The following is a 115,343-nucleotide window of genomic DNA, read 5'->3' on the forward strand; positions in this document are numbered from 1 at the left end:
GCCCTGCCACCACTGGTCGGCACGCGGGTTGAACGACAGGCGCATGGCGCTCTGGGCCGCCTTCGTCATCGAGACGCCCGGCGGCAAGATCTACCATATCGGCGATACCGGCTTTCACAGCGGGCTGAACTACCACGCTGCCGCCAAGAAACATGGCAGCTTCCGTCTCGCCAACCTGCCCTTCGGTGCCTATGAGCCGCGCTGGTTCATGAAGGGCCAGCACCAAAATCCGGCAGAAGCGGTGGAAGGCATGAAGATCTGCAACGCCGCTTATGCCTGCGGCCACCATTGGGGCACGGTGCAACTGACCGATGAGGCGATCGACGCACCGATCATCGCGCTTGAAGCGGCCCTGGAGGATCAAAACGTCGCGCGTGAAAACTTCCGCCCGATGCGTCCTGGCGAAGTGTTCGACGTTCCGATGGTTTGAACGGAAGTGGGTAAATGAGGGCGCTGTCGGACAGCGCCCTGCTCATTCCGAAATGATCTTGACCCGCTGCCCCGGCTCGATCGCGGCGGTGGTGCTCAGCGCATTTAAGACGCGAAAGAGTTCCAGCTTGCGATCGGTGCCCATCATCCGTGCGGCAAGCGAAGCGACCGTTTCGCCCGGCTTGACGGTAACGACGCGCACGCGAAGCGGCTTCAGCGCGGAGACTTCCGCAGGCGTCATCTTGCGGAAGCTGGAGCGCAGAAGGTTCGCCACCGTCTCCAATTGCGCGCTGCCCTTCGGCACGGCGGTGAGGAAACGGAAAATCTGATCGCCGACACGAATGACGGTGACATCGAAATCCCACTTGTCGGCGCTGGCGCGCGCCGTTGCAGCCGGCAGGCCGTTGACCTGTATTTCCCGCACCGTATCCGGCAACAGGCCGGCCACCCAGCCGCTGGTCAGGTAGTTGGGCAGGCTGGTCTGCTTCGGATCGGCAACGCCATCGAAGCGGATTGCCATATCACCCGGGCCAGTTGCCAGAACCGCCTCGACCTTATTGTCGATCTGAAACCCTTCCGGCACATCGAAACGAATGCCGAGATTGCCATGCAGGAAGGTGTTACCACGGACATAACCCTCCTGCGGGCTGTCGCCATACAGAAGTCCGTCAATGCCGGTGAGGAACCAGTCGCGGCCCTTGTCGCCGACCTGGCCTTCCTGGCCGAAGGCACGCGCATGGCGCTTGGCCAGTTCGATACGCTGCGGCGTATTCGGGTGGCTGGACAGGAAGTCGAGGCTCTGGTCGCTATCGGGATCGGCCGAGGTAAAGCGCGCATAGGCCGCCATCGAATCAAGGAAGCGTGGCGAGGCATAGGGGTCGTAGCCGGCCTCACCCAGCATCCGCACGCCGATCACGTCCGCCTGCAATTCCTGCTGGCGCGAAAAGGCCGCAAGACGAAGCTTGCCGCGTGCAAGCGCCTGCTTGCCGGCGAGATCGCTGGACAGAACCTCCGCCACCACGCGGCTGGCAATCACTTCCGCTTCCTCTCGGCGTTGACGCTCAATGCCGTGATTGGCTGTGACGTGGCCCATTTCGTGCGACAGCACGGCGGCCACTTCAGACGCGTCATTGGCAAGCGCCAGAAGACCGCGCGTCACGTAAAGATAGCCGCCCGGCAGCGCGAAAGCATTGATGGCCGGCGAATTCAAAATGGTAATGCGATAGGACTGCTGAGGATTTTCCGACACTGCCGTCAACGCGCCGGTGATGCGGGCGACCAGACGCTCGGTCTTCTCGTCGTGATATTCGCCGCCATAGCTTGCGACGATGCGCGGATGCTCACGCGCACCCATCTGTGCGCGCGGATCGTTCTTCTGCACCTCTTCGACCGTCTGCGGATTGTCGGAAGGCTTCAGCGAGGACTGATAGGCAGGGCTGAACAGCGACTGGCATGAAGACAGCATCAATGCCGCAGCCCCGAGGCTTATGATGCCTCGCCGCGATATCGACCGCTTTTCCATGTCGTGACCGGAGCGGCCATTTACGGCCTTCACACGCGTCATCATCCTGCCAGTCCGCTCCAAACGTTCCTGATCATCCGTTATATGCAGACCAGAATATCAGCTTAAACCCCACAGGCACCAGAATGCCTGAACATCCAAAACGATCCCAAAAACGATCTATGCTGCGGAAAGACCCTGACAAAAGACGTTCTCTATATATGTCTCAAATAGTTGAGCCTGATTGGCAAGTGCAAAAAATACGCACCTTCACTGTCTATTTGCAGGATTGACATTGCGCCGCGTCCAAATTGTGGCACGGTCCCGCACTACTTCTGGAGGAAGGCTCCGACCTCGGGAATGTCTGTGGCGGAAACGAAGGCCTCCGTCGCACCCTGAAACAGGATCTTGCCATCCGACAGAAACACCACCGCGTCAGCAAGACGGCGAATATCGTCCGGGTGATGGGTGACGAGGAGAACCGTGTTGCCGTTTTCCGATTGCAGCTCTTTCAACAGCCCCGCCATTCCGGCGCGTAAGCCCGGATCAAGCGCTGCAAAAGGTTCGTCCAGCAGCATGACCGCGCGCTGACGAACCAGTGCACGCGCAAGTGCTGCACGCTGGCGTTCGCCACCGGACATGCTGGAGGGCAGCCGCTTTTCGAAACCCGCAAGCCCGACCCGCTCAAGAGCTGACGCAATTTTTGTCTTGTCGTCCTGTGTCAGGCGAAGCGACGGGCTGATCCCAAGGCCGATATTGGTGGCGATATCGAGATGGGCGAAGAGGTTGTTGTCCTGGAAGATCAGCGAGATCGGCCTTTCCGCCGGATCGCGTCCACCCATGTGGTCAGACCCGATCAGCACGCGACCACCTGTCGGCCTTTCAAAACCTGCGACGAGGTTGAGAAGCGTCGACTTGCCCGAACCGGAAGGACCGACGACCGCGGTCACCTTCGCTTCCTCGAAGGACGTGTCGAAGAAGAAGTGCTGCTGCCCAAGCTGTAGCGATACCTGTTCCAGCCTAACCTTTGCCTGACCGCTCTTCATGCTGCTGCTTTCGCTTTCTCGGATTGGCGCGATACGCCACCTGCTGCGAGGATGAGGCAAATGACGCCAAGGATGAAGGCATAGCCCGCCGCATCATTGGTCCGGTAGCTGCCCATATTGCTGTAGACGAGCCACGGCAAGGTCACGAAGCGTTCCGAGCCGAAAAGGGCCACGGCTCCGAGATCGCCAAGCGACAGTGCCATGGCAAAGGAAAAGGCCATGGCGAAGGCGCGCCACAGGACCGGAAGATCGACAAGGCGAAAACGGGAAAAGCCTGTGAGGCCGAGGCTTGAGACCAGTTTTTCGGTTCTTGCCTGATGGGTCGTGAAGGCGGGTTCGAGAACGCGCATGGCAAAGGGCAAGGCCATCAGCATGTTGATGAGCGCCACGAGGAATGGCGCGAAGAGGGACACATCGCCAAAGGGCCGCAGCAGCAGAAACCAGCCACTACCCAGCACGACGGGCGGCACGAGCAGCACCATCGAAGCGCCGCCACCCAAAGTCGCCGCGATAAGCCTTGCACCCCACGACGGTGCATTGTTGTCCGCAACCACCTGGCGTGCCCGGATGAGCGCCACGGAGACGAGAACCGAAAGCGAGGCCGAGAAAAGTGCGATCGACAGGCTGGTGATGGCTGCGCGCCGAAATATCTCGGCGCTCAAAAGACGCCACAGATCGGCAGTCAATCCGGAGGCCGCGACGGCAACGAGGGGCGACCCGACCAGCAGCATCGCAAGAACAATGACAAGCCCATCCCAAAGACGCGCCAACGGGCGAGCGGCATCGAAACGACGAACCGTCTGGCCCTGCGTCTGCCCCTCCGCTTCCGCACCCGGCAGAAACGAGAGCAGCACGAGAAGCAGGCCGGTCATTGCGATCTGCATCAGCGACAGGGCGATGGCACGTGGCGGATCGAAATCGAAGCGGAGCGCCTGATAGATCGCCACCTCGATGGTCGTCGCAGCCGGACCGCCGCCGAGCAGCAGGACAAGCGTGAAGCTCGTGGCGCAGAGCATGAAGATCAGGCCCGCTACACCCGGCACGAGCCGCCGCACCACCGGCCATTCGATGAAGCGGAAGGTGGAAAGGGAATTCATGCCGAGCACGGCACTCATGCGCCAATATTCGCCGGGCATTCTTTCCAGCCCCGCCAGGAAGAAACGCACGGCGAGCGGCAGGTTGAAGAAGACATGGGCAATGAGAATGCCGGATAGGCCGTAGATGCTGAAAGGTCGCGCCACGCCCGCAGAGAGAAGTGCTGCATTGAGCAGCCCCTGCCTGCCCCAGATGGCAATCAGCCCGAGCGCGCCGACGATCACCGGCAGCCCCATGGGCACCGCCATCAGCCGGATGATCCAGATACGGCCGGGAAAATCCCGCTGGCGTGCCAGCGCCAGTGCGACCGGTAGGCCGAGCGCCACCGAAAGAACAGTGGAGAGCGTCGCCTGCCAGAGCGTGAAGCGGAGAATGCGCAGCGTGTAGGTATCGAAGAGGGCGTTCGACGCCGCCTGTGTATCGAAGGAAAGCAGCGCTGCGACCGCAAGTCCGATGAAGAGCAACACGGCGACAAAAGCCGCCATGCCACTGATCAGGAACCGTCTTCTGTCGCTGCGCGCAATCACGGGCGGGGTCCGCGTGAGATTACTTCACGCTCATCGCGGTCAGCCACTCATCGATCCAGGCCTTGCGGTTCTTCGCCACCTCTTCCGGCGACATCAGGAAGGTCTTGGTCGGCTGGACCAGCTTGTTGAAGGCATCCGGCAGCGGCTGCGACGTGGCGGTGACCGGCATCATCCAGTTGTTTTCCGGAATGGCATCCTGGAAGCCAGGCGTCAGGATGAAGGAAAGGAACCTCTTGCCAAGCTCCTTCTCCGGCGCGTTCTTCAACAGACCGGCGACTTCGATCTGAATGTAATGGCCTTCCTCGAAGCTTGCTGCCTGATAGCGCTCGCTGTGCTCGGCCACCATATGATAGGCGGGCGATGTGGTATAGGAGAGCACCATCGGTACTTCGCCCTTGGTGAAGAGGCCGTAGGACTCCGACCAGCCCGGCGTAACCGTCAGCACGCGATCCTTGAGCTTTGCCCAGGCTTCCGGCGCCTTGTCGCCATAGACCGACTTGACCCAGAGCAGCAGGCCAAGACCCGGCGTCGACGTCCGCGGATCCTGAATGGCGATCTTCTGCGACGGGTCGCCCTCGACCAGTTCTTTCAGGCTCTTTGGCGGGTTCTTCAGCGTCTGTGTGTCGTAGACGACGGCAAAGTGGCCGTAATCATAGGGAACGAAGACATCGTCCTTGAACCCGCCCGGCACCTTTGCCGTAGAGGCGTCGATACCCGATGCTTCGAAGAGCCCAGTGTCCTTGGCTTCAGCGATGAGGTTGGTATCGAGACCGACCACGACATCCGCCTTGGAGCTGACACCTTCCAGCTTCAGGCGATTGAGCAGCGCCACACCGTCGGCGACGCCGACGAAATTGACGGTGCAATCGCAGGTCTTCTCGAACGCCGCCTTCACCTTGGGACCGGGACCCCATTCGGAGACAAAGCTTTCATAGGTGTAGACAGTGAGGACCTTTTTATCCTGCGCGACGCCAAGGCTCGGCAGGAGGAAGGATGCGGCGACGAGGCCGGACAGCAGAAAACGACGATACATCAGACACCTTCTCGAATGGGTTACGGGAATAGGCGTCTGGATGGAAGCCGTCTAATCCCTCCGCCGGTGTTAACCGGATCAGGTTCTTCGGGTTGGCGAACGCCTCTCAGCCTTGTCTTTTCGACAAAGCACCCCGTTAGAGCGAGAAAAGATGTAATGACACAATCGGTTATTGGCAAGACGTGACGCCGCGCGCCTATGCCTGCTCCGTCATGTAAACCAGCTCCCAGACATGGCCATCGGGATCCTGAAAGCTTGCGGCATACATGAAGCCGTGGTCTTGCACCGGTTTCCACTCGCGCCCACCGGAAGACAGCGCTGTTTTCAGCATGCTGTCGATTTCCTCGCGACTGGACGCCGAAAGGCAGGTCAGCACCTCCGTGCCGCGATTGGCATCGGCGATCTCGCCATTGATGAAATCGCGGAAGCGTTCTTCCTGCAGCAGCATGACGAAGATGTTCTTCTCGACGATCATGCACAGCGTTCGCTCATCGGAATATTCCGGATTGAAGCTGAAGCCGAGCGCCGTGAAGAAGGCTTTCGATGTCTCGATATTCTTCACCGGGAGATTGACGAAGATCATGCGCATGGTGGGGCTCCTCCGTTTTGGATAGAGAACCGCATATTTCACGACCTGTCAAAGATGGTGTGGACTAGCCTTCCATCTCTTCGCGCAGCATCTCAAGCTCGAGCCATTCTTCCTCCATGGCGTCCAGCTTTTCGCGAAGCTTCGCCATCTCGTCTGCCAGCTTGTTGAAAGCAGCCGGGTCCTTGGCAAAGAGCTGCGGATCGGCCATGCGCTCTTCGCGCTTGGCGATCTCGCCCTGCAGCTTTTCCATTTCCTTCGGCAGGTTTTCCAGCGCAAACTTCTGCTTGAAGGAGAGCTTTCCCTTGGCCTTGGACGGCTCGGCATTGGTCGCAGTGCTTGCCGAGGCCTTTGCCTTTTCCTGCTTTTCGGAACGCTTCTTCTCTTCGGCCGCACCCTTGCGCTGCGCCATCATGTCGGAATAGCCGCCCGCATATTCGATCCAGCGGCCATCCGGCGCATCCGGGTTGGCAGGCGCGATGGTCGACGTCACCGTGCGGTCGAGGAAGTCACGGTCGTGGCTGACGAGAATGACGGTGCCGGAAAAGCCAGCGACGATTTCCTGAAGCAGATCCAGGGTCTCGATATCGAGATCGTTCGTCGGCTCATCGAGGATGAGAAGGTTGGTTGGCCTTGCCAGGATCCGCGCCAGAATGAGACGTGCGCGCTCACCACCAGACAGATTGCGGATCGGTGTGCGGGCCTGTTCCGGCTGGAACAGGAAGTCCTTCATATAGCCGGTCACATGCTTCTGCTCGCCATTGACCAGCAGGCTCTCGCCGCGACCATCGGTCAGGTAATGCGCCAGCGTATCGTTAGGATTGAGGTCCTCGCGCTTCTGATCGAGTGTGGCAATTTCCAGATTGGTGCCAAGTTTCACCGTGCCGCTATCGGGCGCCAACTCGCCGGTCAGCATCTTGAGAAGCGTGGTCTTGCCCGCACCATTCGGCCCGACGAGACCGATGCAATCGCCGCGATGCACGCGCAGCGAAAAGGGCGCGATGATGGTGCGATCGCCATATGACTTGGTGATAGCCTCGGCCTCGATCACCAGCTTGCCGGATTCGCGCGCTTCTACCGCCGTTGCCTGCACGGAGCCTTGCGGACCCTTGTGGCCGCGATAGGCCGCACGCATATCACGCAATTCTCCCACGCGGCGCATGTTGCGCTTGCGGCGTGCCGTCACGCCGTAGCGCATCCAGTGCTCTTCGCGCTCGATCGCCTTGCCGAGCTTGTGCTGCTCCAGCTCTTCCTCTTCCAGCACCTTGTCGCGCCATTCCTCGAAATAGCCGAAGCCACGGCTGAGACGACGCGACTGGCCGCGATCAAGCCAGACGGTGGCCGTCGAAACCTTCTCCAGGAAGCGACGGTCGTGCGAGATGAGGACGAGCGCGCTTCGCGTCTGCTGCAATTCGCTTTCCAGCCATTCGATGGTCGGCAGGTCGAGATGGTTGGTCGGCTCGTCCAGCATCAGGATGTCGGGCTCCGGCGCCATGACGCGGGCAAGTGCCGCGCGGCGCGCTTCGCCACCGGAAAGGCTCGATGGATTTTCCTGACCGGTCAGACCCAGATGTTCCAGCAGATAGCTGACACGGTAGGGATCGTCGCCCGGTCCGAGACCGGATTCGGCATAGGCCTGCACGGTGTCATAGGCGCCAAAATCCGGCGCCTGCTCCAGATAGCGGATCGTCGCGGACGGATGACGAAAAACCTCGCCCGACTGCGCTTCGACAAGACCGGCGGCGATCTTCATCAGCGTCGACTTGCCTGACCCGTTTCGACCGACGAGGCAGATGCGATCGCCCGGCTCCACCTGCAGGTTGGCGCCATCCAGAAGTGGCGTCACGCCAAAGGTCAGCTTGATATCGTCGAGTTTCAGAATGGGGGGTGCCAAGGCATCAGGCTCCGGTCAGATCGTAGGGACGGGCAAGCACGATCGCCTTGCCGCTTTTGAGGCGAAGGCGAATTTCGCCCTCAGCCACGTTGGACATAGTGCGCGACGAGCCGAAGGCAAGCGCAAAATCATTGAGGGGATAACGGGCATTCTCGATATCGAGGCCCGAAAGGGCCGTAAAACCGGCAACCGAAAACAGCGAGCCGCGCGGCAAATCGAACGCCAAATCGCCGGCAAGCAACGGAAAAGCTTCTTCCTCACCAGACGTCAGCACCACCTCAAGCCCGCGTTCGGCCAGCGCCACAGCATAGAGCAGATGAAACTGCGCATGGTCGGATCGCTCGCCGGCAAGCGCGCCGACCAGCGTCAGACGCTTCGCGCCCCGCGCCAAAGCCTCGGAAACGGCAATCTCGCCATCCGTTTCGCCCTTGGCGGCGGGAAAAGGCTGTTGCGGCACATCCGGCCATTCGTCGACAAGCGCCGCATCGGCGGAATCGAAATCGCCCACCCAAAGCTCAGGGGTGAGAGCGAGCGGCCTGGCATGTTTCATACCGCTATCGGCGGCAATCACGCGCGATCCGGCAACCGCCTTTTGCAGGCGATCCGTTACCGCGATATCGCCGCCCAGCAGAATGGTGAAGTGATCCGATCTCATGCCCTGCCTTATCGCGAAACCTTGTCCCAAGGAAAGGCGGAAACGCTGCAGAGGGCGGCGATATTGATTTTTCGGCCGGACGGGATTATGACAGCCCCCAGTGGTGATTTGCCGACCGGCTTGCAGCCACTTTAAAGAAGTCGCTAAAGGGTCGAGGAAACAGGCAATTTCCGAGGACCGGTTGCGATTTCGCTGCCGGTTTTTTTGTTTTTGGACGTGAGAGTTCGCGATGCCCATCAAGATTCCCGATACGCTGCCCGCCTTCGAAACCCTCGTCAATGAGGGCGTGCGGGTGATGACCGAGACCATGGCGATCCGTCAGGATATCCGCCCGCTCCAGATCGGGCTGTTGAACCTCATGCCGAACAAGATCAAGACCGAAATCCAGATGGCCCGGCTTGTCGGCGCCTCGCCGCTGCAGGTGGAGCTGTCGCTGGTGCGCATCGGCGGACACCGCGCCAAGAACACGCCGGAAGAACACCTGCTCTCCTTCTACGAGACCTGGGAAGAAGTGCGTCACCGCAAGTTCGACGGCTTCATCATCACCGGTGCTCCAGTCGAAACGCTTGCTTATGAAGACGTGACCTACTGGGAAGAGATGCAGAAGATCTTCGACTGGACGGAGACCAATGTACATTCGACGCTGAATGTCTGCTGGGGTGCGATGGCGGCGATCTATCATTTCCATGGCGTGCCGAAGCACGAATTGAAGGAGAAGGCCTTCGGCGTTTATCGCCACCGCAATCTCTGCCCGGCCTCCATCTACCTCAATGGTTTTTCCGACGACTTCCAGGTGCCGGTGTCCCGTTGGACGGAAGTCCGCCGCGCCGATATCGAGAAGCATCCCGACCTCGAAATCCTGATGGAATCCGAGGAGATGGGCGTGTGCCTGGTGCATGAGAAGCGCGGCAAGCGGCTCTATATGTTCAACCACGTGGAATATGACTCCACCTCGCTGGGAGACGAATATTTCCGCGACGTGAATTCCGGCGTGCCGATCAAGCTGCCACATGACTACTTCCCGCATAACGACCCGGCGCTTACCCCGCTCAACCGCTGGCGCAGCCATGCCCATCTGTTCTTCGGCAACTGGATCAACGAGATCTACCAGACCACGCCTTACGAACTGGCCGAGATCGGCACGACGACCCGCTGATCAGGAGCCTTCAAGAATTTGACATTCCGGCGTTGCGCCAGACGCCAAAATGACGCAACGTCCGGCGCAAATCGCAAGCGATAGGGAGAATTCGGGATGAGCGAAGCAGGCGCACGGGAGAATTTCGGCATTACGGCCACCGGCGAAAAGGTCGAGCGGGTGACGATTTCCGCCGACGGCCTGACCGCCAAGGTGATGACCTGGGGTGCGGTCATTCAGGATCTGCGCCTAGAGGGTCATCAGCCGCCGCTGGTGCTCGGCTTCGACGCCTTTGACGACTATCCGAAATACTCCTCCTACTTTGGCGCCACACCTGGCCGAAACGCCAACCGCATCGGTGGCGGCGCATTCTCGATCGACGGCAAGGACTATCAGCTGGAGCTCAACGAAAAGGGCGTCAGCCATCTTCATGGCGGCAGCGACGGCACGGGCAAGCGCAACTGGCTGATCATGGAACACGGGCCAAGCCATGTCGTTCTGCAGATCATCGATCCGAACGGTCGCGCCGGCTATCCCGGCAACTGCACGATGACGGCAACCTACACGATCCGCGAAGGCGGCGTTCTTTCGGTTCTCTATGAAACGACGACCGATCTGCCGACCATCGCCAACGTCTGCCAGCACTCCTATTTCAATCTCGACGGTGCCGAAACCGCACTCGACCACGAGATCGAAATCGCCGCCGATCACTATCTGCCGACCGATGAGCGCCAGATCCCGACCGGCGAAATTCGCCCTGTCTCGGGAACGGTGTTCGATCTGCGCCAGCCGACGCCGATGAGCCTGAAGGACGACAAGGGCGAACAGGTGCTCTACGACCACAATTTCTGCCTGTCCGCAGAGCGTGTGGGCAAGCGCAAGGTGGCGCATGTTCGCGCTCCGGCCTCCGGCATTTCGCTGGAAGTCCACACCACGGAACCCGGCGTGCAGTTCTATTCCGGCTTCAAGCTGAACACCGCCGTTCCGGGCCACGATGGCCGCCACTACGGCCCCTTTGCCGGCTTCTGCCTGGAAACCCAGATCTGGCCGGACGCCGTCAATAACGAAGGCTTCCCCAAGGCGATCCTTCGTCCCGGCGAAACGCTGCGGCAGGAAACGGACTACATCTTTACGAAGGGCTGAAGCAGGTCAGTCCAGCACGCAGCCCACATAAGCGCCGGAGCCTCTGGCCCGGCGCTCGATCAACCCCGCAAGACGCTGCATGCCGCGGCCGGGCTTGCTGGCATTGCGATCGATCGGGTTTGGCAAGGATACGGCCAGAAGTGCAGCCTGGCGAGAGGTGAGCTTGGAGGCTGGCACCTTGAAATGGTATTGCGCTGCAGCCTCGATGCCGTAGATGCCCGGGCCCCATTCGGCGATATTGAGATAGATCTCCATCATCCGCTTTTTCGACCAGACGAAGTCGGAAACGAGCGCAAGCGGAAGCTCCATTCCCTTGCGGATGAGCGATCGCCCGTTCCAGAGAAACAGGTTTTTGGCCGTCTGCATCGGAATGGTGCTGGCGCCACGTGTGGCCTCGCCTTCCAGCGCGTCGTTGACGACATCCTGCATCTGGTTCCAGTCCACGCCATGGTGGAAACAGAACTGGCCGTCTTCCGACATCATCACCGACTGGATGAGGCGGGGAGAAATATCCTCCAGCGGCACCCATTGCCGATCGTAGCCCTGGAAGGTTACCAGATCGGCAAGCATCAGCGTCGAGACGGGACGAATGAAGGGAAGCGCATAGAGAGGGATCAGCAGATAGGGCAGGATCAAAAGCGCCAGCACGAACATGCCGACGCGTTTGGCGAGGTTCTTGATATCCAACTTCGGCCTGCTCTCCTCGTCGGGAAGCGCCTCGTACTCCCTTTCGCTTTCCGGCGTACTGCTCACATCCCGTCCCCGCTCGTTCAGATCAAGCCTTTCATATTCCGCTCGCACCATCAAGGCTACTCACGATGGTGAAGTTCCGCACCCCTTCAACAAAACATTTGCCAGCCCTTTTCCCCCATGCGAAACAGCCGCGAGATGGAAGGAAGCGGCGCCATGACATTCGAGACACGGCTGCGAGACAACGCGGCGAGCACGGAAAAACTGCTGGCAGAGCTTCTGACGGGCGCAGTCGGTGAAGACGAGATCGCACGGCCCGCAAATCTGCTGGACGCCATGCGCCACGGCGTGCTGAACGGCGGCAAGCGCCTGCGGCCCTTCCTCGTCATTGAGACGGCACGGCTGCTCGGCGGCAATGAGGCTGCGGCCCAGCGTGTGGGCGCTGCACTGGAATGCCTCCACTGCTATTCGCTGGTGCATGACGATCTTCCCGCCATGGACGACGACGATCTGCGCCGCGGCCAACCGACCGTGCACAGGAAGTTCGACGAGGCGACTGCGATCCTTGCGGGCGATAGCCTGCTTACCCTTTCCTTCGACATCATCGCAAGCCCGGAAACGTCGCTGACAGGCGATCAGAAGACGGCCCTTGTGCTGGCACTGGCACGCGCCGCGGGCATTGGCGGCATGGCCGGCGGTCAGGCGCTCGATCTGGCGGCGGAAAAACAGGCACCGGACGAACAGGGCATCGTGACATTGCAGGCGATGAAGACCGGTGCACTGCTGCGCTTTGCCTGTGAGGCCGGCGCCATCATTGCCGGAAACGATGCCTCTCACCGCGAGACGCTGCGCCGCTTCGGCGAAAAGATCGGCCTCGCCTTCCAGCTTGCCGACGATCTCCTCGATCTCACCTCCGATGCCGCCACGATGGGCAAGGCCACCGGCAAGGACGCCGCCCGCGGCAAAGGCACGCTGGTGGCACTGCGTGGCGAAGACTGGGCGCGCGCCAAGCTGCAGGAGCAGGTGCGCGATGCCGCAAACCTGCTTGCGCCCTATGGCGAGAAGGCAGAGATCCTCGTGGAAGCGGCACGCTTTATTGCTGAGCGAAAGAGCTGAGGGCGTAAGTATCTCTCACGCCTGTCCAACATCTCCACAGCCACAACAAAAAGGGCCGCCAAAGCAGCCCTTTTCTAAAATCCAATAGGCGCGATTGCGTCTTAGCCGTTTTGCGTCAGCGGCGAGATCAACACTTCCACGCGGCGGTTCTGGGCGCGGCCGTCCGGCGTTGCGTTGGATGCCACCGGCTGCGATGGGCCGAAGCCCATTGTGGACATGCGGCGCTGATCGACACCCTGGCTTGCTAGATAGTTGGCAACCGAGGCAGCGCGGCGCTGCGACAGGAGCTGGTTGTGGTTCAGGCTGCCGGTGGAGTCGGTGAAACCGTTGACGTCGATATAGGTCTTGTTGAACTTGTTCAGAACGATCGCGACCGAATTCAGCGTCGGGTAGAATGGCGGGATCACCTGATCCTGGTCCGTCGCGAAGGTGATGTTGGACGGCATGTTGAGCACGATGCTGTCGCCACGACGCGTGACGGAGACGCCGGTACCCTGCAACTGCTGGCGAAGCTCGGCTTCCTGATTGTCCATATAGCCGCCGATTGCGCCGCCGGCGAGCGCGCCGATGCCAGCACCGATCAGCGCATTGCGGCCCTTGTTGCCGCCGCCGATCGCCAGACCGCCAACCGCACCGGCCAGCGCGCCAAGCCCTGCACCGCCCGCCATGTTCGAGACCTTCTGCTCACCCGTGTAGGGGTCGGTCGTGGTGCAGGCGGAAAGGTAAGTTGCGGCAAGCGCAAGAACAGCAAACTTCTTGATCATTGGAAATCATTGCTCCGTGAGTTTCGGGAGGTAAGACACAGCGATTCGGGCATTTTCACGGTCGAGACTCACTCCGCCGCGTCCTTTTGGCCAAAACGTTTTTCGATATAGTCGATGACCAGCGCCTCGAAGTCCGAGGCGATGTTCGGACCGCGCAAGGTCAACGCCTTTTCACCATCGATAAAGACGGGTGCGGAAGGGCTCTCGCCGGTTCCGGGCAGCGAAATGCCGATATCGGCATGCTTGCTTTCGCCCGGACCATTGACGATGCAGCCCATGACGGCGACGTTCAGCGCTTCGACGCCTGGATATTTCTCACGCCAGACCGGCATGTTCTTGCGAATATCGTTCTGGATGTTCTGCGCCAGTTCCTGGAAAACGGTCGACGTCGTGCGCCCGCATCCCGGACAGGCGGCAACCACGGGAATGAACTGGCGAAAACCCATGACCTGCAACAGTTCCTGCGCCACCTGCACTTCGCGGGTGCGATCGCCATTCGGCTCCGGTGTCAGCGACACGCGGATCGTATCGCCAATGCCCTGCTGCAGCACATAACCCATGGCAGCCGACGAGGCGACGATGCCCTTGGAACCCATGCCGGCTTCGGTGAGGCCGAGATGCAGCGCGTGGTCGGAGCGCTCCGACAGCATCGAATAGACCGCAATCAGATCCTGGACCTGGCTGACCTTGGCAGAGAGAATGATGCGGTTGCGCGGCAGGCCGATCTCTTCGGCAAGCTCGGCGGAAATCAGCGCCGACTGGACGATGGCTTCGCGCGTGACCTGACGGGCGGACAGCGGAAAACCGGCATCCTTGTTCTTGTCCATGAGGCTCGTCAGCAGTTCCTGATCGAGCGAACCCCAGTTGACGCCGATGCGCACCGGCTTGTCGTAGCGGATCGCCATCTCGATGATGTCGCCGAACTGCTTGTCCTTCTTGTCCTTGAAGCCGACATTGCCGGGATTGATGCGGTATTTCGCCAGAGCCTCGGCACAGGCCGGATGATCGGCGAGCAGTTTGTGGCCGATATAGTGAAAGTCGCCGACAAGGGGCACATCCATGCCAAGCCGCAACAGGCGATCGCGGATTTTTGGAACGGCAGCAGCGCTCTCATCCCGGTCCACGGTGATGCGGACGATCTCCGAGCCCGCGCGATGAAGGGCTGCAACCTGCTGGACCGTCGCATCAATATCGGCCGTGTCCGTATTGGTCATGGATTGCACAACGACCGGCGCACCGCCACCGACGATCACGCCACCGACATCGACGGCAACGGAGGCGCGGCGGGGCTTCGGATCGTAATCGGCGTGTGCGTTCATCATGGTCTCTGCAACTGCGGTAAGGGTCATCATTCAGGTGGATCAAGGCGGGCGCCTTGTCAACATCGAAGCATTCAACTGTCAAAGCGTGTCGCTTCGCTCTCACACTTTACGGTCTTCTTGTTCGCATGGCGTTATCGCAAAACCGCTTCACACTTTTGCGCGCCCTGCTTTATTTTACCGCAATCGTGGCGAAATTCGAGCCCGTCTCACACCCGACTCAAAACGAGAGCGCTTCCTTAGCGATTGGAAGCGCTCTAGCCGGCCGGAATGATTGGCGTGGCTCAGTGACCGCTAGCCCCATCGGCATGACGAGCAAGCCTGGAGAGCAGCAGCACGACCACGTGCAGAAGCGGAATAAAGAGGAAGACGCTCGCAAGCCCGGTATGTTCGGCGATGAAGCCAATGGCCGAGGGCGCGACCAGAATGCCGGAATAGCCCATGGTGGTGACGACAGACAGACCGATGCCAGGCGCCAGCCCCGGCATGTTGCCGGCAGCGGAAAAAGCGATCGGCACCATGTTGGAGATACCGATACCGGCAATGGCAAAGCCGATAATGGCAATGAAGGCGTTTCCGGCAGCACCCGCGATCAGAAGACCGATGATGGACAGGGCCGAGCAGACTTGCAAGGTGCGCACGGCGCCAAGACGCTCGCGCACCAGGTCGCCCGCAAAGCGCATGACCGCCATGGTCAGCGAGAAGGCGGCGAAGGCAAAGCCGGAAACGGCAACCGATGCGCCAAGCTCGTTGCGCAGATAGAGCGCACCCCAATCGAGGACCGCGCCTTCCGGCACCATGGAAAACAGTGCCATCAGGCCGATGATCCAGGGCAGCGGTGTAAGCGGCAAGCCACCCTTTGGCCGTTCTTCTTCAGGGTGAGGACGATCCACCATGACGCGCGGCCAGGCAATTGCAAGAAGGGCTGCAGCGATGATGGTGAGCGCAACGGCGTGACCATAGATGCCGATCTTGGTGATGAGCAGACCGCCAAGACCCGCACCGATCAGGCCGCCAAGGCTCCAGAAGGCGTGGCATGACGACATGATGGCGCGCCGCATGCCGCGCTCCACCGCAACGGCATTGGCATTCATCGCCACATCCATGGCGCCCGTCAGACCGCCGAAAAGAAAGACAGTGATGACGCCCGCCCAGACGGTGTTGGAGAGAGTGATGAGAAGCAGTGTCGGCACGAAGATGGCGGCGCAGAAGAGCGTCACGGAGCGCGACCCGATGCGGGCGATCTGCGAACCGGCAACCGGCATGCAGGACAGCGAGCCAAGACCAAAGACGAGAATGACAAGCCCAAGCTCAGCCTCACTCAGCGAAAGGCGCTTGGCAAATTCGGGAATCATCGGCGCCCAGGAGCCCATCATGAAGCCGTTCATCAGGAACAGCAGGGAGACGCCAAAGCGGTTTTTCGTCATATAGGGGGTGCGGGCGGTGGAGACGGACATGGGGGAGCCGGTCATGCGAGCTGGTCCTTCGGCGAATGCGGATGGGATGAGGCACGGGCGTCACGCCCGGCAAGGTGAATGTCGAGATTTTGTCTCCGGAGATCGCGGACGAAAGCCTCATCCGCATCGCTCTCCAGAACAAGGGTGAGGTCGGGAGTGAGCGCCGCCACGTGGAAGGCCGCGCCCATACCAAGCTTCTCGGTGGTGATCGCCGCCAAGGTTCTGGCACTCGCCTTGCAGGCCAGCCGCTTGAAGGTCGCGTCCTGATAGATGTCGGCGGACAGCCCGCCATCAGCCGTCATGCCGCAGACGCCGAGGATGCAGAGGTCGGGTCGCATATCCTCCAGCTGGGAGATCGCCACTGTATCGATGGCGGCACCGACGGCGGGATCAATTCGCCCGCCGACCACGATCAGCTCCAGATCGGCGCGGCCGGAAAGTTCTGCCGCGATCACCGGCGTATTGGTGATGACGGTCAACCCCGCGCCCTTCGGCAGGTGACGAGCGATGGCAAGATTGGTGGAGCCGGCATCGAGAAAGATCGTCATTTTCGATGTGATGCACGCCGCCGCCGCTTGGCCGAGCATATCCTTGCGGTCCTGCATATCCGTCACGCGGTGGCTGAGCGGCACCGTCTTGCCACCGGATATCAGGGCCCCGCCATAGACGCGCTCGCAAAGTCCACGCCCTGCCATATCGCGAAGATCGCGCCGGATCGTGTCTTCCGAAACATCGAAAGCCTGGGCGAGATCCTGCGCGAGAACGCGGCCCTTGCTCTGCAGCTCGGCGAAGATCAGTGTCTGACGCTCGCTGACGAAGTGGTCGATTTTAGACATTCGGCACCAACATGTGGAATCGTGCACAAACATGCATACATGTCGGAAGGCTTATCTACAAGCGGAAATGCCCGCACGGTGGCGGGCATTCTCGTCACTCTTGATGTCGCTTCGTTATTCTGCGTAGACGACCAGCAAATCCTTGGCATCGATCTGATCACTTGGCCTTACGAGGACTTCGGCGATTTTGCCGTCCCGCTCGGCATGCAGTGCCGTTTCCATCTTCATCGCTTCGATGGAGACCAGAACGTCGCCCGCCTTCACATCCTGGCCGGCATTGGCGAAGACGCGGGAGATAACGCCCGGCATCGGCGCGCCGACATGGGCGGCATTACCCGGCTCTGCCTTGCGGCGGGCAGCCGAGCCACTGGCACCATGGGCACGGTTCGGCACCTTGATGCGGCGCGGCTGGCCGTTGATCTCGAAGAAGATGGTGACCATGCCCTTGTCGTCGACACCCGAAGACGCCTGGTTGACGATGACGAGGGTCTTGCCGCGTTCGATATCTGCAAACAGCTCCTCGCCATCCTCCATGCCGTAGAAATAAGCATGGGTCGGCAGTACCGAGACAGGACCGTAGGTTTCCGAAGCAAGCGCGAAATCGGTAAAGACCTTCGGATACATCAGATAGGAGGCAAACTCGAAATCATCGACCGGACGCTCCAGCTTGGTTTCGATCGCCTTGCGCTCCGCATCGAGGTCGGCATCTTCCAGAAGCGAGCCCGGGCGAACGGTGTAAGGCTTCTCACCCTTCAAGGCCTTCTTCTGCAGCGCTTCAGGCCAGCCGCCCGGCGATTGGCCGAGATCGCCCTTGAGCATGGAGACAACTGAATCCGGGAAGGAAACTTCCCTTTCCGGGTTTTCGACATCGGCCACCGTCAGATCCTGGCTGACCATCATCAGCGCCATGTCGCCGACCACCTTGGAGGATGGCGTGACCTTGACGATATCGCCGAACATCTTGTTGGCATCGGCATAGGCCTGCGCCACCTCATGCCAACGGCTTTCAAGACCGAGGGACCGCGCCTGTTCCTTGAGGTTGGTGAACTGGCCGCCTGGCATTTCATGCAGATAGACTTCCGATGCCGGTCCCTTGAGGTCGCTTTCGAAGGCCACATACTGGTTGCGCACCGCTTCCCAGTAGAAGGAGATGCGACGGATCCACTCCGCATCGAGACCGGTGTCGCGTTCCGAACCGGACAACGCCTCGACGATCGAACCAAGGCAGGGCTGAGAGGTGGTGCCGGAGAAGGCATCCATCGCCGCATCCACGGCATCCACGCCCGCATCGACTGCGGCTAGCACGGTGGCCGCAGCAATGCCCGACGTATCATGCGTGTGGAAATGGATCGGCAGGCCGGTTGCTTCGCGCAGGGCCTTGAACAGAACCTTCGCGGCGGCAGGCTTCAGAAGACCCGCCATATCCTTGACGGCGATGATGTGCGCGCCGGCCTTTTCAAGCTCAGCGGCAAGATTGGTGTAATATTTGAGATCGTATTTCGGCCGCGCCGAATTCAGCAGGTCGCCCGTGTAGCAGATCGTCGCCTCGCAGAGCTTGTTCTCTTCGGCAATCGCATCCATCGAGACGCGCATGTTTTCGACCCAGTTCAGGCAATCGAAGACACGGAAGAGATCGACCCCACCCCTTGCCGCCTGACGGACGAAATATTTGACGACGTTGTCCGGGTAGTTCTTGTAGCCGACGCCATTGGCGCCGCGCAGAAGCATCTGCAGAAGCAGGTTTGGCGCGCCTTCGCGGATCAGCGCCAGACGCTCCCATGGGTCTTCGGTCAGGAAGCGCATAGAGACGTCGAAGGTCGCACCGCCCCAGCACTCCAGCGACAGAAGCTGCGGTAACGCCTTGGCATAGACGCTTGCCACGCGGGCGATGTCATGGGTGCGAACGCGCGTTGCCAGAAGCGACTGGTGACCGTCGCGCATGGTCGTGTCGGTGACGAGGACGCGCTTTTCGTTGCGCATCCAGTCGGCGAAGCCTTTCGGCCCCAAACTGTCCAGCAACTGCTTCGTACCGTCCGGCGTCGGCGCTTCGATGTAGGGCACGACGGGCTTGACGGCCTTGTCGGAAGGCGTGGCGCGACCTTTGGTTTCCGGGTGACCGTTGACGGTGACGTCGGCCAGATAGGTCAAAAGCTTGGTGGCGCGGTCCTGACGCTTCACCTGGGCAAAAAGCTCCGGCGTCGAGTCGATGAAACGCGTCGTATAGGTGTTGTTGCGGAAGCTCTCGTGACCGATGATCGCTTCCAGGAAGGTGAGATTGGTCGCCACGCCGCGGATACGGAATTCGCGCAGCGCGCGGTCCATACGGCTGATCGCCTCATCGGGTTTTGGCGCCCATGCGGTGACCTTGACGAGCAGCGGATCGTAATAGCGGGTGATGACGGCGCCGCTATAGGACGTGCCGCCATCCAGACGAATGCCGAAGCCCGAGGCCGAACGATAGGCGGTGATGCGACCGTAATCGGGAATGAAATTGTGCTCGGGATCTTCCGTGGTGATGCGGCACTGAAGCGCGTGACCGTTAAGACGGATATCCTTCTGCTCAGGCACGCCGGATTCGGGCGTGCCGATGGCAGCACCCTCGAGAATGTGGATTTGCGCCTTGACGATATCGATGCCGGTGACGACTTCGGTCACCGTGTGCTCCACCTGGATGCGCGGATTGACCTCGATGAAGTAGAACTTGCCGGTATCGGCATCCATCAGATACTCGACCGTGCCGGCGCCGATGTAATTCGTCGCGGCTGCGATCTTCAACGAATAATTGGCAAGCTCCTGGCGCTGCGATTCCGACAGATACGGCGCTGGCGCGCGCTCGACCACCTTCTGGTTACGCCGCTGGATGGAGCAGTCACGCTCGAAGAGATGGACGACATTGCCATGCGTATCGCCAAGGATCTGGCTTTCCACGTGGCGGGCGCGTTCCACCAGCTTTTCCAGATAGACTTCGTCCTTGCCGAAGGCCGCCTTGGCTTCGCGCTTGGCTTCGGTGACTTCGCGCGCCAGATCTTCCTTTTTGCGAATGGCGCGCATGCCGCGACCGCCGCCGCCCCATGAGGCTTTCAGCATCACCGGGTAGCCGATCTCCTCGGCCATGCGTTCCACCTGCGCAAGATCATCCGGCAGAGGCTCGGTGGCCGGAACAACCGGCACACCAACCGAAATCGCCAGATTGCGCGCGGCCACCTTGTTGCCGAGCTGACGCATGGTTGCCGGGCGTGGGCCGATGAAGGTAATGCCGGCGGCATCGCAGGCATCGACAAATTCAGGGCTTTCCGACAGGAGGCCGTAGCCTGGATGGATGGCGTCAGCGCCCGAGAGCTTGGCGACGCGGATCACTTCCTCAATCGACAGATAGCTCTCGATCGGACCCATATCCTTGGCAAGATGCGGACCGCGTCCGACCTGGTAGCTTTCATCCGCCTTGAAGCGGTGCAGGGACAACTTGTCCTCTTCGGCCCAGATGGCGACCGTTTTTATACCGAGCTCGTTGGCGGCGCGAAATACGCGGATTGCGATCTCCGAACGATTGGCAACGAGAATTTTCGATATCTTCAAAACGGCCTCCCAAGAACCTTATGAGCACTCCAACATGCTGCACCGCGGAATTAAGCAGCAAAACCGCATGTTGGAAAGGACGATTTTCATCATCCTGGTTCTGGTCCGCGCGTCTGAATGCGTCAACCAATCAAGCCGCAGCGAAACGCAAGCGCCACGACATGCTGGCGGTTTCGCGCACCGAGCTTGCGCTGGATACCGCTGAGGTACCAATCCACCGTATGACTGGTGATCGAAAGGGCCTTGCCGATCTCCGGCGATGTGTTGCCGAGCGCCAGTAGCGTCAGCACATCGCGCTCCCGGCGCGTCAGCTGCGCCACCGAAAGATCCGGAGAGGAAAGCAAATCTTCCGAGTGTCCGGTCAAATCCGCAACACGCCAGAACGTGACACGCATGACCGCATCGAAGATCGCCAGTTCACGTTCTGTCAGATGGCAGCCAAGGCCGCTGATGACAACGCCACCCAGCATGCCGTTGCGCCCGTGAATTGGAAAAGCATAGCCTTCCCGCAGTCCATGTCGAGCCGCATCCTGAAAAAGTTTCGCCGCACGCTTGCGATGCGTCGCCTGCGGAAGAAGGCACACCGCATCCCGCCACCGCACCGGTTTTTGCAAGAGACAGAGCGATCGCTCGATGGGATCGACCTCACTATACTTCTTAGCGTCGTAAATCGCGGGCCACCCCTCGGGCTGCTGCTGCGCCAGCACCTCATCCTTGACCGCGGCCCGCCGGACGGCGCGTCGGAAAATACGATAATAGTCAAACCCGTATTGGCTCATAACCTGCTGGAAAGAAAAAAGAAATTCATCCAGACCCATTGGCTCTGCATGGGTGTCCAGGAACGTAAATAGGGTCTGCATCTCAAAATAGATCCTGGCAATAAAAAAGACCACAAACCTTGCAGGGGGTAGGTCTTTCGCACCCCTTAGCAGCCAAGTTCAAACGCGGCAAATATGTAATAAAGAAACGTGTCATGCATTGAAACTTTTCCGCGAAATGGATCGATTTGACAATCCAAAATATTCAGATGGTGCAGAACGCGATTTTTTTCGAGTCTCGCTTCAAAAGCCCCGGCGTTAAGCGCCCATTCATGTAGAAAGAGCGATAAAACAACTGCTTGCATAGCCCGCAATCGCCCTTGTCGCTGACGGTAAGGGTTTCGCCCCAAAGGGCAGGACTGACATGAAGACGGGATTTGGAAATTGACACTGTTTCAAGTTTACACGCGCGCCCTGCGCTACCTTGCAACCAACAAATGGCGGGTCACGATCGTTGTTGTTGCAAACGTTATTCTTGCGGCAATCACCATCGCTGAGCCGGTTTTGTTCGGCAAGATCATCGATGCGCTGTCGACAGGGTCCGTTCCAACCAACATCCTCATTCTTTGGGGTGCGTTCGGCCTCTTCAATACAGTGGCTTACGTTGCCGTGGCGCGTGAGGCGGACCGGCTTGCCCATGGGCGCCGCGCCTCGCTTCTGACCGAAGCCTTCGGCCGCATCATTTCCATGCCGCTATCGTGGCATCATCAGCGCGGCACTTCCAACGCGCTGCATACGCTGTTGCGCGCCAGCGAGACGCTGTTCGGCCTCTGGCTCGAATTCATGCGCACCCATCTGGCAACCTTCGTTGCCGTCGCGCTGCTGATCCCGACTGCCTTCTCGATGGACGTTCGCCTGAGCTTCGTGCTGGTGGGCCTGGGTATTTTCTATTGGTTCATCGGCAAGTGGGTGATGAACCGCACGAAGGAAGGCCAGGCCTCCGTCGAGGAGCACTATCACACCGTTTTTGCCCATGTGAGCGACTCGATCAGCAACGTCTCGGTGCTGCACAGCTACAACCGCATCGAAGCCGAAACCAAGGCTCTGAAGTCCTTCACCGAGCGCCTGCTGAGCGCCCAGTACCCGGTTCTCGACTGGTGGGCTTTCGCCAGCGCGCTGAACCGCACGGCCTCGACGCTGTCGATGATGATCATCCTCGTCATCGGTACGATCCTGGTGAAGAATGGCGAGCTTCGCGTCGGTGACGTCATTGCCTTTATCGGCTTTGCCAACCTGCTGATCGGCCGCCTCGACCAGATGCGCGCTTTCGTCAGCCAGATTTTCGAAGCCCGCGCCAAGCTCGAGGACTTCTTCAAGCTGGAAGATTCCGTCCAGGAGCGTGAAGAACCGAATTCGGCTCGCGAACTCGGTCACGTCGAAGGCACGGTCGAATTCCGCAACGTCAATTTCGGCTTTGCAAACACCAAGCAGGGCGTCCATGACGTCTCCTTCGTCGCCAATGCCGGTGAGACGGTCGCCATTGTCGGTCCGACGGGTGCAGGCAAGACCACGCTCATCAACCTGTTGCAGCGTGTCTATGACCCGAGCTCCGGCCAGATCCTTGTGGACGGCATCGACATCTCGACAGTGACGCGCCAGTCGCTCAGAAGCTCGATTGCAACCGTGTTCCAGGACGCCGGCCTTCTGAACCGCTCGATCCGCGACAACATCCGCCTGGGCCGCGATTCGGCAACCGACGATGAAATCGTCCAGGCCGCAACTGCGGCGGCTGCGACCGACTTCATCGACAGCAGACTGAATGGCTACATGACGCAGGTGGGTGAGCGCGGCAACCGTCTCTCCGGTGGTGAGCGCCAGCGTATCGCCATTGCCCGTGCGGTTTTGAAGAATGCGCCGATCCTGGTTCTGGACGAAGCGACGAGTGCGCTCGACGTGGAAACCGAAGCACGCGTCAAGGACGCCGTCGATGCGCTGCGCAAGGATCGCACCACCTTCATCATCGCGCACCGTCTGTCGACTGTCCGCGACGCCGATCTGGTGCTGTTCATGGACAATGGCCGGATCATCGAGAAGGGTACCTTCGATGAACTCAGCCTGCGCGGTGGCCGCTTCACCTCGCTGCTCAGAGCAAGCGGCCTTGTCAACGACGACGAAAAGACCGGTGTGCCATCTATCAACATGCCGCAGCGACAGATGAACCACGCATAAGACAAAAAAGACGTGATGATTTCAGATTGACCTCCGCAGCCCTGCGCTGCGGAGGTTTTTCTTTTGCAGTTTGCTCGAACGGCAGAAAGCAAAAAGCCCCGGCGCAAACCGGGGCTTCAATAGGGGCATTCTGGATGCGGGCAGTATCAGGACCGACCAAACGCCTTACAGTCTGTTCAAGAATTGCTGTTGGTCTGACGAAAATGGTGGTTTCGAGAACCGGAGCGCAGCGTACTTAAAGTACGTGAGCACCGGAAGCACAGAAATTGCCATTTGCAGGCGGCCAACGGCGATTATTGGATAGACTGTTAGTAGTTGTCGTCCTCGTCTTCATCCTTGCGGGTAGACTTGAGCGAGGAGAGCTTGGCGAAAACGGCGTTGGCGTCGATTTCTTTTTCTTCTTCGCGCTCATAGTTGAAGCCGAGCTTTTCGGTGGTGCTTGCAGGCTGCAAGGTCGCATCCAGTTCTTCCTGGGTGGGAAGCGGGCGACCGCGCGATGCGCGCTCGACTTCGAGGTCGAGATCGATCTGGCTGCAGAGGCCAAGCGTGACCGGGTCCATCGGTGTCAGGTTTGCGGCGTTCCAGTGGGTGCGGTCACGGATCTGCTCGATGGTCGACTTGGTGGTGCCGACGAGACGCGAAATCTGCGCGTCCTTCAGCTCCGGATGGTTGCGCACCAGCCAGAGAATGGCATTCGGACGGTCCTGACGCTTGGACACCGGCGTGTAGCGCGGGCCACGGCGCTTGGATTCTGGAACGCGAACCTTCGGCTCGGAAAGCTTCAGCTTGTGGTTCGGGTTGCCTTCGGCGCGTTGGATTTCATCGCGGGAAAGCTGACCTGTTGCGATCGGATCGAGACCTTTGATGCCCTGCGCTGCTTCACCATCGGCGATTGCCTTGACCTCAAGCGGGTGAAGCTTGCAGAACGTGGCAATCTGATCGAACGACAGCGCCGTGTTGTCAACGAGCCAGACAGCCGTCGCTTTCGGCATGAGCAGTGTTTGAGCCATAGATACAATCCTTCTGAGCGTCCGCGCCGGTGTCGCGGGCGTGGAATGAAACCACTGATTTCCGGAAATATGAGCGCTCTATAACCGGATTGCATCAGAATTGCAATTGTTCGAGAAACAAATGACCTTTGTCTAATTGCCGGATGTCACCAACCTGTTATGAATTGGACACATGACTGGAGGACAGGAGTCTCCAGACTTAAAAAGACAATCTGCATGAGGAGGAGTTCATGTCTGCGAAGATCTACCCGGTTCTCAAATCGGCCAAAACCGGCACTCTGATCGACAATGACCGCTATCTGAAATGGTATCAGGACAGCGTGGAAGATCCGGAGAAATTCTGGGGCAAGCACGGTAAGCGGATCGACTGGTTCAAGCCATATACCAAGGTCAAGAACACCTCCTTCAAGGGCAAGGTGCCGATCAAATGGTTCGAGGACGGCCTCACCAACGTCTCCTACAACTGTATCGACCGCCACCTGAAGACGCATGGCGAACGCACCGCGATCATCTGGGAAGGTGACAATCCCTATATCGACAAGAAGATCACCTACAACCAGCTCTATGACGCCGTTTGCCGCCTCGCCAACGTGCTGAAAAAGCACGGCGTCAAGAAGGGCGACCGCGTTACCATCTATATGCCGATGATCCCGGAAGCGGCCTATGCGATGCTTGCCTGCGCCCGCATCGGTGCCATCCATTCCGTCGTCTTCGGCGGCTTCTCTCCCGAAGCGCTGGCCGGCCGAATCGTCGACTGCCAGTCCACCTTCGTCATCACCTGCGATGAAGGCGTTCGTGGCGGCAAGCCCATTCCGCTCAAGGAAAACACCGACAAGGCGATCCATATCGCCGCGCGCCAGCACGTCATCGTCAACAAGGTCCTGGTCGTGCGCCGCACGGGCGGCAAGACCAACTGGGCGCCCGGTCGCGACCTTTGGTACCACCAGGAAACCGCGAACGTAAAACCCCATTGCGAGCCGGTGAAGATGAGGGCGGAAGACCCGCTCTTCATTCTCTATACATCAGGCTCCACCGGCAAGCCGAAGGGTGTGCTGCACACGACCGGCGGCTATCTCGTCTATGTGTCGATGACGCATGAATATGTCTTCGACTACAAGGATGGCGACATCTACTGGTGTACGGCCGATGTCGGCTGGGTAACGGGCCATTCCTATATCGTCTATGGACCGCTTGCCAACTGCGCCACGACGCTGATGTTCGAAGGTGTGCCGAACTTCCCCGACCAGGGACGTTTCTGGGAAGTCATCGACAAGCACAAGGTCAATATCTTCTACACCGCACCCACCGCGCTTCGGTCGTTGATGGGCGCCGGCGACGAGTTCGTCAAGCGCTCGCAGCGCTCCAGCATCCGCCTCCTCGGCACGGTCGGCGAGCCGATCAACCCGGAAGCCTGGGAGTGGTATTATCATGTGGTCGGCGAGGATAAGAGCCCGATCGTCGACACATGGTGGCAGACGGAAACCGGCGGCATCCTGATTTCGCCGCTGCCCGGTGCCACCGACCTGAAGCCCGGTTCGGCCACCCGCCCCTTCTTCGGCGTCAAGCCGGAACTGGTCGATGCCGAGGGCAAGGTGCTGGAAGGTCCGGCCGACGGCAATCTTTGCATGACCGACAGTTGGCCAGGCCAGGCGCGTACCGTCTATGGCGACCATCAGCGCTTCATAGAGACCTACTTCTCCACCTATAAGGGAAAGTACTTCACCGGTGATGGCTGCCGGCGCGACGAGGATGGCTATTACTGGATCACCGGCCGCGTCGATGACGTGCTGAACGTCTCCGGCCACCGTCTTGGAACCGCAGAGGTGGAATCGGCGCTCGTCTCGCACAGCGCCGTTTCGGAGGCGGCCGTGGTTGGCTATCCGCACCATATCAAGGGACAGGGCATCTATTGCTATGTGACGTTGATGGCGGGCAAGACCGGCGACGAAGCGCTGCGCGCCGAACTCGTCAAGCATGTGCGCGATGAGATCGGCCCGGTGGCAACGCCGGACAAGATCCAGTTCGCTCCCGGCCTGCCGAAAACCCGCTCCGGCAAGATCATGCGCCGAATCCTGCGCAAGATCGCCGAAGACGATTTCGGCGCGCTCGGCGACACCTCGACGCTCGCCGATCCCGCGGTCGTCGATGACCTGATCGAAAACCGCCAGAACAAGCCTGTAGCGGCTTGAGGCCTTTATGGGCGCCTCACATGTCCTGAGAAACAAAAACGCCCGGCGACGATCTGTCACCGGGCGTTTCGGTATTGAAATCTTAGCGCAAACTACTGAGCGCGAACTTCCTTGAGCTTGGCCTGAATGCCGTCAACGATATCTGCACCAATTTCAGCCTTGTGCTTTTCGTAGACGACCGCGGACTTTTCGCGGATACGCGCCTGCTCTTCCGCAGACAGCACGTTCACCTTGAGACCGGCTTCCTTGATCTTGTCCAGCGACTTCTGATTCAGCGCGCGGATGACCTTGCGCTCTTCGTCACGACCGACAATTGCGCATTCACGAAGGGCTGTCTGCTCTTCGGGCGTGTAGCTGTCGAAGATCGGCTTGGAGAAGAGGAAGAGGAACGGCGTGTAAGCGTGGTTCGTCTCGGTGACGAATTTCTGCACCTCGTAGAACTTCGAGGTGTCGATCGTCACATAGGGGTTTTCCTGTGCATCGATCGCGTTGGTCTCAAGTGCGGAGAACACTTCGCCAAAGGCCATCGGCGTTGCATTGGCGCCGAGGTTCTGGAAGGTGTCGAGGAAGATGTTGTTCTGCATCACCCGGACCTTGAGGCCCGAGAAGTCTTCCCACTTGTCGACCGCGCGCTTGGAGTTGGAGAGATTGCGGAAGCCGTTTTCCCAGTAGGCCAGATTGACGAGGCCCTGCTCTTCCAGCTTCTTGTTCATCATGTCGCCGAACTCGCCATCCAGAACGGCATCGACTTCCTTCGTGTTGGAGAACAGGAAGGGCAGATCGAACACGCCAAGCGCCGGGATCAGCCCGACGAGCGGTGAGGACGAGGTGACGACGGCTTCCTGAACGCCCGAACGCAGTGCCTGGGTTGCCTGCAAGTCGCCGCCGAGGGCGCCGCCCCAGAATGCGGTCATCTTCAGCTTGCCGCCGGTTTTCTCGTCGAGGCAGGCCTGCATGGCCTTGATGCCGTTGCCGACCGGGTGATCTTGGTTGATGCCGTTCGATACGCGGATCATGCGGCTGTTGTATTCAGCAAAAGCGGGTGCGGAAGCACCGGCGGTGAAGGCGATGGCTGTCGTGAGTAGAAGTAGCTTTCTCATGGTTTCCTCCCTTGGAATTGAGCATTTCCAGTCAAGATGTATGCGGCTTTACGACCGCAAAAGTGATTGGGTGAAGGGGTAACCTCACCGCAGATATTGCAGCGGCACCATGACGATCTGCGGGAAGATCACCAGAAGGGCCAGAACGATGGTTTCGGCGACCAGGAACGGCCAGACGCCGACCGTCACCTTGCCGAGCGGAATGCGCCCGACACCCGAAACCACATTGAGGACAACACCGACCGGCGGCGTGATGAGGCCGATGGCATTGTTGATGATGAAGAGCACGCCGAAATAGACCGGATCGATGCCCGCCTGCTTGACGATCGGCATCAGGACAGGCGTCAGGATCAGGATGGTAGGTGTCAGGTCGAGCGCAGTGCCGACGATGAAGACCAGCACCATGATCACGGCCATCAAGAGCATCGGACGGTCGATCAGAGGTTCGATGAAGCCTGCAACCTCAGCCGGAATATTGGCAGCGGTGATCAGCCAGGCAGAAACAAGTGCTGCGGCAACCAGGAACATGATGATCGATGTGCTCTTGGCAGCCCGAAGCAGCACATGCCACAGATCGGCAGGCTTCAATTCGCGGTAGATGACCATACCGACAAAGAGTGCGTAGGCCGCAGCAATGACGGCGGCCTCCGTCGGCGTCATGATACCGGCCTTGATGCCGCCAAGAATGATGACTGGCATGCCGAGGGCCCATCCCGCACGGCCCGTCGCGACCAGACGTTCCTTTGCCGTCGTCTTCGGCAGCGGCTGGACGTTATCCTTGCGCACGACAATCAGCCAGGCGATGATCAAGGATGCGCCCATCAGAATGCCGGGCACGATACCGGCGAGGAAAAGCTGGGTGATCGAGACGTTTGCCGCAACACCGAAGACGATGAAGGCCATCGACGGCGGAATGACGGGGGCGATGATGCCGCCGGCAGCGATCAAACCGCCGGAACGCGGAATATTGTAACCGGCCTTCGCCATCATCGGGATCAGGATCGCCGCGAGTGCGGCGGTATCCGCCGCCGCCGAACCGGAGATCGACGCCATGATGATGGCGGCAACGATGGCAACGATGCCGAGACCGCCGCGAATATGGCCGACCAGCGCAATCGCAAAGTCGATAATGCGGCGCGACAGACCGCCGGAATTCATCAATTCACCGGCCAGGATGAAGAAGGGAATGGCGAGCAGCGTGAAGGTGTCGGCGCCGGAGATCATGTTCTGGGCGATGATCGCCGTATTGAACATGCCCATGTACCACATTAGCACGACGCCGCAGAACATCAGCGAAAAGGCAACGGGAACGCCGATTGCCATGGCGCCGAGAAGCGAGCCGACAAAAACCAGAAGTGTCATGTGTCAGCGCTCCGAAAGCTGTTCGATGGTGAGATTTTCACCGGCGAAGGCGGCAATCTCGTCTTCGCGGACCTTGCCGGTCAGAAAGCGATAGAGGCGTTCGAGCGCGATGATGAACATGATTCCGCCGGTGAACATGCCCACGCCATAGACCCAGATCATCGACAGCCCAGTTACAGGTGCATGCATGCTGGCATTGATGGCGGACTGCTTCCACGTTCCCCAGAAGAAGATCGCCGAGCACAGAAGAATGATGATGTTGGACAGGATCATGCAGAAAATGCGCCAGCGCCGCGACAGGAACATCACCAGCGTTTCGATGCCCATATGGCTGTTTTCGCGGAAGGTGACAACCGCGCCGATGAAGGTGATCCAGACGAAGAAATAGCGCGCCAGTTCTTCCGAGACGTTGATGCCGGAATTCATGGTGTAGCGCATGACCACATTGACGAAGACCATGATTGCCATGCCTGCAAGAAGCGCGACGAGAATGGTCTCGAGGATGCGGTAAAAAAGATTGATGACTTTCTGCATCTTTCCCCTCCCGAGAATGATCCGAAGCGGCGCGAACACAAAGAGGCGCGCGCGCAACGTTTTAAGCCTGTGGATATGCGTGTCGCGTCAGCGAGATCGCTCGCCTGCGACGGACGTTATAGAAGCCCGCGCTTTGCGAGATTGCGCATCAATGCCGTCGTGCCGAAGGTCCATTCCGGACAATCGGATGTGCTGGCCACCCAGTTGATCAGCTTGCCCAATTTCGGGCTTGAGATTTCCACGCGGTCGCCCTTGGCATGGGTGAAGCCGAGACCTGGACCATGACGATCCTTGACCGGAGCGAACATCGTGCCGAGGAAGAAGACGGCGCCATCCGGATACTGGTGATCGCGGTTCAAAAGCTGCGACACCAGATTTTCCGGCGTGCGGCTGATTGCCTGCATCGGGCTGACGCCCGTCATGGTGAACCCGTCTTCGCCTTCGACGAGCAGCGAAATCTGTGCCTGCTTCACGTCGTCCAGTGTAAACTTGCCGTCGAACAGACGGATGAACGGGCCGATGGAGCAGGACGCGTTGTTATCCTTCGCCTTGCTCAGCAGCAGGGCGGAGCGCCCTTCAAAATCGCGCAGGTTGACGTCATTGCCAAGGGCTGCGCCGACGATGCGGCCATCGGAGGTGACGGCGAGCACCACTTCCGGTTCGGGATTGTTCCACTGCGACTTCGGATGCACGCCGATCAGCGAGCCGCAGCCGACGGACGACATGGGTTGCGCCTTGGAGAAAATCTCCGCATCCGGGCCGATCCCGACCTCCAGATATTGCGACCAGAGGCCCATTTCCTGCAGCAGGCGCTTGACCTCGGCAGCCTTTTCGGAGCCGGCCTCGACACCCTTGAGACTATCGCCAAGCACTGGAGCCAGACGGCCGCGGATGTCCTGCGCACGCTGCGGATCGCCCTTGGCCTGTTCTTCGATGACACGTTCCAGCATGCTGTCGGCGAAGGTGACGCCGGCCGCCTTCACGGCCTGAATATCGTTTGGCGAAAGCAACTGTCCGGCGGAGCCATCAAGAAAGGCTTCAAAGGCACCGAGCGCTGCAAACTGCAGCGTGTCTGACAGACGATCGACGAGATCGTGCATTTCGAGCAGTTCCGAGACGGTCGGCGCAAGCCTGGAGAGATCGTAGAGAACGCCATCCTTCAACAGGACGGGGCATGGGCCGTCTTCGCTCTTGGACCAGACGCGACCAATCAGGATCGCATCCCGATGATCTTCCGGCAAAATTGCAGCAGCATCGACAGTCCTGATTTCGACCAAGCTTGATCCCTCCCACTTTCAGCCCATCCGACCACTGCCTCCACAGCAATTATATTGTCTGGATGTCTGACAACCTGAATACGTCAATCTTCTTAGTATGAGAAAAGGCCTTAGTCCAGCCTGCCAGACGCCGAATTTTCGAGGAAATTTACAGCCCGTTGTGGGCAGGACCAATCGCGCCGGCGCGAAAGGCCTATTCGTAGATTTCCATCTCGAGATTCAAGCGTTTTGCGGCACCCACCAGATGGGCGCGCATGGCGGCGCGTGCGGCTGCAGCATCGGACGCAGCAATGGCCTCGTAGATCGGCACATGCTCCTGGATGGTGGTTTCCAGGATTTCGCCGAAGACCGCGCGTGAAAAGGCAACCTTTATCGCCGAGCTGATCCGCTCGGCGATAAAGCCGAGAAACATCGAGAAATAATCGTTCTGCGTCGCCTCTGCCAAGGTGCGATGAAAATCGAGATCGGCAGGAATACCGTCCTTGTCCCAATCCGGCGCATTGCGCATATTGTTGAGCGCCGCTTCCAGCCGGCTCAACTGCTCCGGCGTGCGGTTGACGGCGGCAAGACCGGCAGCCTCGATTTCCAACGGCAGACGCAATTGGAAGAGATCGCGGAATTTATCGGGATCGGTCAGCTTGGAGCGCTCGATACGGATCGATACGCGGTGGCGCGGATCGCTGACGAAGGCTCCGACCCCCTGACGTGTTTCGACCGCACCCTCGTTGCGAAGCTGGGCGATGGCCTCGCGCACCACCGAACGGCTGACGCCAAACGTCTTGGACAGCGCATGCTCGGTCGGCAGCTTGTCGCCGGCTTTCAACTTTCCATCATTGATCTCACGCGCGATCTCCGCGGCGATCCGGCCAGGAAGATGATCGGTGCGGTGAATCTGGCTGAACTCCAGCGTCATGATGGCTCCTGGTGGACATGAACGCCGAAGGACGGCGCACTTTCATTCTTCTAGCTAGCCGCTTGTAGGGCAAGCTGGCAACCGGGATTCATGCGAAGCTTCGGATCGAAGGCGGCTTTCAGCCGCTCGATCATCTCCCGCTGGACGGGGCCGAGACGGCTTTCGAAATCCCCCCGCTTCAAGCGGCCGATTCCGTGCTCGGCACTGATGCTGCCGGCGTAACGGTCCAGCACCGCATTGACGATGACCTTGGCCTTGTAAATGTAGTGATCCCGTTCCTCACGCGTGCTGCCATTGGGCGGAAGCACGTTGAGATGCACATTGCCGTCTCCCACATGACCGTAGGATACCGCGAGGCATTCCGGCAGATCCTTGGCCAGTGCCGCCTCCGCTTCTGCAACGAATTCGGCAAGACGCGACAGCGGCACGGAGATATCGGTGCGCATATGGGCGCCGCGCAGCGCCTGGCCCTCATTCATGCCCTCGCGGAAAAGCCAGAGTGATTGCGCCTGCGCGCGCGAAGAGGCAATGACGCCATCGAGCACCAGCCCGTCTTCCATCACGCCTTCGAGAAAGCGGCTCATCAGATCGCTGGTATCGACCAGACCAGAGCCTGAAATTTCCATCAGCACATAGGCGGCATAATCGCCAGCGATCGGCATTTTCAGATCCGGAATGGCTTCCATGGCAAGCGTGAAGGCGACCGGCGGCATGAACTCGAAAGCCGACATCAGATCGCAGCACTCACGCCGCGCGCGACGATAAAGCTTGATCGCATCATCGAGCGAGTTCAATCCGAGAAGCGCGGTCTCGACATGCTCGGGGTTGGGATAGAGCTTGACAGAGACGGCGGTGATGATGCCAAGCGTTCCTTCCGCGCCGATGAAAAGCTGCTTGAGATCGATGCCGCGATTGTCCTTGCGAAGCGTCGACAGCCCGTTCCAAATCGTCCCATCCGCAAGAACAACTTCGAGACCGAGCACCAATTCGCGCGTCATGCCATAGCGCAGCACATTGATGCCGCCGGCATTGGTCGAAACGTTGCCGCCGATGCGGCAGGATCCTTGCGCACCAAGAGACAACGGGAAGAACATGCCCTTTTCCTGCACCGCATCCTTGAACTCCGACAGGATGCAGCCAGCCTCCACCACGGCGGAAAAATCATCCGTATCGATGGCGCGGATCGCATTCATGCGCTCTAGGCTGAGAACGATCTGGTGATCCGGCGCATCGGGCACGCCACCAAGAACGAGACCGGTATTGCCGCCCTGGGGGACAATGGCGAGGCCAAGCTCTGCGCAGAGCCGCACGGTCACGGCAACGTCTTCCACAGTGCGTGGGCGAATGACGGCAACGGCACTGCTTGAGACATCGCCATGCCAGTCGCGGCAGTAGCGGACCATTTCTGCCGCGTCCGTCAGCACCAGCCCCTCGCCAAGACCGGCCTTCAAAGAAGCCTGCAACTCCTCGCGTGATTGCGCATGAACCTTGAGCATATGCCCCCTCGCCTCCACCCAGGCGGTGACGCTTCTTTGGCGTCTCCGCTCTTAAATTTTTCGGTTTTTCAAAATACTGTTTTCAAGCCAGTCATATAAGGTTATCAGACAACCTTACAAGTCAAATTTTGTGATGCGGTGGAGGAGAAACCAGATGCATGTAGCGATTATCGGCGCAGCCGGAATGGTAGGACGCAAGCTGACCGAAAGGCTGGTTCGCGAAGGAAGGCTGAACGGCAAGGACATCGAGGCATTCACCCTGATCGATGTGTTTCAGCCCGAATCGCCAGTTGGCTTCAAAGGTAAGGTCGATGCACGCGCCGCCGATCTTTCCGCCCCCGGAGAGGCCGAAAAGCTGGTCTCCACAAGACCGGATGTGATCTTCCATCTCGCGGCCATCGTTTCCGGCGAAGCAGAGCTCGATTTCGACAAGGGCTACCGCATCAATCTGGATGGCACGCGTTATCTCTTCGATGCGATCCGCCTTGCCAATGGCCAGGATGGCTACAAGCCGCGGGTGGTCTTCACCTCGTCCATCGCCGTCTTCGGCGCACCGCTGCCTTACCCGATCCCCGATGATTTCCACACCACGCCGCTGACCAGCTACGGCACGCAGAAGGCAATCTCGGAGCTGCTTCTGTCCGATTATACGAGACGCGGTTTCTTTGAAGGCATCGGCATTCGCCTGCCGACGATCTGCATCCGCCCCGGAAAGCCGAATGCCGCCGCCTCCGGCTTCTTCTCCAACATTTTGCGTGAACCTCTGGTCGGCCAGGAAGCCGTGTTGCCGGTGCCGGAGACCATCCGCCACTGGCATGCTTCGCCCCGTTCGGCTGTCGGCTTCCTGCTGCATGGCGCAACGATCGATACGAATAAGGTCGGTCCACGCCGCAACCTCTCTATGCCGGGCCTCAGCGCCACGGTGGGCGAGCAGATCGAGGCGCTGCGCAAGATCGCCGGCGAAAAGGCCGTCAGCCTCATCCGCCGCGAGCCGAATGAGATGATCATGCGCATGTGCGAAGGCTGGGCACCCGGCTTCGAGGCCACCCGCGCCCGCGAATTGGGCTTTACAGCCGAGACGAATTTTGAAGAGATCATCAAGGTTCATATCGAAGACGAGCTGGGAGGTTCGCTGAAATGACGGAGTCGGGCAAACAAGCGCGCACCATCGCCTTTATCGGCACCGGCCTGATGGGCGGGCCCATGGCCCGCAACCTGTTGAAAGCCGGCTTTACGGTGCGCGTCTGGAACCGCAGTGTGGAGAAAGCGCAGGCGCTGGTGGAGCATGGGGCGGTTCTTGCCGCCTCCCCTGCTGACGCGGCGAAAGGTGCCGACATCGTCATCACCATGCTGAGCGATGGCAATGCCGTTGGCAATGTGCTATTCGACATGGGTGTTGCCGAGGCGCTGGAAAAAGGCGCCGTCGTCATCGATAGCAGCTCCATTGCCCCGCCGATCGCTCGTGACCATTCGCAAAAGCTGAAAGCGCTTGGTATTGCCCATGTGGACGCACCGGTTTCCGGCGGCGTGCCGGGCGCAACTGCCGGGACGCTGGCAATCATGGCCGGTGGCGATGAGGCAATGGTGACAAGTCTCGGCGATGTCTTTTCCGCCATGGGTCGCCTGACCTATGTGGGACCATCCGGTGCAGGCCAACTGTGCAAGCTCGCCAATCAGCAGATCGTTGCCATCACCATCGGCGCAGTGGCGGAAGCGATGATGCTGGTCGAAGCCGGTGGCGCATCGCGCGAAGGGTTCCGCAACGCCATCCGTGGCGGCTTTGCCGAAAGCCGCATTCTCGAACTGCATGGCGAGCGCATGGTCAAGCGCAACTTCGTGCCCGGCGGTCCCTCCAAATTCCAGTTGAAGGATCTGAACGGCGTTCTTGCCACCGCCAAGGATCTCGATCTGGCGCTGCCGCTGACGGAAGAAGTGACCCGCGCTTTCGATGCCTTCGTCGGCAATGGCGGTGCCGATATCGACCATAGCGGCCTGTTGCTGCATCTGGAAAGACTGAACAAACGCGAGCACCAAGACTGACTTAAAAAATCATACAATTAGACGCCCGAATACCTTTCGCGATGGCATGACATGACATAGGGTCACCGCCGACCTCGTCGGGCGCTCTGCCGCGGCGGACAACGCGAAGGAGCAGGGCTTCGCCCCCACGCTGCCCGAGCACTGAAAATTAAAGCTATTACAGGGAGTGCACCAATGACAATTCACCAAAACCTTATCGGCGGCGAATGGATCGGATCCGAAACGTCGAAGAACATCAATCCTTCTGACACCAACGAAGTCGTTGGCCTATACGCACAGGCTTCCGCTGAAGACGCCAAGCAGGCGATTGCCGCTGCCAAGGCCGCTTTCCCGGCCTGGTCGCGCTCCGGCATTCTCGAGCGTCACGCTATCCTGAAGAAGACCGCCGATGAAATCCTCGCCCGCAAAGAAGAGCTTGGCGCGCTTCTCGCCCGCGAAGAAGGCAAGGTTCTGGCCGAAGGCATCGGCGAGACCATCCGCGCCGCCCAGATTTTCGATTTCTTTGCCGGCGAAGCACTGCGCCTGGCAGGCGAAGTCATTCCGTCGACTCGCCCGAACATCGGCGTTGAAGTCACCCGCGAACCGCTTGGCGTCATCGGCATCATCACGCCTTGGAACTTCCCGATCGCCATTCCGGCCTGGAAGATTGCACCGGCGCTTTGCTACGGCAACACCATCGTCTTCAAGCCTGCTGACCTCGTTCCCGGTTGCGCCTGGGCGATCGTCGATATCCTGCACCGCGCAGGCCTGCCGAAGGGCGTTCTGAACCTCGTCATGGGTCGCGGCTCCGTCGTCGGTCAGGCGATGCTCGACAGCCCGGATCTCGCTGGCATCACGTTTACCGGCTCCACCGGCACCGGCCAGCGCGTTGCCGCGTCCTCGCTGCCATTCAACCGCAAGTTCCAGCTGGAAATGGGCGGCAAGAACCCCTTCGTCGTTCTCGATGACGCAGACCTTGGCGTTGCCGTCGAAGCGGCCGCAAATTCCGGCTTCTACTCCACCGGACAGCGTTGCACCGCCTCTTCGCGCATCATCGTCACCGAAGGCATCCACGACAAGTTCGTGGCAGCACTTTCCGAGCGTCTGGCCAAGATCAATGTCGGCAATGCGATGTCGAAGGACACCCATGTCGGACCGGTCGTCGATGAAAAGCAGTTGAAGCAGGATTGCGACTATATCGAAATCGGCAAGAAGGAAGGCGCCAAGCTCGCCTTCGGCGGCGAAGTGCTGAAGCGCGAAACCCCCGGCTTCTTCCTGCAGCCAACGCTGTTCACCGAAGCCACCAACGATATGCGCATCTCACGTGAGGAAATCTTTGGACCGGTCGCCTCCGTCATCCGCGTCAAGGATTACGACGAGGCTCTGGCCGTTGCCAATGACACGCCTTTCGGCCTGTCTTCGGGCATCGCCACCACCAGCCTGAAGCACGCAACGCACTTCAAGCGCAACGCTGAGGCCGGCATGGTCATGGTCAACCTGCCGACCGCTGGCGTCGACTTCCACGTGCCGTTTGGTGGCCGCAAGGCATCCTCCTTCGGCCCACGTGAGCAGGGCAAATATGCCATCGAGTTCTTCACCACGGTGAAGACGGCCTACACGCTGGCCTAATCAACAGGCAGAGACGAAAATCCCCGGCTTCGTCCGGGGATTTTTTTGGCTTCACGTCGCTGCATTTGGCCCTATGGTAGGCACCATCTGGAATGACGTGAGACGATGATGACCGATATTGCGATGATCGAAGCCGCCCGCCAGCGTATGAACGGCGAGGCAATCCGCACCCCCTTGATGTCTTCTCCCTTTCTTGACGAGATTGCCGGCCGCAAGGTCCTGATCAAGCCGGAATGCCTGCAGCGCACCGGCTCCTTCAAGTTTCGTGGCGGCTGGTCGGCGGTCTCGGCACTGGAACCAGAGGTGCGAAAGCGCGGCGTCATCGCCTTTTCCTCCGGCAATCACGCCCAGGGCGTCGCACTGGCGGCAAGTCTTCACGGTGTACCCGCCGTCATCATCATGCCGCGCGATGCACCGAAGATCAAAATCGAAAACACCAGAGCCTATGGCGCCGAGGTCGTGCTCTATGATCGCGCCAATGAAGATCGTGACGCAATCGGCGCGACGCTGTCCGAAGAACGCGGCCTGACCTTGATCCGCCCCTATGACGAACCGCTGGTGATCGCAGGCCAGGGAACGGTCGGGCTGGAGATTGCCGAACAGGCGCGGGAGGCCGGTATCGACAAGGCAGAGGTGCTGGTTTGCTGCGGTGGCGGCGGGCTGACATCGGGTGTCGCGCTTGCCTTGGAAGCCAGGGCCCCGGGCCTGAAGGTTCGTACCGCAGAACCGGAGCATTTCGATGATGTTGCGCGTTCGCTCGCCTCGGGAAAGATCGAGAGAAACGCGGCCCTCAGCGGCTCCATCTGCGACGCGATCATCACGCCGCAGCCCGGCAACATTACCTTTCCGATCCTCAAGCGCCTTTGTGGTGCTGGTATAGCCGTGACCGAAGAAGAGGCGCTGCGGGCCATGGTGCTCGCCTTCCAGCGCCTGAAAATCGTAGTGGAACCGGGTGGTGCCGTGGCACTGGCAGCTGCGCTGTTCCACGGAAATGAGCTTGACACCGATACCGTGATCGCCGTGGCATCCGGCGGCAATGTCGATAGTGCCATCATGGCGGACGCGCTGTCGAAATACGCCTGATCTTCAAGCGTTCAACGAGACGAGGAACATGATCATGGAAATCACCCGCGCTGGCACGAAACCATCGGGCAAAGGCCCTGCCGACTATTTCACCGGAACGGTCCGCATCGATCCACTGTTCAATCCGCATGATGCAGAGCGCGTGCAGGGCGCGCAGGTGACGTTCGAACCCGGTGCCCGCACAGCTTGGCATACCCATCCGCTTGGTCAGACACTGATCGTCACATCCGGATCGGGCCTGGTGCAGCGCGAAGGTGGCCCGATCGAAAAGATCGCTCCTGGCGATGTCGTCTGGTTCTCACCTGGTGAGAAGCACTGGCACGGCGCATCGCCACAAACCGCCATGACCCATATCGCCATCCAGGAAGTGAAGGACGGCAAGGTCGTGGACTGGATGGAGCAAGTGACCGACGCTCAGTACACGGGCGACTAAAGCGTAGGCCGAAGGACCCACGGCAATCTAACGTGGCGGTTTGAGACGCGCTATTCGGCCAGTCTCGAAACAACCTCACCCGCAATTGCCAGCGATGCCGTCAAACCGGGGCTCTCGATACCGAAAAGATTGACGAGGCCGGAAACGCCATGCCGCTCCGGTCCGTCGATGCGGAAATCCATCGCGGGCTCTGAAGGTCCGGAAATCTTGGGCCTGATGCCGGAATAGGCAGGCTGGAGCGCGTCATCCGGCAGACCTGGCCAGTATCGGCGGATCGCCTCGTCAAAGCCCGCAGACCGTTTCGGATCGACGGCGTAATCGATACGCTCGATCCACTCGATATCCGGACCGAAACGCGCCTGTCCGGCAATATCGAGCGTCAGATGCACGCCGAGGCCATGGGCATGGGGTGCCGGATAGATGAGTCGCGAAAATGGCGCTCTGCCTTTCAGCGAGAAATAGGAGCCCTTGGCATAATAGGCTTCAGGAACATGTGCCGAAGGCAGTCCTTCGACTGCGCCGGCAATCTGTGGCGCAACCAGCCCTCCCGCATTGATGAGCGTTCGGCAGGTCAATTCCACCGGCTCGCTCCCGCCGACGAAGACCCGGAAGCTTTCCTCTTCCACGACCGCGCGCAGGAACGGCGCCCTGTAAGCCAGGCTGCCGCCCGCATCTTCCATATCGCCGAGCAGCGCCAGCATGTAGCCATGGCTATCGATGATGCCGGTCATCGGTGACGACAATGCCGCCTTGCAGGAGAGTGCCGGTTCCAGACGCCGGGCCTCGGACGCACTGATCAGATCCAGCGCCTCGCAACCATTGTCGAGACCTCGCCGCTGTAGGTCTTCGATGAGAGGAATTTCTGCCTCAGCGGTCGCCACGATCAGCTTGCCGCACCGGCGATGCGCGACGCCATGACTTTCGCAATAGTCATAGAGCCGCTGTCGCCCCTCCACGCAGAGCCGCGCCTTCAGGCTGCCTTGCGGATAATAGAGCCCGGCATGAATGACCTCGCTATTGCGAGAGGAGGTCGCGCTGCCGAATTCGGCTTCCTTTTCCAATACGATAACGGATTGGCCCTGAAGCGCGAGCGCCCTCCCGACCGCAAGGCCGATAACACCCGCCCCTATGATGATCGCATCGATATCCGCCACGCGTCTTTCCCACCTTCTACCCATTGAACCGAAACACCGCTCGGACGTTAAGGAATCGTGAATGCGGTAGATCGGACCTTGTTGGGAGGCAAGTCACGACCAGTATTTTCCCCACAAGCCCAATCTTATGGAAATTTATCTCTACTGGAACACTAGAGAATAGCGATATTCTCAGCGTCACTATCCCGCAGATCGGCGGTACCGATTTTTGGACGAACAGGAGGGTGCGATGTCTTATTCCAAAGCAGGAAAAGCAAGAGATTTCACGCCGTCAACCGCGCCGCATCGCGGCTGGCAGGCATCGATCCATACAGCGCTCGTCGGCATCTGCTTTGCATTCGTCGCAGCGGTGATCTTCGGTCTGGTGCCTTAACGAGACTTTAGCCGATCGGCGCCTCTGAATTGGGGGCCGCTCGATTTGATGGCGTCGGCGCGGTGCGCCCTTTGAGATTGCCATCGCGGTCGAAGACAAGGATGTCTAGCGCGATATCGTCCCGGCCAAGTGCGGCTGCAGCCGTAGCCCAGGCTTTCTGCGCCACAATATTCCCCAGATCGATCCCGGCCGCCTCAGCCAGCTGAAAGGCATGCGCCACCATATTGGCATTGCGGATGGCGGTGAAAAGTTCGCTTGTCGCGCCCGCCTCTTCGGCAAGCTTTGCCAACGCTTCCAGATCCGCCAGCCCGCGCTTGGAATGGACGTCCAGCATGCCCTGCGCCAGCTTGGTCATCTTCGCTACCCCGCCCGCCACCGTCACTCTGGGAACCGGATGGCTCTTCAGATATTTGAGCATGCCGCCAATAAAATCGCCCATGTCGATCAGCGCGGTCTCGGGCAGCCCGTAAAACGCCTGCCCCGCCTTTTCCGACGCATTCCCAGTAGCGCCCAGCAGGTGGGGAAGCTGCTCTGCCCGTGCCACATCGATGCCCCGCCAGATCGAGTGAATCCAGGCCGAACAGGAAAAGGGGATAACGATACCGGTCGTTCCGAGGATGGAGAGGCCACCAACAATGCCGAGACGACCATTCAAAGTCTTTTCCGCCAGCGTCTCCCCGTCACGCACGGAGATTTCCACCTCGAAATCGGCCTCGGCCCCTGCCACCTCATGGATCGCAGCAAGGATCATCTGGCGCGGAACGGGATTGATCGCGGGCTCTCCCACCGAAAGCGGCAGACCGGGCCGGGTGACAATCCCCACGCCCTTGCCCGCCTTGAAGCTGATGCCGCTTCCCTTCTCCGTTCTGCGCAGCGTGCTTTCGATCAGCGCGCCATGGGTCACATCCGGATCGTCGCCGGCATCCTTGACGATGCCCGCGCGGGCGAACCCGTCGCCCTTTTCCTCCGTCGCGAGAACAAAGACCGGTCGAGACCCGTTTGGAAGTTCGACATCGACAAGATCAGGGAAGGACCCGGTCAAAAGCGCCTGACAGGCGGCCTTCGTCGCTGCGGCAGCGCAGGTGCCGGTGGTCCAGCCACGCCGAAGGTTTTTGCCATCCGTTTCCATGAATGTCCTATAGACCTTGCAGCGTGAGCCGTCATCGGTAAACAACAGACCAACTGCACGATCAAAAGCGCGCCCGGAGTTTAGAATTCTGCCATGACCGCAAAAGCCATCATTATCGGCGCGCCCCGCTCCGGCTCCGGCAAGACCAGCGTCACCATCGGCCTGTTGCGCGCCTTTGCCCGCCGCGGTATCAAAGTGCGCGGCATCAAGACCGGACCGGATTACATCGATCCCGGCTTTCATGCGGTCGCAACCGGTACGCCCGGCCTCAACCTGGACAGCTGGGCGATGCAGCCGGATCTGCTGCATCATCTTCTGACCCAACAGGCAGACGGTGCGGATCTTCTGCTGATCGAAAGCGCCATGGGCCTCTTCGATGGCATTGCCGTCTCCGACAACCGCACCGGCTCGGCCGCTGATCTGGCGCGGCTCTTTCACATCCCCGTCCTCCTGGTCCTCGATGTCTCGGGCCAGTCGCAAACGGCGGCGGCCATGGCGCATGGTTTTGCCCATTACGATCCGGCGGTGAAGATGGCAGCCGTGGTTCTGAACCGCGCGGGCAGCGAACGCCACCGCACGCTCTGCACCGAGGCGATCGAAAAGATCGGCCTTCCCGTGGCGGGCTGCGTCATGCGCGATCCATCGCTGACCCTGCCCGAACGGCATCTCGGTCTGGTGCAGGCGAGCGAACACCCGGAAATCGACGCCCATATCGAAAGACTGGCCGATACGATGGAGCGCGCCATCGATCTCGATGCGCTGCTGGCTCTGGCAACGCCCATCGATTTGGCGGAAGGGTCGGTCGAAGCGGGAATTGCCCCGCCCGGACAGCGCATTGCATTGGCCGAAGACGCCGCCTTCACCTTCCTCTATCCGCATCTGAAGCGCCAATGGCGGGAGGCTGGCGCAGAGATCCTGCCCTTCTCGCCACTTGCCGATGAAGCCCCGGACGCGTCCTGCGATATCTGCTGGCTGCCCGGTGGTTATCCGGAGCTTTTCGCCGGACAGTTGGCCGCCGCATCGCGCTTCAAGGCGTCGCTTGCCCAATTTTCGCAGACGAAGCCGGTGCACGGGGAATGCGGAGGCTACATGGTGCTGGGAGAAGCGCTGGAGGACGCGAACGGCGTGACGCACGCCATGACCGGGCTACTCTCGCACGCCACCAGCTTTGCCAAGCGGAAGATGAACCTCGGTTACCGTCAGGCCAAGATCGCCGAGACCGGCCCGCTTGGCCAGGCCGGCGATGTTCTGCGCGGACACGAGTTCCATTATGCCAGCGTCATCGACGCCGGCATCGATCAGCCCTTCGCCGAAATTGCCGATGGTCTCGGCAAGCCGCTTGGGCCATCCGGCGGAAGGCGTGGTCTTGTCAGCGGAACATTTTTCCACGCGATCGCAAAGGCTTAGCAGGTTCTTTTTCCGGAGGCTGGTGTTCCGTCTGTCGCGGGAGTGGAGGAACGGCTTTGCATTTCCTATATTGCTGAAACACAGCATCCCCCACCTGGAACCACATCTGGAATAAGGACGGATCTTCATGACCGAAAAGTCTCCCGAAAACAACTTTCCCGCAGGCTATCAGCCGCCAGAGGTCTGGCAGTGGGAAAAGGGTAATGGCGGCGCGTTTGCCAATATCAACCGACCGATTGCCGGCCCGACCCATGAGAAGGAACTGCCGGTCGGAAAGCATCCGCTGCAGCTCTATTCGCTGGCGACACCGAATGGTCAGAAGGTCGGCATCCTGCTGGAAGAGCTCCTGGCCGCCGGCCATTCCGGTGCGGAATATGACGCCTGGCTGATCAAGATCGGCGATGGCGACCAATTCGGTTCTGGCTTCGTTGCTGCCAATCCGAATTCAAAAATCCCGGTCATGGTCGATCATTCCACACCGGAACCGACGCGCGTTTTCGAAAGCGGCTCGATCCTTCTCTATCTCGCGGAAAAATTCGGCGCCTTCCTGCCGAAGGAGCACAAGGCCCGCACCGAAGCGCTGAACTGGCTGTTCTGGCAGATGGGTTCTGCCCCCTTCTTCGGCGGCGGCTTCGGCCACTTCTACGCCTATGCGCCAATCCACATCAAATACGCCATCGACCGTTTTGCCATGGAGGCCAAGCGCCAGATGGATGTGCTCGATCGCCATCTGGCCGAAAACCGCTACATGGCCGGCGATGAATATTCGATCGCCGATATCGCCATCTGGCCCTGGTATGGCAACCTGGCGCGCGGACAATCCTATCCGAAGGCGGAAGTGTTCCTGGAAGCAGCAAGCTACAAGAATGTGAAGCGCTGGGCCGATGAAATTGCCGAGCGTCCCGCCGTCAAACGTGGTCGTATGGTCAACAAGGCTTCCGGTGATCCCTCAGAACAGCTACATGAGCGTCACGATGCGTCCGATTTCGACACCAAGACGCAGGACAAGATCGGCAAGAGCTGAAGGATAGACGAAATGGCGAACCTGCCCGACATGACCAAACACCGTGGTTTTCCATCCGGCATGCCGGGCACAGGCGTCCAGTTCACCATACGCCGCGCCAATCCGCGCGGCGTTACTCCCATCAAGCAACTGCCGCGCAAGGCACGTCCCGGCACGCCGGAACATCGTATCGATGCGGCCTTCCTGCATGCGCTTTGGCACCATTTCGGCGCTGAACCCTTCGAGCGCGGCAATCTCGATGCCGCCCGCCTCAGCCTGCTCTTCGGGCGTGAAGTTCTCCCCGCCGAGAAGAATTTCGATCCGCTTTCCTATGAGGCGATGCTCGTGATCGACGAGCGCTTGGCGCGCCAGAGCTTCCCGGAATCCTTCGAGGATTACTTCGACGTCTGAGGCCGAAACAGGCGCCTGCGTCAAAGTGGAGACCTTGAAGAAAGTTTCTGTGCGCGGCGTCAAGAAGATGGTATAGAGCCACCGGTTTCATCATTTTCGGCGGCTCTGACATGGTCAGGCAATTCTCTCATTTTCTTGCCGCTTCGGCATTGATCCTCCTTCCCGTGACGATGGGTCTTGGCGGAACTGCCCATGGCGGCACCGACTACCCAACCGTCGAAAAACTCGGCGAGGCGCTGTTTCACGACGCCAATCTGTCGATGAACCGGACGATGTCCTGTTCCACCTGCCACACCTCTGCCAATGGCTTCACCGACATTCGCGATACGGAAAAGGCAGGCCATGCGGTCTCGCTTGGCGATGATGGCAAGTCGCTGGGAGATCGCAACGCGCCGACGGCAACTTACGCCAAATTCTCCCCGCCCTTCGGCAAGGACGCCGAAGGAAACTATGTTGGCGGCCAGTTCTGGGATGGACGTGCCGCCACGCTGGAAGATCAGGCCGGCGGTCCGCCGCTGAACCCAATCGAAATGGGGATGGCCGACAAGTCGAGCGTCGTGAAGCGGCTGAAGGAAAATCCCGACTACGTCACCGCCTTTGCAAGCCACTTCGGACCAAACGTATTCGAGAACGACGAGCAAGCCTTCGCCGCAATGGGTAAAGCGCTGGCGGCTTATGAGCGCTCCGATGCGCTTTCCACCTTCGATTCCAAATATGATCGCTTCCTGCGCGGCGAGGAAAAGCTGACCGATCAGGAAGAACTCGGCCGCGTGCTGATGTCGTCCACGCAGTTCACCAACTGCAACACCTGCCACACGATTAAGGGTGAGCACGGCCTCTCGGACGGCGTCTTCACCAACCATAAATATTTCAACATCGGCGTCCCGGCCAACAGACTAGCCCGCGCAGCCAACGGTTCGAAGCCGGATGCTGTCGATCTCGGCCTGGCGCAAAATCCAGCGGTCGGCGACGATCCGGCACAACGCGGCAAGTTCAAGGTGCCGTCGCTCCGCAATATCGCGGTGACAGGCCCTTACATGCACAACGGCGTCTTCAAGGACCTGCGCACCGTCGTGCTGTTCTATGTGAAGTACAAGAGCAAGAAGCCAAGCCGCCAGATCAACCCGGAAACCGGCGAGAAATGGGATGCGCCGGAGGTTCCGGACAACATCGCCATGGAAGAACTGACGTCCGCCCCGGCACTCGACGACAAGCGCATCGATGCCATCGTCGCCTTCCTCAAGACGCTGACCGACAAGCGCTACGAGCCGCTGCTTGCCAAGGGAGAGAACATCGGACGCCCGGAAGATCCGACCGTCCACGCGATCTCCGCGAAGCCCGGAGAGGCCGCAAAAAATTAAGTCGCCTCAATCACTTCGAGGACTTAGGCCCGGCATCGATCAATCATTGTCACCCGCTTGCGCTCCGTAGCGTGGCTCTGGCAATGAGAAGGCCGCGAACGCCGCCAGAACCGCTGGCAGGGCAAAGAGCATGAAGAGCCACGTCGCGGCAGATGCCGCCCCCTCGACGCCGCCGGGGCTCACGAGCCCGGTGCTGTTGACGATCACGCCGGAAAGAGCCGCGCCAAAAGCGCTGCCGAGAGACTGGACGGTGGTGATACCGGCCGATGCCTTGTCTTTCTCATCAGGCTCGGCGAGATGCAGAATATGGGTCACGAGATGCGCCCAACCGAGCCCAACGCCGAAGCCCATGCCGAAGATCAGAAAAGCGGCTGCGCTGACCAGAAGCAAGTCCCCAGCGGGATTGAGCCGTGCCAGCGTTACAGCCAGCATGCCGATGCAGACAGCTTCCAGAATGGCGCCGACAAGGATGGAGCGGCGCATCGCCTTGCCGGTGAAATCGCTGCATATGAAGGCGGCTGCCGTCCAGCCGAGTGCCACAAGGGCGACGATATAGCCCGAGATCAATGGCGGCACGTTGTGCAGGTTCTGGAGGAAATACGGGATGTAAATGTCGCAGGTCAGGGCCGCCAGGAGCATGAACATAGCAGCATAAACACGCGCGATCGGCATCGAGAGAAGCGTGCCGCCACGCGGCAGAATGCGCAACGTCGCCCGTCGTTCGACAAGCAGAAGTGCTGCAATGGCGGTGAGGGCGCAAACCACAAGCCAGGTGCGGGCGCCAATCTCTTCGGCGGTGCTCGCAAAGCTGACCAGCAGAAGCGAAGCGGACAGCAGGATCATCTGCTTTAGCGGCGCCTTGGTCTCGGTCCGGTCATCCACCCCCGCCGGCAGCAGCCACGGCGCCAGAAGTCCCATGACGAGTGCCAAGGGAACGATGATCGCGAAAGCATGTCGCCATGCGCTGCCCTCGGCGAAGAAGCCACCGAGCGTCGGTCCGATGAAGGTCGAGATACCCCAGATCGCAGCATAAAGCGTCGTCGCCTTGTTCCACAGAGATTCTGGGTAGACATAGCGGATGAACGCATAGCCCAGCGTTGCCAACGTGCCGGCCCCGAAGCCCTGCACGGCTCGCCCGGCAAGGACGATCTCCATGGTTGGCGCCACAGCGCAGATCGCCGAACCAAGGAGAAAGAGGACTGCACCGACACTATAGGTCCGATTGAGGCTAAGGCCACGTGGACGGATGGCGATAAATACCGACCCCAGCACAGAGGCCGTCACGTAGAGCGTCGTCACCCAGGCGAAGAGGGGCAGGCCACCAATATCGCGCACGACAGACGGCATGATCGTGGCCGTCACATAGGTCTCGATCGCATAGAGCGCGATGCCACCTGAGAGCATCAGGCTTGCTCCCAGATGCCGGGCGGAAAACAGGGTCCAAAGACTGGTTGACGAAGGGGCGCCGGGAGAAGACATGATCGAATTTCCGATAAAAGGCCGTTGCAAAGTCGGCGGCATGGAATTATCCAAGTTATATCTTGGAAATTACACCCGCAGACAAATTAAGCAAGCGGCAGGACAGACAAAATGCGCCCCTCTCCCCGTGACAGGCTCCTCTATCTGTTGAAGACCGAAGGCCCGAAAGCCACGTCAGCACTCAGCGAAGTTCTTGGCCTGACGGGCGAAGCGGCGCGCCAGCAGCTTGCCAAACTCGCCGATGAAGGGTTGGTGGAAAGCATTGCGGAGCCCGCAATCGGGCGGGGGCGGCCGCGTCAGAGTTGGCGCTTGACCAGCGCCGGCCATCGCGAATTTCCAGATGGTCATGCTGACGTCGCAGTGTCCCTCATCGAAGCGATCGGCAGCGAGCTTGGCGCGGATGCACTGGAAACGATCATTACAGCCCGGGAACGCAAGACGGCGGCGGTGTACGGCGCGGCACTTCTCGGCGCCCATACGCTGGACGAGCGTGTCGCGCGGCTCTCAGCCTTGCGGGTGGCCGAGGGCTATATGGCAAGCTGGTGGCAGGAAGAGGATGGACACTTCATCCTCGTCGAAAACCATTGTCCGATATGCGCCGCCGCAACCGCCTGCCGTGGCTTTTGCCGTTCGGAGATCGATATTTTCAGAGCCGTGCTGGGCGCACCGGTGGAAAGGACCGAGCACCTGCTACAGGGTGCGAGACGATGCGCGTACCGGATCGGTTAGCGCAAGGTTCGCCCGTGCTTGCAATACCTTTTTGAATAGACGCATCGTGCTTGTCCGAAAATCGATATTGATTTTCGGGCCGATGCTGTAGTCGCGCCCAAGCAAAGCTCGGGCGCGACAGAACCATAAAGACGTATCTACAGAGCCTTGAATTCCGCCAGAACCGCATCGCCCATTTCCGACGTGCTGACCTGGCGTGCGCCGGCAGCCATGATGTCGGCGGTGCGGATGCCCTTTTCCAGCACATTGGCGATTGCCGTTTCCAGCTTGGTGGCGTCATCGACCATGTTGAAGGAGTAGCGCAGGCACATGGCGAAGGAGGCGATCATTGCGATCGGGTTGGCAATGCCCTGGCCGGCGATATCGGGAGCGGAACCGTGAACAGGTTCGTACATGGCCTTGCGCTTGCCGGTCTTGGCATCCGGCGCACCGAGAGACGCGGATGGCAGCATGCCAAGCGAGCCCGTCAACATGGCGGCGACGTCGGAGAGCATGTCGCCGAAGAGATTGTCGGTGACAATGACGTCGAACTGCTTGGGCTTGCGCACCAGCTGCATGCCACCGGCATCGGCCAGCATATGCTCCAGCTGCACGTCCTTGTACTTCGCCGCATGGGTTTCGGTAACGACCTGGTTCCACAGGACGCCGGACTTCATGACGTTGCGCTTTTCCATGGAGCAGACGCGGTTGCCGCGTGTGCGCGCCAGTTCAAAGGCGACGCTGGCGATACGCTCGATTTCGAAGGTGTCGTAGATCTGCGTGTCGATCCCGCGCTTCTGGCCATTACCGAGATCGATGATCTGCTTCGGCTCGCCGAAATAGACGCCACCCGTCAGTTCGCGAACGATGAGAATGTCGAGACCTTCCACCAGCTCCGGCTTCAGCGACGAGGCAGAAGCCAGCGCCGGATAGCAGATGGCAGGGCGGAGATTGGCGAAAAGCTCAAGATCCTTGCGCAGGCGCAGCAGGCCCGCTTCCGGACGAACTTCATAAGGCACGCCATCCCACTTCGGTCCGCCGACTGCGCCGAACAGAATGGCGTCAGCTCCCAGCGCCTTTTCCATATCAGCGTCGGAAATCGCCACGCCATGCGCATCGTAAGCGCAACCGCCAACAAGGCCTTCCTCGACCGTGAAGCCGGCATTCTTCTCGCTGTTCATATAATCGATCAGCTTGCGGACCTCGGTCATCGCCTCCGGGCCGATACCGTCGCCAGGCAACAGGAAGAGCGAGCGCACAGTCATGAAATCCTCCTTGGGCGCTTGGAAAGAAGCGCACGTCAAAACATGGGTTGCAACGCCGAAAGGCTGCAAGATGCGGGCTTCTTAACGCTCGACCTGAAGCATTTCAAGCAAAGCAAAAGCCGATTCGGTACGGGTAGCGCACCAAACCGGCTTTCGAGACGTCGTCGTTTCGTTTCACAGTCTGTTCAAGAATTGTCGTTGGCCGGCTGCAATTATGTGATCGCTGTTAGGCCCAGGGCCGGACGGAGGCGTTGGTCTTTTCGAAGCTATCGATCGCGCCGGCATGTTCCAGCGTCAGGCCGATATCATCCAGACCGTTCAGCAGGCAATGACGCTTGAAGGCATCGATTTCGAAGGTGATGCGCCCGCCATCGGGACCGCTGATTTCCTGGTTTTCCAGGTCGATCGTCAACACGGCGTTGGAGCCGCGCGAAGCATCGTCGAGGAGCTTTTCGAGGTTTTCAGGGCTGACGACGATGGGCAGAATGCCGTTCTTGAAACAGTTGCTGTAGAAGATGTCGGCGAAGCTGGTGGAAATGACGCAGCGAATGCCGAAATCGAGAAGCGCCCAGGGTGCATGCTCGCGCGACGAGCCGCAACCGAAGTTGTCGCCAGCCACCAGGATTTGCGCATTCTGATAGGCAGGCTTGTTCAGCACGAAATCGGGGTTTGGCGAACCATCTTCCAGATAACGCGATTCGGCAAACAGGCCCTTGCCAAGACCGGTGCGCTTGATGGTCTTCAGGTAGTCCTTGGGAATGATCATGTCCGTGTCGACATTGACGACCGGCATGGGGGCGGCGACACCCGTCAGCTTGGTGAACTTGTCCATCTCTCACTCCGAAATTCTGGCCGGCACTCAGCCGTTCAACCAAGGCCATTAAAGCAAAAAGGCGCGCTTTTGAAGATCAAAGCACGCCATTGCGGTACGCCGCCAATAATTGGATTACAATGCCAAAGCGTCAGTCGAACCGATCAGAGATCGATAATCGTGCCGCGACCGTCATTCCAGACGCGCATATTCTGCTGGCGGCGATCCTGCGTCTTCACGCGGATGGGCTCAGGCTTGAGGCGGGAGGAGAACATCTTGGCGATGCTGAGAACCGCAAGCGTTCCGACGAATGCAATCGTCAGAGATGCGGTGAAGAGCGCGGCGAGAGCCAGAACTGCGATGCTGGAGGCTGCGATGAAGAATGTACGAATGCCCTGCATGGTCCAAACCTTTCTGTCCAGACGAATGTGGGCCTTCTTCTTGACGCTTGCAAGAGGTTTCACACCGTCATCGACCTTGCAGATGTAACAAAAGATTGACACAAGTGGGGCATGGCCGAATTTTTTGTCGATAATACTGCACGCCCGCGCCGTTCGCTGCTGTCTGTGCCTGCAATCAACCTGCGCGCCCTCCAAAAGCTGAGCTCTCTTGACTGCGATGGCGCGATCTTCGACCTGGAAGATTCGGTTGCTCCCGACATGAAGGATGAGGCGCGCAGCAATCTCCTGTCCTTCTTTCGCGAGACACCGCTTGCAAACCGCGAAGCGATCATCCGCATCAATCCGCTTTCCACGCAGACCGGGCTTAAGGATGTGGAGGCTGCGCTGACCTGCGGCCCCCAAGCCATACTTTTGCCCAAGGTTGAGCAGCCCTCCGACATTCATGAACTTGCCGACCTTCTGGACGAAGCCGACGCTCCGGAAGAGATGCAGATCTGGGCGATGATCGAGACACCACGCGGCGTCCTGAACGCCGCAGCGATTGCCGAGGCCGCGCACACCAAAGCCGCGAGACTTGGCGCCTTCGTGGTGGGACTGAACGATCTGCGCAAGGATACCCGCGTTCCGGCAAGACCGGGGCGCACCTATCTGGTCCCTTGGCTGATGCAGGTTGTGCTTGCGGCCCGTGCCTACGGTCTCGATGTGATCGACAGCGTTTCCAACGATTTCCGCGATCTGGATGCCTTCGCCAAGGAATGCGAGCAGGGCCGCGACATGGGCTTTGATGGCAAGATGCTGATCCACCCGGCGCAGATCGAGTCGGCAAACACCGCGTTCACTCCGGATGAGGCGGCTCTTGTAGAGGCGCGCGAAACGATCGCGGCTTTCGCAAAACCCGAATCTGTGGGATTGAACGTCATCAACATCAACGGACGGATGATCGAACGGCTGCATGTCGCCGGTGCAGAACGCCTTGTCGCCATCGCCGAGATCATCGCCGCAAGAAAGGCAGGAAACACATGAAGGTCTATCGTTTCATCACGGGCCCGGACGACGCGAAATTCTGTCACCGCGTCACCGACGCTCTCAACAAGGGCTGGGAACTTGCAGGCTCACCAAGCTACGCCTTCAACGCCGCAGCCGGCATCATGCATTGCGGCCAGGCGGTGACGAAGACCGTCGAGGGCAAGGACTATCATCCTGATATGAAGCTGGGTGAGCAGTAACAGCGGTTGTGACGGCCGACGCCTCGTCTACGATCATCCTCGGGCTTGACCCGAGGATCCACCTTTACCAATGGTGTCAATGGCTTATGGATCCTCGCCTCAAGGGCGAGGATGACAAAAAGCGGGCGTTGCGGCTTTGTCGCACGCGCGCAACCAAGGTAAGTCACTCACCCGCGATCTGCAGCCGCGTCGTCCGCGCTTTCCTCGATCCGCTCCATATCGTCGTCCGACAGGCCGAAGTGATGGCCGATTTCGTGGATGAGGACGTGCGTGATGATGTCGCCAAGCGTCTCTTCGTTCTCGGCCCAGTAGTCCAGGATCGGGCGCCGATAGAGCGTGATGCGGTTGACCATCTCGCCGGTTTCCATGGTGAAACGCTCCGAAATACCGCGGCCTTCGAAAAGGCCGAGCAGGTCGAACGGCGTTTCGAGCGCCATATCCTCGAACACATCGTCGGTCGGGAACTCCGAGATCTCGATGATCAGATCTTTCGTCAGCGCACGAAATTCTTCCGGCAGGTGGCCATATGCCTCGATGGCAAGCGATTCAAACGCTGATATTGTCGGCGCGTGGCGATCCCGCCAATCGTCGGTACTGTCTATGCGGGCCATTTCTGCTCCTTGCTGTGGGGCTGATATAAACCCTTGCGACATAAAATTCGAGACCTGTTTGCAACAACCGCGCAAAAGGCCTGATTTTCTAGGCGCAGCCGTCGTTTTTAGGCCGTTTTGAACCTTGACATAGAGGCCTCGCTCGCGTAATTCGCAGCCAAATTGATGGCGTATTGCGCCTTCCGTTTACTCCGCTTTGAAAAAAGCGGTCCACCGGCAGAGTTTCCAAGGGCATTTGCCTCGACGAATTTCCGCTACTCCGACTGATAAAAAGACGGCCAGCGCCAAAAGCGCAGAGCCGGAACGAACATGAAAGGATAAAAAATGTTCGCAGTCATCAAGACCGGCGGTAAGCAGTACCGCGTAAGCGCCAACGACGTGCTGACCATCGAAAAGCTGGAAGCAGACGCAGGCGCAACTGTAGAATTCACTGAAGTTCTCGTTGTCGGCGTTGGCGCTGATGCAAAGTTCGGTGCACCTTTCGTTGCAGGCGCAACGGTCAAGGCTGAAGTTGTCGAGCACAACCGTGGCAAGAAGGTCATCGCCTTCAAGAAGCGTCGTCGTCAGAACTCCAAGCGTACGCGCGGCCATCGTCAGCATCACACTGTCGTCCGTATCACGGACATCGTTGCTGCCTAATCGGCGCGACACGGGAAACTAGGTTTAAAGGAGCAATCCAATGGCACACAAAAAAGCTGGCGGTTCTTCGCGTAACGGTCGCGATTCCAACTCCAAGCGCCTTGGCGTGAAGAAGTTCGGCGGCGAAGCCGTCATTCCAGGCAACATTATCGTTCGTCAGCGTGGCACGCAGTGGCATCCCGACGCCAATGTCGGCATGGGCAAAGATCATACGCTTTTTGCACTCACGGCAGGCAACGTTAACTTCCGCACGAAGGCCAATGGTCGCGTATTCGTGTCCGTAGCGCCGAAAGCGGAAGCCGCAGAATAAGCCGGTAAGCGTCATATGCAGCCGGTGTCCCAATGACCCGGCTGAGACGTAACAGGTTCAGTCACAAAAAAGGGGAGTTGGGGCACCACCCAACTCCCCTTTTTTCTTTAACTCCACGGAGGACTGAACCATGCAAGCTGAATTGTTGAGGGTCGACCAATCACGGTCACCCGAAGAACGGATAAGACCTGAACGGTCAAGGAGCGATTGCCCCGTCTTGTTGTCGCAAAGACTTGTCTTGCGCAAACCCCATGAAGAAGACATCGACGCCCTTGCCCATCTTGCCAACAACGCCAACATCGCGACCATGGTGTCGCGCATGCCGCACCCTTACACGGCGAAAGACGCCGCGGATTTTGTGCGCCGTGCAGCAAATGGCGAGATTGGCAAGTGCGTCTATGCGATTACGCGCATGGACAATGGCGAGTTCATGGGGTGCTGCGGACTGGAGCCGCAGGAAGACGAAAAGACCCTTGAAATGGGCTACTGGCTGGGCGAACCCTACTGGAACAGGGGTTACACCACCGAAGCGGCTCACGCGCTGATCGACATGGCCTTCCGTACCCGCGAGATCGACCAGATCGATGCGCGGTGCCGGGTGACCAATATCGGCTCTCGCCGTGTCATACAAAAGTGCGGGTTTCAGCTGCAGGGTTCCGGCATGGTCGGATCGCTGGCGTTGGGCGCCATGGTCCCGGTCGAATGGTACAGGCTGGATCGCAAGACATGGGTATCATTGAGAAGCTGGGGAGACATTCGATGAGTACGGCTCAGCTGATGCGCCCTCGCAGCGTCGAAATGACCCCGCCGCCCGGCCCTTGCCCGACGATCCAGACCGAACGGCTGGTGCTCCGGCCCCAGCGGCTCACCGATGCGGGCTCAATTGCCGACACGCTTGCCGACTTTCAGGTCACCCGCATGTTGGCTCGCGTTCCCGCGCCCTACTACAAGCAGGATGCGCTGGAATGGCTGATCCTGCGGACGTCAGGCACCCTGCCCGATTGGGATTTCGCCATCACCACCGGTGATGACACCCTGATCGGCGTGGTGTCGGTAGAGCGGCGTCACGGTCAATGGCACCTCGGCTACTGGCTGAACCGCTTCTACTGGGGCAAGGGCTACATGACGGAGGCCGTTGGCGCCGTCGTCGAGCGCTTCTTCCGGCGCATGCCGAACGAGATTTTGCACTCGGGCGTCTTTGCCGATAACCCGGCCTCGCTCAACGTGCAGGAGAAGCTCGGCTTCCGCATTACCGGATGCAGCGAGGTCTACGCGGTCGCGCGTGCCACCATGGTGGCGCATATCGACACCCAACTGACGGCGGAAGGCTTCGTCCGACCGTAACGCACAACACGATGGACAAGGCCGGTTTTATCGCAAACCGGCCTTGTTCCAACGGCGCTTGCCCATGATAATCTTTGACCTTCAGGGCAAGCGGCTATATTCCAGGCGACAGAACCTTTTTGACGCGGATGGCAAGGCCATGACCGCATGCAAGCTGACAGAACGGCAGTCCGATGAAATTTCTCGATGAAGCAAAAGTCTATATCAAGTCCGGCGATGGCGGCGCAGGCGCCGTCTCCTTCCGGCGTGAAAAGTTCATCGAGTTCGGCGGCCCGGATGGTGGCGATGGCGGACGCGGCGGTGACGTGTGGGTCGAGGTCGTCAATGGCCTCAACACGCTGATCGACTTCCGTTTCCAGCAGCATTTCAAGGCCTCGATCGGCCAGCACGGCATGGGCAAGACCCGCACCGGCGCCAAGGGATCGGATGTGGTGCTGAAGGTACCGGTCGGAACCCAGATCTTCGAAGAAGACAACGAGACGCTGATCATTGACCTGACCAAGGAAGGCCAGCGCTTTCGTTTGGCCGCGGGCGGCAATGGCGGCTTCGGCAACGCCTATTTCAAATCCTCCACCAATCAGGCGCCGACGCATGCCAATCCGGGCCTTGCAGGTGAAGAAAAGACCATCTGGCTTCGCCTGAAGCTGATTGCCGATGCCGGTCTCGTCGGTCTGCCCAATGCCGGCAAGTCCACTTTCCTGGCAACGGTGACGCGTGCTCGTCCGAAGATCGCCAACTATCCCTTCACAACGCTCCACCCCAATCTCGGCGTTGCCACGATTGACGGTCGCGAATTCATTCTCGCCGATATTCCAGGCTTGATCGAAGGCGCGCATGAAGGTGTGGGTATCGGCGACCGCTTCCTCGGCCATGTGGAGCGTACCCGCGTGCTGCTTCATCTGGTGTCCGCGCAGGAAGAAAAGGTTGGCCAGGCCTACAAGACCGTCAAGGCGGAACTGAACGCCTATGGCGGCGGCCTGACTGACAAACCCGAGATCGTCGCCCTCTCGCAGATCGACGTGCTGGACGAGAAGGAACTGAAGAAGAAGGCCAAGGAACTGGAAAAGGCCTGCGGCCGTCCTCCGCTTCTTCTTTCGGCTGCCGCACATATTGGCATGACGGAAGCCTTGCGCGCACTGCGCGATGTGATCGTCGATGCCAGCGAAGGCGGCGAGACCGCCCTTCCCGACCGCTCCATGCCGATCGAAGAGCTTGAGGACGGAGACGACCGTCTATGACATCTGCCAGAAAACCGCTTGGCAGCCATCATCGCATCGTCATCAAGATCGGCTCCGCGCTTCTGGTGGACCGCAAGACGGGGCTGAAGACCGACTGGCTGGACGCGATCTGCGATGATATCGCGGCGCTGAAGAAGAACGGCGCCGATGTGCAGGTCGTTTCTTCCGGCGCGATCGCGCTTGGCCGAACGGTTCTCAATCTTCCAACCGGCGCGCTGAAGCTGGAGGAAAGCCAGGCAGCAGCAGCCGTCGGGCAGATCGCACTGGCACGCGCGTGGTCAGAAAGCCTTTCCAAGCATGACATCGTCGCGGGACAGATCCTGCTGACGCTTTCCGACACGGAAGAACGCCGCCGCTATCTCAATGCGCGCGCGACGATCAATCAGTTGCTCAAGATCGGCGCGACACCGATCATCAATGAAAACGACACGGTGGCGACGACCGAGATCCGCTACGGCGACAATGATCGGCTGGCCGCCCGCGTTGCGACCATGACCGGTGCGGATCTGCTCGTTCTGCTCTCCGACATTGACGGCCTCTACACAGCCCCTCCGCATCTCGACCCGGACGCCAGGTTTCTCGAAACCATCGCGGACATCACGCCCGAAATCGAGGCCATGGCCGGAGGTGCGGCGTCGGAACTGTCGCGTGGCGGCATGCGCACCAAGATCGACGCGGGCAAGATTGCCACGGCTGCCGGTTGCGCCATGATCATCGCATCGGGCAAGACGCTGCATCCGCTGAAAGCCATCGAGAATGGCGCGCGCTCCTCGTGGTTTGCGCCTTCCGGCACGCCCGTGACAGCCCGCAAGACCTGGATCGCAGGTCAGCTTCAGCCGGCCGGCGAAATGCATGTGGATGAGGGTGCCGAAAAGGCGCTTCATCAGGGCAAGAGCCTGCTGCCTGCCGGTGTCAAACTGGTGAAGGGCAATTTCGGCCGCGGCGATGCCGTTGCGATTATCGGCGCGCAAGGCCGCGAGATCGCGCGCGGACTTGCCGGCTACGATGCCGACGAGGCACGCCGCATCAATGGTCACAAGTCTAACGAGATCGAAGCGATCCTCGGTTATGTCGGGCGCTCGGCGATGATCCACCGTGACGATCTGGTGATGACCGGCGCTGCCGTGAAAATCAAAAAAGCAAAGAAGGATGAAGTCGATGCCTGACCAGGCCGTGAAGCAAAGCCAGTCTGTCGATGCGCTGATGATGAATATCGGCGCTCAGGCGAAAGCTGCTTCACGACCGTTGTCCATCGCTTCGACCGCAAAGAAGAACCGCGCGCTTCTCGCCATGGCATCGGCCATCGATGCATCTGTGGACCGCATTCTCGATGCCAATAGACAGGATGTCGCGGCAGCGGAACAGGCGGGCGTGGCCGGCTCCTTCATCGATCGCCTGAAACTCGATCCGTCCCGCATCGCCGGCATTTCCGAAGGTATCCGGGCGATTGCCAATCTTGCCGATCCCGTCGGTGAGGTGATCGCCGCCTGGGATCGTCCCAACGGCTTGAAGATCGAGCGTGTTCGTACACCTCTCGGCGTCATTGGCGTCATCTATGAAAGCCGCCCGAATGTGACGGCAGATGCCGGTGCGCTGTGCCTCAAGGCCGGCAATGCCGTGATCCTGCGCGGCGGATCGGATTCGCAACATTCATCGCGCGCTATCCATGCCTGCCTAGTGGAAGGTCTGAAGATCGCGGGGCTTCCAGAGCATGCGATCCAACTCGTGCCGGTCACCGATCGCGCCGCCGTCGGCCTGCTGCTTGGCGGCCTCGGTGGCACGGTGGATGTCATCGTGCCGCGTGGGGGAAAAAGCCTGGTAGGGCGTGTGCAGACGGAAGCCCGCGTGCCCGTCTTTGCGCACCTGGAAGGCATCTGCCACGTTTATGTCGACAAATCCGCCGACCTTGAGATGGCAAAGAAGATCGTTCTGAACGCCAAAATGCGCCGCACCGGTATTTGCGGCTCTGCCGAAACCTTGCTGGTCGATCGCGCCGTGGCAGCAACCCACCTTGAGCCCCTGGTAAAAATCCTGCTGGATGCGGGCTGCGAAGTACGCGGTTCGGATGAGGTGCAAAACGCCGTTGGAGGCGTGAAGCTGGCGAACGAGGAGGACTGGCGCACGGAATATCTCGACGCCATCATCTCTGTGGCCCTGGTGGATGGTATCGACGGTGCGATACAGCATATCGGCACCTATTCCTCAAACCACACCGAAGCGGTGATCGCCGAAGATCCGGAGGTCGTTGCCCGCTTCTTCAACGAGATCGACAGCGCCATTCTGCTGCACAATGCCTCCACACAATTTGCCGATGGTGGCGAGTTCGGCATGGGCGCGGAGATCGGCATTGCCACCGGCAAGATGCATGCGCGTGGGCCCGTCGGCGTCGAACAACTGACGTCCTTCAAATACCGCGTGCATGGCACCGGCCAGACGCGGATCTGATATTGGCGGCTGATCGGGCACTTGACCAACGTTACCTGACCATGCCGCACACCGAGCGCGGCATGGTGATCGGTCTGTTCGGCGGGTCCTTCAATCCGCCCCATGACGGCCATGCGCTGGTGGCGGAAATTGCCATGCGGCGTCTCGGGCTCGATCAACTCTGGTGGATGGTGACGCCTGGCAATCCGTTGAAGAACCGAACAGAACTGGCACCGCTTGCCGACCGTATCGCCGCCTGCGAAAATCTCGTCACCGACCCGCGCATCAAGATCACCGCCTTCGAGCAGACACTCGGTGTCAGCTATACGGCCAATACGCTGGCAAAGGTAAAGGTGCGCAACCCACATGCCCATTTCATCTGGGTCATGGGGGCGGATAATCTCAGAACCTTTCATCACTGGCAAAAATGGCGGCTGATCGCCGAGACCTTTCCGATTGCCGTCATTGATCGCCCGGGTGCAACGCTTGCCTATCTTTCCTCCACCATGGCGCAGGCCTTCAGCCATGCCCGCATTGATGAGGATGATGCCGGTGTCTTGTGGAAGAAGCAGGCACCTGCCTGGGTCTTCATCCATGGACCGCGCTCGACGCTGAGCTCGACGGCTTTGCGCAACGGCAACAGCCCGTACCATAAATGAAGTGTGAGCGCTCGCGTCACTCCCCACATCTTGAAAAGTGAATCCAATGGTGCCACTTTTATGATGCGTCGTCGAGAATCGCGGCGCGCAGTATCTGTTTTGTCATTTCGGAAAGGAAAACCTCTGACAACAGTACACGCTAAGGGAAGAGCTTACAGCGCTATCCCAAAGGGCCAGGAGAGTGGCGTCGATGCCGCCCGTCGTGCCCTGGAAACCGTCCTTGCGAGTGTCGAGGACTCCAAAGCAGAAGATATCGTTTCCCTGAACATTGCCGGAAAATCGGCGCTGGCAGACTACATGGTGGTCGTGTCCGGGCGGTCGAACAGGCATGTGACGGCGATCTGCGAACATCTCATCACCGATATGAAGGATGAGGGTTTCGGCGGCGCGCGTGTCGAAGGCCTTGAGGCCGGCGACTGGGTGCTGATCGACGCAGGCGATGTCATCATCCACGTGTTCCGTCCTGAAGTGCGGGCGTTCTACAACATCGAAAAGATGTGGGCGACCCCGGACATCGAGGAAGAAACACTGCATTGATCGCGGGTTAGAGCATGCCGCGCAAACGTGTGCAGCGGTTTTGCGATAACGTCATGCGATAAAGCAAGGGAATAAGGCGTCAGCGCGAATCTGAGAGATCGCGACACGCTTTAGGCCGAAGGCTTTTCCGGTCGCATGGAAATCCGCAGCCAATCCTGCTACAAGCCGCAACCCGACAGGGTTGCGAACAGGCTGATATGTGAATGCGGATTTCAATTTTTGCAGTGGGACGGCTAAAATCCGGCCCTGAGAAAGAGCTTGCGTCTCGCTATCTGGATCGCTTCGCCAAGGCTGGCCCGGCGATTGGGCTGGAATTTGCCAAAATGATCGAGGTGCAGGAAAGCCGTGCCTCCAACCCCGAGACGCGTAAACGCGAAGAAGCGGCGATGCTGGAAAAGCATCTGGCCGACGGTGCTGCACTGATCCTTCTGGACGAGCGCGGCAAGGCGCTGGACAGTCCCGCTTTCGCCGAGCTTTTCGCCACCATGCGCGACAATGGCAAGCGCGATGTGGTGATTGCGATCGGCGGCGCGGACGGGCTCGACCCTTCGCTGAGCGAGAAGGCAACCGCCACGCTCTGCCTTGGCAAGCTGACCTGGCCGCACCAGATCGTCCGCTTCCTGATTTCCGAACAGCTTTACCGCGCCGTCACCATCCTGTCCGGCCACCCCTACCACCGGGTCTGAACCCGACACGCTTTCGTCGCAAATGCAGGTCTATCTCGCACTTTCATCAAGACCTCTTGGCGCAAAGCGGCGAAGCAGCGTATGGTCGCCAATCTTATCGAGCAGGTAAAAGACAATATCATGGGTCCAGCACGCGACACATTCCGGCTTGTGTCCCCAGCGGGTCGGCTTGCGCTGAAGGCAAGTGTCGCGCTTTTCATCGGACTGGCGTGTTTGACCATGTCGCGCGCCTCAGCTCAGGATGCCGCACCGGCCATTGCCACGACCACTCCACCGGCAGAATCACCGAGCGAATTGCAGGAACTGGAAACACGCCGTGACCAGAACCGCCAGGATCTGCAGGAACTGGTGGACAGCATTGGACTGTCGGAGGACAAGGCGAGGCAGCTTGAAGAGAGCATTGTAGCGCTCAATCAGGACACGGCCCGGATCAAGGAAGAACTGATCGCCTCGGCACAGCGCCGCAAGGATCTGGAAGCCAAGATCAGCGACGGCGAGGACCGTCTCGCGAAGCTGAGTGTGCGCGAGGACGATGTGAAAGCCTCGCTTCGCGAGCGCCGCGGTGTTCTGGCGGAGGTGCTGGCCGCGCTGCAGCGCATGGGCCGCAATCCGCCACCTGCCCTTCTGGTCTCTCCCGAAGATGCACTCGCCTCCGTTAGAAGCGCGATCCTGCTCGGCGCCGTCGTTCCCGGCATTCGCGCCGAGACCGACAAGCTTGTCTCCGCTCTCAAAGAATTGACTGACCTGCGCCAGGCGATTGCTGGAGAGCGTGAACAGTTGACCGGCATGATGACGGCAAGTCTGGAAGAGGAAAAGCGGCTCGATCTGCTGCGTGCCGAAAACGACAAGAAGAGCAGCCAGACGACCGCCGATCTTGAGGCAGAACGCAAGCGATCAGAAGAACTTGCAAGCAAGGCGACCAGCCTGGAGGGCCTCGTCTCATCGCTTGAAAACGAGATTTCCTCTGTGCGCGACGCCAAGGAAAAGGCGCGTCTGGAAGAGGAGCGAATCGCCCGTCTTCCGCCTGCCGAGCGGGACAAATTGGAGGCGCAAACCGAGGCCGGGGTGCCCGATAAAAACCGCATTGCGCCAGCATATCCGTTTTCGAGCTTGAAGGGTAAGCTGGCAATGCCGGTTTCCGGAGAGGTGCTGAGACGCTTCGGCGATGCCGACGGAACAGGCCATTTCTCCAAGGGAATCGTCGTGGCGACCGGCCCGGAAGCACTGGTAACAGCGCCAGCCGATGGCTTTGTGGTTTTTGCTGGAGAATTTCGCAGCTACGGCCGCATGATCATTCTCAATGCTGGCGACGGTTATCATTTGGTACTGACGGGCATGGACAATGTGAGAACGCGGCAGGGCATGTTCGTTTTCTCCGGTGAGCCGATTGCCTCCATGGGCGTAAAAAGAGTGGCGAGTGCGGCGGCTTTGGCGCTGGAAACTGACAAGCCAACGCTTTACATTGAATTCAGAAAAGACGGAGTGCCGGTTGATTCTCAACCCTGGTGGTCCGCAAAAAATACCGGAAGGGCGCGTAATGATTCGTAAGGCTTCGCTTCTTCTCATCGGTGGGCTCATGGGCGCCACAGCGATGAGCGTCATCTATTCTGCCAGCCTGCCGGCGCAGGCAGCAGGCCCTTCCACCTACAAGGAGCTCTCGATTTTCGGCGATGTCTTCGAGCGGGTGCGTGCGCAATATGTAACGCCGCCGGATGACAAGAAGCTGGTTGAAAACGCCATCAACGGCATGCTGAGCTCGCTCGATCCGCATTCGAGCTTCATGAATGCCGAAGATGCCAACGACATGCGCACCCAGACCAAGGGTGAGTTTGGCGGCCTCGGCATCGAAGTGACCATGGAAAACGAGCTGGTCAAGGTCATCTCGCCGATGGACGATACGCCCGCTGCCAAGGCTGGCATTCTTGCCGGCGACTTCATTTCCGAAATCGACGGACAGCCGGTGCGCGGCCTGAAGCTGGAAGACGCGGTCGAGAAGATGCGCGGCGCCGTCAAGACGCCGATCAAGCTCACCATCATCCGCCAGGGCGCCGACAAACCGCTCGACATCACCGTCATGCGTGACATCATCGCGGTCCGCGCCGTCAAGTCGCGCGTCGAAGGTGGCGATGTTGGTTACCTGCGCGTCATCTCCTTTACCGAGAAGACCTATGACGATCTCGAAAAGGCGATCAAGAAGATCAAGCAGGACGTTCCAGCCGACAAGCTCAAGGGCTATGTGCTCGATCTGCGCTTGAACCCGGGCGGTCTGCTCGACCAGGCGATCAACGTGTCCGACGCCTTCCTCGAGCGCGGCGAAGTGGTCTCCACCCGTGGCCGTAATCCGGATGAAACCCGGAGATTCAACGCCACGGCTGGCGACCTGACCGACGGCAAGCCCGTCATCGTTCTGATCAACGGCGGCTCCGCCTCGGCGTCCGAGATTGTCGCAGGTGCCTTGCAGGATCTGCGTCGTGCGACGGTTGTCGGCACGCGTTCCTTCGGCAAGGGTTCGGTTCAGACAATCATACCGCTTGGCGAAACCGGCGCTCTGCGCCTGACGACGGCGCTCTATTACACGCCGTCCGGCAAATCCATCCAGGGCACCGGCATTACTCCGGACATCAAGGTGGAGCAGCCTCTGCCGCCGGAGCTTCAGGGTCGTGTTCGCGCCGAAGGCGAATCCAGCCTGCGCGGTCACATCCAGGGCCAGAGCGAAACCGAAGAAGGTTCGGGCTCTGCAGCTTACGTTCCGCCGGAAGCCAAGGACGACATCCAGCTGAACTATGCGCTGGACCTGCTGCATGGCACCAAGACCGACGCCTCCTTCCCGCCAAACCCGGAAAAGGCAGTCGTCAACAAGCAGTAAGACATCAAAGGCATCGGTCCAAGGCCGGTGCCTTTTCCTGTCCGGTCAGACGTCAATCACGCATCAGCCACGGAAACACCATTGTCATCAGACCTGCGTAAACCGCTCATGGGTCGGAAGCGTAAACAGAGCGTCGGGTTCGTCCGGCGCTTTTCTGTGTTGACGCTGCTTGCGGTTCTCGCAGGCGGCGGTGTGGCCGGGCTATCCCTCTATACGGCGCTTTCTCCCGGCAATCTGGCGAAAAGCTCCACCGCACCGGATGTGGCGCTGGGACCGGCAGGAGCGACGCCGGATCAGGCAGCATCGCCAAACGGGGATAGTGCCGTCGACCTCCAAAGCGGACGTTCCGGCGCCAATGTCCAGCGCAACACCATGTCGGACGGCAATGTCGTCTCCGTCTTTTCACCAAAAGACCGCACTGACAACGCGCCTGTGCTGATGACCGGCCAGACGGTTGGCCAGGACCCGCGTGTGGCGATGCGACCGAATGACGAACTGCTGGAGGAGAGCCCTTTCGGCAGGCTTCCCATTATCAGCGCCGACGGGCTGAAGCCGATGGATCAATATGCAAGGCCCTGGTCCGGGGCACGCGGCACCCGCATCGCCATCGTGGTCGGCGGGCTGGGGCTTAGCCAGACGGGCACGCAGAAGGCCATCAAAGAGCTTCCCCCGGAAGTCACCCTTGGCTTTGCCGCGACTGGCAACAGCCTGCAGCGCTGGATGCAGGAGGGCCGTCGTGAGGGCCATGAGGTCCTGCTGCAGATCCCCTTCGAGCCCTTCGGCTATCCCGGCACCGATCCGGGTCCCGACACGCTGCTGGTCTCCGATCCGGCCAAGATCAATCTGGAACGGCTTCACCGGTCCATGGCCAAGATCACCAACTATACCGGCGTGATGAACTATCTCGGCGCGCGCTTCATGGCCGATGACAAGGCGCTTGAGCCGGTGCTGCGCGATGTCGGCCAGCGTGGCCTGCTGTTTCTGGATGACGGATCGTCCGCGCAATCGCGCACCGGCATCATCGCGAAGGCCGTGTCCACGCCCGTAGGCTTTGCCGATCTGCAACTGGACGATCAGGTGAATGACGCCGCCATCCTGCGCAAGCTGGACGATCTGGAGCGGATTGCGCGGCGCAACGGTTCCGCCATCGGTGTCGCTTCTGCCTTCGATGAGAGCGTTGCCGCCATCTCCAAATGGTCGGTCGAAGCGGCAGCGCGCGGCATCGAGATCGTCGGCGTTTCCGCGCTTGTCTCGCAAGACGGCAAACAGTAAGTCTGCTCCACCAACAATCAACATCCAGGTTCAAGAATGTCGATCAAAGCAGACGATCTGCCCTACCGCCCCTGCGCCGGTATCATGGTTCTGAACGATAAGGGCCTCGTCTGGGCCGGGCGCCGTATCTCTCAAGGCAATTCGGAGTTCGATGGCTCACCACAGCTCTGGCAGATGCCGCAAGGTGGTATCGATGACGGCGAGGCGCCGCTGGCTGCCGCCATCCGCGAACTCTATGAAGAAACGGGCATGAAGACGGTCACGCTGCTGGCCGAAGCACGCGACTGGATCCATTACGATCTGCCGCCGCATCTGATCGGCATCGGACTACGCGGCAAATATCGCGGTCAGGCACAGAAATGGTTTGCCTTCCGCTTTGATGGCGATGAGAGCGAAATCCAGATCAACCCGCCGCCCGGCAGCAACGAGGCGGAGTTCGACGCCTGGGACTGGAAGCCGATGGAAAGCCTGCCCGAGCTGATCGTACCCTTCAAGCGGTCGGTCTACGAACAGGTGGTCGAGCAATTCCGCCATCTGGCCCCATAAGAGCAATGAAAGCGTAAGAACAATAAAAAAGGCGGCATCTCTGCCGCCTTTTTCAATTCATTGCCAAAAGGATCACTCGGATTCTGCAGAATCGGCCGAGTCGGCATTGAGTTGGCCATACTTGGCTTCGCCGATCTTGTTGAGAAGATCGAGCTGCGTTTCGAGGAAGTCGATATGGCCTTCTTCGTCGATGAGGAGCTGTTCGAACAGCTTCATCGAAACGTAATCGCCAGCATCGTGACAGATATCGCGGGACTTCTTGTAGGCCGTGCGGGCGTCGTATTCGCCGGCGAGATCGGCTTCCAGCACTTCCTTGACGTTCTGGCCGATGCGCAAAGGTGCAACGGTCTGGAGGTTCGGATGGCCTTCGAGGAAAATGATGCGATCGATGATCTTGTCAGCGTGCTGCATCTCTTCGATCGATTCGGCGCGCTCTTTCTTGGCGAGCTTTGTGTAGCCCCAGTCGTTCAACAGCCGGTAGTGAAGCCAGTACTGGTTCACTGCACCGAGTTCGAGGAACAGTGCCTCGTTAAGCTGCTCGATGACTCTTTTGTCGCCTTTCAATGTCCGCTCTCCTGTGGTCTTCATGTAATTGTTTTAGGCGGGACATAAAATCAAAAACTTCGGCCTCAGTCGAGTGCCGACGTGCATGATATTCTTCCGTCGTTTTGATGATCAGGTCGACGACAGTCGGGAAACAGCCACAGCAACGGCCACGCTTCTGCATGGCATGATAGACTTTCGCTGGGACGATGAGCTGCCAACAGTCTTCATCAAGAAGCTCGTTGATGACATCGCGAATGTCGTTGTCGGTGATGTAATTGCAGCTACAAACCAGCATGATCCATTGCCTGCGTGACGCAACACGTTGTTTTTTCTGTTAAACCAAAACAGGACATTCGATGTCAAGAAAAACAACCACGCACTTTCGACATGTGATATGTTTAGATAGCTTCTAAACTGGACGAAAAGCTTCGTATTTTCATTGCTTTAGCGGAATCTTTAACAGAGCATCGCAGGTTAGCGTCTTTAGACCGAGTGCGTCACCACGCCGTCGATCACGGATTCGTGATGGGAAAGGTGATGCGATCAGGCGAAATATTGCCCGCCATTGGCCGTCAGCGTCGAGCCGGTGATGAAGCCAGCGTCGTCCGACGCCAGAAACAATGCGCATCGGGCGATCTCTTCCGGCTCACCCAATCGACCGACTGGAATATGCGGCAGGATGCGCTCGTTCAAAACGGTTTCGGGGATGGCACGGACCATCTCCGTGCCGATATAGCCTGGGCATATGGCGTTGACAGTGATGTTGCGCGAGGCACCTTCCTGCGCCAGCGCCTTTGTCAGGCCGATATCGCCGGCCTTGGACGCAGAGTAATTCGCCTGACCCGCCTGGCCTTTCTGGCCGTTGATCGACGAGATGGTGATGATGCGACCAAAGCCCCGCTCACGCATGCCGGGCCAGACCGGATGCGTCATATTGAAGACGCCGTTGAGATTGGTATCGACCACCTCACGCCACTGCTGCGGCGTCATCTTGTGGAACATGGCATCACGGGTAATGCCGGCATTGTTGACGAGAATGTCGATCGGTCCGAGCGTTCGCTCCACCTCGGCGACACCGGCCACGCAGGCATCGTAATCGCGCACATCCCATTGATAGGCAGGTATTCCAGTCGTTCGCCGAAAAGCCTCGGCGCGGTCCTCTGTGAAGGCGTAGTTGACCGCGACCTTATAACCGGCTGCATGAAACGCTTTTGCGATCGCAGCGCCGATGCCGCTTGTCCCACCCGTTACCAATGCCACCCGGCTCATCTTCAAGGCCCTCACTTTCAAAGCTTAGCCCTTTAGAGGGGCCAACGTGGCATTTCAATGATTTGGACCGATCACAGACCTTCGAGGCACATGGCAATGCCCATGCCGCCACCGATGCAAAGCGTCACCAAACCCTTGCGGGCCTGACGCCGTCTCATCTCGAAGACAAGCGTGTTCAGCACACGTGCACCGGATGCGCCGATCGGGTGGCCGATCGCAATCGCGCCGCCATTAACGTTGACGATCTCTGGGTCAAGACCGAGATCGCGAACCACGGCGCAGGATTGCGCGGCAAAGGCCTCATTGGCCTCGACCAGATCGAGATCGCCGACCGACCAGCCGGCCTTTGCCAGCGCCTTGCGCGAGGCGGGGATCGGGCCGGTTCCCATGATCTGCGGATCGACACCGGCCGTTGCCCAGGAGGCGATGCGCGCCAGAGGCTTGATATTGCGCCTTGCGGCCTCTTCTTCCGTCATCAGCAACACGGCGGCGGCACCGTCGTTAAGGCCGGATGCGTTGCCAGCCGTGACGCTGCCCTCCTTGTCGAAGGCGGGGCGAAGCTTCGTCAGCGCCTCCAGCGAGGCGCCTGCCCGGATATATTCGTCGGCGGCGATCGTCACATCGCCCTTGCGGCCCTTGATGACGAAGGGCGCGATCTCATCCTCAAAGCGCCCGGCCGCCTGTGCCGCCTCGGCGCGGTTTTGCGAACGCACCGCATATTCGTCCTGCTCCTCACGGGACAACTGCCACTGGCGGGCGATATTCTCTGCGGTGATGCCCATGTGATAGCCGTGGAAGGCATCGATCAAGCCGTCCTTCAACATGGTATCGACCATCTTGAAATCGCCCATCTTCACGCCGCCGCGCAAATGCGCCGCGTGGGGAGCCATCGACATGGATTCCTGCCCGCCCGCGACGATGATGGAGGCATCGCCAAGGGCGATCTGTTGGGCACCGAGTGCAACGGCGCGCAGGCCGGAACCGCAAAGCTGGTTGATGCCGAAGGCGGTTGCTTCCTGCGGAATGCCGGCCTTCATTGCGGCCTGGCGCGCCGGGTTCTGCCCCTCGCCGGCAGTCAGCACTTGTCCCAGGATCGCCTCATCGACGTCGGCAGCAGCAACGCCTGCCCGTTCCAGAACCGCAGTGAGGACGGATGCGCCAAGTTCGTGCGCCGGCGTATTGGCAAAGCTGCCGTTGAACGAGCCGACCGGCGTGCGTGCGGCGCTCGCGATCACAATGGAGGATGAAGGCATGGATGTTTCTCCCGAATTTTGGCGCGAGACTGTCAAAGCTTGGGGCGCAAGTCAATTTGGCCAAAAGGATTTGAAAGAACCCTGCACCGCAGCAGCCGCATGCTGCAAGATTGCTGCGCAAGAAAGTGACTGCTGCATCGCACAAACCATTTGTCAGATGCCTTTGTTTCAGCATACTCTTTTGAATGGGAAGAGCAAAAACACCAAGAAAACAAGAAAGACCGGCATCGCGAGGAGGCGAGGATGGGAAGACATGGCGGCGAGACCATTATCAAGAAATACGCCAACAGGCGGCTTTATAACACCGGGACCAGCACCTATGTGACGCTGGAAGACCTGGCGAAGATGGTCAAGCGCGGCGAAGAATTCAAGGTTCAGGACGCAAAGACATCGGAAGACATTACCCATGCCGTTCTGACGCAGATCATCGTCGAGCAGGAGGCCAAGACCGGCAACACACTTCTGCCAACCGCCTTTCTTCGACAGTTGATCTCCTATTACGGCGATCAGATGCAAATGGTCGTGCCGACCTTTCTCGAGCACTCGATGAAGACCTTCTCCGAGCAGCAGAGCCATATGCAGGAGCATATGAGCAAGGCTTTCGGCGACCCATCGTTGACAAAGAACTTCTCCGCACCTTTCCAGCTGATGGAAGAGCAGATCAAGCGCAATACCGAACTCTTCAAGCAGACAATGCAGATGTTCACGCCCTTTGCCGCCCCTGCATCAACGCCGAAGGAGCAGCGCAAGCCTGACGCCTCCGAGATCGACGAGTTGAAGGCACAACTGCGCAACCTTCAGACCAAGCTCGATCAGCTTTAAACTCAGTCAGCGCTAAAATGTTGAGCGGTTTGCGATAACGACATTCGATAAAAACCAAAGCGTGGGGCGAAGCTGAAAGATCGCGACACGCTTTAGATCGTCTTTGGCACTCTGAGTAGCAGCATAAATCCTGCGCCCAGGAACAGGATCAGCGTTGCCATGCCGATATGGGCGGAGCCAGTTGCATAAGTGGTTGCGGAAAACATCAGCGTTGCCATGAAGCTGGTGGCGCGCCCGGAAAGCGCATAGATACCGAAGTAGCGACCCGCTTCCGAAACGGTAATGTTGCGAGCCAGATAGGAGCGTGACGAGGCCTGCACCGGGCCGAAGGCAAGGCCGATCAGAACACCATAGACCAGATAAGCCTTTTCCGCCCCGCTGCTGAAGAGGCCTTGGGTTTCCTCCGTCGAGAACTGCAGCAGGCCAAACAGCGTCGATGTCCTCTCGGTCGAGACGATGCCAAACGTTGCCAGCAACAGCAGCAGCAGGCTGACGATAATCATCGTGCGTGAGCCGAGCCGCTGATCGAGCCGGCCAGCGGCAAAGCAGCCGCCAATGGCGACGATGTTGAGAATGATGCCGTAAATGCCGATTTCCATCGTCGCCCAGCCGAACATGCCAGCCGCGAAAGCACCACCGAGGATCAGCAGCCCGTTGACGCCATCCTGGTAGAGCATCCGCGCGATCAGAAAACGCGTGATCAGCGGGCGGTGGCGCAACTCCCTCAGCGTCGATGTCAATTCCGAAAGGCCCGAGCGTACCGCAAGCCCTAGTGGCAGCCCCTTCTTGACGTCCGGCGTGAAGAAAAACATCGGCAGGATAAAGATGAAATACCAGATCGCAGCGATCGGTCCGGTGATGCGGGCATCCTCTCCCGTTGCCGGGTCCAGACCGAAAAGCGGTGGCAGGCCGATGATGGTAAGGCCCGTCTGTGGGCTGGCCGCCATGAACAGCACGATGAAGATCAGCACGATCATTCCGCCAAGATAGCCAAGCCCCCAGGCGGTATTGGAAATCCGCCCGACATTTTCAGGTGTCGTCAGACGCGGCATCATGGAATCGTTGAAGACGATGGAGAACTCGGCCGCAATCGAGGCGAAGATCATGAAGAGGGCCGGCCACAGCACCGGTGATCCGGGCGCGGCAAACCACAACATCGCAAGACAGGCGATCTTGATGACGGCAAAAAACGCGATCCAGGGCTTTCGCGACCCGGACTGATCGGCAATCGATCCAAGGATCGGCGAGAAGATCGCAATGACAACGGACGAGATGGTCGCGACATTGCTCCAGAGCGTCTGCGCCGAGACCGGATCATCCGTCAGTCGGGCGACGAAGTAAGGCCCGAAGATGAAGGTAGTGACGACGGTGAAGAAGGGTTGCGCTGCCCAATCGAACAGCATCCAACCCCAGATCCCCTTGGCGTCCGTTTTTGGCGCATCGGCCTTGGGCTCGACCGATTCTGTCACACGGAAAGAAGAACTCAATGGATTGCCTTTCCGCATGCAGGCGACCCGGCTTTTGCAGCCGGGTCTTTTTACTGTTGGGCCTTATACGCTTCTGGTCTGGACTATATCCGAAAGCAGACCGGCGGCAACGGTGAGGCGCGCCAGATTCGTCTCGCCACTATCGCTGAGTGCAGCAAGTTCGGAGACGATGCGATTGACGCGCACACGATCGGCTGCATACCAGGCCTGCACCGGGTTCTTCTCTTTCGCGTAATCCGTCAGCGCCGAAACCACGATGCGGCGGCGGGAAGAGGCGATCTGGTCCTGGCTGCGCAGCAGCGCGAGGCTCTCATAGTGATCAGCCGGGCTGACCCGCTGGCTGGCATCCAGAAGCCTTGCGACGCGGAAGGTGGTGGAGACGGCCGCATAGCTTTCCGCCGCACGCGCTAGTGTCGTGCCGGCCTGATCGGCAATGAGCATGATTTCCGGCACATAGACCAGCAGGCGCAACGTCTCCAGTTCCTTGATCAGCGCGTGAGAAACGCTGTCGATCTCGGGAAGACCGATCTCCTCCTGATACTTGGCCGCTGCGGGAGAAAGCGTCTTGATCGCGCTCTTCAAGCGCTCGATCTCATCCTGCATGGCGCCGGTGATGGTACCTGCCGTCTGGAGATAAAGCCGCGTCGCATCGCCGAAGATCTGCATGACCCTGGCATAAAGATCGTTCTGCACCTCGCCGGAAATCTGCCCGTCGAGCGCGTCGATCTCGCTCCAAAGCCGCTTCAGGCCGAAACCATCCTCGACAATCATCGCTGCCTTGACGACGGCTGGAGCAAGCAGGCCGCTCGCGTCGACGAGTTTCTGCACGAAGCCCGGACCGCCACGATTGACCACCTGATTGGCCAGCGCCGTGGCGACGATTTCGCGATGCAGGCGATGGCTTGCAATATCCCCCGCATAGATCTTCTGCATCTTGCTCGGGAAGTAGTCCGTCAGCAGATGCTGCAGATAGGGCTCGTCGGGCAGGGTACTGGCCACCAGCGTGTCGAACAGCGTCAGCTTCGCATAGGACAGCAGAACGCCGATTTCAGGCCGGGTCAACGCCTTGCCGGCGGCATAGCGTTCGTTGAATTCCGCATCGTTCGGCAGCGTCTCCACCTTGCGGTTCAACTGACCGGAGGATTCCAGTGCTGCCATCAGACGGCCCAACTCTTCGCGGTTGCCGGTCCCCTTGCGCTCGACAAGCGAAATGGCCAAAGACTGGAGGTAGTTGTTGCGCAGCACCAGTTGCGCCACTTCCGATGTCATGGAGGCCAGCAACTGGTTGCGCTTCGGCAATGTCAGGCGACCGTCATTGACGGCGGATGCGAGTGCAATCTTGATATTGACCTCGACGTCCGAGGAATTGACGCCGGCGGAATTGTCGATGGCATCCGAGTTGCAGCGCCCGCCGGACAGCGCATAGGCGATACGGCCCTTCTGGGTGATGCCGAGATTGGCCCCCTCGCCGATCACTTTGGCGCGCACTTCCGTGGCGTTGATGCGGATCGGATCGTTGGCGCGATCCCCCACCTCGGCATTGGTTTCCACCGCAGCCTTCACATAGGTACCGATACCGCCAAACCACAGGAGATCGGCGGGGGCTTTGAGGATCGCCGTCATGATCTCGAAGGGCGTTGCCACCGTCTTGTCGATGCCGATTGCGGCAGCGGCTTCCGCCGTCAGGGTCACGGATTTCTCCGCACGCGAGATGATCATCGCGCCCTTGGCGAGTGTCGAGCGGTCGTAATCCTGCCAGCTGGAACGCGGCAGTTCGAAGAGACGCTTTCTCTCAGCGAAAGACACGGCGGTGTCCGGCGTCGGATCGATGAAGATATCGCGGTGATCGAAGGCTGCGATCAGTTCGATCTTTTCCGACAGCAGCATGCCATTGCCGAAGACGTCGCCTGACATATCGCCCACACCGACGACCTTGAAGGGCGTCGTCTGGATATCGGTATCCATTTCCCGGAAGTGGCGCTTGACCGTTTCCCAGGCGCCTCGGGCGGTGATGCCCATCTTCTTGTGGTCGTAACCGGCAGAGCCACCAGAGGCAAAAGCGTCGTCGAGCCAGAAGCCCGCTTCGCGCGCAAGTCCGTTGGCGGTATCGGAGAAGGTTGCCGTTCCCTTGTCGGCCGCCACGACGAAGTAAGGGTCGTCGCCATCAAGTCGCACCGTATCGGCAGGCGCGACAATATCATCGCCAACGATATTGTCGGTGATGGAGAGCAGCGTGCGGATATAGGTCTTGTAAGCCTCCTTACCGGCATTGAAGATCTCGTCGCGGTTGCCACCGACGGGCAGCATCTTCGGATAGAAGCCGCCCTTGGCGCCGACCGGCACGATGACGGCATTCTTCACCTGCTGAGCTTTGACGAGGCCAAGCACTTCGGTGCGATAATCCTGGCCGCGATCCGACCAGCGAAGCCCGCCGCGCGCCACCTTACCGAAGCGCAGATGGACGCCTTCCACTTCCGTGCCGTAAACGAAGATTTCGCGGAAGGGACGCGGATCGGGAAGGCCATCGAGAAGCTTCGGATCGAATTTGAAGGCCAGCATCGCCTTCGGCGAACCGTCCTCGTTGCGCTGGAAATAGTTGGTGCGCAGCGTGGAATCGACGGCGTTGACGTAACGGCGAAGTGTGCGGTCCTCGTCCAGATTGGGTACGCCGGAAAGATCGGCCTCGATCGCCTTGTGCAGATCTGAAAGCTTGCGCAGGCGCGGTTTCTCGCCAAGCTTCGGATCGAAGCCATGGGCGAAAAGATCGAAAATTCTGCGTGCGATCACCGGGTATTTGAACAGTGTTTCGGAAATATGCTCCTGCGAGTAGACAATGCCCGTCTGGCGCAGATAGCGCGCATAGGCGCGAAGCACGGACACCTCGCGCACCGTCAGTCCGGCGGCAACGATCAGTCGGTTGAAATTGTCATTGTCGACGGTGCCATTGAAAGCGGCAAGAAACGCCTCTTCAAGCCTTGGCCCAATGACGGCAAGATCGAGCGTGACGCCTGGCTGGACCCGAAGCTCCATGTCGTGAAGGACGATGAAATCGGTGTTTTCACCGGAGACGACACCAATGTCGAACGTCCGTTCGCTGATGACGCTGAAGCCGAGATTTTCCAGAAGCGGCACGCGGCGCGACAGCGGCAGATGGCCGTCGCGGTGGAAGATTTTCAGCGAGAGAATATTCTCCGCCTGCTCAGCTGTCCGGTAGAATTCAATGCGGACTGCCTCGCCCTTGGCGGTTGCGACGATATCGGGCATGTCGCCGATCGCCTCTTCCGGCGTGAAGGCTTCCTGATAAGCCTGATCGACATCGAGAAGCGGAGCGCCAGGCTCTGAAAGCGCGGTGAGATGATCGATCCAGCGCGCAGCGATATCGCTGACGGCATCTTCCAGCCGGTCCTGCGCGATGCGCGGCGTCTTGCCGTTGCTGCGCCCGACGATGAAGTGGACGCGTGCAAGAGCGCCTTCCGGGAAGGCGGGGTAATAGGCCGAGATGTGGCCATCATAGACGCGGGCGAGATAGTCGCCGATCTTCTCGCGCACATAGGAATTATACTCCTCGCGCGGTACATAGATGATGACGGAGACGAATCGGTCGAAACGATCGATACGGGCAAGCACCCTCACCCGAGGGCGGTCGGCAAGCTCCATGATCTGCTCGGTGTAGCGCACCAGGAGATCGGTCTCGATCTGGAAGAGGTCGTCGCGCGGATAGGCTTCGAGGGTATTGTGCAGAATGCGTCCCGAGTGGCTGTTGGGGTCAAAGCCGAAATGCTCTTCGACCTCCAAGGCCTTGGCGCGCAGAAGCGGGATTTCATGGACCGAGCGGGTATAGGCCGTGGCGGTGAAGAGACCGACGATGCGCAACTCGCCGACGACATTGCCATCGGCATCGAAGCGCTTGATGCCGATATAATCCATATAGGCGCGGCGATGGACAAGCGACTTGACGTTGGCCTTGGTGACGATGAGAAAGTCCGGACCATCCAGAAACGCCAGAATTTCCGGCGTCGTCATCACTGCATCCTTGCCAAGCCTGAGCACCCGCACATCCGGGTCGCTCAAGATGCCCAGACCGACACCATCGCCACGCTCGATCTTGGCGGAGCTTCCCTTGCCGGAATAGCTATAGTCACGCATGCCGAGGAAGGTGAAATTGTCCTTGCGCAGCCATTCGAGAAACTCGGCGGCCTCGGTGCGATCCGCCTTGCGGCGCGACGATCCGCGCTCTTTCAACTCGTTCAGCGCCTCATCGAGCTTGGCAAGCATCGGCTTCCAGTCGCTATAGGCGGATTGCACCTGGGCGAGAACGAAGCGAAGCCGCTCCTTCAGCGCCTCGGCCGCTTGCGGCGCGACAGGGGCGATGTGCAACTGGATAAGGCTGATATTGTCTTGCGGCGCGTCTGTTTCCGGATCGGCCAGCCTGTAGCCGCCGGTCGCCTTGGCATCCGCTACCATGATGGGGTGAACAGCAAGATAAAGGCTGCGATAGCTGCTGGTCACCTCACCCATGACGGAGTCATAAAGGAAGGGCATGTTGCGCCCGACGATCGTCAGGACGGAGACCGGCACGTTACGCGGCGCGACCCCATCAACCTGGGCGATGCCGATATAGGGGCGATCAGCTTTCCAATGGGAAAGTTCGCTCAAAGCATGGCTTGCAGCCAGCGCCAACATTTCAGGCGAATAGTGCTCCACGTCGTCCGTGCTGGCACGACTAAAAAGTGTATTGGGATCGAGGAATGGCTTGCCGGTGGCCTCTGCCAGCTTTTTGGCTTTTTCGAGCTGTTTGTCGCGTTTTGGGTTGTTCCGGTAGCCCATTTTGCCTTCTTTCTTCCAAAAATATCCGCGTTTCGGCGATAAAAGGGAGAAAAATCGTGATTTTTCCCAAATTCGAATCGGATATTGGCGCGGAATTATGAATAGTTTAAGTGGCAATCGACAAATTGGCAGGGCGCAAAGAATTTAATCGATTCGGGATGGATCAGCGCTGGTCATCAGGCGTTTACCCGGGTGATTCTGTTAACGCCTCAGTGAAGCAGGTTGTGACTCCGTCGCCACGGTGCAAGCAAATTATTGATTTCCACCTATTTTTGTGGTAGACAGGAAAAACTGATCCACAGCGCGGCACTATCGTGCCCTAAAACACCTCGAAAGCAAGTCATCAATTGCACGCGGTTTCCGTGACATATCCTACTTTTGTGTTGTCGATCCCCGGATTGCAAGATGGTTTCTTTTTGCGTGCTCGGCTGGACCAGTGCGGAGTCACCTGACGGCTTGCCCCCGTCTCATCCGGGCCTGACCGACCCGACCCCGGAAACCCCCGGGTGTATGTAACAGGGAGTTTAAAAAACGAATGACGACCCAGCAGAAGAAATCTCCAGCGCGCCACGGTTTTAAAACCGGAGAAGCGATCGTTTATCCCGCTCACGGTGTCGGTACCATTTCGGCAATCGAAGAACAGGAAGTCGCGGGCATGAAGCTCGAACTTTTCGTCATCGATTTCGAGAAAGACAAGATGCGCCTCAAGGTGCCTGTCGCCAAGGCTGTCAGCATCGGCATGCGCAAGCTGTCCGAAGGGGATTTCGTCGAGCGTGCGCTGAAGGTTGTTCAGGGCAAGGCGCGCGTCAAGCGGACCATGTGGTCGCGTCGCGCGCAGGAATATGACGCGAAGATCAATTCCGGCGATCTGATCGCCATCGCAGAAGTGGTTCGCGATCTCTATCGCGCCGAGAACCAGCCTGAGCAGTCTTACTCCGAGCGTCAGCTTTACGAAGCAGCTCTCGATCGCATGGCTCGCGAAATTGCAGCCGTGAACAAGATGTCCGAAACCGAAGCTGTTCGCCTCGTTGAAGTCAACCTCAACAAGGGCCCCAAGCGCGGCAAGGCCGTCGAAGAAGACGATGCACCGGAAGAAGAAGCCGCATAAGGCTTTTCACCTACAGAATGTCAAAAAACCCGCCCGCCTCGTGGCGGGTTTTTTGTTTCTTTCGCAAAGATGGCCATTCTGTGTTGAGGGCCTCTCGACACATCATTCTTCACGCAAGTCCTTATACAACCTGGATAATCTGTCCCGGACGAAGATGGGGCAGAAGACGGCGCATGTCTCTGGGGTGCAGCGCAACGCAGCCGGCGGTCGGCTCGTAGCCCGGGCGGATCATGTGCATGAAGATGGCCGAGCCGCGATTGCGCTGCCTGGATCTGACATTCCAGTCGAGCACCAGACAGACATTATACAGCCCGTCTTCCCGGCAGATGTCTTCGTGACTTGGCTTGAATGGTGCTCTGACCAGCCGATTGTAGTTCGGGTCGCTTGGCGCATCGCACCACAACATCGACTTCACTGCGCGGCGCAACGTCAGAGGCGTCTGGACGGCGCGTATGCGTTCACCACGGATGAAGCCATACAGCAGCGGCATCTGAGCGATCGGCGTTTTGCCGTCACCTTCTCTCTTGAAAACAGAGCGTCCATTGCGACCAATCGCAGCCTGAAACGTTAAATGACCAAGCTGAACGATCGCTCGACTTGGGTTCAATGGTGACGGGCGGACGAGAAGCTTGGGTGGTAACGTTCGGAATTCAATCTTTCTGGTCATCACTCTTTTTCACGAGATTTTGCTTTGAAGATGCTTCGCCCGAACGTCATAGCACGCCGTTATTGCTGCACAAGGGTTGACGCGAAGCGCGCAAACCGCTGAATTGGTTTGAAAATTAAAAGAGAAAGGCGAAGGTACTCTATGACGGCCCGTACATTGCTTCTAGTTGATGACGACGACGATCTGCGCGACACCCTTGCCGAACAACTTTCTCCCTATGAAGAGTTCTCGCTTCTGACGGGTGCGAACGCCAATGCTGCTATCCAGACGGTCAAATCCACTCAGGTCGATCTCTTGATCATGGATGTGGGTTTGCCGGACATGGACGGGCGCGAAGCGGTGAAGCTGATGCGCAAGAACGGCTTCAAGTCTCCCATCATCATGCTGACCGGTCACGACACGGATTCCGACACGATCCTTGGTCTTGAGGCCGGCGCGAACGACTATGTGACGAAACCCTTTCGCTTCGCAGTGCTGCTTGCCCGCGTCCGCGCGCAGTTGCGCCAATATGAGCAGAGCGAAGACGCGGTCTTCACCGTCGGTCCCTACCAGTTCAAGCCGAGCCAGAAGCTGTTGACGACAGAAGACGGAAAGAAGATCCGTCTGACGGAAAAGGAAGCGGCCATCATTCGCTACCTTTACCGCGCCGGCAGCGCCGTCGTCACACGTGACGTTCTGCTGGAGGAGGTCTGGGGCTACAATTCCGGCGTCACCACCCATACGCTGGAAACCCACGTCTATCGCCTTCGCCAGAAGATCGAGCGCGATCCCTCCAACGCCGAAATTCTCGTGACCGAAAACGGCGGCTACAAGATCGTCCCATAAGGGCGCTGTTTGCTGCGTCCTATTGGACGCGAGGCGCTTAAAGGGCAATTTTCTTGATCCGCTCTTGTCTTGGAGTCCGCATTGGTCGAAAACGGCTTGAACCGCGCTTCCTCAAATATGAGCGGCGCGGTATCCGACTTGCATTTCCCAGGTGGATCAGCCCATGGCGTTGAACGACGATATCAAGCTTTTCGCGCAGGTGCCGCTGTTCCAGGGCTTCAGCGAAGACCAGCTGCGCCTGATCGCCTTCGGTGCCGAGCGGCGCCGCATTGCCGCAGGGCACATGCTGTTTCGCCAGTACTCTCCCGCCGAGTGCGCCTTCGTCATCTGCAATGGACGCTTCGATCTCTGGACCGAAGAGCGTGACAGCAAAAGAGAGGTCAAGGCCACCGTCGGTGGCGGCTGTCTTCTCTCGGAACTGGCGCTCTTCACGCTCTGCGAACGCAAGTTCACCGCGGTCGCGCGCGAGGATTCCGAAGTCATCCGCATCACGCGCATCCTCTTCCATCGCATGATCGAGGAATTCCCGGATGTTGCCGCGGTCGTGTCCGAGCGCATCCGTGGCAACATCGCCGCACTTGCCACAAGTGCGGCTGCGATGCAGAACCGGTTTCTGTAACCGCTTTGCTATCAAAGCGTGTCGCGATCTTTCAGATTCGCTCCCTACGCTTTAAGTCCTTGTTTTGTCGCATGTCGTTATCGCAAAACCGCTCCACACTTTTGCGCGACATGCTTAGAACTTGAAGTGGGCCGTCACCGGAACGTGGTCGGACGGCCTGTTCCAACCGCGCGCTTCCTTAAGGATTTCGATCCGATCGAGCGAGGGACCGAGATCCTGCGATGACCAGATATGGTCCAGACGGCGGCCGCGATTGGCAGCTTCCCAATCCTTGGCGCGGTAGCTCCACCAAGTGTAGATCTTTTCCGTTTCCGGCACGTTGAGCCGCATCAGGTCGAGCCAGTTGCCGCGCTTCATCACCTCCAGCAGACCTTCTGTCTCGACAGGCGTATGGCTGACGATCTTCAGCAGTTGCTTGTGCGACCAGACGTCGTTTTCGAGCGGCGCTATGTTGAGGTCGCCAACGAGGATCGACGATGTTCCAGGTGTGGCGTCGGCGCTGAGCACCTTCATCTCCTCGACGAAATCGAGCTTGTGGCCGAATTTCGGATTGATCGACCGGTCCGGCTCGTCGCCACCTGCCGGAACATAGAAGTTATGAAGGCGGATGCGGCGACTGCCAACCTGCACCAGAGCGGAGATATGGCGGGCGTCCCCGACCTTGCAGTAATCCTGACGGTGATCTTCCGTCAGCGGCAGCTTCGAGGCGATGGCAACGCCGTGATAGCCCTTCTGTCCATGAATGATGATGTGCTCATAGCCGAGCGCCCGCAGGGGCTTCAGAGGAAACTCGCCATTCGGGCACTTGGTCTCCTGCAGGCACAGAACGTCTGGCTTGTAACGCACCAGAAACTGCTCGACGATCGGCATGCGCAGCCGCACCGAGTTGATGTTCCAGGTGGTTATCGAGAAAGTCATGCCTCACGCTCCGTCTTATGCAGCTAAAGCGCCGTGCGTCCTATTGGACGCACAAACGACGCTTTACCCTGAACTATGCATCGGGCCGATGCGGTAGAGGCAGGCTTATAACAAGAGGGCAGAAAACTGGAAACGCTTTCTGCTGTCTGGAGGTTAACCGCGCTTGCGGACCTCTTCGTAGTTGATGTTGAAGACCTTGTCGTCGAGGTTCACACCCGTCTGGACGTTGAAGATCATCACGGTCGTGTCCTTGTTCTGCGCATCCGTCGTCGTCCACTGGCGAAGATCGAAGGTTTTTGGATCGAACATGAGGGTGATCGTCGAGTCGCCGAAGATGCTCTTGTCACCGAGAACGATGGTGATCAGATCGGACTCTTCCTTGACGCTGCGAACCTTCTGATTGCTGAGGTCGATCTTATCGGCAAGAAGCAGGCTGAGCGGTGTCTTGGACAGCGGATAGATGTCCCAGGTCTTCAGCTTCATGTTGCCGATGACGACGTTGCGGCCATCCGCGATCACGCGCATGGGGGATGGGTCTTCGTAGTTGAAGCGAAGCTTGCCAGGACGCGAAATATAGAACTTGCCGCCTGTCTGTTCACCGCGCGGACCGAACTGAACGAACTCGCCCATCATCGTCTTGACCGACGAGAAGTGGTTGGCGATCTTCTGCGCCGTCACGCCGTCTCCTGCGCCCTGTGCTAAAGCTGCAATGGGCGAGAGCGCTACAGATGCGGCCGCTGCCGAAAACAGCGTCATCACGCCTCGCCGCGTCATGCTGCTCTCAAGGCCGGGATGCTGAGCGGAAACGACCGAGCGGGTATTCTTCATTCTGTTCTCCTTCATCGCATCCCATGTGCCGAAAAAACACGGCGGCTTCATGACATGGAGCGACGGCTATAACGCTGAAAGCACACGCCTGGTTGCGGCTATCGAACCTGCACGCAAGCAACTGGTATCAAAGACCAACTGGCGGTCGAGCGTTAGACGATTGTGGCTTAATCATTCTCCGTCGGCACGAGAATTTCGCGCTTTCCGGCGTGGTTTGCAGGGCCGATAATGCCCTCTTGTTCCATTCGTTCGATCAGCGATGCAGCGCGGTTATAACCGATGCCGAGCCTGCGCTGGACGTAGGAGGTCGAGGCCTTGCCATCGCGCAGAACGACGGCGACGGCCTGGTCATAAGGGTCGTCGGACTCTGCCATGTTGCCGGTGCCGGCAGGGCCGCCACCATCCTCGTCCTCATCCTCTTCGGTGACCGCTTCGAGATAATCGGGCGAGCCTTGGGTCTTGAGGTAGGAGACGATCTCTTCCACTTCATTATCCGAAACGAAGGGACCGTGGACGCGCTGGATGCGCCCGCCACCTGCCATATAGAGCATGTCGCCCATGCCGAGCAGCTGCTCCGCACCCTGTTCACCAAGGATGGTACGGCTGTCGATCTTGGAGGTAACCTGGAAGGAAATGCGCGTCGGGAAGTTCGCCTTGATCGTGCCGGTGATGACGTCGACGGACGGGCGCTGGGTGGCCATGATGACATGAATGCCGGCGGCACGTGCCATCTGCGCCAGACGCTGCACCGCGCCTTCGATATCCTTGCCGGCGACCATCATCAGGTCGGCCATTTCGTCGATGATGACGACGATATAGGGCAGCGGCTTCAGATCGAATTCTTCCGTCTCATACATGGCTTCGCCGGTCTGGCGGTCAAAGCCGGTCTGTACGGTTCTCGTCAGGACTTCGCCCTTGTCCAGCGCCTGCTGAACGCGGGTGTTGAAGCCATCGATGTTACGAACACCGATCTTCGACATCTTCTTGTAGCGCTCTTCCATCTCCCGCACGGTCCATTTCAGCGCGACGACAGCCTTCTTGGGATCGGTGACGACAGGCGAGAGCAGATGCGGAATGCCGTCATAGATCGACAGTTCGAGCATCTTCGGGTCGATCATGATCAGGCGGCACTGTTCTGGCGTCATGCGATAGACGAGCGACAGGATCATGGTGTTGATCGCGACCGACTTACCCGAGCCGGTGGTACCGGCCACGAGAAGATGCGGCATCTTGGCAAGATCGGCGATCACGGCTTCACCACCGATCGTCTTGCCGAGTGCCATCGGCAGCTTAGCCTTGCTGCTTTCAAAATCGCGAGATCCGACAAGTTCGCGCAGGAACACCGTTTCGCGCGTGCGGTTGGGAAGCTCGATACCGATGGCATTGCGGCCAGGAACGACGGCGACGCGCGCGGCAATCGCGCTCATCGAGCGGGCGATATCGTCCGCCAGACCGATAACGCGCGACGACTTGATGCCGGGCGCCGGTTCAAGCTCATAGAGCGTGACGACAGGGCCAGGACGCACATGGATGATCTCGCCCTTGACGCCGAAGTCTTCCAGCACGCCTTCAAGCCGCCGGGCATTCTGCTCCAGAACGTCCGCGTTCAGAGTATTGTCCTTGACGACATTCTTGGGCTCGGCCAGCAGATGGATCGATGGAACCTGGAAACCATCTGGCGAAATGAACGAGGTTTGCGCTTCGCGTGCAACCCGCTCGCTCGGCTTCGGCCGCGACGGTGGTGCGGTAATACGCGTCGGGCTTCCCGGTGCCGGGCGCGGAGCAAAGGGCGCATCACCGGAGAGAACACCATCGGGCAGGCTCTCTTCGTCATCGAATGGCGGCTCGTTGAGATCGTCGTTGACGGAAGGTGCCTGCCTGCGTGCACGCGCTTCTGCCCGTTCCTCGAAGGAAGGCTCTGCCCTTTCCAGACGGTTGATCGCAGTCTTTAGTCGTGACGGCTCGTTCAACGTGCCGAATTCGTAATCGTTGAAGTCGTAGGGCTGCTCGAACTCATTGGCGAGCGACTTGGGCTTCAAACCGAAGATGCGCCGAAGCCGGGCCTGGGTCGTGTACCAGTAATGGGTGAGCGCACCGAAAGCGAGGAAGTTGGCGAAGAAACCCTCGCCGTCATCCTCATCATCCTCTTCGATTTCCTGAACCTTGCGGGCCTTGCTGTTGACGGCAACCTGTGGCGCGAAGGGCTCCTCCGCATCCTGGTCGAATGCGCCGAGAAGACCTGAAGCGACCAGCATCAGCCAAGCCGCAGGCACAGCCAGGATTGCGCCCAGAACGGTCGCAGCAGTTCCAGTCGGATAGGCGCCGAGGAAGAGCGCGGGAAAGCGCAGGATCATGTCGCCGATCACGCCGCCAATGCCGTTGGGCAGCGGCCAGGTCTGCGGTGCCGGGAAACATCCAAGCGAGGCAGAGGCAATGAAGGCGCCACCAATCCAGGCCATCAGGCGGGTCGGCATGCGGGTGAGTTTGCGGCCGGAAATCAAGACGAAGGCCCAGGACAGGATGGGCAACATGGCAATCAGCGACGACAGCCCGAGAAACTGCATCATGATATCGGCGAAGATCGCGCCGCTATGTCCGAGCAGATTGGTGGGCTCGTTGGAGGTCGCGTAGGAGAGACTTGGATCGGCCACGTTCCAGGTCGCAAGTGCGGTCACGCCCAGCGCCAAGGCTGCCAGAACGGCAAAACCACACAGCGCCATGATCTGTCGCACGACGAATGCCGTCAGCACGAAGCGATTGTCGCGGCCCTCGAATGTCGGAGAATTCACTCTGCCCATATGTTGAACCTGTCGTCCTTAGTTTTTCCGGAGCTTCGTGACCGAAGCAGGGATGACAGGGCAAAATAGCGACATGGTGGTTAATGTGGCATTAACCACGGAAAAACTCGTTTACCAAGCCTGACCCACCGGAAACAAAGAAGCCCGGCGAGACGATCGCCGGGCTTCGATGATGAGGTGCGGGTGCGTAAACGGCACCGACCGATCTTTAGTTGTGGTAGGCGGCTTCGCCGTGAGATGCGAGGTCGAGACCTTCGCGTTCGGCTTCGACCGGCACACGCAGACCGACGATGATGTCGACGATCTTGTAGAGGATCGCAGAGCCGATACCCGTCCACAGGATGGTGATGACGACGGCCTGAATCTGAACCATCAACTGACCACCCATCGTCTGCTCGCCGGCATAGCCGACGCCGCCAAGCGAGGCGCTTGCGAAGATGCCGGTCGCCAGAGCGCCGAACATGCCGCCAATGCCGTGAACGCCGAAGACGTCCGCGGTGTCGTCGTAACCGAACTTGTTCTTCACCACGGAGACGAAGAAGTAGCAGAGCGGCGAAACGATCACGCCCATGACGATCGCGCCCATCGGGCCGACGATACCAGCAGCAGGCGTGATGGCAACGAGACCAGCGATCATGCCGGAAGCTGCACCCAGCATGGAAGCCTTGCCGCGTGTGAAGCTTTCAACCACGCACCAGGAGAGGATAGCGGCAGCGGTGGCGATGAAGGTGTTGACGGTTGCAAGCATTGCACCACCGGAGGCTTCCAGGTTGGAACCGGCGTTGAAGCCGAACCAGCCGACCCACAGCATGGCAGCGCCAACATAGGTCAGCGTCATGGAGTGCGGAGCCATCATGTCCTTGCCGTAGCCCGTACGCTTGCCGACCATGATCGCACCAATGAGACCGGCAACACCGGCATTGATATGAACGACCGTGCCGCCAGCGAAGTCAAGGGCGCCGAGACCGAAGAGGTAACCCTTGGCATCCCAGACCATGTGGGCAATCGGGAAGTAGACGAAGGTAACCCAAAGCAGGCAGAAGAGAACCGAAGCCGAGAACTTGATGCGTTCCGCGAAGGCGCCGATGATCAGTGCCGGCGTGATGGCCGCGAAGGTCATCTGGAACATCACGAAGATGTATTCCGGAATGACGACGCCCTGCGAGAAGGTCGCAGCGGTCGTGTCCTTGGTCACACCCGCGAGGAAGAGCTTGGCGAAACCGCCGAAGAACGGGCTTTCAGAACCACCGAAGGCGAAGGAGTAACCGTAGACAACCCAGGCAATCATGACGGTGGCGGCAATGACCGTGCACTGCATCAGAACCGACAGCATGTTCTTGGCGCGAACGAGACCGCCGTAGAACAGGCCAAGACCCGGAACGGCCATGAAGAGGACCAGGATGGTAGACAGGAACATGAAGGCAGTGTCGCCCTTGTCCGGAACGGCGGCAACGGCGGCTGCTGCTGCGGGGGCAGCAGCGTCCTGAGCAAAGGATATGACCGGCGCCAGAAGGGCTGCCGCACCGGCGCCCAAGGCGCTGAGTGTGGAAATTTTCTTGAAGTTCATAATCTGAGGACTCCCCTGTCAGCCGAGCTTAAAGCGCTTCTGTGTTCGTTTCGCCGGTGCGGATGCGCACTGCCTGTTCAATCGAGTAGACGAAAATCTTGCCGTCGCCGATCTGCCCCGTCTTGGCAGCGGATGCGATTGCATCGACTGCCTTTTCCACCACGTCGGACGCCACCGCGATCTCGATCTTCAGCTTCGGAAGAAAGCTGACCGCATATTCGGTACCGCGATAAATCTCGGTATGTCCCTTCTGACGTCCGTAACCCTTCACTTCGGTTACGGTCAGGCCCTGAATGCCGAGCGCGGTGAGAGCCTCGCGCACCTCATCCAGCTTGAACGGCTTGATAATGGCCATCACAATTTTCATCTGGTTTCCCATCCTTTGTTTGTGCTCGGCATGGAGCCGACTCTCCTTGCCGCTGGCAGATCAGTAACAGCGACTGACACTCTATATTCAAAGGGCGTGCCAGTTTTGGCAGGCAGGGAATAAGTTATTGAAAAGTAACGACTATAAAAGATAAGGCGGCAAAACGGGCAATTGTTCGCGCTTTAGGCGAACAATTTATGGGCGATTTTTAAAAAATGATCGTTTTTTAGTCATTTGCCCGTTTGCGAATCAGGCCCTCTTGCGCCATCGAGGCGATAAGCACGCCATCGCGGGTAAACAGGTTGCCTCTGGTCAATCCGCGGGCACCGGATGCACTGGGGCTGTCCTGCGTGTAGAGCAGCCAGTCTTCCAACTTGCACGGGCGATGAAACCACATGGCGTGATCGAGACTCGCCACCTGGATGGTCGGATCGAAGATGGTCGTTCCGTGGGCATAGAGTGATGTATCGAGCAGCGTCATGTCGGAAAGATAGGCGAGAACCGCTGCCTGATAGTGCCTGTCATCCGGCACGGCACCGACGGCGCGCACCCAGATATCCTGCTTCGGCTCCAGCTTTTCACGCGAGATATAATGCGTGAGCGAGACAGGGCGGATTTCGATTGGCCGCTTGTTCTCCCAGTACTTGCGGATCGCGGGTGGCGCATTGGCAAGAAATGCCTCCTGCAACTGCGCCTCGCTCATCAGGCTTTCAGGCTGCGGCACGTTCGGGATCGGGCTCTGGTGATCGAAGCCGCCCTCCTCGATCTGGAACGATGCCGACATGGCAAAGATCGCATGACCGTGCTGGATGGCAACGATGCGCCGTGTGGCGAAGCTTGCACCGTCACGAATGCGATCGACCTGGTAGATGATCGGCACGAGGGGATCGCCCGGCCGCATGAAATAGGCGTGGAGCGAATGGATAAAACGGTCCGCATCCACCGTTCGCTGTGCCGCCATCAGTGCCTGCGCAATGACCTGACCACCGAAGACGCGCTGCCATCCAACCTGTGGGCTGGTGCCGCGGAAGAGATTTTCTTCAAGCTTTTCAAGATCAAGCGTGGCGAGAAGATTTTCCATCGGACTTGATGACTGAGAAGGATGCGACATTTCGGCATGCTCCGGCTGTATGAAGACGTGATGGGATGGTCTATAATGGCAGAAGAATATGCACAAGAACGCAAGGCGCAGGAGAAGACGCAATGCTTGATGTCGTGATTGCCGGGGGCGGATATGTGGGCTTAAGCGTTGCCGTCGCCATCAAGCAGGCAGCGCCGCATCTTGGTGTGCAGGTCATCGAAGCCGCACCGGAAGACGTCTGGAAGAAGGACGTCCGCGCCTCCGCGATCATCGCCGCCGCTAGCCGCATGCTGGATGTCTTCGGCATCTGGCAGGAGTTGGAGCCGGAAGCCCAGCCGATCAACAGGATGATCGTGACGGATTCGCGCACGGCCGATCCTGTTCGCCCGGTCTTCCTCACCTTCGACGGCGACGTGGCGGAAGGCCAGCCCTTTGCGCATATGGTCCCGAATGTCGCGATGGTCGGCGCTTTGCGGGGAGTGTGCGAGCGGCTCGGTATCGAAATCCGCCATGGGCTCAGCGTCACCGGTTTTTCCGCCGGTCCGCAAAGCAACCAGATTTCGCTCTCCGACGGCTCCTCGCTGGAAACGCGTCTGCTGGTCGCCTGCGACGGTGTGAAATCGGCGCTGCGCGACATGGCCGGCATCAAGACTGTTCATTGGGCTTACGATCAGTCGGGCATCGTCACGACTGTGGAGCATGAGCGCCCGCATAATGGCTGCGCGGAAGAACACTTTTTGCCCTCCGGTCCCTTTGCCATCTTGCCACTCAAGGGCAACCGCTCGTCGCTGGTGTGGACGGAGCGCACGGCAGATGCCGATAGCCTCGTCGCGTCCGACGATCTCATCTTCGAAGAAGAGCTCGAGCGTCGCTTCGGTCACAAGCTTGGGCCCATTCGCCCCGTCGGTCCGCGCCGCGCCTTCCCGCTTGGCCTCACGCTTGCCCGCGCTTTCGTCGCGCCACGCATCGCGCTTGCCGGTGACGCCGCGCACGGCATTCACCCCATCTCTGGACAGGGCCTCAATCTCGGCTTCAAGGATGTGGCGGCACTGGCCGAGACCGTCGTCGAGGCCGATCGCATCGGGCTCGATATCGGCTCACTCAACGTGCTGGAGCGCTACCAGTCCTGGCGCCGCTTCGATACGGTGCGCATGGGTGTGACCACCGATGTTTTGAACCGTCTGTTCTCCAATGATGTCGGACCAATCCGCGTTGCCCGCGATTTTGGACTGGGCCTGGTTGATCGTATCCCCGCATTGAAATCCTACTTCATCGGCCAGGCCGCCGGAACGGCGGACCGCAATGGACCAAGATTGCTGGCGGGACAACCTCTGTAGCCGGCATCGTCCTTTAGCATCATCTGATTCAGCATCTGGTGGCTTTCGGTGAAGCGGAAGCCACATCTTGCCGTGAACAAAGGCTGAATCTGGCGGAGTCAGCGATTCGTCTCTGATTCGTTCTCAACCTGTTCCGAATCTTGCGCCTTTGGCGTTTCTCAGCAAAAAAGCGGTTTTGGCGTGTCAAATTAGCTGTCAATTCAAGGGCGACGCCGATGATAACCGCTTTCGTCCTTGCGTTTGGCCTTGCTGATTGCCATGTGTGGGAAGACTGAAATGCGGGCGCCCTCACGCCGTGTCCGAAGAGTAGCAGCATCGTCGTTTTCGCGGATAGTACGTTGAATTTTCGCCCCATGATCTTGAGCGGCCGCGGTGTAACGGCCGTTCTTGGACCGACAAATACCGGCAAAACCCATTATGCCATCGAGAGAATGGTGGCGCATGGAAGTGGTGTCATCGGCCTTCCGCTGCGCCTTCTGGCACGCGAGGTCTATACCCGACTGGTGGAAAAGGTCGGCGCCAACAACGTTGCGCTGATCACCGGCGAAGAGAAGATTTCCCCACCACGCGCCAAATATTCCGTCTGCACCGTGGAGGCGATGCCACGCGAAACCAATGCCGCCTTTGTCGCCATCGACGAAGTCCAGCTCGCGGGCGACCTGGAACGCGGCCATATCTTCACCGACCGCATTCTGAATCTGCGCGGCAAGGAAGAAACGCTGCTTCTGGGTGCCGGAACCATGCGGCCGATTCTCGAAAAGCTGCTGCCCGGCATCGTTATGGTCGAGCGCCCTCGCCTCTCGCAACTCTTCTATGCGGGATCGAAGAAGATAACCCGCCTGCCCCAGCGCACGGCGATCGTTGCGTTCTCGGCCGATGAAGTCTACGCAATCGCCGAACTGGTGCGCCGCCAGCGCGGTGGCGCTGCGGTCGTTCTCGGTGCGCTATCGCCCCGCACTCGCAACGCGCAGGTTGGGCTCTACCAGAACGGCGACGTGGAATATCTGGTGGCGACCGATGCCATCGGCATGGGTCTGAACCTCGATGTCGACCACGTCGCATTTGCCCAGGATCGCAAGTTCGACGGCTATCAGTTCCGCAATCTCAACCCGGCTGAAATGGGCCAGATCGCCGGTCGTGCCGGACGGCATCTGCGCGACGGCACCTTTGGCGTGACGGGTCGCGTCGATCCCCTGGACGATGAGTTGGTGGAACGAATCGAATCACACGAGTTCGATCCGGTCAAAGTGCTGCAATGGCGCACGAAGAACTTCGATTTCTCGTCCATCAGAAATCTCCAGGCGAGCCTCGATGCGGCACCCACGGTGCAGGGTCTGTCGCGCGCCTTGCCTGCCATCGATCAGCAGGCACTCGAATATCTCGGGCGCTACCCGGAGATCATCGACGTCACGACCACTGCGGAGCGCGTCGAAAGATTGTGGGAAGCCTGCGCTTTGCCGGATTATCGCCGCATCGCGCCTGCACAACATGCCGATCTGATCTCGACTCTCTATTTCGATCTCGTCAAACGCGGTACGGTCAACGAGAATTTCATGGCCGAACAGGTACGCCGCGCCGACCGGACGGATGGTGAAATCGACACGCTCTCCGCCAGGATTGCGCAGATCAGAACATGGACGTATGTATCCAACCGCCCAGGATGGCTTGCCGATCCGACACACTGGCAAGAAAAGACACGGGAAATCGAAGATCGATTGTCCGATGCTCTACATGAAAGGTTGACGAAACGCTTTGTTGATCGCAGGACATCTGTGCTCATGAGGCGCCTAAGAGAGAATGCGATGCTTGAAGCTGAAATCAGTGTGAATGGTGATGTCTTCGTAGAAGGACATCATGTCGGTCAATTGGCGGGATTCCGGTTCACCCCGGTTTCGGGAACCGAAGGTCCAGATGCCAAGGCCGTCCAGGCGGCAGCGCAAAAGGCGCTCGCATTGGAGTATGAGGCGCGCGCCGCCCGTCTCCATGCCAGTGGTAATGGCGATCTGGCGATGAGCTCGGACGGTCTCGTCCGCTGGCTCGGTGAGCCCGTGGCGCGTCTGGCAGCCGGCGACAACATCATGAAGCCGCGCGTCATCCTTCTGGCCGACGAGCAGCTGAGCGGCAATGCGCGTGACCACGCGCTCGCCCGCATCGAGCGCTTCGTCAATCACCAGATCGCAACGGTTCTGAAGCCGCTCGACGATATTTCGCGCGCCGAAGATCTGCAGGGTCTCGCCAAGGGTCTGGCTTTCCAGCTGGTTGAAAATCTCGGCATCCTGTTCCGCCGCGATGTCGCCGATGAGGTCAAGACGCTGGATCAGGACGCTCGCGCCTCAATGCGTCGTTACGGCATCCGTTTTGGCGCCTACCACGTCTTCCTGCCAGCACTTCTCAAGCCGGCGCCTGCCGAGCTTGTGACGCTGCTCTGGGCCCTGAAGAATGACGGCCTTGGCAAGCCGGGCTATGGCGATCTCATCCCGGTTCTGGCTGCCGGCCGTACCTCGGTCGTCACCGATCCCGGTTTTGAGCGCATGTTCTACAAGCTTGCCGGCTTCCGTTTCCTTGGCAAGCGCGCTGTGCGCATCGATATTCTCGAGCGTCTGGCCGACCTCATCCGTCCGCTGCTGCAGTGGAAGCCAGGCCAGCAGCCGCGCCCTGAGGGTGCCTATGACGGTCGCCGCTTCACCACCACGACGGCGATGCTGTCGATCCTGGGTGCGACGCTGGACGACATGGAAGAAATCCTCAAGGGTCTCGGCTACCGCGCCGACCAGGTCTCTGCAGAAGAAGCCGCAACCTTCCTCGCCGCCCAGAGCGGTGGTGCTGCGAAGGCAGACGCTACGGAAGCGGCACCCGCTGAAGAGGCTGCAAGTGACGATGCCGACGCTTCCGATGCATCCGAACAGGAAGCTTCTGCCGAAGCTGCGACCGAAACGCCAGCAGAGGTGAGGGCTGAAGAGCCGAAGTCCGAGGAAGCCACGGCTGAGCAAGCAAAGTCTGAAGAGGCAGTGGCGGAAAACGCGGAGCCGAAGCCGGTTCTCCTGTGGCGCCCCGGTGGCCGCAACGACAACCAGCGCAGCGACAACCGCCGTCCGGGCAATCGCAATGCCGGCAACCGTGGTGAAGGCGAGCGTCGCGAAGGCGGCGAAGGTCGTCCCGGCAACCGCCAGAACGCCAATCGCGACGGCAACCGTGAGGGTGATCGCAAGCGCGAAGGCGGACGTCCTGACAACAAGGCACGCGGCAACAACAACCGTGGCGATCGTCCCGATCGTGGCGAGCGCAAGGACCGTCCGGAGCGCAATGATCGCGGCGGCAAGCCGCAGGGTCAGCAGCGTTTCGAGGCCAAGCCGCCGCGCAAGGAAAAGCCGATGGATCCGGATTCGCCTTTCGCCAAGCTCGCTGCTCTCAAGGAGCAGCTGAAGAAGTAAGCCTATGGGTGCTAAGGAACAGCCACTGGAAGCCGGGCGTCAGCGCCTCGACAAGTGGCTGTTCTTCGCCCGTATGGCAAAATCCCGCTCGATAGCCCAGAGCTACATCCAGTCGGGCAATATCAAGGTCAACGGCGCGCCCGTGCGCCAATCCAGCCACATGGTGAAAACCGGTGACAGGCTGGAGATCGCAATCGAGCGAATGGACCGTATTCTCATCGTCAAGGCACCCGGCGAGCGCCGCGGGCCTTACGAAGAGGCAAAACTTCTCTATGACGATCAGACCCCGCTCCGCGAACCCAAGGATCGCATGACCCTGCTTGAGCAGGCGGTGCGCCTGCCAGGCAGCGGCCGCCCGACCAAGAAGGAACGCCGGGCGCTGGACAGGTTCATCTCCGATGCCGAGAACCCAGAGGATTAGAATAAACGACTACGTCGTCGCCTTTTTTCAGCATCCTTTGTCCTTGCCATCTTGTCATAAAGGCATTACCTCACTTGCGAAAATGCCCTGTCTGAATTCCGGGCGAAGGCTTGTGTTTGAAAGCCACCAACCCGGCCTGCATATTCTGGAGTTCTTCATGACGTATGTCGTGACCGACAATTGCATTCGCTGCAAATACACCGACTGTGTCGAAGTCTGCCCCGTGGATTGCTTCTACGAAGGCGAAAACTTCCTCGCCATCAATCCCGACGAATGCATCGATTGCGGCGTGTGCGAGCCGGAATGTCCCGCCGAGGCGATCAAGCCGGATACCGAGCCGGGCCTCGACAAGTGGCTGAAGATCAATGCCGAATACGCTGCCATCTGGCCGAATATTACCGTCAAGCGCGATCCGCTTCCGGAAGCCAAGGAGATGGACGGCGTCGAAGGCAAGCTCGACCTCTATTTCTCCGCCGAGCCCGGCAAGGGCGACTGAACAGCTCGCCGCTTCGAGATTTTAAAAAGCCTCCCGGCATTCGCCGTGGAGGCTTTTTCATGCCTATCCATCGATGGAATGACTCAGCTGCCCCTGCCCGCCTGCAGTGTGGTGGCAAGCAGCGTCAGAAGTGCCACGCTTTCCTCCAGGCTTTGGCGCTGGCGGCTCTGCAGGATGGCCGCCTGCAAGCGGTTCATCTCTCTCGCGATCGCCGCTGGCTGCCATGTCCGCAGCGCGCGCTCAATCACCGGCTTGCGACGAAAATGAATGCCACGGCCCAATGTCTGCATCACTTGGCCGGCCTGCAGCTTCTTCTCATCCATTTCGGCCCGCATCTGGTCGAGCAGCTGAAACTGGCGGAGGCACCCTTGCAGCACCAGGAAGATCGGCGTCTTTGACGAAATGATCTTCTGCGTGGCATGGAAGAAGCCATTGCGGTCGCCCTTCAGGATCGCATCGACGGCGTCGTCGGCAGAAACGGCGCTGGCATCACCGATAATCGCGGCGACATCGTCTTCCTCGATCACATCCCGGCCGCGGCAGTAGAGAGCCAGCTTCTTCACCTCGTTGCGCGAGGCAATACGATCGCCACCGAGCGATTCGATCAGTCGCTGGCGCGCAGCCGGCGTGATTCTCAAGTTCTCATCAGCAAGCTCATGGTCGATCAGCGTGTTCAGCGATCTCGCATCATCCGCATAACAGGGGATGGCAGCAATGGACCTGGACGGCTCGGCGATCTTGCGCAGGCCGGTGCCCTTTTTCAGATCGCCCGCCTCGATGATGAGAAAGCTGGTTTCCGGCGGACTATCAGCCAGCACCTGAAGCGCATCGACCAGCGGCTTCTCATTGGCCGCACCCTTGACCCAGACGAGCTTTTCGCCACCGAAGAGGCCGATGGCATTCACCTCGTCCAGAAGCCGTCCAGGGTCGCCCTGAAGGTCGGTAACGGCAAGTTTCAGCGAAGCGAAGGCATCATTGGGGTCGATACCGGTCTTTGCAGCAATCACCGATGCACGTTCCGAGACCAGCCCGCGATCCGGCCCATAGAGAACGAAAATGCGAAAACGCTCCGCCGGATTGTCGGCGAAGCGCTCGAATTCATGGGACTTGATTTCCGTCATGATCGCAGCTTATCGGCTGAGCGTGGCGGCGATGTCCGTGCGGATGATCTCTGCCAGCTCACGCGCCGCGCGGTTTTCACCATCACGGACCGCACGGATCTTGGCAAATTCCTGCTGCGGCAGGTCGAGCATGGCGGTGACAGTACGCTTGGCCGACCGCAACACCTGTCCATCGGACATGCGCGTCAGCACATATTGGCCGGTCATCGTCACGCGGCCCGGATAAGGACCGTCATAGTTGCTCTTGCCGACCGACAGGCTGGTGTCGTTCGTCACCTCGGTGGAGCTTGCACTGGACGTGACGACCAGCTTGACCTGGTAATCCGTTTTGGTAGGCGCACCCTCGCCACCATAGGCGAGGAAGATAAGGTGGTTGCGGACCTCTTGCGTGATACGGTCGCCAGCGGACGAAAAGCTTACGGAAGCGAGCTTCTCACGCGTCCCGGATTCCACGCTGTAGAGCGGGCGAACCTGGCAGCCTGCAAGCGCACCGGACAAAACGACGACAGACACTGCGGCTGCTATGCGGCCCCATCTGGAATAGGCATCAAACAACAATGTTCACGATCCTTTGTGGAACCACGATGATCTTCTTCGGCTCTGAACCGGCGAGTGCCGCCTTGACGGCATCCAGTTCCAGCACGGCGGCGCGGACGGTATCTTGATCCGCATCGCGGGCGATTGTCAATTCGCCACGCTTCTTGCCGTTGATCTGGATCGGCAGAACAACCTCGTTCTCTTCAACGAGCGCAGGCACAAAAATCGGCCATGCCGCCTGCGCAACCAGACCGGAATTGCCAAGCACCTTCCAGCATTCCTCCGCCAGATGCGGCGTCATCGGAGCAATCATCCGGATGAGGATTTCAACCGCATCGCGCGCCGCAGCCTTTACCTCATTGTCCTTGTTGCCGTTGGCAACCTCAGACAGCGGGCCGGCCAGCGTGTTGACCAGTTCGTAGATACGGGCGATCGCCTTGTTGAAGGCAAGCTTGTCCAGATCGTCCTGAACGGCCTTCAGCGTCTTGTGAGCAGCCTTGGACATCGCCAGGCCCTCGCCCGCCGTCGCCGGTGCCGCATTGACAGCCTTCAGTTCGTCAGCGGCTTCGCCGATGATGCGCCAGACGCGCTGAACAAAACGATGCGCGCCTTCGACACCAGCTTCCGACCAGATCACGTCGCGATCCGGTGGACTATCAGACAGCACGAAGAAGCGCGCGGTATCGGCGCCGTAAGAGGCGATGATATCGTCGGGATCCACCACGTTCTTTTTCGACTTCGACATCTTCTCGATGGAGCCGATGGCAACCTCTTCGCCGCTTTCCAGCATGTAGGCGCGGCGTTTGCCGTCCACTTCCTCTATGCGGATATCGGAGGGCACGATCCACTGGCCATTCTGGCCTTCGCCCAGGCGATAGGTCTCATGCACCACCATGCCCTGGGTGAACAATCCCTTGAAGGGCTCCTTCACGTCCACATGGCCGGTTTCCTTCATCGCGCGGGTGAAGAAGCGCGAATAGAGAAGATGCAGGATCGCATGCTCGATGCCGCCAATATACTGATCGACCGGCAGCCAGCGATTGGCGACCTTTGGATCGGTCGGTTGATCTTCCCAGGGTGCGGTAAAGCGGGTGAAGTACCAGCTGGAATCGACGAAGGTATCCATCGTGTCGGTTTCGCGCCGCGCATCGTGACCGCATTGCGGACAGGCGACATGACGCCAGGTCGGATGACGATCGAGCGGGTTGCCAGGCACATCGAAAGTGACGTCATCGGGCAGCTTGACCGGCAGGTCCTTCTTGGGAACGGGAACGACGCCGCAGACTTCGCAATGGATGACCGGGATCGGGCAGCCCCAATAGCGCTGACGGGAAATGCCCCAGTCACGCAGGCGGAAATTAACCTTGCGCTCGGCCTGCGGGGCATTGCCCAGAACCTGCTGCGACAGCTTCGTTACGACGGCCTCGAAAGCGTCCGTGGTCTTCATGCCGTCCAGGAAGCGGGAATTGATCATCACCCCGTCATCGACATAGGCGGTATCGCCAACCGTGAAGCTCGCCGCATCGCCATCTTCCGGCATGACGACCGGAACGACCGGCAGGCCATATTTGCGGGCAAAGTCCAGGTCGCGCTGGTCGCCCGAAGGGCAACCGAAGATCGCGCCGGTGCCGTAATCCATCAGCACGAAGTTTGCGATGTAGACCGGCAGTTCCCAGGACGGATCCAGCGGATGGACGACCTTGACGCCGGTATCCATGCCGCGCTTTTCAGCCGTTTCCAGCGCAGCCAGAGACGTGCCCTGACGACGGCACTCGTCGCAGAACTCGGCAATCTCGGCATTCTTTTCAGCCAAAGCTCTCGCCAGTGGATGATCGGCGGCAATCGCCAGGAAGGAAGCGCCAAACAGCGTGTCCGGACGCGTCGTGTAAATCGTGATGTCGTCGATACCTTCAGGCGCCGTTGCGGCCACTGTCTGCCAGCGCAGTGACAGGCCTTCCGACTTGCCGATCCAGTTCTTCTGCATCAGCCGGACCTTCTCCGGCCACTGATCCAACTCGTCCAGCGAGTCCAGCAGATCCTGGCTGAAATCAGTGATGCGGAAGAACCATTGCGTCAGCTCGCGCTGCTCGACCAGCGCGCCGGAGCGCCAGCCGCGACCGTCGATCACCTGCTCATTGGCCAGAACCGTATGATCGACCGGGTCCCAGTTGACCTTGGACTGCTTGCGGTAGACCAAGCCCTTCTGCATGAAGTCGATGAACAGCGACTGCTGACGGTGGTAGTAATCCACGTCGCAGGTCGCAAATTCGCGGCTCCAGTCCAGCGACAGTCCCATGGACTTCAACTGGCCACGCATGGTGGCGATGTTCTGGTAGGTCCAGTCCTTCGGGTGAACCTTGTTCTGCATGGCGGCGTTCTCCGCCGGCATGCCGAAGGCATCCCATCCCATGGGATGCAGCACGTTATAGCCGCGCGCGCGCTTGTAGCGGGCAACCACATCGCCCATCGCATAGTTGCGAACATGGCCCATATGAATGCGACCGGATGGGTACGGGAACATCTCAAGGACGTAATATTTCTCACGGCTGTCGCTATTGTCTGTGACGAAGACCTTGTCTTCGTTCCATTGCTGCTGCCAGCGCGGCTCGGCGTCGCGAGGATTATAACGTTCGATGGCCATACTTCTAAAATCCGGGTATCGAGGGGGTAATGCGCGGTGACCTTCACCATGAAACGACCGATGCGTCAAGTTTTGCAGGGCGTTAGGGGGCGCAAACTTGGAATACAGCGCTTAAATGGTGACAATCATGCTTGGCATCAAGCGCCACCCGCTTTAGAGCGCCGTGCGTCCTATTGGACGCACAAAGGACGCTCTATCTTCTTTGATCTACGCATCGTGCTTTCCGAAAATCGATTTCGATTTTCGGGCCGATGCTGTAGGACGAGCAGATCATCGTTTGAGATAGAACAGAGGCCTCCCATGGACATCGAATCCCGTCTTGCCGACATCAAAGAGCGGATTGCCACCACCGCCGAAAAGGCAGGAAGAAAGGCCGCCGATGTCACTCTGGTAGCCGTGTCGAAAACCTTCGATGGTGACGCCATTCAGCCGGTCATCGATTGCGGCCAGCGCGTCTTTGGCGAAAACCGCGTCCAGGAAGCGCAGGGCAAATGGCCGGCACTGAAGGAGAAGACACCAGATATCGAGCTTCATCTGATCGGCCCGCTGCAATCCAATAAGGCAGCCGACGCCGTGGCACTGTTCGACGTGATCGAAAGCGTCGATCGCGAGAAGATCGCTCGCGCGCTTGCAGACGAATGCGGCAAGCAGGGCAAGGCGCTTCGCCTTTATGTGCAGGTCAATACCGGGCTGGAGCCGCAAAAGGCAGGGCTCGATCCGCGTGAGACCGCAGCCTTCGTCAAGCTCTGCCGCGACGAGCTGAAGCTGACCGTTGAAGGCCTGATGTGCATTCCGCCAGCCGACGAAAATCCCGGTCCGCATTTTGCGCTGCTGGCAAAGCTCGCCAGGGAATGCGGCGTGGAGAAGCTCTCCATGGGCATGTCCGGCGATTTCGAGACGGCAATCGAATTCGGCGCCACCAGCGTGCGCGTCGGCTCGGCTCTTTTTGGCGCACGCTGATAAGGCCTTCGTTTCCTGCGATTTGACCTCCTTCTGGGTACCCAGAGGTGGCGCCCGTGAAGCCGAGCAAGCGCGATCACATAGCTGCGCAGATAGACCTGTATCTCCAACAGGTCGCAAGGCCTGCGCAAAAGCGGCAAGAGCCGAACGACCGGCGTTACGATCGCGAGATCGAACGATCAATACGCACCACTAAGCCGCAGGATCTAGATGCTCTTTTAAACGGGCAGGATGATTTGTAACGCGTGGGTTATCGCTGCGACAAGACGTTGATTGCGTGCCGCTTTTGTGGTCAGCGTGACCTACGGTCGAGGGCAGGCGACCTGCGTTTCGCTCAAGGCGAGCCATGTCGGTTGACGACGTGATCGACAGGGATGAGCCAGGATCAGTCGGCGGCAGGAATGGGCGGCGGAGAGCACCCCAAATGCGAGCGGTTTCCTCGCTCACCACCTTTTTCGCGTGAAACGCTGATGCGGCTGTGCGTCACTGGAAAACCTGCAAATCAACTTTGAAAAACCGCCGGACGCTTTAAGCCGCGCCCTACGCAATGAAAAGCCACGGCACTGTTACGCGCCGTGGCTTCTATCGTTTCGTGGCGTCCGGAGCCCGGTTCAGTCGAACGGGATGGCGCGATCTGTACTTTTCACCGGTTTGCCGTCGATCGTGACAGCGATGTCCGAAGAGCCTGCGGTGCGTTTGACCGAGACGTCACGGGCAGTGCCGTCGATCGTCACCTGGACGGAGAAACCATCCCAGGCTTCCGGCAGCGAAGGCGCGATATGCAGCTTGCCGCCGTGCCGGGTGATGCCGAGGATGCCTTCGACCGCCGCACGGTAGAGCAGGCCGGCAGAGCCCGTGTACCAGCTCCAGCCGCCGCGACCGGCATAGGCGTTCTCGCCATAGACATCCGCCGTCACAACATAGGGCTCGACACGGTAGGTCTCGGACGCCTCGCGATTGAGCGCATGGTTGACGGGGCTCAGCATCGAGAAGCACTTCCATGCATCCTCGCTGCGTCCAAGCTTGGCAAGCGCGAGCACCACCCACGTTGCGGCATGGGTGTACTGACCGCCATTTTCACGAACGCCCGGCGGATATCCCTTGATGTAGCCGGGATTGTGCGGCGTGCGGCTGAAAGCCGGGGTGAAGAGGCGGATGATGCCGAGATCCTCGTCCACCAACTTGCTCATCACCGCATTCATGGCCTGCTGCGAACGATCCGCCTCGCCTTCGCCGGAAAGCACGCTCCAGCTCTGTCCGAGCGAATCGATCTGGCACTCCTCGCTGGAGGAAGAACCGAGCGGCGTGCCGTCATCGAAATAACCGCGACGGTAATAGTCACCGTCCCAGCCAGCTGTTTCGAGTGCCGCACGCAACTTGTCGCGATGCGTCTTCCACCGTTCGACGCGGTCGAGATCACGGCGTTCTTCGGCGATGGCAATGAAGTCGCGCAGCGTACCGGCCAGGAACCAGCCCAACCAGACGCTGGTGCCCTTGCCACCAATGCCGATGAGGTTCATGCCGTCGTTCCAGTCACCACCAAGCATCAACGGAAGACCGTTTTCGCCGGTGCGATGGATGGCAAGATCAAGTGCGAGCGCCACATGCTCGTAGAGGCTTCCGTTCTTCTCGCTCGTTTCCGGCTGGAAGAAGGCATCATGCTGGCCCGGCATCAGAGCCGCACCCTTGAGGAATGGAATATCCTCCTCGAGGATCGCCTTGTCGCCGGTGGTGGCGAGGTACTGGTAGGTGGCATAGGCAAGCCACACCACGTCGTCGGAGATCGTGGTGCGAACACCGGCACCGGTCAGCGGCAGCCACCAATGCTGGACGTCACCTTCGACGAACTGACGACCAGCAGCGCGGATGATCTGCGCACGGGCAAGATCCGGCTGGTAGAGCAGGAAGGCAAGCGTATCCTGCAACTGGTCGCGGAAACCGAAGGCACCGCTCGACTGGTAGAAAGCCGTACGCGCCAGGATGCGGCAGGAGAATGCTTGGTAAGGCAGCCAGGTGTTGACGAGGTGGTTGAAGCCGGCATCCGGCGTCGATACCTGCAACTGGCCGGTAAAGCCCTTCCAGAAATCCTTGTTGGCCTGAAGCACCGTGTCGAAATCCGCGCTGCGGATATCCTTCACAAGCGCGCGCGCTTCATCTACCGTATCGGCATCGCCGAGATAGAAGAGCACATGGCGCTCTTCACCGGGCTTCAGATGAACTTCCTGCATCAATGCCGCACAGGGCGCGCCATCGAGTTCCGTGCCGCCGGAAAGAGCAGCACCCGTGACCACCGCTTGCGGGGCATGGATCGTGCCGAAGCGGCCGATGAATTCCCGTTTGCTGGTGGTGAAGCTGGTCGATGACCCATCGAGCGACAGGAACGACGTTCTCTCATTATAGTCGATGCTATATGGATTGGAGGCAAAGAGCGCCCCGGTGTCCTCATCAAGACTGCTGAGAATGAACGGCGCAGACTTCTGGGCATTGTTGCCCAGCACCCATTCGACATAGCCATAGGTCTTCAGGCGGCGGTTCTGCGTACCGACGTTCCGGATGGTCAGGCGCGAGAGCTTCACCGGCTTCTCGCGATCGACCGTCTGCGTCACCTCGATGTCGAGACCATCATCCACGCTGCGGAAGGTGGAGTAGCCGAGGCCGTGACGGGCTTCGAAGACGGCTTCCGAATTGCGACCGATAGCAGCGAATGGCGAATGGATCTTTCCGCTTTCGGCATCGGCGACATAGATCGCCTCACCCGGTCGGTTGGTGACCGGGTCATTCGTCCATGGCGTCAACTGGTAGTCGCGCGAATTGCGGCTCCAGGTAAAGCCGGCGCCTTCTGCCGAGATATGGAAGCCGAACTTCTCGTTGGAGATGACATTGATCCACGGATGCGGGGTCGCCTGGCCACGATTGAGCCGGACGACATATTCGCGGCCATCCTTGGTGAAGCCACCAAAACCATTCCAGAAATCGAGATCGTTGGTGTCCTCGACGGGATCGGCAACCGGATAGGCCGGCGCAGGCACGCGAGCAAGAGCCGTATTTGCGCTATCCGGTCCACGATTGGCGGCAAACAGCGACACGGCGCGATTGACCTGGTCGACGATCTTACCGTTGCGGACGTGAAGCACGACGCGCGAGGCAGCAAGAAGGGCTGCCCAGGTTTCCTCATCCATCAAGTCGCGGCGCACCGAGAAGACGTGCGGGCGACCGCCATCTGCCGGGTTGATGCGGCGCTGCGCTTCGGAAATGTGATCCAGCGCATGCTGCATGTCCTGCGCATAGGATGCTGCGCGTTCATTGACGATGACAAGATCGAAGATCACGCCACGCGAGCGCAGGTATTCGTGTGCGCTCAACGCCTCACGGACGATATCCATGTCCATGTCGTCGTTGATGCGCAGCGCAAAGATCGGGAAGTCACCGGAGATGGCCAGAGACCAGAGCGAACGCTGCGAGGCAAGCCCGGTCTTGAGCGTCTCGGCATCGGCACGCAGATGCATGTCCGGGTAGACGAGATAACGGCCGAGATGCTGGAAGGCTGCTGCCTGCTGCGAGGTGACGCCCACATGGCGCATCTGCACCTGGGTGCGCGTCCACGCATGAACGAGTTCATGGGCAAAGGCATCCGGATGGCGGTAACGATCGATCGCCTTGTCGACATCCTCACGGCCAGGGGCCGCGATCGTCCAGAAGATCACGCTGACCTTCTTGCCGGCCGGCACGCGAACGACCCGGCGCAGCGACAGAATTGGATCAAGCGTAAAGCCATCCGAATTGGAGAGCGAGGCACCCTGATCGAAGGCTGCCGCTTCCGCAAGGGTGCGGCCGCGACCGATGAACTTGGCACGATCGGTCTCGTATTCGGTCGCACGCGACGAGCCGGCATTGTCTGCCGCCAGATGGGCGATGATGGTGCCGGGTTCGCTTGGCGAGCGCTTGTTGCGCCATGCGCGGATGACGTCACCACGCTTGCCGATCTCCGTCTGCACGAACATGCGCGAGAAGAGCGGATGGGCGTTGTCGTCATCTTCCTTGCCGATGACCGGCTCGAGATAGGAGGTCACTTCGATGAAGCGATCTTCCGTACCAACGTTCAGAAGCGTGATGCGACGGCCTTCGGCATCATGCTCGGTGGCGACAATGCACTCAACGACGCTCTGCAGATCGCCCACGGTTTTGTGGAATTCCGCGCGGTCGTCCATGAAGACAGTCTTGGTCGTCTCGCCTTCGGCGACACGGGGTTCGGCTGTCGCACTCCACCATTGTCCGGTCGTGGTATCGCGCAGGAACAGGAACGTGCCCCAACGGTCTTCCGTCGGATCGGCCTTCCAGCGGGACACCGCCTGGCCGTTCCACTTGGAATAACCGGCACCGGTTGCCGTCAGCATCGTCGAGTAGTGACCATTCGACAGGAACACCACGTCGCGGTCGCGGATGGCGGGATCGGTGACGGTGCGGATTTCAGCCCGCAGCAGATCGGCCTGTTCCTTGCCGGGTGTTTCCGGCTCGTACTTGGCGCTCATCACCGGCACTTCGCGCGGTGCCTTTTCCTGCAGCAGAAGTTCGGCCGCTTCGATCACCGGATCTGCGTGGAAGAGTTCACGCAGGAAACCGTCGAAGGCGACGTTGGCGACAGCCGCAATCGACATGCCATGGTGGTGAGCATAGTAGTTATAGACGACAGCGCAGACCTTGCCATCCGGCACGCGGGTTGGCGTGAAGTCGACAGCATCATGGAAGCCGTAGCGACCAAGCGCGCCGAGTTTGCGCAGCTTTTCTAGGTTTTCGAGGGCTGCATCCGGGTCGTACTGCGCCGCCAAAATCGAGGCGTAAGGCGCAATGACCGCGTTCTGACCAAGACCACGCTTGAGGCCAAGCGTCGGCACACCGAAGTTGGTGTACTGGTAGTTCATATTATGGTCGCGGGCATTGAAGGCCGCTTCCGAGATACCCCACGGTGTGCCAAGGCGACGACCGTGATTGATCTGTTCGCGAACGATCAGATTGTTGGTCTGGTTGAGAATCCCGCCCTGACGCTCCTGCATGACGAGCGGCGGCATCAGATATTCGAACATCGAGCCGGACCAGGAGACCAGCGCACCCTGGGCGCCGATCGGAACGACCTGACGGCCGAGACGATACCAGTGCTCCGTCGGCAGATCGCCCTTGGCAATGGCAAAGAGCGAGGTCAGTCGGCATTCGGAAGCCAGCAAGTCGTAGCAGGCTTCGTCCAGCTCCTGGCTTTCCACGCGGTAGCCGATGGAAAGCAGGCGGCGGTCCTTGCGGTAGAGGAAGCCGAAATCCATGGAGAAGGCGAGATCGCGGCTGCGATCACGAAGCGAAGCCAGCCGTTCGCGAAGCGAATCGATGGTCGAGTGATCGAAGGCGCTATCGGAAATATGCGCCTCGCAGCAATCCACCAGCATCTGAGCCCAGCGCGTCATTTCCGCGCTCTGCTCGGACTTCACCTCCAGATCGAGATTGGCGGCGAGCTTCTGGATATCGCGCGCCAGGACAGCGAGGTTGATGACGCGAATGGAGGCAAACTCGTGCTCGCGCTTGACGGAGGCGAGCGCGTTGGAGAAGCCGATGATGCGCTCTTCCAGACGACGATGCAGCGGACGCAGGTTCTTGCGATCGTCCGGCAGCTCCTTCAGGCTTTCGCGGACAATGCCGGCGACATCGCCGATACCGTCGAGATTGCCCTGAAGATGTGCAGACGGTGCCTCCGCCCACTGGCGGCAGGCAGACGAAATCGCGATCAGATGCCCGGCAAGGTTACCGCTATCCACCGCAGAGACGTAACGAGGACCAAGCGTCTGAAGCGTATCGGTGTGATACCAGTTGTAGAGGTGACCGCGATACTTCTCCATCTTTTCGACCGTCTCGATGGTCTTTTCCAGACGCTCGATCGTGTCGGAGAAGCTGATCCAGCCGAACTGTCGGGCGGAAATCGTCGACAGCAGATAGACGCCGATATTGGTCGGCGACGTACGGCTGGCAACGACCGGCGTCGGTGTTTCCTGGAAATTGTCCGGCGGCAGATAGTTTTCGTCCTTGTTGACGAACATCTCGTAGTAACGCCACGTGCGACGCGCGATCTTTCTGAACTCGCTCGACACATGCTCGGAGACGAACATCCGGTCTTCGGTTTCCGCCGACTGGCTGACATACCAGGCAACCACAGGCGAGAAGACCCACAGAAGCGCGAACGGAATGCCGACGAGGAAGGCGTTATCGCCGGGAAGCGCTGCAAAGAGCAGGCCAAGCAGGGCTACGACAGGAGCATGCCACATCTGCTTGTAATAATCGAAGACGCTGCCCTGCGCGCTGGACTGAATGCTGGCAGCCGTGCGCCATTCCAGCATCAGCTTGCGGCTGACGAAGAGGCGGTAGAGCGAACGTGCGATGGCATCCGCCATCATGCAGGCGCCATCGGCAATGAAGACGATGCGAAGCGCGACCTGCGCATTGGTGGCGCGGATTTCCGACCAGATCGTATGGAAATGCGCCTGTGGCACGATATCGGTCGAACGCGGAACGAGGCCGGAGAGCAGCGAGATCGTTGGCGCAACGAAGAGCGAGAAGATCAGCAGGATCTGCCAGATCAACGCGCCGAACGGGTCCATGAAGTACCAGCCGAGAACGGAGGCAACGAACCATGCAATCGGCGTCAACGAGCGACGCAGGTTGTCGATCATCTTCCAGCGACCAAGCGCGGTAACGCCGCGCGCCGGATCGAGAATGTAGGGAAGCAGCTGCCAGTCGCCACGCGCCCAGCGATGCTGACGCGAGACTTCCACCTCGTAACGGGTCGGGAAGTCTTCGACGAGTTCGACGTCGGTCACCAGGGCGCAACGCGCGAACGAACCTTCGAGAAGGTCGTGCGACAGAACGGCATTTTCATCGATCCGCCCCTTGAGAGCCTTTTCGAAAGCGTCGACGTCGTAAAGGCCCTTACCGGTGAACGAACCTTCTGCGGTCAGGTCCTGATAGACATCCGACACGGTGAAGACGTAAGGATCGATACCACGGCTGATCGAAAAGACGCGCTGGAACACCGACGCGTCCTTGCCGGTCGTCAGCGACGGGGTTACGCGCGGCTGCAACAGGCCATATCCGTGGATCACGCGACCGGTTTCCGGATCGTGGACCGGACGGTTGATCGGGTGATGCATCTTGCCGACGAGCTTGGTGACCGCGTCGCGCATCAGGCGCGTATCGGCATCGAGCGTCATGACGTATTTGACGTCCTTCGGCACCGTATTGGCGCCATTGAGGAAGGTCGTGTCCTTGTCGCCGCGAAGCAGCAGGTTCAGCTCGTGCAGCTTGCCGCGCTTGCGCTCCCAGCCCATCCAGCAACCTTCGGACGGATTGTAGATGCGGCGGCGGTGAAGCAGGAAGAAGCGGGTCTTGCCGTCGAAGGCGTAGCGCGCAGACAGCGTCGCCACTTCGCGCTTGGCGTATTCCAGAAGCTCGACATCCTCGGTGGTCTGCTCCTGCTGCGCGTCGCGCCAGTCGCTGATCAGCGAGAAGTAAATTTCGCCGTGCGGGTTGGCGAGATAGTGGACTTCGAGATTGCGGATCATTTCGTCAACCGCATCGCGGCTGGTGATCATGCAGGGCACGGCAACCAGCGTGCGGGCATCTTCGGGAATGCCGTTCTTGAACTCGTAACCGACAAGGCGGAACGGTTTGACGAAGAAGGTCACAAGCGTATTGAAGAGGCCCGTGGCACCTTCGGACGCCGGAAGCGCGAACATCAGCAGGAATGCGCTGACCACATACCAGGGCATGCCAGCCTCAGCCAGGAACCAGCCGACCGCCAGCATGGCAATCGCCGTCAGGACCAGAACCGGGACGGCGACAGCAAGCCAGTTGAAACGGCGCATGGTGCGCACCACACGCTGGGCAAACAACGGGTTATAGCCGATGCGCTGCTCCAGCTCCTTGCGGCGCTGACCGACGAGGAAGGCGCCGACATTCGGCTGATGCGGATAGGCATCCTTGGAATTGGCAGCTTCCGCCACCATGTCGACGGCAAGCTGGGCCACCTCGACTTCGGTTTTCGGAGAGCGGCGCGCCAGGAGTTCGACATTGTTGCGGTAGGTATTGCGCGAGCCGAAATCGAGCGTTTCGTAGTCGGTCTGCTCACGCAGAACCTTGTCGATATGGCTGACATCTTCGAACCAGACGGACCATTCGGTATCGTCGATCTCGCGCAGGCTCCTGACGATGTTACCCATCGTCACATTGCCGGATGCCAAGCGGTTATGCTCCGCCATCATCACGTTTTCGGCGTCGGTGCCGACGCTGTGGAGGCGTTCCTCGAGCCAGTTCAGGGCGAAGTTCGAGGTCTGCGAACCGTTCTTCAGGCGATAGAGGAATTGGGTCGCGAATGTCGGATCGTCCACCAGAGGGTCGATCTGCTTGAGGAATTCCGCCGATGGCTCGGCATCGTTGAGGCGGATAATCTCGTCCACCACCTCATTGGCCTTGTGACGCATGCGACGCGAGCGCTCTACACGAATGGAGATGCGGCGCAGGTTCTCGATCAGCACGAAGCGCAGGAAGGACGGCAGCGCCCAGATTTCACCGATCTGCAATGTCTTGTGGGTCTGGAAACCTTCGACAAGCGCAGTCAGGCTTTCGCGCGACACCGTGCTGTGCGTATGGGCGACGTAGAGCCAGGCCAGCGCCAGCGCGCGCGGGACCTCGGCATTGCCGACCCGCATCGTCGGTAGCTGGCGATAGAATTTCTTCGGAAAGTCGCGGCGGACTTCCTGGATCGCCTCTTCAATCACATAATGGTTGTCGAGCAGCCATTCCGCAGCCGGCGTAATCGTCAGGCCATTTTCCGAATCCACCGCTGTGGTGCGATAGACGCGCAGAATCTCCTTCTCGTTTTCGCGGTGGCGCGCGAAGAAGTCGAATTCCATAAAGCCTGGGAGGGCAGGGGAGCCCGATTGAGACAGGTCCGATCCGCAAGCCTTCAGCTCGTCTATATTGAAATAGACGGACCGGATCGAGTCGTTGTGATCGATCTGCTTGGTTTCGGAATCACGGGCGGCGGCGGGCGGCGTTATATGAAATGACATCGGCTCGTATTCTGGACCCTGAGTGAAGTGCTTTAGGCTAGTCTTTAACCCTTAACTGTTTCAGAGTTCTCATCGAGAGTGAAACAATGTGGCAAGCTTTATTTCGCGCTGATCCTGAACCTTTGCTGAACCACCGCGAACCAGCACACGGTAGCGAGGACAAATCTTACCGCCCGACATGGTGAAATCGGGGCGTGCGTATTTCAGTATATAATATCAATAGTTTCTCGAGAATGGATCGTCACGCGAGTGCGCCTCGCGCCGGTGCCGGACATTTCGCAAACTCCTCCGCGCGAAATTGTCCCTGCCTTCCCTGAAATCTCCCCATACCTGCTTGGCATTCGTCTTCCTGAACTGATGTGACCAGAAGGTTTTGAATGTTTCAAGGCATTTTCAGTTCCATGCCATCTGTTTCATCGCTGCGCAAGAAGACAAATCCTGACGGACGACGACGTGGCCTTATCAAGAGCGCGCGATATTGCTATCCATGCTGCTTGAAGAACGTCTCCGGCAGCTCGTCTGCTGCGACAAAGCTACGGAACAGCACAGCATGACCCTACACCCCGTCACCTTGTCCTCTTCGTCGAACGTCATGGAAGAGGTGGTTGAAATCCGCCGCTATCTGCATCGCAATCCGGAGATCGGCCTGTCCGAATTCAAGACCTCCGACTTCGTTGCAGGACGCCTGGCGGAGATGGGTTATGAGGTAACAAGGGGCTTGGCAGGCACTGGTGTCGTCGCGACCTTGCGCAACGGCACGAGCAACCGCAGCGTCGGCATTCGCGCCGACATCGATGCCCTGCCGATCGACGAGGAAACCGGCGCGGATTATGCAAGCGAAACGCCCGGCATGATGCATGCCTGCGGCCATGACGGCCACACGGCGATGCTGCTGGGTGCCGCAAAGATCATTGCCGAGCGCCGCAATTTCGACGGCACGATCCATCTGATCTTCCAGCCGGCGGAAGAGAATTTCGGTGGGGCGCGTATCATGATCGAGGATGGCCTGTTCGACCGCTTCCCCTGTGATGCGGTCTTTGCCCTGCACAACGACCCGAGCCAGCCCTTCGGCCATTTCGTTCTGCGCGACGGCCCGGTCATGGCGGCAGTGGATGAGTGCAAGATCACCGTCAACGGTTATGGCGGCCATGGGGCGGAGCCGCAAAGCGCCTCGGACCCGATCGTTGCCGGCGCCAGCATCATCATGGCGTTGCAAACGGTTGTGTCGCGCAACGTGCATCCGCTGATGCCGGCGGTGGTCACCGTCGGTGCCTTTCACGGCGGCAAGGCGAGCAATGTCATCCCCGAGACGGCGGAAATGCTGCTCACCATCCGTTCCTTCGATCCGGAAGCCCGCGACGAATTGGAAAAGCGCATTCGTATGATCGCCGAAGGGCAGGCGGCCAGCTACGGCATGAGCGTGACACTGGAGTATGAGCGCGGCTACAGCCCGACAGTCAACCACAAGACGGAAACCGATTACATTCGAGCGCTCGCAACGCGCTTTGCCGGTGCCGACAAGGTTCTGGAAATGGAGCGCCCGACCATGGGAGCGGAAGACTTCGCCTATATGCTGGAAAAGCGTCCTGGCTCTTATTTCTTCCTCGGCACCAAGCGCACCGACAACGACCCGCCGCTGCACCACCCAAAATTCGACTTCAATGACGACATCATCCCGATCGGCACCGCCTTCTGGGTGGAGCTTGCAGAAGATTTTCTGAAGGCGCGCTGAGACTACTCGGCCGTGGGTGTTCGGAACCGCCGAACATAGTCGGTGCTGTAGAGCGCGCTTTCGCGAAAATCGGACGAGGCAAGACCCTTGCCGACAAAGATCATCGCAGTGCGCTCGACCGGCTCTTCCGCGAGGCGGGAGACGATGTCGGACAGCGTACCGGAGATGACGCGCTCTTCCGGCCAGGAGGCGCGCACGACGATGGCGACCGGGCAATCGGCACCGTAAAGCGGCGTCAATTCCTCCACCACCTGACCGATGGCGTGGATCGCAAGATGAATGGCAAGCGTCGCACCGGTCGCGCCGAATGCCTTGAGGTTTTCGCTCTCCGGCATTTTCGACGCCCGACCGGAAATGCGTGTGAGCACCAGGCTCTGCGCCACCTCCGGCACTGTCAGTTCTCTCTTCAACGTGGCGGCCGCGGCGGCAAAGGATGGCACGCCGGGTGTGACGGTGTAGTCGAGCCCCAGCCGTTCCAGACGGCGGATCTGTTCGCCCATGGCGCTCCAGACGGAAAGGTCGCCGGAATGCAACCGCGCCACGTCTTTGCCGTCTCGCGCGGCGGCAACGAACTCCGCCTCGATTTCGTCCAGCGACAAGGCTGCCGTATCGACGATGCGCGCACCTTCCGGGCAATAGTCGAGCAGCGCTTTTGGCACCAGCGAACCGGCATAGAGGCAGACGGGCGAAGCAGCGATCAGATCGCGTCCGCGCAGCGTGATGAGATCTGCGGCACCGGGGCCAGCGCCAATGAAGTGAACCGTCATATCTTGTCTCCTGACGTGGCAAAGGCCACGGTAATATCGCCTATCACCATACGCGGGGCGATCAGTCTCGACGCTTCACCAAGCGCGGCGAGCGCCGATGCCTCGCTGACGCTCGGCGAGCCGGCATGTTTCGAACTCAATGCGGATCGGGTCAGCGTCCGAGCGGCGGCAGCGTCGAAATCGGCCTGCGCCACCACGACGAAAGCCATTCCAAGCCGGGTCGCAGCTTCCAGCAAGGCTGGCTCATCAGCCTTGAAGGGCGCCGTGGCCATGAAGGCGAATGAGACCTTGTGCTCGGCAGATGCCTGCCCAAGCGCAGCCATTACCGCCTCGGGGCTCACACCCTTGCGGCACCCGACGCCAGCGACGATCACGGCACATCCTTCGGTTTGACCCAAGCCCATTGTGTGACGGGCATCGCCGCACGCCAGCCCTGCATCTGCCCGACAGGCGATGCACGCGCCACCTCAAGCCGGATCAGAGAGCCGCCGAGTCGTGATTGAGCGGAGAGCAGCATGGCCTCCATTTCCAGTGTCACAGCATTTGCGACAAGGCGACCGCCCGGCTTCAAGGCGCTGATTGCGCCCTCTAAAACTCCTGCCTCGCTGCCGCCGCCGCCAATGAAGATGGCATCGGGGGTTGGCAGGCCTTCGAAAGCGTCCGGTGCCGTGCCGATCACCACATCAAGACCAGGCACGCCGAAGGCGTCGGCATTGCGCATGGCGCGCTCTGCCCGCTCCGTATTCTGCTCGATTCCGATGGCCCGCAGCGACGGGTGCGAGAGCATCCATTCGATCCCGATCGAACCAGAACCAGCACCGATATCCCACAGCAGCTCACCATGGCGAGGCGCAAGCGACGATAGCGTGACGGCGCGGATCTCGCGCTTGGTCATTTGCCCATCATGTTCGAACAGCGAGTCGTCCAGCCCGCTGGCGAAGGAAACGATTCGTGCCGCTTCATCCGCAACCACATCGATTGCGACCACATTGAGCGGATCGACATCCGCAAAGGCAAAGTCCTGGGCCGTCGTCGTGCGGGCGTTTTCGCGGGTGCCGCCAAGTGCTTCGAGCAGATGGAAGATCGACCTGCCAAAACCCGCCTCCTTGAGAAGGGTGGCAATCAGCGCCGGGGCGCTGGCATCGGATGTCAGCGCGATGATCTTCGCGCCAGCATGAAGATGCGGTCGGATGAGGTCAATGGAACGTCCATGCAGGGAAATGCAGGCGGTATCCTGCAAGGCCCAGCCCAGACGCGATGCGGCAAGCGAGATGGAGGAGGGAGCAGGGTAGGTAATCACCTCTACCGGATCGACTAGCCGCAACAGGGTGACGCCGACACCGTGGAAGAAAGGATCACCGGACGCGAGAACGCAGACGTTGCGGCCAGAGAGGGCGACGACCTCCGTCATGCCGACATCGAAGGGCGCGGGCCAGGGCCGCGCTTCGCCGGTAATGGCATCGGTGGCAAGCTCAAGATGGCGCTTGCCGCCGAAGACGACCTCGGCAGCCTCGATCGCGCGACGAGCGTTTTCAGCCAGCCCGGCAAGACCATCCTCCCCGATACCAACGATGGAGAGCCATGGCGCAGGTTTTTTGCTGGCAGTGGCAGGTGTTCCGGCATATTCACGAACCATGACACGCTCCATCCTCATTCTCGGCGGCACGGCGGATGCCCGCATCCTGGCTGGAAAGCTTGCCGACGAATCCGGCTACCGAATTCTGTTGTCCATGGCGGGCCGCACGAAGGACCCGGTCAAGCAGCCCGTCCCGATGCGCGTCGGCGGCTTTGGCGGCGCAGAGGGCCTGGCGCGCTATAGTGCCGAGGAAGGTTTCGATCTGCTGGTGGATGCGACGCACCCTTATGCGGCGCGCATTTCCGCCAATGCTGTAAGGGCTGCTGACATGGCAGGCGTCGCTCTTGTCAGACTGTCGCGCCCGGCTTGGGTGGCGCGGGAGGGCGACCGTTGGCTGAACGTGGGAAGCGTCGAGGAAGCGGTCACCGCACTGGGTCCCACCAGCACAAACGCTTTTCTGGCGCTTGGCCGACAGGAGCTCCTGCCCTTTGAAACCGCGCCCCAGCATCGCTATCTGATCCGCAGCGTCGATCCGGTAGACCCGCCGCTTGAAGTTCCGAATGCGCGCTACATCACGGCGCGTGGACCCTTTGCGCTTGCCGATGAGATCGACATGTTGAAGGGCGACGGCATCGAGGTGATCGTCTCGAAAAACTCCGGCGGTACGGCCGCCTATGCGAAGATCGAAGCTGCCCGCACGCTTGGCATTCCTGTGATCATGATCGACCGCCCCGCTCGCCAAGAGCCCGATGCGGTGAGCGTCGTGGTGCCGGATATCGAGACTGCGCTCTCCGCAATCCGCCATCAGCTTTCCCTCTTGGAAAAGCGCGGCGAATAAACCAGCGACGGCTGGCCTTCGCGCTGGATGATGCGGGTCTCGATAGACCCGACAATGATGCAGGTTGACATGTCGGCCATGTCGCTCGACGCTTCGGCCAAAGGCACGACCCGCATGCGCTCATCCGCACGACCGGCCGCGCGACCGAATATGACAGGCACGGAGCCAGGCAGGTGTGCCCGCAGCACATCGAAGGCCGTCGCCAATTGATGCGGTCTTGCCTTGCTGACGGGATTGTAGAAGGCCATGACGAACCCGGCTTCAGCCGCGGCCGCCAGCCGCTTTTCGATCAGCGACCATGGTTTCAGATTGTCGGAGAGCGAAATGGCACAGAAATCGTGACCGAGGGGCGCGCCTGCCCTTGCTGCGACAGCCAGCATGGCGGTGACGCCGGGCACCACTGAAAAGTCGATGTTGCGCCATTCGGGAGGGCCGTTCTCGATCGCCTCGCAGACCGCAGCCGCCATGGCGAAGACGCCCGGATCTCCGCCTGAGACAACGCAGACCTTTCCACCAGAAGCGGCCAATGTCAGCGCTGCCTCCGCGCGTGAAATTTCCTCGCGATTATCCGATGCGTGACGCCGTTGGTCTGGACGCAGAGACAGTCTGTCGAGATAGGGAATATAGCCGAAGAAATCCTCTGCCTCGTCTACTGCCGCCAGTGCCTCCGGCGTGATCTGCGCCAGATTCCCGGGCCCAAGGCCGACGACCGTCAGGCGTCCGGTGGAGGACGGGCTCACGCAATCTCTCCCGCCGGGCGATCCTTCCAGCCAGGCACCAGAACCAGAGAGAAATAGGGTGCAGGCGATTCATCGCGCTCGATGAGCCGTATCGCGTGACCATTTGCCATGGTGCCACGTTCGACATAGAGCGCGCCTTCGAGCTTGCCGGCCTTTTCGAGCGCCCGGCGAATCTTCGGCAGATTGCGACCGACCTTCATGATGACAGCGCCATCCGTGCCGGAAAGCCGCTCGAAAAGCGCATCCTCGCCAAGCGTACCGGGAAGGACGCTCAAGATGTCGTCGCCCTGCACGAGCGGCAGTCCGGTCATCGACCAGCAACCGGACATGGCGGTGATGCCCGCAACGACTTCCGCCGGATAGTTGGGCGCAAGCCGCAGATGCAGATGCATATAGGAACCGTAGAATAGCGGATCGCCTTCCGACAGAACCGCAACGGTGCGACCCGCATCCAGATGGACGGCGATGTCGCGTGCCGACTGATCGAAGAAGGCGGCGATCGCGCCGCGATAGTCGTCACCGTTCTTGTCGCTTTCGACCGTCACCGGATAGACGAGCGGCATTTCCAGCGTGCCGGGCCGGATGAAGCTTTCGACGATGCCGCGGCCATTGCCCTTGCTGCCGCGCTTGCAGAAGAAGGCGAGCACGTCTGCCGTTTCGATGGTACGCACGGCTTTTATCGTCAGAAGATCGGGGTCGCCGGGGCCGGTGCCGACGCCGATCACCTTGCCCTTCAGTGCCTTTTCAGGCGCCGGATCGTAAAGGGCAGCGCTCATAGGCCCGCCCTCGCAACGGCGTTGACGGTAGCAGCCGTCATCGCAGAGCCGCCCATCCGGCCTTTGACGATGGCGTAGGGAATGCCGAGCGTGCTTTCTTCCAGCGCGTCCTTCGATTCCATCGCCCCGACGAAACCGACCGGCATGCCGATGATGGCTGCCGGACGAGGGGCGCCTCTTTCCAGCATTTCCAAGAGATAGAACAGCGCCGTCGGCGCATTGCCGATGGCAACCAAAGCGCCGTCAAGGTGATCGGCCCAGAGATCGAGGGCCGCCGCGGACCGGGTGTTGCCGAGGGATTTCGCCAGGTCCGGCGTACGCGGATCGCGCAGCGTGCAGATCACGGCATTGCCAGACGCCAGACGCGCCCGTGTGACGCCATGCGCCACCATTTCCGCATCACACAAAATCGGCTTTCCCGCGGCGAGCGCGCCACGCGCAGCCGAAACGAAATCGTCGGAAAAGCGAAAGTGCCGCGCTGCCTCCACCTGGCCGCAGGCATGGATCATGCGAATGGCAATATCCGCCTGTTCGGGCGTGAAGGCGGTAAGATCCGCTTCCTCACGGATGATGGCAAAGGAGCGCTCGTAGATCGCATCGCCATTGCGGATATAGTCGTAAGTCGTCATATCTCGTCCTGTCGGAGCGCCGCGACAATCCTGTCCTTGCCCAATCGGACAAGCAAGCTGCGGGCATTTTCTCCGGGCTTATGTTCTTTTTCGTAAAGGCGGGCAAGCCTGGAAAGCCCGGCCCTCTGCTGATCGATGGTCAAGCGTGCATCAGGCGACGCTGAAGCCTTGGCCTGATAGCCAAAGGAAAAACCTTCCGACGTGCCTGAAAAGGCAAGGAGCGCGGATGCCGGATGCGCGCAGCCCTTGCCGCAACCGGAAAGATGTAAGGTAAAGGAGCCGTCGAGCATCGTGCCGCACTCTTTGGCTGCGAACTCTGCGAGCGCTCGAACCGGGGCATAAGCCGATGCGCAGGATGGCGCGCCGGCGCAAACCGCGATGGCGGTCCGAGGGTCATTGTTGCTGACGATGAGACCTGCCGTCTCGGCGTATTCCATAAGAGCAGTGCACACGTGGTGACGCCCAAGCGCATAGAGCCCGTGCGACGGACCCGGCCGGATGGACTGAACGCCGAGATCGACCGCAATCTTGCACAGCGTAGACAGCGCTTCCGAACTTATCTGCCCGAAAGCGGGAGCGATAACGGCGACGCAGAGGCGATCGTTGAGCGCCCACAGTCTGCGCTGATCGGGTTTCTTCGGTACCCCGACGTCACGCGTTGGCGCGCGCACGTCTGATGCAACATACATGAGACGATCGCCGCATACACCACGCGCAGCCGCAATATCCAGATCGCGCCCACGCGCATCCGGTCCTCGCCGCGCCAAGTGAATGAGGAGGTCAATCACGCAATCCGCGGCATCTTGCGTTCGCAGGGCTCCTGCGAGCAGGGCCTTCTCTTCCGTGCCGCCCAGCATCAACAGCCAGAGAACGTCGCCGTCCCATTGGACCGCTTTGAGCCTGATATCGGCGAGCAGCCCACCCATCGGAGCCAGACCGCCGCCGTCGACGATGACCGACATCTTCGCGGCCAGCTTCGTATCGAGACCGACGGCCGTGGCCTTTTGGCTGATCAGTTCAAGGATCGGGGCAGGATTGGCGACTTCGCTATCGTCCATCCCGACAAGCGGTGAGGCTTCCACAGCAAGCCCCTGACGCAATGGCAGCTGCAGCGCCAGCACATCATGCTCCAGTTCAACAGCGCTTTCGGCCGTCAATCCGCGAAATTGAAGGCTGCCGCGAGCGGTCACATCAAGAAGCCCGTTGCCGTGGCGGCGGGCGAGATCGCTGAGACGGTCGAGATCGCTTGGCGACAGCGAAGCGGTAAAGGCCACGCGCGACAACAGTCCATCGCCCGTCTGCATCGGGGCGGAGAGGGCAGGGCAGACGCCTCTGCGAGAAAAGGGCTGGACCGGGGCGAGCGGGTTCATGCCGAGATCCTCTTGGACGAGTCCTCGGAGGACCGCGGAGCGATCAGCATTTCCAGTTCCGCATCCACGGCGTTGCGACGGCTGTGCCAAAGGTTGCGGCGGCGTGCAGACAGGAAGCGTTGTGCCATCAGCTCCGCAGCCTTGGGGTTTTCCCGGAAAATGAAATCGCGCACCTCTTCATTGCCGAAATAGGCATCGTAGAGCGCTTCGATCAGCGACGAGGAAACAGCTTGTGTGGTTTCGGCAAAGCCGATCAGCCGATCGACAGTTTCTGCAAATTCAGCCGCACCGCGCGGACCATGGCGCATCTGTCCGGCGATGAAGCGCGGATTGACGGCACGGGCTCGCACCACGCGGGTGATTGCCTGGGCGATGGAGCGGGCACGCGGCCGGGCAGGATCGGTCGTATCCAGCGCCACCACGTCCGCGGCCTGTCCGAGCTTTGCCTTGGCGGCGGCAAAGCCACCGATGAAGGCGACGTCGGACGAACCATCCAGAAGATCGCGACCCGGATCGTCGCCGGTATGAACCAGAAGTTCGGCACGTTCGACTTGGGCAGCAAAGCCAGAATCGGAAAGGATCGACAGGCCATCTGCCCCGCCAAAGGCGTGGCTGGCCGCATCCAGATAGGCTTGGCCCAGTTCGTCCCGCTCGTCCCAATCGCCGCTTGCCAAGGCCTCTTCGATGCCAGCGCCATAGGTACCGGGAGCCGAGCCGAAAATGCGTGCTGGGATATGACCGAGAGAGGCCGTTTCCTCAGCCAGAGGATTATCGCCGGGCGACTCTTCGCGTGAAGCAATCGTCCTTGCCGCCGCATCGAGAAGGGCAATCAGAGGCGGGAACATGTCGCGGAACAGGCCCGAAATGCGGAAGGCCACGTCCACCCGCGGGCGTCCGAGCTTGGCCGGCGGCAAAACTTCGATGCCGTTCACCCGGCCGGTCGCCTGATCGTAGATCGGACGCGCACCCATCAGATGCAGTGCCTGGCCGACATCTTCGCCGCCATTGCGCAGTGATGCGGAACCCCAGAGATCGAAAACCAGATGCCGCGGCCAGTCGCCGTGACTTTGCAGATGATGACGCAGCACCTCTTCGCCCGCTGCCTTCCCAAGCTCGAAGGCGGTCGGTGTCGGCATGGTGCGCGGATCGGCGGCATAAAGATTGCGCCCGGTCGGCAGCACATCCAGTCGC

At 59.7% G+C, this 115,343-nt stretch carries 98 protein-coding genes and 2 riboswitches (2 of these 100 only partly in view); of the genes, 45 read left to right on the forward strand and 53 right to left on the reverse strand.

The window, feature by feature from the left end:
• Window positions 1-430: the end of an MBL fold metallo-hydrolase gene (locus ACTJK5_RS19710; RefSeq protein ID WP_440613132.1), read on the forward strand. Its footprint begins 644 nt before the window's first position; the window shows 430 of its 1,074 coding nt (coding positions 645-1,074); the start codon falls outside the window, past its left edge; it ends in the stop codon at window positions 428-430.
• Between the two features lie 42 nt (window positions 431-472).
• Here the strand turns inward: ACTJK5_RS19710 and ACTJK5_RS19715 are convergent, their stop codons facing one another.
• The 7 genes from ACTJK5_RS19715 to ACTJK5_RS19745 all read right to left on the reverse strand — a co-directional run bounded on the left by ACTJK5_RS19715 (window position 473) and on the right by ACTJK5_RS19745 (window position 8,766).
• Window positions 473-1,951, reverse strand: a complete 1,479-nt coding sequence (locus ACTJK5_RS19715) for a M48 family metalloprotease (protein WP_440613133.1) — start codon at window positions 1,949-1,951, stop codon at window positions 473-475.
• 308 nt (window positions 1,952-2,259) lie between these two features.
• Window positions 2,260-2,976 carry a thiamine ABC transporter ATP-binding protein gene (locus tag ACTJK5_RS19720; RefSeq protein WP_440613058.1) on the reverse strand — a complete coding sequence of 239 codons (717 nt, stop codon included), beginning with the start codon at window positions 2,974-2,976 and terminating at the stop codon, window positions 2,260-2,262.
• A complete protein-coding gene (thiP, locus tag ACTJK5_RS19725; protein ID WP_440613059.1) occupies window positions 2,973-4,598 on the reverse strand; it encodes a thiamine/thiamine pyrophosphate ABC transporter permease ThiP in 1,626 nt (541 codons plus the stop codon). Before thiP ends, ACTJK5_RS19720 begins: the two co-directional genes overlap by 4 nt.
• A 19-nt stretch (window positions 4,599-4,617) precedes the next feature.
• Complete coding sequence (gene thiB / locus ACTJK5_RS19730; protein ID WP_440613060.1) at window positions 4,618-5,631, reverse strand: thiamine ABC transporter substrate binding subunit; 1,014 nt, start codon at window positions 5,629-5,631, stop codon at window positions 4,618-4,620.
• Between the two features lie 38 nt (window positions 5,632-5,669).
• Window positions 5,670-5,777, reverse strand: a riboswitch (TPP riboswitch).
• Window positions 5,778-5,827: 50 nt separating this feature from the next.
• Entirely contained in the window at window positions 5,828-6,220 is a 393-nt protein-coding gene (locus tag ACTJK5_RS19735) for a VOC family protein (protein ID WP_062424950.1), read from the reverse strand.
• A gap of 64 nt (window positions 6,221-6,284) precedes the next feature.
• On the reverse strand, window positions 6,285-8,111 hold the full coding sequence (locus ACTJK5_RS19740; RefSeq protein WP_153312556.1) for an ABC-F family ATP-binding cassette domain-containing protein: 1,827 nt from the start codon (window positions 8,109-8,111) through the stop codon (window positions 6,285-6,287).
• 4 nt (window positions 8,112-8,115) lie between these two features.
• On the reverse strand, window positions 8,116-8,766 hold the full coding sequence (locus ACTJK5_RS19745) for a thiamine diphosphokinase (protein ID WP_440613061.1): 651 nt from the start codon (window positions 8,764-8,766) through the stop codon (window positions 8,116-8,118).
• Window positions 8,767-8,856: 90 nt separating this feature from the next.
• A riboswitch (SAM riboswitch) is annotated at window positions 8,857-8,933 on the forward strand.
• Between the two features lie 62 nt (window positions 8,934-8,995).
• On the opposite strand from ACTJK5_RS19745, the gene metA reads away from it, so the two are divergent.
• Together metA and ACTJK5_RS19755 are read left to right on the forward strand one after the other, a co-directional pair.
• Window positions 8,996-9,922, forward strand: a complete 927-nt coding sequence (gene metA, locus ACTJK5_RS19750; RefSeq protein ID WP_113259526.1) for a homoserine O-acetyltransferase MetA — start codon at window positions 8,996-8,998, stop codon at window positions 9,920-9,922.
• Between the two features lie 96 nt (window positions 9,923-10,018).
• Window positions 10,019-11,044: an aldose epimerase family protein gene (locus ACTJK5_RS19755; protein WP_440613062.1), complete on the forward strand. Its 1,026-nt coding sequence runs from the start codon at window positions 10,019-10,021 to the stop codon at window positions 11,042-11,044.
• Window positions 11,045-11,050: 6 nt separating this feature from the next.
• Here the strand turns inward: ACTJK5_RS19755 and mtgA are convergent, their stop codons facing one another.
• Window positions 11,051-11,698 carry a monofunctional biosynthetic peptidoglycan transglycosylase gene (mtgA, locus tag ACTJK5_RS19760; protein WP_236769768.1) on the reverse strand — a complete coding sequence of 216 codons (648 nt, stop codon included), beginning with the start codon at window positions 11,696-11,698 and terminating at the stop codon, window positions 11,051-11,053.
• A gap of 252 nt (window positions 11,699-11,950) precedes the next feature.
• Here mtgA and ACTJK5_RS19765 point away from each other — a divergent pair, with 252 nt between their 5' ends.
• Window positions 11,951-12,850 carry a polyprenyl synthetase family protein gene (locus ACTJK5_RS19765; protein WP_440613063.1) on the forward strand — a complete coding sequence of 300 codons (900 nt, stop codon included), beginning with the start codon at window positions 11,951-11,953 and terminating at the stop codon, window positions 12,848-12,850.
• Window positions 12,851-12,951: 101 nt separating this feature from the next.
• On the opposite strand, the gene ACTJK5_RS19770 is transcribed toward ACTJK5_RS19765, so the two are convergent.
• From ACTJK5_RS19770 to ACTJK5_RS19795, 6 genes are all read right to left on the reverse strand, one after another.
• Complete coding sequence (locus ACTJK5_RS19770) at window positions 12,952-13,614, reverse strand: OmpA family protein (protein ID WP_062424792.1); 663 nt, start codon at window positions 13,612-13,614, stop codon at window positions 12,952-12,954.
• Window positions 13,615-13,682: 68 nt separating this feature from the next.
• A complete protein-coding gene (ispG, locus tag ACTJK5_RS19775; protein ID WP_062424814.1) occupies window positions 13,683-14,933 on the reverse strand; it encodes a flavodoxin-dependent (E)-4-hydroxy-3-methylbut-2-enyl-diphosphate synthase in 1,251 nt (416 codons plus the stop codon).
• Window positions 14,934-15,217: 284 nt separating this feature from the next.
• Window positions 15,218-16,405 (reverse strand): MFS transporter, encoded by a 1,188-nt coding sequence (locus ACTJK5_RS19780; RefSeq protein ID WP_440613064.1) that lies wholly within the window; start codon window positions 16,403-16,405, stop codon window positions 15,218-15,220.
• Window positions 16,402-17,226, reverse strand: coding sequence for a DeoR/GlpR family DNA-binding transcription regulator (locus ACTJK5_RS19785; protein WP_440613065.1), 825 nt, complete (start codon window positions 17,224-17,226; stop codon window positions 16,402-16,404). Before ACTJK5_RS19785 ends, ACTJK5_RS19780 begins: the two co-directional genes overlap by 4 nt.
• A 114-nt stretch (window positions 17,227-17,340) precedes the next feature.
• Window positions 17,341-20,802 carry a pyruvate carboxylase gene (gene pyc, locus ACTJK5_RS19790; RefSeq protein ID WP_062597410.1) on the reverse strand — a complete coding sequence of 1,154 codons (3,462 nt, stop codon included), beginning with the start codon at window positions 20,800-20,802 and terminating at the stop codon, window positions 17,341-17,343.
• Between the two features lie 122 nt (window positions 20,803-20,924).
• Entirely contained in the window at window positions 20,925-21,695 is a 771-nt protein-coding gene (locus ACTJK5_RS19795) for a helix-turn-helix transcriptional regulator (protein WP_440613066.1), read from the reverse strand.
• Between the two features lie 309 nt (window positions 21,696-22,004).
• Between ACTJK5_RS19795 and ACTJK5_RS19800 the strand changes: the two genes are divergently transcribed.
• Window positions 22,005-23,789: a glucan ABC transporter ATP-binding protein/ permease gene (locus ACTJK5_RS19800; protein WP_062424787.1), complete on the forward strand. Its 1,785-nt coding sequence runs from the start codon at window positions 22,005-22,007 to the stop codon at window positions 23,787-23,789.
• A 308-nt stretch (window positions 23,790-24,097) separates the two neighbouring features.
• Here the strand turns inward: ACTJK5_RS19800 and ACTJK5_RS19805 are convergent, their stop codons facing one another.
• A complete protein-coding gene (locus ACTJK5_RS19805) occupies window positions 24,098-24,799 on the reverse strand; it encodes a DUF1013 domain-containing protein (protein ID WP_062424786.1) in 702 nt (233 codons plus the stop codon).
• A 230-nt stretch (window positions 24,800-25,029) separates the two neighbouring features.
• Between ACTJK5_RS19805 and acs the strand changes: the two genes are divergently transcribed.
• Window positions 25,030-26,988 carry an acetate--CoA ligase gene (gene acs / locus ACTJK5_RS19810; protein ID WP_440613067.1) on the forward strand — a complete coding sequence of 653 codons (1,959 nt, stop codon included), beginning with the start codon at window positions 25,030-25,032 and terminating at the stop codon, window positions 26,986-26,988.
• A 92-nt stretch (window positions 26,989-27,080) separates the two neighbouring features.
• Here acs and ACTJK5_RS19815 read toward each other — a convergent pair whose 3' ends face one another.
• From ACTJK5_RS19815 to ACTJK5_RS19840, 6 genes are all read right to left on the reverse strand, one after another.
• Entirely contained in the window at window positions 27,081-28,088 is a 1,008-nt protein-coding gene (locus ACTJK5_RS19815) for a TRAP transporter substrate-binding protein (protein ID WP_062424784.1), read from the reverse strand.
• A gap of 84 nt (window positions 28,089-28,172) precedes the next feature.
• Window positions 28,173-29,450 (reverse strand): TRAP transporter large permease, encoded by a 1,278-nt coding sequence (locus ACTJK5_RS19820; RefSeq protein WP_062424783.1) that lies wholly within the window; start codon window positions 29,448-29,450, stop codon window positions 28,173-28,175.
• Window positions 29,451-29,453: 3 nt separating this feature from the next.
• Window positions 29,454-29,984, reverse strand: coding sequence for a TRAP transporter small permease (locus ACTJK5_RS19825; protein WP_062424782.1), 531 nt, complete (start codon window positions 29,982-29,984; stop codon window positions 29,454-29,456).
• A 116-nt stretch (window positions 29,985-30,100) separates the two neighbouring features.
• Complete coding sequence (locus ACTJK5_RS19830; RefSeq protein WP_440613068.1) at window positions 30,101-31,261, reverse strand: fumarylacetoacetate hydrolase family protein; 1,161 nt, start codon at window positions 31,259-31,261, stop codon at window positions 30,101-30,103.
• 193 nt (window positions 31,262-31,454) lie between these two features.
• A complete protein-coding gene (locus ACTJK5_RS19835) occupies window positions 31,455-32,174 on the reverse strand; it encodes a FadR/GntR family transcriptional regulator (RefSeq protein WP_062424780.1) in 720 nt (239 codons plus the stop codon).
• Between the two features lie 50 nt (window positions 32,175-32,224).
• Window positions 32,225-33,670, reverse strand: coding sequence for an FAD-binding oxidoreductase (locus ACTJK5_RS19840; RefSeq protein WP_440613069.1), 1,446 nt, complete (start codon window positions 33,668-33,670; stop codon window positions 32,225-32,227).
• A 154-nt stretch (window positions 33,671-33,824) separates the two neighbouring features.
• Here ACTJK5_RS19840 and denD point away from each other — a divergent pair, with 154 nt between their 5' ends.
• From denD to ACTJK5_RS19865, 5 genes are all read left to right on the forward strand, one after another.
• On the forward strand, window positions 33,825-34,811 hold the full coding sequence (gene denD, locus ACTJK5_RS19845; RefSeq protein ID WP_440613070.1) for a D-erythronate dehydrogenase: 987 nt from the start codon (window positions 33,825-33,827) through the stop codon (window positions 34,809-34,811).
• On the forward strand, window positions 34,808-35,710 hold the full coding sequence (locus tag ACTJK5_RS19850) for an NAD(P)-dependent oxidoreductase (RefSeq protein WP_440613071.1): 903 nt from the start codon (window positions 34,808-34,810) through the stop codon (window positions 35,708-35,710). The genes denD and ACTJK5_RS19850 overlap by 4 nt, the downstream gene beginning before the upstream one ends.
• A 174-nt stretch (window positions 35,711-35,884) precedes the next feature.
• Window positions 35,885-37,318: an aldehyde dehydrogenase family protein gene (locus ACTJK5_RS19855; RefSeq protein WP_440613072.1), complete on the forward strand. Its 1,434-nt coding sequence runs from the start codon at window positions 35,885-35,887 to the stop codon at window positions 37,316-37,318.
• A gap of 108 nt (window positions 37,319-37,426) precedes the next feature.
• Window positions 37,427-38,401: a threonine ammonia-lyase gene (locus ACTJK5_RS19860; RefSeq protein WP_343108018.1), complete on the forward strand. Its 975-nt coding sequence runs from the start codon at window positions 37,427-37,429 to the stop codon at window positions 38,399-38,401.
• Window positions 38,402-38,435: 34 nt separating this feature from the next.
• A complete protein-coding gene (locus ACTJK5_RS19865; protein WP_062597518.1) occupies window positions 38,436-38,834 on the forward strand; it encodes a (R)-mandelonitrile lyase in 399 nt (132 codons plus the stop codon).
• A 50-nt stretch (window positions 38,835-38,884) separates the two neighbouring features.
• On the opposite strand, the gene ACTJK5_RS19870 is transcribed toward ACTJK5_RS19865, so the two are convergent.
• Complete coding sequence (locus ACTJK5_RS19870; protein ID WP_440613073.1) at window positions 38,885-39,988, reverse strand: NAD(P)/FAD-dependent oxidoreductase; 1,104 nt, start codon at window positions 39,986-39,988, stop codon at window positions 38,885-38,887.
• A 229-nt stretch (window positions 39,989-40,217) separates the two neighbouring features.
• Here ACTJK5_RS19870 and ACTJK5_RS19875 point away from each other — a divergent pair, with 229 nt between their 5' ends.
• Window positions 40,218-40,361: a hypothetical protein gene (locus ACTJK5_RS19875; protein ID WP_165457044.1), complete on the forward strand. Its 144-nt coding sequence runs from the start codon at window positions 40,218-40,220 to the stop codon at window positions 40,359-40,361.
• Between the two features lie 7 nt (window positions 40,362-40,368).
• On the opposite strand, the gene ACTJK5_RS19880 is transcribed toward ACTJK5_RS19875, so the two are convergent.
• Window positions 40,369-41,490 (reverse strand): cobalt-precorrin-5B (C(1))-methyltransferase, encoded by a 1,122-nt coding sequence (locus ACTJK5_RS19880; RefSeq protein WP_440613074.1) that lies wholly within the window; start codon window positions 41,488-41,490, stop codon window positions 40,369-40,371.
• A 93-nt stretch (window positions 41,491-41,583) separates the two neighbouring features.
• Between ACTJK5_RS19880 and ACTJK5_RS19885 the strand changes: the two genes are divergently transcribed.
• The 4 genes from ACTJK5_RS19885 to ACTJK5_RS19900 all read left to right on the forward strand — a co-directional run bounded on the left by ACTJK5_RS19885 (window position 41,584) and on the right by ACTJK5_RS19900 (window position 45,672).
• On the forward strand, window positions 41,584-42,897 hold the full coding sequence (locus ACTJK5_RS19885) for a cobyrinate a,c-diamide synthase (protein WP_440613075.1): 1,314 nt from the start codon (window positions 41,584-41,586) through the stop codon (window positions 42,895-42,897).
• Between the two features lie 127 nt (window positions 42,898-43,024).
• Entirely contained in the window at window positions 43,025-43,921 is an 897-nt protein-coding gene (yghU, locus tag ACTJK5_RS19890; RefSeq protein ID WP_062424771.1) for a glutathione-dependent disulfide-bond oxidoreductase, read from the forward strand.
• Window positions 43,922-43,933: 12 nt separating this feature from the next.
• Window positions 43,934-44,311 (forward strand): hypothetical protein, encoded by a 378-nt coding sequence (locus ACTJK5_RS19895; protein ID WP_062424770.1) that lies wholly within the window; start codon window positions 43,934-43,936, stop codon window positions 44,309-44,311.
• A 110-nt stretch (window positions 44,312-44,421) separates the two neighbouring features.
• The gene (locus ACTJK5_RS19900; protein WP_440613076.1) at window positions 44,422-45,672 is read left to right on the forward strand and encodes a cytochrome-c peroxidase; all 1,251 of its coding nucleotides are present in this window, start codon (window positions 44,422-44,424) and stop codon (window positions 45,670-45,672) included.
• 39 nt (window positions 45,673-45,711) lie between these two features.
• On the opposite strand, the gene ACTJK5_RS19905 is transcribed toward ACTJK5_RS19900, so the two are convergent.
• The gene (locus ACTJK5_RS19905; RefSeq protein WP_113259709.1) at window positions 45,712-47,151 is read right to left on the reverse strand and encodes an MFS transporter; all 1,440 of its coding nucleotides are present in this window, start codon (window positions 47,149-47,151) and stop codon (window positions 45,712-45,714) included.
• Between the two features lie 111 nt (window positions 47,152-47,262).
• On the opposite strand from ACTJK5_RS19905, the gene ACTJK5_RS19910 reads away from it, so the two are divergent.
• Window positions 47,263-47,880 (forward strand): helix-turn-helix transcriptional regulator, encoded by a 618-nt coding sequence (locus ACTJK5_RS19910; protein WP_113259560.1) that lies wholly within the window; start codon window positions 47,263-47,265, stop codon window positions 47,878-47,880.
• 137 nt (window positions 47,881-48,017) lie between these two features.
• On the opposite strand, the gene leuB is transcribed toward ACTJK5_RS19910, so the two are convergent.
• The 3 genes from leuB to ACTJK5_RS19925 form a co-directional block, all read right to left on the reverse strand.
• Window positions 48,018-49,124 (reverse strand): 3-isopropylmalate dehydrogenase, encoded by a 1,107-nt coding sequence (gene leuB, locus ACTJK5_RS19915; RefSeq protein ID WP_113259710.1) that lies wholly within the window; start codon window positions 49,122-49,124, stop codon window positions 48,018-48,020.
• A gap of 226 nt (window positions 49,125-49,350) precedes the next feature.
• Window positions 49,351-49,956 carry a 3-isopropylmalate dehydratase small subunit gene (gene leuD, locus ACTJK5_RS19920; RefSeq protein WP_062597426.1) on the reverse strand — a complete coding sequence of 202 codons (606 nt, stop codon included), beginning with the start codon at window positions 49,954-49,956 and terminating at the stop codon, window positions 49,351-49,353.
• Window positions 49,957-50,099: 143 nt separating this feature from the next.
• Window positions 50,100-50,336 carry a hypothetical protein gene (locus ACTJK5_RS19925; protein ID WP_062424811.1) on the reverse strand — a complete coding sequence of 79 codons (237 nt, stop codon included), beginning with the start codon at window positions 50,334-50,336 and terminating at the stop codon, window positions 50,100-50,102.
• 111 nt (window positions 50,337-50,447) lie between these two features.
• Here ACTJK5_RS19925 and ACTJK5_RS19930 point away from each other — a divergent pair, with 111 nt between their 5' ends.
• Window positions 50,448-51,359 (forward strand): HpcH/HpaI aldolase/citrate lyase family protein, encoded by a 912-nt coding sequence (locus ACTJK5_RS19930; RefSeq protein WP_113259565.1) that lies wholly within the window; start codon window positions 50,448-50,450, stop codon window positions 51,357-51,359.
• Window positions 51,356-51,562 (forward strand): DUF1737 domain-containing protein, encoded by a 207-nt coding sequence (locus ACTJK5_RS19935; RefSeq protein WP_062424764.1) that lies wholly within the window; start codon window positions 51,356-51,358, stop codon window positions 51,560-51,562. The genes ACTJK5_RS19930 and ACTJK5_RS19935 overlap by 4 nt, the downstream gene beginning before the upstream one ends.
• Window positions 51,563-51,729: 167 nt before the next feature.
• Here ACTJK5_RS19935 and ACTJK5_RS19940 read toward each other — a convergent pair whose 3' ends face one another.
• Window positions 51,730-52,173, reverse strand: a complete 444-nt coding sequence (locus tag ACTJK5_RS19940; protein WP_062424763.1) for a metallopeptidase family protein — start codon at window positions 52,171-52,173, stop codon at window positions 51,730-51,732.
• A 324-nt stretch (window positions 52,174-52,497) separates the two neighbouring features.
• Between ACTJK5_RS19940 and rplU the strand changes: the two genes are divergently transcribed.
• The 14 genes from rplU (at window position 52,498) to ACTJK5_RS20010 (ending at window position 64,694) form a co-directional block, all read left to right on the forward strand.
• On the forward strand, window positions 52,498-52,812 hold the full coding sequence (rplU, locus tag ACTJK5_RS19945; RefSeq protein WP_062424762.1) for a 50S ribosomal protein L21: 315 nt from the start codon (window positions 52,498-52,500) through the stop codon (window positions 52,810-52,812).
• A gap of 40 nt (window positions 52,813-52,852) precedes the next feature.
• A complete protein-coding gene (gene rpmA, locus ACTJK5_RS19950; protein ID WP_062424761.1) occupies window positions 52,853-53,122 on the forward strand; it encodes a 50S ribosomal protein L27 in 270 nt (89 codons plus the stop codon).
• A gap of 130 nt (window positions 53,123-53,252) precedes the next feature.
• Window positions 53,253-53,885 (forward strand): GNAT family N-acetyltransferase, encoded by a 633-nt coding sequence (locus ACTJK5_RS19955; RefSeq protein WP_440613077.1) that lies wholly within the window; start codon window positions 53,253-53,255, stop codon window positions 53,883-53,885.
• Window positions 53,882-54,466, forward strand: coding sequence for a GNAT family N-acetyltransferase (locus ACTJK5_RS19960; protein ID WP_440613078.1), 585 nt, complete (start codon window positions 53,882-53,884; stop codon window positions 54,464-54,466). Before ACTJK5_RS19955 ends, ACTJK5_RS19960 begins: the two co-directional genes overlap by 4 nt.
• Window positions 54,467-54,639: 173 nt before the next feature.
• A complete protein-coding gene (gene obgE, locus ACTJK5_RS19965) occupies window positions 54,640-55,704 on the forward strand; it encodes a GTPase ObgE (protein ID WP_440613079.1) in 1,065 nt (354 codons plus the stop codon).
• Window positions 55,701-56,870, forward strand: coding sequence for a glutamate 5-kinase (gene proB, locus ACTJK5_RS19970; protein WP_440613080.1), 1,170 nt, complete (start codon window positions 55,701-55,703; stop codon window positions 56,868-56,870). The genes obgE and proB overlap by 4 nt, the downstream gene beginning before the upstream one ends.
• On the forward strand, window positions 56,863-58,149 hold the full coding sequence (locus ACTJK5_RS19975; protein ID WP_440613081.1) for a glutamate-5-semialdehyde dehydrogenase: 1,287 nt from the start codon (window positions 56,863-56,865) through the stop codon (window positions 58,147-58,149). Before proB ends, ACTJK5_RS19975 begins: the two co-directional genes overlap by 8 nt.
• A gap of 41 nt (window positions 58,150-58,190) precedes the next feature.
• Window positions 58,191-58,787, forward strand: coding sequence for a nicotinate-nucleotide adenylyltransferase (locus ACTJK5_RS19980; RefSeq protein ID WP_440613134.1), 597 nt, complete (start codon window positions 58,191-58,193; stop codon window positions 58,785-58,787).
• Between the two features lie 99 nt (window positions 58,788-58,886).
• On the forward strand, window positions 58,887-59,324 hold the full coding sequence (rsfS, locus tag ACTJK5_RS19985) for a ribosome silencing factor (protein ID WP_162739588.1): 438 nt from the start codon (window positions 58,887-58,889) through the stop codon (window positions 59,322-59,324).
• 203 nt (window positions 59,325-59,527) lie between these two features.
• Window positions 59,528-60,010: a 23S rRNA (pseudouridine(1915)-N(3))-methyltransferase RlmH gene (gene rlmH, locus ACTJK5_RS19990; protein ID WP_112359182.1), complete on the forward strand. Its 483-nt coding sequence runs from the start codon at window positions 59,528-59,530 to the stop codon at window positions 60,008-60,010.
• Window positions 60,011-60,130: 120 nt separating this feature from the next.
• Complete coding sequence (locus ACTJK5_RS19995) at window positions 60,131-61,558, forward strand: murein hydrolase activator EnvC family protein (RefSeq protein ID WP_438371399.1); 1,428 nt, start codon at window positions 60,131-60,133, stop codon at window positions 61,556-61,558.
• Window positions 61,548-62,876, forward strand: a complete 1,329-nt coding sequence (locus tag ACTJK5_RS20000; protein ID WP_062424753.1) for a S41 family peptidase — start codon at window positions 61,548-61,550, stop codon at window positions 62,874-62,876. Before ACTJK5_RS19995 ends, ACTJK5_RS20000 begins: the two co-directional genes overlap by 11 nt.
• Before the next feature lie 81 nt (window positions 62,877-62,957).
• Window positions 62,958-64,148: a divergent polysaccharide deacetylase family protein gene (locus ACTJK5_RS20005; RefSeq protein ID WP_112359181.1), complete on the forward strand. Its 1,191-nt coding sequence runs from the start codon at window positions 62,958-62,960 to the stop codon at window positions 64,146-64,148.
• A 36-nt stretch (window positions 64,149-64,184) separates the two neighbouring features.
• Window positions 64,185-64,694, forward strand: coding sequence for an RNA pyrophosphohydrolase (locus ACTJK5_RS20010; protein WP_062424751.1), 510 nt, complete (start codon window positions 64,185-64,187; stop codon window positions 64,692-64,694).
• Window positions 64,695-64,766: 72 nt separating this feature from the next.
• Here ACTJK5_RS20010 and bfr read toward each other — a convergent pair whose 3' ends face one another.
• The 4 genes from bfr to ACTJK5_RS20030 form a co-directional block, all read right to left on the reverse strand.
• Window positions 64,767-65,258, reverse strand: coding sequence for a bacterioferritin (gene bfr, locus ACTJK5_RS20015; RefSeq protein ID WP_027673553.1), 492 nt, complete (start codon window positions 65,256-65,258; stop codon window positions 64,767-64,769).
• On the reverse strand, window positions 65,224-65,535 hold the full coding sequence (locus ACTJK5_RS20020) for a (2Fe-2S)-binding protein (RefSeq protein WP_082447437.1): 312 nt from the start codon (window positions 65,533-65,535) through the stop codon (window positions 65,224-65,226). Before ACTJK5_RS20020 ends, bfr begins: the two co-directional genes overlap by 35 nt.
• A gap of 248 nt (window positions 65,536-65,783) precedes the next feature.
• Complete coding sequence (gene phbB / locus ACTJK5_RS20025) at window positions 65,784-66,509, reverse strand: acetoacetyl-CoA reductase (protein WP_062424808.1); 726 nt, start codon at window positions 66,507-66,509, stop codon at window positions 65,784-65,786.
• A 71-nt stretch (window positions 66,510-66,580) separates the two neighbouring features.
• Complete coding sequence (locus ACTJK5_RS20030; protein WP_062424750.1) at window positions 66,581-67,762, reverse strand: acetyl-CoA C-acetyltransferase; 1,182 nt, start codon at window positions 67,760-67,762, stop codon at window positions 66,581-66,583.
• On the opposite strand from ACTJK5_RS20030, the gene ACTJK5_RS20035 reads away from it, so the two are divergent.
• Both ACTJK5_RS20035 and phaR read left to right on the forward strand, forming a co-directional pair.
• Window positions 67,761-68,087: a hypothetical protein gene (locus tag ACTJK5_RS20035; RefSeq protein WP_162248428.1), complete on the forward strand. Its 327-nt coding sequence runs from the start codon at window positions 67,761-67,763 to the stop codon at window positions 68,085-68,087. The genes ACTJK5_RS20030 and ACTJK5_RS20035 overlap by 2 nt on opposite strands.
• Window positions 68,006-68,584 (forward strand): polyhydroxyalkanoate synthesis repressor PhaR, encoded by a 579-nt coding sequence (gene phaR / locus ACTJK5_RS20040; protein ID WP_062424749.1) that lies wholly within the window; start codon window positions 68,006-68,008, stop codon window positions 68,582-68,584. The genes ACTJK5_RS20035 and phaR overlap by 82 nt, the downstream gene beginning before the upstream one ends.
• 92 nt (window positions 68,585-68,676) lie before the next feature.
• Here the strand turns inward: phaR and ACTJK5_RS20045 are convergent, their stop codons facing one another.
• On the reverse strand, window positions 68,677-69,987 hold the full coding sequence (locus ACTJK5_RS20045; protein ID WP_440613135.1) for an MFS transporter: 1,311 nt from the start codon (window positions 69,985-69,987) through the stop codon (window positions 68,677-68,679).
• 147 nt (window positions 69,988-70,134) lie between these two features.
• A complete protein-coding gene (locus ACTJK5_RS20050; protein WP_440613082.1) occupies window positions 70,135-74,898 on the reverse strand; it encodes an NAD-glutamate dehydrogenase in 4,764 nt (1,587 codons plus the stop codon).
• Window positions 74,899-75,433: 535 nt separating this feature from the next.
• Here ACTJK5_RS20050 and ACTJK5_RS20055 point away from each other — a divergent pair.
• Window positions 75,434-76,006, forward strand: coding sequence for a CarD family transcriptional regulator (locus ACTJK5_RS20055; RefSeq protein ID WP_027673546.1), 573 nt, complete (start codon window positions 75,434-75,436; stop codon window positions 76,004-76,006).
• 121 nt (window positions 76,007-76,127) lie between these two features.
• Here ACTJK5_RS20055 and ACTJK5_RS20060 read toward each other — a convergent pair whose 3' ends face one another.
• Window positions 76,128-76,673 (reverse strand): L,D-transpeptidase family protein, encoded by a 546-nt coding sequence (locus tag ACTJK5_RS20060; RefSeq protein ID WP_112954475.1) that lies wholly within the window; start codon window positions 76,671-76,673, stop codon window positions 76,128-76,130.
• 141 nt (window positions 76,674-76,814) lie between these two features.
• Here ACTJK5_RS20060 and ACTJK5_RS20065 point away from each other — a divergent pair, with 141 nt between their 5' ends.
• Window positions 76,815-77,498 (forward strand): response regulator transcription factor, encoded by a 684-nt coding sequence (locus ACTJK5_RS20065; protein ID WP_062424741.1) that lies wholly within the window; start codon window positions 76,815-76,817, stop codon window positions 77,496-77,498.
• A 163-nt stretch (window positions 77,499-77,661) separates the two neighbouring features.
• On the forward strand, window positions 77,662-78,117 hold the full coding sequence (locus ACTJK5_RS20070) for a cyclic nucleotide-binding domain-containing protein (RefSeq protein ID WP_112954473.1): 456 nt from the start codon (window positions 77,662-77,664) through the stop codon (window positions 78,115-78,117).
• Window positions 78,118-78,231: 114 nt separating this feature from the next.
• On the opposite strand, the gene ACTJK5_RS20075 is transcribed toward ACTJK5_RS20070, so the two are convergent.
• From ACTJK5_RS20075 to tesB, 6 genes are all read right to left on the reverse strand, one after another.
• The gene (locus ACTJK5_RS20075; protein ID WP_112954471.1) at window positions 78,232-79,035 is read right to left on the reverse strand and encodes an exodeoxyribonuclease III; all 804 of its coding nucleotides are present in this window, start codon (window positions 79,033-79,035) and stop codon (window positions 78,232-78,234) included.
• Window positions 79,036-79,188: 153 nt separating this feature from the next.
• Entirely contained in the window at window positions 79,189-79,914 is a 726-nt protein-coding gene (locus ACTJK5_RS20080) for an outer membrane lipoprotein carrier protein LolA (RefSeq protein WP_062424738.1), read from the reverse strand.
• 116 nt (window positions 79,915-80,030) lie between these two features.
• Entirely contained in the window at window positions 80,031-82,661 is a 2,631-nt protein-coding gene (locus ACTJK5_RS20085) for a DNA translocase FtsK (protein ID WP_440613083.1), read from the reverse strand.
• Window positions 82,662-82,869: 208 nt separating this feature from the next.
• Window positions 82,870-84,228, reverse strand: a complete 1,359-nt coding sequence (locus tag ACTJK5_RS20090; RefSeq protein ID WP_130978474.1) for an ammonium transporter — start codon at window positions 84,226-84,228, stop codon at window positions 82,870-82,872.
• A 28-nt stretch (window positions 84,229-84,256) separates the two neighbouring features.
• Window positions 84,257-84,607, reverse strand: coding sequence for a P-II family nitrogen regulator (locus ACTJK5_RS20095; RefSeq protein ID WP_062424736.1), 351 nt, complete (start codon window positions 84,605-84,607; stop codon window positions 84,257-84,259).
• A gap of 214 nt (window positions 84,608-84,821) precedes the next feature.
• The gene (gene tesB, locus ACTJK5_RS20100) at window positions 84,822-85,706 is read right to left on the reverse strand and encodes an acyl-CoA thioesterase II (RefSeq protein ID WP_113178322.1); all 885 of its coding nucleotides are present in this window, start codon (window positions 85,704-85,706) and stop codon (window positions 84,822-84,824) included.
• Between the two features lie 92 nt (window positions 85,707-85,798).
• On the opposite strand from tesB, the gene ACTJK5_RS20105 reads away from it, so the two are divergent.
• The 4 genes from ACTJK5_RS20105 to fdxA all read left to right on the forward strand — a co-directional run bounded on the left by ACTJK5_RS20105 (window position 85,799) and on the right by fdxA (window position 91,361).
• Window positions 85,799-87,013 (forward strand): ubiquinone biosynthesis hydroxylase, encoded by a 1,215-nt coding sequence (locus ACTJK5_RS20105; protein WP_440613084.1) that lies wholly within the window; start codon window positions 85,799-85,801, stop codon window positions 87,011-87,013.
• 353 nt (window positions 87,014-87,366) lie between these two features.
• On the forward strand, window positions 87,367-90,444 hold the full coding sequence (locus ACTJK5_RS20110) for a helicase-related protein (RefSeq protein ID WP_440613136.1): 3,078 nt from the start codon (window positions 87,367-87,369) through the stop codon (window positions 90,442-90,444).
• A 4-nt stretch (window positions 90,445-90,448) separates the two neighbouring features.
• On the forward strand, window positions 90,449-90,865 hold the full coding sequence (locus ACTJK5_RS20115; RefSeq protein WP_440613085.1) for an RNA-binding S4 domain-containing protein: 417 nt from the start codon (window positions 90,449-90,451) through the stop codon (window positions 90,863-90,865).
• 157 nt (window positions 90,866-91,022) lie between these two features.
• Window positions 91,023-91,361 (forward strand): ferredoxin FdxA, encoded by a 339-nt coding sequence (fdxA, locus tag ACTJK5_RS20120; RefSeq protein ID WP_062444698.1) that lies wholly within the window; start codon window positions 91,023-91,025, stop codon window positions 91,359-91,361.
• 83 nt (window positions 91,362-91,444) lie between these two features.
• On the opposite strand, the gene holA is transcribed toward fdxA, so the two are convergent.
• From holA to leuS, 3 genes are read right to left on the reverse strand one after another with little or no spacing between them, the layout of a single operon-like run.
• Window positions 91,445-92,482, reverse strand: coding sequence for a DNA polymerase III subunit delta (holA, locus tag ACTJK5_RS20125; protein ID WP_062597442.1), 1,038 nt, complete (start codon window positions 92,480-92,482; stop codon window positions 91,445-91,447).
• 9 nt (window positions 92,483-92,491) lie between these two features.
• On the reverse strand, window positions 92,492-93,037 hold the full coding sequence (locus ACTJK5_RS20130; protein ID WP_062424730.1) for an LPS assembly lipoprotein LptE: 546 nt from the start codon (window positions 93,035-93,037) through the stop codon (window positions 92,492-92,494).
• On the reverse strand, window positions 93,030-95,660 hold the full coding sequence (leuS, locus tag ACTJK5_RS20135; protein WP_440613086.1) for a leucine--tRNA ligase: 2,631 nt from the start codon (window positions 95,658-95,660) through the stop codon (window positions 93,030-93,032). The genes ACTJK5_RS20130 and leuS overlap by 8 nt, the downstream gene beginning before the upstream one ends.
• 300 nt (window positions 95,661-95,960) lie before the next feature.
• On the opposite strand from leuS, the gene ACTJK5_RS20140 reads away from it, so the two are divergent.
• On the forward strand, window positions 95,961-96,620 hold the full coding sequence (locus ACTJK5_RS20140; protein WP_440613087.1) for a YggS family pyridoxal phosphate-dependent enzyme: 660 nt from the start codon (window positions 95,961-95,963) through the stop codon (window positions 96,618-96,620).
• 611 nt (window positions 96,621-97,231) lie between these two features.
• Here ACTJK5_RS20140 and ACTJK5_RS20145 read toward each other — a convergent pair.
• Complete coding sequence (locus ACTJK5_RS20145) at window positions 97,232-105,724, reverse strand: GH36-type glycosyl hydrolase domain-containing protein (RefSeq protein WP_440613088.1); 8,493 nt, start codon at window positions 105,722-105,724, stop codon at window positions 97,232-97,234.
• Window positions 105,725-106,316: 592 nt separating this feature from the next.
• Here ACTJK5_RS20145 and ACTJK5_RS20150 point away from each other — a divergent pair.
• Window positions 106,317-107,456 (forward strand): M20 aminoacylase family protein, encoded by a 1,140-nt coding sequence (locus ACTJK5_RS20150; RefSeq protein WP_113267566.1) that lies wholly within the window; start codon window positions 106,317-106,319, stop codon window positions 107,454-107,456.
• A gap of 2 nt (window positions 107,457-107,458) precedes the next feature.
• On the opposite strand, the gene cobM is transcribed toward ACTJK5_RS20150, so the two are convergent.
• The 3 genes from cobM to cbiE are packed head-to-tail and all read right to left on the reverse strand — an operon-like array spanning window position 107,459 to window position 109,859.
• Complete coding sequence (gene cobM / locus ACTJK5_RS20155; protein WP_274103510.1) at window positions 107,459-108,223, reverse strand: precorrin-4 C(11)-methyltransferase; 765 nt, start codon at window positions 108,221-108,223, stop codon at window positions 107,459-107,461.
• Entirely contained in the window at window positions 108,220-108,597 is a 378-nt protein-coding gene (locus tag ACTJK5_RS20160; RefSeq protein ID WP_274103511.1) for a cobalamin biosynthesis protein, read from the reverse strand. Before ACTJK5_RS20160 ends, cobM begins: the two co-directional genes overlap by 4 nt.
• Window positions 108,594-109,859, reverse strand: coding sequence for a precorrin-6y C5,15-methyltransferase (decarboxylating) subunit CbiE (gene cbiE, locus ACTJK5_RS20165; RefSeq protein ID WP_440613089.1), 1,266 nt, complete (start codon window positions 109,857-109,859; stop codon window positions 108,594-108,596). The genes ACTJK5_RS20160 and cbiE overlap by 4 nt, the downstream gene beginning before the upstream one ends.
• Here cbiE and ACTJK5_RS20170 point away from each other — a divergent pair.
• Window positions 109,858-110,637: a cobalt-precorrin-6A reductase gene (locus ACTJK5_RS20170; RefSeq protein WP_440613090.1), complete on the forward strand. Its 780-nt coding sequence runs from the start codon at window positions 109,858-109,860 to the stop codon at window positions 110,635-110,637. The genes cbiE and ACTJK5_RS20170 overlap by 2 nt on opposite strands.
• Here the strand turns inward: ACTJK5_RS20170 and ACTJK5_RS20175 are convergent.
• The 5 genes in view from ACTJK5_RS20175 to cobN are tightly spaced (each overlapping or abutting the next) and all read right to left on the reverse strand, a layout consistent with a single transcriptional unit that may run on beyond the window.
• The gene (locus ACTJK5_RS20175; RefSeq protein ID WP_440613091.1) at window positions 110,604-111,377 is read right to left on the reverse strand and encodes a precorrin-3B C(17)-methyltransferase; all 774 of its coding nucleotides are present in this window, start codon (window positions 111,375-111,377) and stop codon (window positions 110,604-110,606) included. The two genes, ACTJK5_RS20170 and ACTJK5_RS20175, sit on opposite strands and share 34 nt — an antisense overlap.
• Window positions 111,374-112,153: a precorrin-2 C(20)-methyltransferase gene (locus ACTJK5_RS20180; RefSeq protein WP_111848655.1), complete on the reverse strand. Its 780-nt coding sequence runs from the start codon at window positions 112,151-112,153 to the stop codon at window positions 111,374-111,376. Before ACTJK5_RS20180 ends, ACTJK5_RS20175 begins: the two co-directional genes overlap by 4 nt.
• Complete coding sequence (locus ACTJK5_RS20185; RefSeq protein WP_111848656.1) at window positions 112,150-112,782, reverse strand: precorrin-8X methylmutase; 633 nt, start codon at window positions 112,780-112,782, stop codon at window positions 112,150-112,152. The genes ACTJK5_RS20180 and ACTJK5_RS20185 overlap by 4 nt, the downstream gene beginning before the upstream one ends.
• Window positions 112,779-114,152, reverse strand: coding sequence for a precorrin-3B synthase (gene cobG, locus ACTJK5_RS20190; RefSeq protein ID WP_440613092.1), 1,374 nt, complete (start codon window positions 114,150-114,152; stop codon window positions 112,779-112,781). Before cobG ends, ACTJK5_RS20185 begins: the two co-directional genes overlap by 4 nt.
• A protein-coding gene (cobN, locus tag ACTJK5_RS20195) for a cobaltochelatase subunit CobN (protein WP_440613093.1) crosses the window boundary here: on the reverse strand, window positions 114,149-115,343 show its 3' end. Its footprint extends 2,165 nt past the window's final position; only the last 1,195 of its 3,360 coding nucleotides appear in the window; the start codon falls outside the window, past its right edge; it ends in the stop codon at window positions 114,149-114,151. Before cobN ends, cobG begins: the two co-directional genes overlap by 4 nt.

Origin of the sequence: Agrobacterium sp. 22094 (assembly GCF_052046015.1) — a bacterium.
GTDB lineage: Bacteria > Pseudomonadota > Alphaproteobacteria > Rhizobiales > Rhizobiaceae > Agrobacterium > Agrobacterium cavarae.

Excerpts from the sequence above, each read along its gene's own strand:
- ACTJK5_RS19715 (WP_440613133.1), bottom strand. The coding sequence starts at position 1,951 with ATGGAAAAGCGGTCGATATCGCGGCGAGGCATCATAAGCCTCGGGGCT.
- ACTJK5_RS19720 (WP_440613058.1), bottom strand. The coding sequence starts at position 2,976 with ATGAAGAGCGGTCAGGCAAAGGTTAGGCTGGAACAGGTATCGCTACAG.
- thiB (WP_440613060.1), bottom strand. The coding sequence starts at position 5,631 with ATGTATCGTCGTTTTCTGCTGTCCGGCCTCGTCGCCGCATCCTTCCTC.
- ACTJK5_RS19735 (WP_062424950.1), bottom strand. The coding sequence starts at position 6,220 with ATGCGCATGATCTTCGTCAATCTCCCGGTGAAGAATATCGAGACATCG.
- ACTJK5_RS19745 (WP_440613061.1), bottom strand. The coding sequence starts at position 8,766 with ATGAGATCGGATCACTTCACCATTCTGCTGGGCGGCGATATCGCGGTA.
- metA (WP_113259526.1), top strand. The coding sequence starts at position 8,996 with ATGCCCATCAAGATTCCCGATACGCTGCCCGCCTTCGAAACCCTCGTC.
- ACTJK5_RS19755 (WP_440613062.1), top strand. The coding sequence starts at position 10,019 with ATGAGCGAAGCAGGCGCACGGGAGAATTTCGGCATTACGGCCACCGGC.
- mtgA (WP_236769768.1), bottom strand. The coding sequence starts at position 11,698 with ATGTTCGTGCTGGCGCTTTTGATCCTGCCCTATCTGCTGATCCCTCTC.
- ACTJK5_RS19765 (WP_440613063.1), top strand. The coding sequence starts at position 11,951 with ATGACATTCGAGACACGGCTGCGAGACAACGCGGCGAGCACGGAAAAA.
- ACTJK5_RS19770 (WP_062424792.1), bottom strand. The coding sequence starts at position 13,614 with ATGATCAAGAAGTTTGCTGTTCTTGCGCTTGCCGCAACTTACCTTTCC.
- ispG (WP_062424814.1), bottom strand. The coding sequence starts at position 14,933 with ATGAACGCACACGCCGATTACGATCCGAAGCCCCGCCGCGCCTCCGTT.
- ACTJK5_RS19780 (WP_440613064.1), bottom strand. The coding sequence starts at position 16,405 with ATGACCGGCTCCCCCATGTCCGTCTCCACCGCCCGCACCCCCTATATG.
- ACTJK5_RS19785 (WP_440613065.1), bottom strand. The coding sequence starts at position 17,226 with ATGTCTAAAATCGACCACTTCGTCAGCGAGCGTCAGACACTGATCTTC.
- ACTJK5_RS19805 (WP_062424786.1), bottom strand. The coding sequence starts at position 24,799 with ATGGCTCAAACACTGCTCATGCCGAAAGCGACGGCTGTCTGGCTCGTT.
- acs (WP_440613067.1), top strand. The coding sequence starts at position 25,030 with ATGTCTGCGAAGATCTACCCGGTTCTCAAATCGGCCAAAACCGGCACT.
- ACTJK5_RS19815 (WP_062424784.1), bottom strand. The coding sequence starts at position 28,088 with ATGAGAAAGCTACTTCTACTCACGACAGCCATCGCCTTCACCGCCGGT.
- ACTJK5_RS19820 (WP_062424783.1), bottom strand. The coding sequence starts at position 29,450 with ATGACACTTCTGGTTTTTGTCGGCTCGCTTCTCGGCGCCATGGCAATC.
- ACTJK5_RS19825 (WP_062424782.1), bottom strand. The coding sequence starts at position 29,984 with ATGCAGAAAGTCATCAATCTTTTTTACCGCATCCTCGAGACCATTCTC.
- ACTJK5_RS19835 (WP_062424780.1), bottom strand. The coding sequence starts at position 32,174 with ATGACGCTGGAGTTCAGCCAGATTCACCGCACCGATCATCTTCCTGGC.
- ACTJK5_RS19840 (WP_440613069.1), bottom strand. The coding sequence starts at position 33,670 with ATGCTCAAGGTTCATGCGCAATCACGCGAGGAGTTGCAGGCTTCTTTG.
- denD (WP_440613070.1), top strand. The coding sequence starts at position 33,825 with ATGCATGTAGCGATTATCGGCGCAGCCGGAATGGTAGGACGCAAGCTG.
- ACTJK5_RS19850 (WP_440613071.1), top strand. The coding sequence starts at position 34,808 with ATGACGGAGTCGGGCAAACAAGCGCGCACCATCGCCTTTATCGGCACC.
- ACTJK5_RS19855 (WP_440613072.1), top strand. The coding sequence starts at position 35,885 with ATGACAATTCACCAAAACCTTATCGGCGGCGAATGGATCGGATCCGAA.
- ACTJK5_RS19860 (WP_343108018.1), top strand. The coding sequence starts at position 37,427 with ATGACCGATATTGCGATGATCGAAGCCGCCCGCCAGCGTATGAACGGC.
- ACTJK5_RS19865 (WP_062597518.1), top strand. The coding sequence starts at position 38,436 with ATGGAAATCACCCGCGCTGGCACGAAACCATCGGGCAAAGGCCCTGCC.
- ACTJK5_RS19875 (WP_165457044.1), top strand. The coding sequence starts at position 40,218 with ATGTCTTATTCCAAAGCAGGAAAAGCAAGAGATTTCACGCCGTCAACC.
- ACTJK5_RS19880 (WP_440613074.1), bottom strand. The coding sequence starts at position 41,490 with ATGGAAACGGATGGCAAAAACCTTCGGCGTGGCTGGACCACCGGCACC.
- ACTJK5_RS19885 (WP_440613075.1), top strand. The coding sequence starts at position 41,584 with ATGACCGCAAAAGCCATCATTATCGGCGCGCCCCGCTCCGGCTCCGGC.
- yghU (WP_062424771.1), top strand. The coding sequence starts at position 43,025 with ATGACCGAAAAGTCTCCCGAAAACAACTTTCCCGCAGGCTATCAGCCG.
- ACTJK5_RS19895 (WP_062424770.1), top strand. The coding sequence starts at position 43,934 with ATGGCGAACCTGCCCGACATGACCAAACACCGTGGTTTTCCATCCGGC.
- ACTJK5_RS19900 (WP_440613076.1), top strand. The coding sequence starts at position 44,422 with ATGGTCAGGCAATTCTCTCATTTTCTTGCCGCTTCGGCATTGATCCTC.
- ACTJK5_RS19905 (WP_113259709.1), bottom strand. The coding sequence starts at position 47,151 with ATGTCTTCTCCCGGCGCCCCTTCGTCAACCAGTCTTTGGACCCTGTTT.
- ACTJK5_RS19910 (WP_113259560.1), top strand. The coding sequence starts at position 47,263 with ATGCGCCCCTCTCCCCGTGACAGGCTCCTCTATCTGTTGAAGACCGAA.
- leuB (WP_113259710.1), bottom strand. The coding sequence starts at position 49,124 with ATGACTGTGCGCTCGCTCTTCCTGTTGCCTGGCGACGGTATCGGCCCG.
- leuD (WP_062597426.1), bottom strand. The coding sequence starts at position 49,956 with ATGGACAAGTTCACCAAGCTGACGGGTGTCGCCGCCCCCATGCCGGTC.
- ACTJK5_RS19925 (WP_062424811.1), bottom strand. The coding sequence starts at position 50,336 with ATGCAGGGCATTCGTACATTCTTCATCGCAGCCTCCAGCATCGCAGTT.
- ACTJK5_RS19930 (WP_113259565.1), top strand. The coding sequence starts at position 50,448 with ATGGCCGAATTTTTTGTCGATAATACTGCACGCCCGCGCCGTTCGCTG.
- ACTJK5_RS19935 (WP_062424764.1), top strand. The coding sequence starts at position 51,356 with ATGAAGGTCTATCGTTTCATCACGGGCCCGGACGACGCGAAATTCTGT.
- ACTJK5_RS19940 (WP_062424763.1), bottom strand. The coding sequence starts at position 52,173 with ATGGCCCGCATAGACAGTACCGACGATTGGCGGGATCGCCACGCGCCG.
- rplU (WP_062424762.1), top strand. The coding sequence starts at position 52,498 with ATGTTCGCAGTCATCAAGACCGGCGGTAAGCAGTACCGCGTAAGCGCC.
- rpmA (WP_062424761.1), top strand. The coding sequence starts at position 52,853 with ATGGCACACAAAAAAGCTGGCGGTTCTTCGCGTAACGGTCGCGATTCC.
- ACTJK5_RS19955 (WP_440613077.1), top strand. The coding sequence starts at position 53,253 with ATGCAAGCTGAATTGTTGAGGGTCGACCAATCACGGTCACCCGAAGAA.
- ACTJK5_RS19960 (WP_440613078.1), top strand. The coding sequence starts at position 53,882 with ATGAGTACGGCTCAGCTGATGCGCCCTCGCAGCGTCGAAATGACCCCG.
- obgE (WP_440613079.1), top strand. The coding sequence starts at position 54,640 with ATGAAATTTCTCGATGAAGCAAAAGTCTATATCAAGTCCGGCGATGGC.
- proB (WP_440613080.1), top strand. The coding sequence starts at position 55,701 with ATGACATCTGCCAGAAAACCGCTTGGCAGCCATCATCGCATCGTCATC.
- ACTJK5_RS19975 (WP_440613081.1), top strand. The coding sequence starts at position 56,863 with ATGCCTGACCAGGCCGTGAAGCAAAGCCAGTCTGTCGATGCGCTGATG.
- ACTJK5_RS19980 (WP_440613134.1), top strand. The coding sequence starts at position 58,191 with ATGCCGCACACCGAGCGCGGCATGGTGATCGGTCTGTTCGGCGGGTCC.
- rlmH (WP_112359182.1), top strand. The coding sequence starts at position 59,528 with ATGCGGATTTCAATTTTTGCAGTGGGACGGCTAAAATCCGGCCCTGAG.
- ACTJK5_RS19995 (WP_438371399.1), top strand. The coding sequence starts at position 60,131 with ATGGGTCCAGCACGCGACACATTCCGGCTTGTGTCCCCAGCGGGTCGG.
- ACTJK5_RS20000 (WP_062424753.1), top strand. The coding sequence starts at position 61,548 with ATGATTCGTAAGGCTTCGCTTCTTCTCATCGGTGGGCTCATGGGCGCC.
- ACTJK5_RS20010 (WP_062424751.1), top strand. The coding sequence starts at position 64,185 with ATGTCGATCAAAGCAGACGATCTGCCCTACCGCCCCTGCGCCGGTATC.
- ACTJK5_RS20020 (WP_082447437.1), bottom strand. The coding sequence starts at position 65,535 with ATGCTGGTTTGTAGCTGCAATTACATCACCGACAACGACATTCGCGAT.
- phbB (WP_062424808.1), bottom strand. The coding sequence starts at position 66,509 with ATGAGCCGGGTGGCATTGGTAACGGGTGGGACAAGCGGCATCGGCGCT.
- ACTJK5_RS20035 (WP_162248428.1), top strand. The coding sequence starts at position 67,761 with ATGGATGTTTCTCCCGAATTTTGGCGCGAGACTGTCAAAGCTTGGGGC.
- ACTJK5_RS20030 (WP_062424750.1), bottom strand. The coding sequence starts at position 67,762 with ATGCCTTCATCCTCCATTGTGATCGCGAGCGCCGCACGCACGCCGGTC.
- phaR (WP_062424749.1), top strand. The coding sequence starts at position 68,006 with ATGGGAAGACATGGCGGCGAGACCATTATCAAGAAATACGCCAACAGG.
- ACTJK5_RS20045 (WP_440613135.1), bottom strand. The coding sequence starts at position 69,987 with ATGCTGTTCGATTGGGCAGCGCAACCCTTCTTCACCGTCGTCACTACC.
- ACTJK5_RS20050 (WP_440613082.1), bottom strand. The coding sequence starts at position 74,898 with ATGGGCTACCGGAACAACCCAAAACGCGACAAACAGCTCGAAAAAGCC.
- ACTJK5_RS20055 (WP_027673546.1), top strand. The coding sequence starts at position 75,434 with ATGACGACCCAGCAGAAGAAATCTCCAGCGCGCCACGGTTTTAAAACC.
- ACTJK5_RS20060 (WP_112954475.1), bottom strand. The coding sequence starts at position 76,673 with ATGACCAGAAAGATTGAATTCCGAACGTTACCACCCAAGCTTCTCGTC.
- ACTJK5_RS20065 (WP_062424741.1), top strand. The coding sequence starts at position 76,815 with ATGACGGCCCGTACATTGCTTCTAGTTGATGACGACGACGATCTGCGC.
- ACTJK5_RS20070 (WP_112954473.1), top strand. The coding sequence starts at position 77,662 with ATGGCGTTGAACGACGATATCAAGCTTTTCGCGCAGGTGCCGCTGTTC.
- ACTJK5_RS20075 (WP_112954471.1), bottom strand. The coding sequence starts at position 79,035 with ATGACTTTCTCGATAACCACCTGGAACATCAACTCGGTGCGGCTGCGC.
- ACTJK5_RS20080 (WP_062424738.1), bottom strand. The coding sequence starts at position 79,914 with ATGAAGCCGCCGTGTTTTTTCGGCACATGGGATGCGATGAAGGAGAAC.
- ACTJK5_RS20085 (WP_440613083.1), bottom strand. The coding sequence starts at position 82,661 with ATGGGCAGAGTGAATTCTCCGACATTCGAGGGCCGCGACAATCGCTTC.
- ACTJK5_RS20090 (WP_130978474.1), bottom strand. The coding sequence starts at position 84,228 with ATGAACTTCAAGAAAATTTCCACACTCAGCGCCTTGGGCGCCGGTGCG.
- ACTJK5_RS20095 (WP_062424736.1), bottom strand. The coding sequence starts at position 84,607 with ATGGGAAACCAGATGAAAATTGTGATGGCCATTATCAAGCCGTTCAAG.
- tesB (WP_113178322.1), bottom strand. The coding sequence starts at position 85,706 with ATGTCGCATCCTTCTCAGTCATCAAGTCCGATGGAAAATCTTCTCGCC.
- ACTJK5_RS20105 (WP_440613084.1), top strand. The coding sequence starts at position 85,799 with ATGCTTGATGTCGTGATTGCCGGGGGCGGATATGTGGGCTTAAGCGTT.
- ACTJK5_RS20110 (WP_440613136.1), top strand. The coding sequence starts at position 87,367 with ATGATCTTGAGCGGCCGCGGTGTAACGGCCGTTCTTGGACCGACAAAT.
- ACTJK5_RS20115 (WP_440613085.1), top strand. The coding sequence starts at position 90,449 with ATGGGTGCTAAGGAACAGCCACTGGAAGCCGGGCGTCAGCGCCTCGAC.
- fdxA (WP_062444698.1), top strand. The coding sequence starts at position 91,023 with ATGACGTATGTCGTGACCGACAATTGCATTCGCTGCAAATACACCGAC.
- holA (WP_062597442.1), bottom strand. The coding sequence starts at position 92,482 with ATGACGGAAATCAAGTCCCATGAATTCGAGCGCTTCGCCGACAATCCG.
- leuS (WP_440613086.1), bottom strand. The coding sequence starts at position 95,660 with ATGGCCATCGAACGTTATAATCCTCGCGACGCCGAGCCGCGCTGGCAG.
- ACTJK5_RS20140 (WP_440613087.1), top strand. The coding sequence starts at position 95,961 with ATGGACATCGAATCCCGTCTTGCCGACATCAAAGAGCGGATTGCCACC.
- ACTJK5_RS20145 (WP_440613088.1), bottom strand. The coding sequence starts at position 105,724 with ATGTCATTTCATATAACGCCGCCCGCCGCCGCCCGTGATTCCGAAACC.
- ACTJK5_RS20150 (WP_113267566.1), top strand. The coding sequence starts at position 106,317 with ATGGAAGAGGTGGTTGAAATCCGCCGCTATCTGCATCGCAATCCGGAG.
- cobM (WP_274103510.1), bottom strand. The coding sequence starts at position 108,223 with ATGACGGTTCACTTCATTGGCGCTGGCCCCGGTGCCGCAGATCTCATC.
- ACTJK5_RS20170 (WP_440613090.1), top strand. The coding sequence starts at position 109,858 with ATGACACGCTCCATCCTCATTCTCGGCGGCACGGCGGATGCCCGCATC.
- cbiE (WP_440613089.1), bottom strand. The coding sequence starts at position 109,859 with ATGGTTCGTGAATATGCCGGAACACCTGCCACTGCCAGCAAAAAACCT.
- ACTJK5_RS20180 (WP_111848655.1), bottom strand. The coding sequence starts at position 112,153 with ATGAGCGCTGCCCTTTACGATCCGGCGCCTGAAAAGGCACTGAAGGGC.
- ACTJK5_RS20185 (WP_111848656.1), bottom strand. The coding sequence starts at position 112,782 with ATGACGACTTACGACTATATCCGCAATGGCGATGCGATCTACGAGCGC.
- cobG (WP_440613092.1), bottom strand. The coding sequence starts at position 114,152 with ATGAACCCGCTCGCCCCGGTCCAGCCCTTTTCTCGCAGAGGCGTCTGC.